This window comes from Mesorhizobium sp. M0051, assembly GCF_040323235.1.
In the GTDB taxonomy this organism is placed as follows: domain Bacteria; phylum Pseudomonadota; class Alphaproteobacteria; order Rhizobiales; family Rhizobiaceae; genus Mesorhizobium.
Map to the genome: position 1 here is coordinate 115,344 of NZ_JAMYUT010000008.1, position 97,888 is coordinate 213,231.

General features: G+C 63.3%; 113 protein-coding genes, 1 tRNA gene, 1 pseudogene and 1 riboswitch (1 of these 116 running past the window's edge). Of the genes and pseudogenes, 77 read left to right on the forward strand and 38 right to left on the reverse strand.

Translation table 11 applies throughout. The features are described 5' to 3' along the window. The 3 genes from NKJ90_RS10705 to NKJ90_RS10715 form a co-directional block, all read left to right on the forward strand. Positions 1-563 carry the 3' end of an FGGY-family carbohydrate kinase gene (locus NKJ90_RS10705; RefSeq protein ID WP_023761082.1) on the forward strand. It extends 1,039 nt beyond the left edge of the window, so 563 of the gene's 1,602 nt are visible here — the last part of the coding sequence; the start codon falls outside the window, past its left edge; the stop codon is at positions 561-563. 118 nt (positions 564-681) lie between these two features. Continuing rightward, the gene (locus NKJ90_RS10710) at positions 682-1,434 is read left to right on the forward strand and encodes a cupin domain-containing protein (RefSeq protein ID WP_352486091.1); all 753 of its coding nucleotides are present in this window, start codon (positions 682-684) and stop codon (positions 1,432-1,434) included. Further along, the gene (locus NKJ90_RS10715; RefSeq protein WP_352486092.1) at positions 1,410-1,712 is read left to right on the forward strand and encodes a cupin domain-containing protein; all 303 of its coding nucleotides are present in this window, start codon (positions 1,410-1,412) and stop codon (positions 1,710-1,712) included. Before NKJ90_RS10710 ends, NKJ90_RS10715 begins: the two co-directional genes overlap by 25 nt. 18 nt (positions 1,713-1,730) lie before the next feature. On the opposite strand, the gene dinB is transcribed toward NKJ90_RS10715, so the two are convergent. Further along, a complete protein-coding gene (gene dinB, locus NKJ90_RS10720) occupies positions 1,731-2,978 on the reverse strand; it encodes a DNA polymerase IV (RefSeq protein ID WP_023761081.1) in 1,248 nt (415 codons plus the stop codon). Between the two features lie 135 nt (positions 2,979-3,113). Next, positions 3,114-3,530 carry a winged helix-turn-helix transcriptional regulator gene (locus NKJ90_RS10725; RefSeq protein WP_023761080.1) on the reverse strand — a complete coding sequence of 139 codons (417 nt, stop codon included), beginning with the start codon at positions 3,528-3,530 and terminating at the stop codon, positions 3,114-3,116. 143 nt (positions 3,531-3,673) lie between these two features. On the opposite strand from NKJ90_RS10725, the gene NKJ90_RS10730 reads away from it, so the two are divergent. The 3 genes from NKJ90_RS10730 (at position 3,674) to NKJ90_RS10740 (ending at position 6,325) form a co-directional block, all read left to right on the forward strand. Further along, on the forward strand, positions 3,674-4,273 hold the full coding sequence (locus tag NKJ90_RS10730) for a dihydrofolate reductase family protein (protein ID WP_023761079.1): 600 nt from the start codon (positions 3,674-3,676) through the stop codon (positions 4,271-4,273). Between the two features lie 102 nt (positions 4,274-4,375). Next, complete coding sequence (locus tag NKJ90_RS10735) at positions 4,376-5,314, forward strand: alpha/beta hydrolase (RefSeq protein WP_352486093.1); 939 nt, start codon at positions 4,376-4,378, stop codon at positions 5,312-5,314. A 75-nt stretch (positions 5,315-5,389) separates the two neighbouring features. Continuing rightward, complete coding sequence (locus NKJ90_RS10740) at positions 5,390-6,325, forward strand: sigma-70 family RNA polymerase sigma factor (RefSeq protein ID WP_023761077.1); 936 nt, start codon at positions 5,390-5,392, stop codon at positions 6,323-6,325. A gap of 21 nt (positions 6,326-6,346) precedes the next feature. On the opposite strand, the gene NKJ90_RS10745 is transcribed toward NKJ90_RS10740, so the two are convergent. The 5 genes from NKJ90_RS10745 to NKJ90_RS10765 all read right to left on the reverse strand — a co-directional run bounded on the left by NKJ90_RS10745 (position 6,347) and on the right by NKJ90_RS10765 (position 10,037). Further along, positions 6,347-7,090 (reverse strand): 2OG-Fe(II) oxygenase, encoded by a 744-nt coding sequence (locus NKJ90_RS10745; RefSeq protein WP_023761076.1) that lies wholly within the window; start codon positions 7,088-7,090, stop codon positions 6,347-6,349. Then, positions 7,087-7,641 (reverse strand): methylated-DNA--[protein]-cysteine S-methyltransferase, encoded by a 555-nt coding sequence (locus NKJ90_RS10750; protein WP_352486094.1) that lies wholly within the window; start codon positions 7,639-7,641, stop codon positions 7,087-7,089. Before NKJ90_RS10750 ends, NKJ90_RS10745 begins: the two co-directional genes overlap by 4 nt. 276 nt (positions 7,642-7,917) lie before the next feature. Next, positions 7,918-8,139, reverse strand: a complete 222-nt coding sequence (locus tag NKJ90_RS10755) for a hypothetical protein (protein WP_023761073.1) — start codon at positions 8,137-8,139, stop codon at positions 7,918-7,920. A 12-nt stretch (positions 8,140-8,151) separates the two neighbouring features. After that, a complete protein-coding gene (ada, locus tag NKJ90_RS10760) occupies positions 8,152-9,279 on the reverse strand; it encodes a bifunctional DNA-binding transcriptional regulator/O6-methylguanine-DNA methyltransferase Ada (RefSeq protein WP_023761072.1) in 1,128 nt (375 codons plus the stop codon). 65 nt (positions 9,280-9,344) lie between these two features. After that, positions 9,345-10,037, reverse strand: coding sequence for a winged helix-turn-helix transcriptional regulator (locus tag NKJ90_RS10765; RefSeq protein ID WP_023761071.1), 693 nt, complete (start codon positions 10,035-10,037; stop codon positions 9,345-9,347). Positions 10,038-10,213: 176 nt separating this feature from the next. Between NKJ90_RS10765 and NKJ90_RS10770 the strand changes: the two genes are divergently transcribed. Together NKJ90_RS10770 and NKJ90_RS10775 are read left to right on the forward strand one after the other, a co-directional pair. Next, positions 10,214-10,540 (forward strand): DUF1330 domain-containing protein, encoded by a 327-nt coding sequence (locus tag NKJ90_RS10770; RefSeq protein WP_023761070.1) that lies wholly within the window; start codon positions 10,214-10,216, stop codon positions 10,538-10,540. 184 nt (positions 10,541-10,724) lie between these two features. Continuing rightward, the gene (locus tag NKJ90_RS10775) at positions 10,725-11,225 is read left to right on the forward strand and encodes a hypothetical protein (protein ID WP_023761069.1); all 501 of its coding nucleotides are present in this window, start codon (positions 10,725-10,727) and stop codon (positions 11,223-11,225) included. A gap of 80 nt (positions 11,226-11,305) precedes the next feature. Here NKJ90_RS10775 and NKJ90_RS10780 read toward each other — a convergent pair whose 3' ends face one another. Beyond that, positions 11,306-12,376: a phosphatase PAP2 family protein gene (locus NKJ90_RS10780; protein ID WP_023761068.1), complete on the reverse strand. Its 1,071-nt coding sequence runs from the start codon at positions 12,374-12,376 to the stop codon at positions 11,306-11,308. Positions 12,377-12,666: 290 nt separating this feature from the next. Further along, a complete protein-coding gene (locus NKJ90_RS10785; protein ID WP_023761067.1) occupies positions 12,667-13,116 on the reverse strand; it encodes an ester cyclase in 450 nt (149 codons plus the stop codon). A 224-nt stretch (positions 13,117-13,340) separates the two neighbouring features. On the opposite strand from NKJ90_RS10785, the gene NKJ90_RS10790 reads away from it, so the two are divergent. Further along, on the forward strand, positions 13,341-15,437 hold the full coding sequence (locus NKJ90_RS10790; protein ID WP_352486104.1) for an EAL domain-containing protein: 2,097 nt from the start codon (positions 13,341-13,343) through the stop codon (positions 15,435-15,437). Between the two features lie 54 nt (positions 15,438-15,491). Here the strand turns inward: NKJ90_RS10790 and NKJ90_RS10795 are convergent, their stop codons facing one another. Next, positions 15,492-15,686, reverse strand: coding sequence for a hypothetical protein (locus NKJ90_RS10795; protein WP_023761065.1), 195 nt, complete (start codon positions 15,684-15,686; stop codon positions 15,492-15,494). 289 nt (positions 15,687-15,975) lie between these two features. Between NKJ90_RS10795 and NKJ90_RS10800 the strand changes: the two genes are divergently transcribed. Continuing rightward, positions 15,976-16,539 carry a cytochrome b gene (locus NKJ90_RS10800; RefSeq protein ID WP_023761064.1) on the forward strand — a complete coding sequence of 188 codons (564 nt, stop codon included), beginning with the start codon at positions 15,976-15,978 and terminating at the stop codon, positions 16,537-16,539. A gap of 268 nt (positions 16,540-16,807) precedes the next feature. Here the strand turns inward: NKJ90_RS10800 and NKJ90_RS10805 are convergent, their stop codons facing one another. Beyond that, entirely contained in the window at positions 16,808-17,749 is a 942-nt protein-coding gene (locus tag NKJ90_RS10805; RefSeq protein ID WP_023761063.1) for an ornithine cyclodeaminase family protein, read from the reverse strand. Between the two features lie 181 nt (positions 17,750-17,930). Here NKJ90_RS10805 and NKJ90_RS10810 point away from each other — a divergent pair, with 181 nt between their 5' ends. The 4 genes from NKJ90_RS10810 to add all read left to right on the forward strand — a co-directional run bounded on the left by NKJ90_RS10810 (position 17,931) and on the right by add (position 21,444). Continuing rightward, positions 17,931-18,398 carry an Lrp/AsnC ligand binding domain-containing protein gene (locus NKJ90_RS10810; RefSeq protein ID WP_023761062.1) on the forward strand — a complete coding sequence of 156 codons (468 nt, stop codon included), beginning with the start codon at positions 17,931-17,933 and terminating at the stop codon, positions 18,396-18,398. 126 nt (positions 18,399-18,524) lie between these two features. Beyond that, the gene (locus tag NKJ90_RS10815) at positions 18,525-19,229 is read left to right on the forward strand and encodes an SDR family oxidoreductase (protein WP_023761061.1); all 705 of its coding nucleotides are present in this window, start codon (positions 18,525-18,527) and stop codon (positions 19,227-19,229) included. 46 nt (positions 19,230-19,275) lie between these two features. Beyond that, a complete protein-coding gene (locus NKJ90_RS10820; RefSeq protein WP_023761060.1) occupies positions 19,276-20,334 on the forward strand; it encodes a Gfo/Idh/MocA family protein in 1,059 nt (352 codons plus the stop codon). Between the two features lie 117 nt (positions 20,335-20,451). Beyond that, positions 20,452-21,444 carry an adenosine deaminase gene (gene add, locus NKJ90_RS10825; RefSeq protein WP_352486095.1) on the forward strand — a complete coding sequence of 331 codons (993 nt, stop codon included), beginning with the start codon at positions 20,452-20,454 and terminating at the stop codon, positions 21,442-21,444. Between the two features lie 76 nt (positions 21,445-21,520). On the opposite strand, the gene NKJ90_RS10830 is transcribed toward add, so the two are convergent. Continuing rightward, positions 21,521-22,117, reverse strand: coding sequence for a DUF922 domain-containing Zn-dependent protease (locus NKJ90_RS10830; protein ID WP_023761058.1), 597 nt, complete (start codon positions 22,115-22,117; stop codon positions 21,521-21,523). Between the two features lie 81 nt (positions 22,118-22,198). Here NKJ90_RS10830 and NKJ90_RS10835 point away from each other — a divergent pair, with 81 nt between their 5' ends. Then, a complete protein-coding gene (locus tag NKJ90_RS10835) occupies positions 22,199-22,717 on the forward strand; it encodes a hypothetical protein (protein ID WP_245266799.1) in 519 nt (172 codons plus the stop codon). 231 nt (positions 22,718-22,948) lie between these two features. Next, a complete protein-coding gene (locus NKJ90_RS10840; RefSeq protein ID WP_031260710.1) occupies positions 22,949-24,148 on the forward strand; it encodes an aminotransferase-like domain-containing protein in 1,200 nt (399 codons plus the stop codon). 27 nt (positions 24,149-24,175) lie between these two features. On the opposite strand, the gene NKJ90_RS10845 is transcribed toward NKJ90_RS10840, so the two are convergent. Beyond that, a complete protein-coding gene (locus tag NKJ90_RS10845; protein ID WP_023761055.1) occupies positions 24,176-24,454 on the reverse strand; it encodes a hypothetical protein in 279 nt (92 codons plus the stop codon). A gap of 316 nt (positions 24,455-24,770) precedes the next feature. Between NKJ90_RS10845 and NKJ90_RS10850 the strand changes: the two genes are divergently transcribed. The 7 genes from NKJ90_RS10850 (at position 24,771) to NKJ90_RS10880 (ending at position 30,009) form a co-directional block, all read left to right on the forward strand. Beyond that, positions 24,771-25,199: a VOC family protein gene (locus tag NKJ90_RS10850; protein ID WP_023761054.1), complete on the forward strand. Its 429-nt coding sequence runs from the start codon at positions 24,771-24,773 to the stop codon at positions 25,197-25,199. A gap of 8 nt (positions 25,200-25,207) precedes the next feature. Next, positions 25,208-25,366 (forward strand): hypothetical protein, encoded by a 159-nt coding sequence (locus NKJ90_RS10855; RefSeq protein ID WP_023761053.1) that lies wholly within the window; start codon positions 25,208-25,210, stop codon positions 25,364-25,366. Positions 25,367-25,501: 135 nt separating this feature from the next. After that, positions 25,502-26,119, forward strand: coding sequence for a C39 family peptidase (locus tag NKJ90_RS10860; RefSeq protein WP_031260709.1), 618 nt, complete (start codon positions 25,502-25,504; stop codon positions 26,117-26,119). 24 nt (positions 26,120-26,143) lie between these two features. Further along, entirely contained in the window at positions 26,144-27,217 is a 1,074-nt protein-coding gene (locus NKJ90_RS10865; protein WP_023761051.1) for a D-alanine--D-alanine ligase family protein, read from the forward strand. Between the two features lie 124 nt (positions 27,218-27,341). Then, complete coding sequence (locus NKJ90_RS10870) at positions 27,342-27,701, forward strand: SPW repeat protein (RefSeq protein WP_023761050.1); 360 nt, start codon at positions 27,342-27,344, stop codon at positions 27,699-27,701. A gap of 173 nt (positions 27,702-27,874) precedes the next feature. Beyond that, the gene (locus tag NKJ90_RS10875) at positions 27,875-29,248 is read left to right on the forward strand and encodes an NfeD family protein (RefSeq protein WP_352486096.1); all 1,374 of its coding nucleotides are present in this window, start codon (positions 27,875-27,877) and stop codon (positions 29,246-29,248) included. Next, a complete protein-coding gene (locus tag NKJ90_RS10880) occupies positions 29,245-30,009 on the forward strand; it encodes a slipin family protein (protein ID WP_023761048.1) in 765 nt (254 codons plus the stop codon). The genes NKJ90_RS10875 and NKJ90_RS10880 overlap by 4 nt, the downstream gene beginning before the upstream one ends. 78 nt (positions 30,010-30,087) lie before the next feature. Here NKJ90_RS10880 and NKJ90_RS10885 read toward each other — a convergent pair whose 3' ends face one another. Continuing rightward, positions 30,088-30,279 (reverse strand): hypothetical protein, encoded by a 192-nt coding sequence (locus NKJ90_RS10885; protein ID WP_084025555.1) that lies wholly within the window; start codon positions 30,277-30,279, stop codon positions 30,088-30,090. Between the two features lie 341 nt (positions 30,280-30,620). Here NKJ90_RS10885 and NKJ90_RS10890 point away from each other — a divergent pair, with 341 nt between their 5' ends. Beyond that, positions 30,621-31,055: a hypothetical protein gene (locus tag NKJ90_RS10890; protein ID WP_023761047.1), complete on the forward strand. Its 435-nt coding sequence runs from the start codon at positions 30,621-30,623 to the stop codon at positions 31,053-31,055. A 196-nt stretch (positions 31,056-31,251) separates the two neighbouring features. Here the strand turns inward: NKJ90_RS10890 and NKJ90_RS10895 are convergent, their stop codons facing one another. The 3 genes from NKJ90_RS10895 to NKJ90_RS10905 form a co-directional block, all read right to left on the reverse strand. Further along, positions 31,252-32,253, reverse strand: coding sequence for an aldo/keto reductase (locus tag NKJ90_RS10895; protein ID WP_023761046.1), 1,002 nt, complete (start codon positions 32,251-32,253; stop codon positions 31,252-31,254). 73 nt (positions 32,254-32,326) lie between these two features. Further along, positions 32,327-32,599: a DUF982 domain-containing protein gene (locus NKJ90_RS10900; protein WP_352486097.1), complete on the reverse strand. Its 273-nt coding sequence runs from the start codon at positions 32,597-32,599 to the stop codon at positions 32,327-32,329. A 101-nt stretch (positions 32,600-32,700) separates the two neighbouring features. Then, positions 32,701-33,000 (reverse strand): hypothetical protein, encoded by a 300-nt coding sequence (locus NKJ90_RS10905; protein WP_023761044.1) that lies wholly within the window; start codon positions 32,998-33,000, stop codon positions 32,701-32,703. Positions 33,001-33,270: 270 nt separating this feature from the next. Here NKJ90_RS10905 and NKJ90_RS10910 point away from each other — a divergent pair, with 270 nt between their 5' ends. Then, complete coding sequence (locus NKJ90_RS10910; protein WP_023761043.1) at positions 33,271-33,510, forward strand: hypothetical protein; 240 nt, start codon at positions 33,271-33,273, stop codon at positions 33,508-33,510. Positions 33,511-33,579: 69 nt separating this feature from the next. Here NKJ90_RS10910 and NKJ90_RS10915 read toward each other — a convergent pair whose 3' ends face one another. Next, positions 33,580-33,786, reverse strand: a complete 207-nt coding sequence (locus tag NKJ90_RS10915; protein WP_023761042.1) for a hypothetical protein — start codon at positions 33,784-33,786, stop codon at positions 33,580-33,582. Positions 33,787-34,002: 216 nt separating this feature from the next. Between NKJ90_RS10915 and NKJ90_RS10920 the strand changes: the two genes are divergently transcribed. Both NKJ90_RS10920 and NKJ90_RS10925 read left to right on the forward strand, forming a co-directional pair. Then, positions 34,003-34,353, forward strand: a complete 351-nt coding sequence (locus tag NKJ90_RS10920; RefSeq protein WP_023761041.1) for a type II toxin-antitoxin system RelE/ParE family toxin — start codon at positions 34,003-34,005, stop codon at positions 34,351-34,353. After that, a complete protein-coding gene (locus NKJ90_RS10925; protein ID WP_023761040.1) occupies positions 34,350-34,667 on the forward strand; it encodes a helix-turn-helix domain-containing protein in 318 nt (105 codons plus the stop codon). Before NKJ90_RS10920 ends, NKJ90_RS10925 begins: the two co-directional genes overlap by 4 nt. A 21-nt stretch (positions 34,668-34,688) precedes the next feature. Here the strand turns inward: NKJ90_RS10925 and NKJ90_RS10930 are convergent. From NKJ90_RS10930 to NKJ90_RS10940, 3 genes are all read right to left on the reverse strand, one after another. Next, positions 34,689-34,762: transfer RNA gene (locus tag NKJ90_RS10930), tRNA-Gln, on the reverse strand. Between the two features lie 80 nt (positions 34,763-34,842). Beyond that, a complete protein-coding gene (locus tag NKJ90_RS10935; RefSeq protein WP_023761039.1) occupies positions 34,843-35,136 on the reverse strand; it encodes a hypothetical protein in 294 nt (97 codons plus the stop codon). Positions 35,137-35,159: 23 nt separating this feature from the next. Beyond that, positions 35,160-35,378 carry a hypothetical protein gene (locus NKJ90_RS10940; protein WP_031260708.1) on the reverse strand — a complete coding sequence of 73 codons (219 nt, stop codon included), beginning with the start codon at positions 35,376-35,378 and terminating at the stop codon, positions 35,160-35,162. Between the two features lie 42 nt (positions 35,379-35,420). Here NKJ90_RS10940 and NKJ90_RS10945 point away from each other — a divergent pair, with 42 nt between their 5' ends. After that, positions 35,421-36,524, forward strand: coding sequence for a PAS domain S-box protein (locus tag NKJ90_RS10945; RefSeq protein ID WP_502904903.1), 1,104 nt, complete (start codon positions 35,421-35,423; stop codon positions 36,522-36,524). A gap of 23 nt (positions 36,525-36,547) precedes the next feature. Here NKJ90_RS10945 and NKJ90_RS10950 read toward each other — a convergent pair whose 3' ends face one another. Then, positions 36,548-37,456: an alpha/beta fold hydrolase gene (locus tag NKJ90_RS10950; RefSeq protein WP_023761036.1), complete on the reverse strand. Its 909-nt coding sequence runs from the start codon at positions 37,454-37,456 to the stop codon at positions 36,548-36,550. A 148-nt stretch (positions 37,457-37,604) separates the two neighbouring features. On the opposite strand from NKJ90_RS10950, the gene NKJ90_RS10955 reads away from it, so the two are divergent. After that, positions 37,605-37,907, forward strand: a complete 303-nt coding sequence (locus NKJ90_RS10955; RefSeq protein WP_023761035.1) for a hypothetical protein — start codon at positions 37,605-37,607, stop codon at positions 37,905-37,907. A 109-nt stretch (positions 37,908-38,016) separates the two neighbouring features. Here the strand turns inward: NKJ90_RS10955 and NKJ90_RS10960 are convergent, their stop codons facing one another. The 4 genes from NKJ90_RS10960 to NKJ90_RS10975 form a co-directional block, all read right to left on the reverse strand. Next, positions 38,017-38,262, reverse strand: a complete 246-nt coding sequence (locus NKJ90_RS10960) for a DUF982 domain-containing protein (RefSeq protein ID WP_023761034.1) — start codon at positions 38,260-38,262, stop codon at positions 38,017-38,019. 12 nt (positions 38,263-38,274) lie between these two features. After that, positions 38,275-38,511: a DUF982 domain-containing protein gene (locus NKJ90_RS10965; protein ID WP_023761033.1), complete on the reverse strand. Its 237-nt coding sequence runs from the start codon at positions 38,509-38,511 to the stop codon at positions 38,275-38,277. Between the two features lie 147 nt (positions 38,512-38,658). After that, positions 38,659-39,102 carry a GFA family protein gene (locus NKJ90_RS10970; RefSeq protein WP_023761032.1) on the reverse strand — a complete coding sequence of 148 codons (444 nt, stop codon included), beginning with the start codon at positions 39,100-39,102 and terminating at the stop codon, positions 38,659-38,661. Between the two features lie 98 nt (positions 39,103-39,200). After that, a complete protein-coding gene (locus NKJ90_RS10975; protein WP_023761031.1) occupies positions 39,201-39,380 on the reverse strand; it encodes a DUF3606 domain-containing protein in 180 nt (59 codons plus the stop codon). Positions 39,381-39,635: 255 nt separating this feature from the next. On the opposite strand from NKJ90_RS10975, the gene NKJ90_RS10980 reads away from it, so the two are divergent. Next, entirely contained in the window at positions 39,636-40,079 is a 444-nt protein-coding gene (locus NKJ90_RS10980) for a DoxX family protein (RefSeq protein WP_023761030.1), read from the forward strand. Between the two features lie 9 nt (positions 40,080-40,088). On the opposite strand, the gene NKJ90_RS10985 is transcribed toward NKJ90_RS10980, so the two are convergent. Both NKJ90_RS10985 and NKJ90_RS10990 read right to left on the reverse strand, forming a co-directional pair. Beyond that, positions 40,089-40,394 carry a hypothetical protein gene (locus NKJ90_RS10985; RefSeq protein WP_023761029.1) on the reverse strand — a complete coding sequence of 102 codons (306 nt, stop codon included), beginning with the start codon at positions 40,392-40,394 and terminating at the stop codon, positions 40,089-40,091. Positions 40,395-40,496: 102 nt separating this feature from the next. Beyond that, entirely contained in the window at positions 40,497-40,766 is a 270-nt protein-coding gene (locus NKJ90_RS10990; protein ID WP_023761028.1) for a hypothetical protein, read from the reverse strand. A gap of 205 nt (positions 40,767-40,971) precedes the next feature. Here NKJ90_RS10990 and NKJ90_RS10995 point away from each other — a divergent pair, with 205 nt between their 5' ends. Continuing rightward, entirely contained in the window at positions 40,972-43,467 is a 2,496-nt protein-coding gene (locus NKJ90_RS10995) for a hypothetical protein (protein ID WP_198032261.1), read from the forward strand. A 158-nt stretch (positions 43,468-43,625) separates the two neighbouring features. Then, the gene (locus NKJ90_RS11000) at positions 43,626-44,639 is read left to right on the forward strand and encodes an EpsG family protein (RefSeq protein ID WP_023761026.1); all 1,014 of its coding nucleotides are present in this window, start codon (positions 43,626-43,628) and stop codon (positions 44,637-44,639) included. Positions 44,640-44,839: 200 nt separating this feature from the next. Here the strand turns inward: NKJ90_RS11000 and NKJ90_RS11005 are convergent, their stop codons facing one another. Continuing rightward, complete coding sequence (locus NKJ90_RS11005; protein ID WP_156938595.1) at positions 44,840-45,223, reverse strand: hypothetical protein; 384 nt, start codon at positions 45,221-45,223, stop codon at positions 44,840-44,842. A 183-nt stretch (positions 45,224-45,406) separates the two neighbouring features. Between NKJ90_RS11005 and NKJ90_RS11010 the strand changes: the two genes are divergently transcribed. The 4 genes from NKJ90_RS11010 (at position 45,407) to NKJ90_RS11025 (ending at position 47,066) form a co-directional block, all read left to right on the forward strand. Beyond that, positions 45,407-46,126 (forward strand): glycoside hydrolase family 108 protein, encoded by a 720-nt coding sequence (locus NKJ90_RS11010; protein WP_023761025.1) that lies wholly within the window; start codon positions 45,407-45,409, stop codon positions 46,124-46,126. Next, the gene (locus NKJ90_RS11015; RefSeq protein WP_023761024.1) at positions 46,126-46,344 is read left to right on the forward strand and encodes a hypothetical protein; all 219 of its coding nucleotides are present in this window, start codon (positions 46,126-46,128) and stop codon (positions 46,342-46,344) included. The genes NKJ90_RS11010 and NKJ90_RS11015 overlap by 1 nt, the downstream gene beginning before the upstream one ends. Before the next feature lies 1 nt (position 46,345). Then, positions 46,346-46,573 (forward strand): hypothetical protein, encoded by a 228-nt coding sequence (locus NKJ90_RS11020; RefSeq protein ID WP_023761023.1) that lies wholly within the window; start codon positions 46,346-46,348, stop codon positions 46,571-46,573. 169 nt (positions 46,574-46,742) lie between these two features. Next, a complete protein-coding gene (locus NKJ90_RS11025) occupies positions 46,743-47,066 on the forward strand; it encodes a hypothetical protein (protein WP_023761022.1) in 324 nt (107 codons plus the stop codon). 203 nt (positions 47,067-47,269) lie between these two features. Here the strand turns inward: NKJ90_RS11025 and NKJ90_RS11030 are convergent, their stop codons facing one another. After that, positions 47,270-47,977: a hypothetical protein gene (locus NKJ90_RS11030; RefSeq protein ID WP_023761021.1), complete on the reverse strand. Its 708-nt coding sequence runs from the start codon at positions 47,975-47,977 to the stop codon at positions 47,270-47,272. 301 nt (positions 47,978-48,278) lie between these two features. Between NKJ90_RS11030 and NKJ90_RS11035 the strand changes: the two genes are divergently transcribed. After that, entirely contained in the window at positions 48,279-49,715 is a 1,437-nt protein-coding gene (locus tag NKJ90_RS11035; protein WP_352486098.1) for a glycosyltransferase family 39 protein, read from the forward strand. A gap of 131 nt (positions 49,716-49,846) precedes the next feature. After that, positions 49,847-50,365: a peptide-methionine (S)-S-oxide reductase MsrA gene (msrA, locus tag NKJ90_RS11040; protein WP_023761019.1), complete on the forward strand. Its 519-nt coding sequence runs from the start codon at positions 49,847-49,849 to the stop codon at positions 50,363-50,365. A 282-nt stretch (positions 50,366-50,647) separates the two neighbouring features. Here the strand turns inward: msrA and NKJ90_RS11045 are convergent, their stop codons facing one another. Beyond that, positions 50,648-50,983, reverse strand: a complete 336-nt coding sequence (locus NKJ90_RS11045) for a hypothetical protein (protein ID WP_023761017.1) — start codon at positions 50,981-50,983, stop codon at positions 50,648-50,650. Between the two features lie 217 nt (positions 50,984-51,200). After that, a riboswitch (TPP riboswitch) is annotated at positions 51,201-51,314 on the forward strand. On the opposite strand from NKJ90_RS11045, the gene NKJ90_RS11050 reads away from it, so the two are divergent. From NKJ90_RS11050 to NKJ90_RS11065, 4 genes and pseudogenes are all read left to right on the forward strand, one after another. Further along, positions 51,305-51,913 carry a YkoF family thiamine/hydroxymethylpyrimidine-binding protein gene (locus NKJ90_RS11050; protein ID WP_023761016.1) on the forward strand — a complete coding sequence of 203 codons (609 nt, stop codon included), beginning with the start codon at positions 51,305-51,307 and terminating at the stop codon, positions 51,911-51,913. Its footprint overlaps the riboswitch before it by 10 nt. 106 nt (positions 51,914-52,019) lie before the next feature. After that, positions 52,020-52,757, forward strand: a complete 738-nt coding sequence (locus NKJ90_RS11055; protein ID WP_084025551.1) for an ABC transporter permease — start codon at positions 52,020-52,022, stop codon at positions 52,755-52,757. Continuing rightward, positions 52,754-53,490, forward strand: a pseudogene (locus NKJ90_RS11060) (ABC transporter ATP-binding protein); the annotation flags it as partial. The gene NKJ90_RS11055 and the pseudogene NKJ90_RS11060, both read left to right, overlap by 4 nt. A 21-nt stretch (positions 53,491-53,511) precedes the next feature. Continuing rightward, positions 53,512-54,534: an ABC transporter substrate-binding protein gene (locus tag NKJ90_RS11065; RefSeq protein ID WP_023761014.1), complete on the forward strand. Its 1,023-nt coding sequence runs from the start codon at positions 53,512-53,514 to the stop codon at positions 54,532-54,534. A 105-nt stretch (positions 54,535-54,639) separates the two neighbouring features. On the opposite strand, the gene NKJ90_RS11070 is transcribed toward NKJ90_RS11065, so the two are convergent. Next, positions 54,640-55,419 carry a hypothetical protein gene (locus tag NKJ90_RS11070; protein ID WP_023761013.1) on the reverse strand — a complete coding sequence of 260 codons (780 nt, stop codon included), beginning with the start codon at positions 55,417-55,419 and terminating at the stop codon, positions 54,640-54,642. A 23-nt stretch (positions 55,420-55,442) separates the two neighbouring features. Beyond that, positions 55,443-56,930: a tetratricopeptide repeat protein gene (locus NKJ90_RS11075; RefSeq protein WP_084025567.1), complete on the reverse strand. Its 1,488-nt coding sequence runs from the start codon at positions 56,928-56,930 to the stop codon at positions 55,443-55,445. A 322-nt stretch (positions 56,931-57,252) separates the two neighbouring features. Here NKJ90_RS11075 and NKJ90_RS11080 point away from each other — a divergent pair, with 322 nt between their 5' ends. Beyond that, complete coding sequence (locus NKJ90_RS11080; RefSeq protein ID WP_502904904.1) at positions 57,253-57,888, forward strand: methyltransferase family protein; 636 nt, start codon at positions 57,253-57,255, stop codon at positions 57,886-57,888. Between the two features lie 443 nt (positions 57,889-58,331). Here the strand turns inward: NKJ90_RS11080 and NKJ90_RS11085 are convergent, their stop codons facing one another. Beyond that, positions 58,332-58,589, reverse strand: coding sequence for a hypothetical protein (locus NKJ90_RS11085; RefSeq protein WP_023761009.1), 258 nt, complete (start codon positions 58,587-58,589; stop codon positions 58,332-58,334). A 74-nt stretch (positions 58,590-58,663) separates the two neighbouring features. On the opposite strand from NKJ90_RS11085, the gene NKJ90_RS11090 reads away from it, so the two are divergent. The 16 genes from NKJ90_RS11090 (at position 58,664) to NKJ90_RS11165 (ending at position 73,545) form a co-directional block, all read left to right on the forward strand. Continuing rightward, entirely contained in the window at positions 58,664-58,933 is a 270-nt protein-coding gene (locus NKJ90_RS11090) for a DUF982 domain-containing protein (protein WP_023761008.1), read from the forward strand. Positions 58,934-59,159: 226 nt separating this feature from the next. Further along, the gene (locus NKJ90_RS11095) at positions 59,160-59,885 is read left to right on the forward strand and encodes a GntR family transcriptional regulator (protein WP_023761007.1); all 726 of its coding nucleotides are present in this window, start codon (positions 59,160-59,162) and stop codon (positions 59,883-59,885) included. 3 nt (positions 59,886-59,888) lie between these two features. After that, on the forward strand, positions 59,889-60,929 hold the full coding sequence (locus NKJ90_RS11100; RefSeq protein ID WP_352486099.1) for an ADP-ribosylglycohydrolase family protein: 1,041 nt from the start codon (positions 59,889-59,891) through the stop codon (positions 60,927-60,929). After that, a complete protein-coding gene (locus NKJ90_RS11105; protein WP_023761005.1) occupies positions 60,926-61,897 on the forward strand; it encodes a PfkB family carbohydrate kinase in 972 nt (323 codons plus the stop codon). The genes NKJ90_RS11100 and NKJ90_RS11105 overlap by 4 nt, the downstream gene beginning before the upstream one ends. Before the next feature lie 55 nt (positions 61,898-61,952). After that, on the forward strand, positions 61,953-63,014 hold the full coding sequence (locus tag NKJ90_RS11110; RefSeq protein WP_023761004.1) for an ABC transporter substrate-binding protein: 1,062 nt from the start codon (positions 61,953-61,955) through the stop codon (positions 63,012-63,014). Between the two features lie 68 nt (positions 63,015-63,082). After that, a complete protein-coding gene (locus tag NKJ90_RS11115) occupies positions 63,083-63,946 on the forward strand; it encodes an ABC transporter permease (protein ID WP_352486100.1) in 864 nt (287 codons plus the stop codon). Further along, on the forward strand, positions 63,946-64,734 hold the full coding sequence (locus tag NKJ90_RS11120; RefSeq protein ID WP_023761002.1) for an ABC transporter permease: 789 nt from the start codon (positions 63,946-63,948) through the stop codon (positions 64,732-64,734). The genes NKJ90_RS11115 and NKJ90_RS11120 overlap by 1 nt, the downstream gene beginning before the upstream one ends. Next, positions 64,734-65,801, forward strand: a complete 1,068-nt coding sequence (locus NKJ90_RS11125; RefSeq protein ID WP_023761001.1) for an ABC transporter ATP-binding protein — start codon at positions 64,734-64,736, stop codon at positions 65,799-65,801. The genes NKJ90_RS11120 and NKJ90_RS11125 overlap by 1 nt, the downstream gene beginning before the upstream one ends. A 237-nt stretch (positions 65,802-66,038) precedes the next feature. Then, complete coding sequence (locus NKJ90_RS11130) at positions 66,039-67,289, forward strand: aconitase X (protein WP_023761000.1); 1,251 nt, start codon at positions 66,039-66,041, stop codon at positions 67,287-67,289. Beyond that, a complete protein-coding gene (locus NKJ90_RS11135; RefSeq protein ID WP_023760999.1) occupies positions 67,286-67,744 on the forward strand; it encodes an aconitase X swivel domain-containing protein in 459 nt (152 codons plus the stop codon). Before NKJ90_RS11130 ends, NKJ90_RS11135 begins: the two co-directional genes overlap by 4 nt. A 362-nt stretch (positions 67,745-68,106) precedes the next feature. Next, positions 68,107-68,703: a thioredoxin family protein gene (locus NKJ90_RS11140; RefSeq protein WP_023760998.1), complete on the forward strand. Its 597-nt coding sequence runs from the start codon at positions 68,107-68,109 to the stop codon at positions 68,701-68,703. A gap of 38 nt (positions 68,704-68,741) precedes the next feature. Next, positions 68,742-70,367: an FAD-dependent oxidoreductase gene (locus NKJ90_RS11145; RefSeq protein WP_023760997.1), complete on the forward strand. Its 1,626-nt coding sequence runs from the start codon at positions 68,742-68,744 to the stop codon at positions 70,365-70,367. Then, on the forward strand, positions 70,364-70,690 hold the full coding sequence (locus NKJ90_RS11150; RefSeq protein WP_023760996.1) for a 4Fe-4S dicluster domain-containing protein: 327 nt from the start codon (positions 70,364-70,366) through the stop codon (positions 70,688-70,690). Before NKJ90_RS11145 ends, NKJ90_RS11150 begins: the two co-directional genes overlap by 4 nt. A 47-nt stretch (positions 70,691-70,737) precedes the next feature. Next, complete coding sequence (locus tag NKJ90_RS11155) at positions 70,738-71,574, forward strand: ABC transporter ATP-binding protein (protein WP_023760995.1); 837 nt, start codon at positions 70,738-70,740, stop codon at positions 71,572-71,574. 12 nt (positions 71,575-71,586) lie between these two features. Continuing rightward, complete coding sequence (locus NKJ90_RS11160; protein ID WP_156938594.1) at positions 71,587-72,486, forward strand: ABC transporter permease; 900 nt, start codon at positions 71,587-71,589, stop codon at positions 72,484-72,486. Positions 72,487-72,525: 39 nt separating this feature from the next. Beyond that, complete coding sequence (locus NKJ90_RS11165; RefSeq protein ID WP_023760993.1) at positions 72,526-73,545, forward strand: aliphatic sulfonate ABC transporter substrate-binding protein; 1,020 nt, start codon at positions 72,526-72,528, stop codon at positions 73,543-73,545. Between the two features lie 58 nt (positions 73,546-73,603). Here the strand turns inward: NKJ90_RS11165 and NKJ90_RS11170 are convergent, their stop codons facing one another. After that, positions 73,604-74,632, reverse strand: coding sequence for a LacI family DNA-binding transcriptional regulator (locus tag NKJ90_RS11170; protein ID WP_023760992.1), 1,029 nt, complete (start codon positions 74,630-74,632; stop codon positions 73,604-73,606). Between the two features lie 336 nt (positions 74,633-74,968). Here NKJ90_RS11170 and NKJ90_RS11175 point away from each other — a divergent pair, with 336 nt between their 5' ends. The 12 genes from NKJ90_RS11175 (at position 74,969) to NKJ90_RS11230 (ending at position 87,873) form a co-directional block, all read left to right on the forward strand. Next, the gene (locus tag NKJ90_RS11175; protein WP_352486101.1) at positions 74,969-76,582 is read left to right on the forward strand and encodes an extracellular solute-binding protein; all 1,614 of its coding nucleotides are present in this window, start codon (positions 74,969-74,971) and stop codon (positions 76,580-76,582) included. Between the two features lie 81 nt (positions 76,583-76,663). After that, a complete protein-coding gene (locus tag NKJ90_RS11180; protein ID WP_023760990.1) occupies positions 76,664-77,524 on the forward strand; it encodes a carbohydrate ABC transporter permease in 861 nt (286 codons plus the stop codon). Continuing rightward, a complete protein-coding gene (locus NKJ90_RS11185; RefSeq protein WP_023760989.1) occupies positions 77,521-78,480 on the forward strand; it encodes a carbohydrate ABC transporter permease in 960 nt (319 codons plus the stop codon). Before NKJ90_RS11180 ends, NKJ90_RS11185 begins: the two co-directional genes overlap by 4 nt. After that, positions 78,477-79,568 carry an ABC transporter ATP-binding protein gene (locus NKJ90_RS11190; protein WP_352486102.1) on the forward strand — a complete coding sequence of 364 codons (1,092 nt, stop codon included), beginning with the start codon at positions 78,477-78,479 and terminating at the stop codon, positions 79,566-79,568. The genes NKJ90_RS11185 and NKJ90_RS11190 overlap by 4 nt, the downstream gene beginning before the upstream one ends. A gap of 1 nt (position 79,569) precedes the next feature. Continuing rightward, complete coding sequence (locus NKJ90_RS11195; RefSeq protein WP_023760987.1) at positions 79,570-80,631, forward strand: ABC transporter ATP-binding protein; 1,062 nt, start codon at positions 79,570-79,572, stop codon at positions 80,629-80,631. Between the two features lie 35 nt (positions 80,632-80,666). After that, a complete protein-coding gene (locus NKJ90_RS11200; RefSeq protein ID WP_023760986.1) occupies positions 80,667-81,752 on the forward strand; it encodes a Gfo/Idh/MocA family protein in 1,086 nt (361 codons plus the stop codon). 55 nt (positions 81,753-81,807) lie between these two features. After that, entirely contained in the window at positions 81,808-82,722 is a 915-nt protein-coding gene (locus NKJ90_RS11205) for a sugar phosphate isomerase/epimerase family protein (protein ID WP_023760985.1), read from the forward strand. A 59-nt stretch (positions 82,723-82,781) separates the two neighbouring features. Beyond that, positions 82,782-83,963 carry an aldose 1-epimerase family protein gene (locus tag NKJ90_RS11210; RefSeq protein WP_023760984.1) on the forward strand — a complete coding sequence of 394 codons (1,182 nt, stop codon included), beginning with the start codon at positions 82,782-82,784 and terminating at the stop codon, positions 83,961-83,963. A 49-nt stretch (positions 83,964-84,012) separates the two neighbouring features. Next, the gene (locus NKJ90_RS11215; protein WP_031260701.1) at positions 84,013-85,095 is read left to right on the forward strand and encodes a fatty acid desaturase family protein; all 1,083 of its coding nucleotides are present in this window, start codon (positions 84,013-84,015) and stop codon (positions 85,093-85,095) included. Positions 85,096-85,112: 17 nt separating this feature from the next. Next, entirely contained in the window at positions 85,113-85,418 is a 306-nt protein-coding gene (locus NKJ90_RS11220) for a MocE family 2Fe-2S type ferredoxin (protein ID WP_352486103.1), read from the forward strand. Between the two features lie 35 nt (positions 85,419-85,453). Then, positions 85,454-86,254 carry a 3-methyl-2-oxobutanoate hydroxymethyltransferase gene (locus NKJ90_RS11225; RefSeq protein WP_023760982.1) on the forward strand — a complete coding sequence of 267 codons (801 nt, stop codon included), beginning with the start codon at positions 85,454-85,456 and terminating at the stop codon, positions 86,252-86,254. A 185-nt stretch (positions 86,255-86,439) separates the two neighbouring features. Next, a complete protein-coding gene (locus NKJ90_RS11230) occupies positions 86,440-87,873 on the forward strand; it encodes a DHA2 family efflux MFS transporter permease subunit (protein WP_023760981.1) in 1,434 nt (477 codons plus the stop codon). Positions 87,874-87,890: 17 nt separating this feature from the next. Here the strand turns inward: NKJ90_RS11230 and NKJ90_RS11235 are convergent, their stop codons facing one another. Next, positions 87,891-88,145: a hypothetical protein gene (locus tag NKJ90_RS11235; protein WP_156938593.1), complete on the reverse strand. Its 255-nt coding sequence runs from the start codon at positions 88,143-88,145 to the stop codon at positions 87,891-87,893. Between NKJ90_RS11235 and NKJ90_RS11240 the strand changes: the two genes are divergently transcribed. From NKJ90_RS11240 to NKJ90_RS11265, 6 genes are all read left to right on the forward strand, one after another. Further along, the gene (locus NKJ90_RS11240; RefSeq protein WP_023760980.1) at positions 88,144-89,130 is read left to right on the forward strand and encodes an ABC transporter permease; all 987 of its coding nucleotides are present in this window, start codon (positions 88,144-88,146) and stop codon (positions 89,128-89,130) included. The genes NKJ90_RS11235 and NKJ90_RS11240 overlap by 2 nt on opposite strands. 62 nt (positions 89,131-89,192) lie before the next feature. Next, positions 89,193-90,218 carry a sugar ABC transporter substrate-binding protein gene (locus NKJ90_RS11245; protein ID WP_023760979.1) on the forward strand — a complete coding sequence of 342 codons (1,026 nt, stop codon included), beginning with the start codon at positions 89,193-89,195 and terminating at the stop codon, positions 90,216-90,218. A gap of 75 nt (positions 90,219-90,293) precedes the next feature. Continuing rightward, positions 90,294-92,417 carry an ABC transporter permease gene (locus NKJ90_RS11250; protein WP_023760978.1) on the forward strand — a complete coding sequence of 708 codons (2,124 nt, stop codon included), beginning with the start codon at positions 90,294-90,296 and terminating at the stop codon, positions 92,415-92,417. Next, positions 92,414-93,469: an NHL repeat-containing protein gene (locus NKJ90_RS11255; protein WP_023760977.1), complete on the forward strand. Its 1,056-nt coding sequence runs from the start codon at positions 92,414-92,416 to the stop codon at positions 93,467-93,469. The genes NKJ90_RS11250 and NKJ90_RS11255 overlap by 4 nt, the downstream gene beginning before the upstream one ends. After that, complete coding sequence (locus NKJ90_RS11260) at positions 93,469-94,965, forward strand: sugar ABC transporter ATP-binding protein (RefSeq protein WP_023760976.1); 1,497 nt, start codon at positions 93,469-93,471, stop codon at positions 94,963-94,965. The genes NKJ90_RS11255 and NKJ90_RS11260 overlap by 1 nt, the downstream gene beginning before the upstream one ends. Before the next feature lie 341 nt (positions 94,966-95,306). After that, a complete protein-coding gene (locus NKJ90_RS11265) occupies positions 95,307-95,714 on the forward strand; it encodes a carboxymuconolactone decarboxylase family protein (RefSeq protein ID WP_023760975.1) in 408 nt (135 codons plus the stop codon). A 45-nt stretch (positions 95,715-95,759) separates the two neighbouring features. Here the strand turns inward: NKJ90_RS11265 and NKJ90_RS11270 are convergent, their stop codons facing one another. Beyond that, positions 95,760-96,647, reverse strand: coding sequence for an amidohydrolase family protein (locus NKJ90_RS11270; protein WP_023760974.1), 888 nt, complete (start codon positions 96,645-96,647; stop codon positions 95,760-95,762). Beyond that, positions 96,647-97,783 (reverse strand): vWA domain-containing protein, encoded by a 1,137-nt coding sequence (locus NKJ90_RS11275; protein ID WP_023760973.1) that lies wholly within the window; start codon positions 97,781-97,783, stop codon positions 96,647-96,649. Before NKJ90_RS11275 ends, NKJ90_RS11270 begins: the two co-directional genes overlap by 1 nt. Between the last annotated feature and the right edge of the window lie 105 nt (positions 97,784-97,888).

The following is a 97,888-nucleotide window of genomic DNA, read 5'->3' on the forward strand; positions in this document are numbered from 1 at the left end:
TCAGCCTCAGCGCCTGGCTATCGCTGCAGGCGCAAAGCCGTAAGGGAGCCGCGGCGACGCCGGCCCTGGTCGGCGGCATCCATGTCGTGCCGGAATTCCTCGGCAACCGCGCGCCCTTCGCCGATCCGGACGCGCGTGCGCTGCTTGCCGGGCTCGATCTCGACACCAGTCTCGACAGCCTGGTCGGGCTCTATGTCGCCGGCGTCTGCGGGTTGGGCTACGGCGCGCGCCAGATCGTGCGGGCCGAGCATGAGAAGGGCATACCGGTGGACACCATCGTCGTCAGCGGCGGCGCTGGCCAAAGCCCGCTGGTGCGCCAGCTGCTGGCCGACACGACTGGCATGGTGGTGGTCGCGTCGACCTCGCCGGAGCCGGTGCTGCTCGGCTCGGCGATGCTGGGCGCTGTCGCCGCGGGAACCTACAAGGATGTCGCGGCGGCCATGGCCGGCATGTCGGAACTCGGCGAGGTCTATCATCCCGACGCTACGCTGGCCGGCTGGCATGCCAAGCGCTTCGCCGCTTTCGAGCTGCTGCAGCAAGCCGGCAAGGCCATCCGAGGCTGAGGCAGCGGCTCCTGTCCGGCTCTGTCAGGAGCGTCGCGAACACCGCTTGGCGACGATGCCGGAAGCTGGCAGCTTTGTTCCGTCGCGACGAGATTAGGCGGCAGAAGCAGGAGGCCTGATGGCAGACGAAGCGAAACCGCCCGTGCCATTCGCATCGGATGCGGTGCCATGGACGGAATGGTCCGCCGTGCCACGCTTCAGCGTGCGCTACCGGCATTTGTCGCTGGCCGCGCTGGGCGAAAATCACCATGTCGGCGTGGCGATCGAAGAGTTGCCGGCGGGCAAGCAGAGCTCGCCGAAGCATTACCACATTCTCGAGGAAGAGCATGTCTTCATCCTCGAAGGAACGCTCACCACTTATGTCGGCGACGCCGCCTATGCCATGAAGGCCGGCGATTATATCTGCTTTCCGGCGGGTGCGGCGGCGGGGCATTGCCTCATCAACACCAGCGACGCGCCGTGCCGCTATGTCATCGTCGGCGAGCGCAACCCGAACGACGTCGTCGTCTACACCGCCTCCAACAAGGTTCTGGTGCGCGCGCTGGGCAACCGCCCGATATTCGATCTCGCGGCAACCCGAAGCTACTGGGATGGCGAGGATACCGGCCTTGCCGCCGGCGATCCGTCGCCGTCGGATGGTACGACCGGTGTCACCAGACCCCCGGCCGCGCCGATCCCGCCGATCGCCAGCGATTCTGTCGAATGGAAGGTCGAAGGCGAAGGCCCGCGGTTCGGCGGCCGGTCCAGGCATCTGACCTATGCCGCCTTGGGGCGGTCCGACTATCATGTCGGCATGCTGATCGAGGCGCCGGCGCCCGGCCGCGCCTGGCGCCCCGGCACTACCACATGCTGGAAGAGGAGCACGCGCTGATCCTGGAAGGGCAGGTGACGCTGCTGCTTGGCGAGGAGCGCCACGAGATGAAAGCCGGCGACTATGTCTGCTTTCCCGCCGGCCTGGCGGTCGGGCATTCCTTCCTCAACAGCGGCACGGGACCGTGCCGTTATTTGATGATCGGCGAAAGAAATCCCAATGAAGTCTGCGTCTATCCCGATTCCAACAAGATGGCTGTCGACGCTTTGCGCCGGCGCGACGGCATTTTCGACATGGCCGCGGTGAGGCGTTACTGGGACGGCGAAGAGACGCAATAGCGCCTCGCTGTCTTCCGCTCACAATTGCTTCTCCGCCAGTTCCCTGAATTCGTCGGGAACCGAGCGCGCCGCTTCCAGCGCCACCGTGCCGTAGCCGACCGCCTGTTTGCCGAAGCGTTCGCGGATCTTGTCGATGGCGCGGTCGGCGTCGAAGCGTGCCAGACCTTTCCTCGAGCCCGGGCGGCGCTTGTCGTCGACGAGGCCGAGCGGCAGTTCGAGCTGCAGCTCGAAGCTTTCCTCGAGATGCGAGACCGAGATCGCCAGCAGGGAGATCAGCTTCTCGTGCGGGTGGTCGGCGAGCACGCCGCGCACCAGATCGCCGGCGATCTCGGCCAGCATGGTTGTCGCTGAGATCGGCTGGTCAAGCGTGATCGAGCGCGTGACGGCGCTCAGATCGGCAAAGCGCACGCGCACGGTCACCGTACGGCCGGGCCTAGCCTTGGCGCGCAACCGGCTGGCGACACGGTCGGCCAGATGCAGCAGCGTGGGCACGATGACCCGCTCCATGGCAGGTTTTTGGCCAAGCGCCGATTGCGCGCCGGCCGAATGCGCACGGCGCTTCGTCTCCAGTTTGCGCGGGTCGCGGTTCCACGACAGGGCGGCGAGCTTTTCGCCGGCGGCGGGACCGAGCAGCCGCGTCAGCGCGCCGCTGTGGGTCCTGGCCAGCTCTCCGATTGTCTCGACGCCGATTTCGGCCAGCCGCGCCCTAGTCGCCGGGCCGACGCCCCACATCAGCCCGACCGGCAGATCGTGCAGGAAGGCGATCTCGGTGCCGGGCTCGACCACCACCAGCCCGTCGGGCTTGGCGACCTGCGAGGCGATCTTGGCCAGGTGCTTGGTGCGGGCGACGCCGATCGAGATCGGCAGGCCGAGTTCGGTCCGCACGCGACGGCGGATGGTCGTGGCGATCTCTTCAGGCTGCCCGAACAAATGCGTACAGCCGGCGACATCGGCAAAGGCCTCGTCGATGGAGATGCGCTCGACCAGCGGCGTGAAATCGTCGAGCACTTTGATCGCCGCATCGCCCAGCCGCTGGTAGTGGCTGAAATTGCCGCCGACGAAGATCAACTGCGGGCAGAGCTCGCGCGCCTTGCGCCCCGGCATGCCGCCGCGCACGCCGAAGGCGCGCGCCTCGTAGGAGGCGGCGAGCACCACGCCGCCGCCCACCGCGATCGGCTTGCCGCGTAGCGACGGGTCGAGCAACTGCTCGACCGAGGCGTAGAAGGCGTCGAGATCGGCATGCAGGATGGTGGCTGTGGTTTCCATCCCGAAGGCACATCCGCAGTTGCTGATGGATGTGAACAAATAGAGAACAAAAGGGGGTGGTTGTCAAGCAAGAGGTGGTTTCTTGGAGCCCATCCGCAGCAGTGCTGCTTTTCTCAGGTCCGGAACTGCGACCGCCTAGACGATATGCTCCGCCAGCAGCGCCGCCTTCATGGCCTCCAGAGCGGGCTCGCCGCCCGCCGCCAGCTCGTCGGCGACCCGTGCGAGCTTGTCGTCGGCCTTGCGGTGCTTGCTTCCCCAGGCGCCAAGCGTGGCCAGCACGGGCAGCAGGTCGATGCCGGCCTCGGTCAGCCGATAGACTGTCTTCAGCCCATGCGTCGGGTCCTCGCTGCGGGTGAGGATGCCTTCGTCCTGAAGGGTCTGCAGCCGCTCGGCCAGCGTGCGCGACGAGATGCCCTCGTCGGACTGCAGGAATTCACGAAAATGCCTTTTCCCGGCGAAGACCAAGTCGCGGATGATGAGCAGAGTCCAGCGGTCGCCGAGCAATTCGAGCGACAAGTTGATCGGGCAGCCGGATCTTTTCCGCGTCGACATCTATGGTTCCATTTTTAAAGCAATTTACTATTGATACCGTTTTCGTCCTATGTCAATGGTTCCAAATGTAAACCATATAACGCTGGTCGCGACGGCTCACTGGGCGCACGCTTTAAGCCGGCACAAACCGAAGGAGAGTAACGATGAAAAAGCTGATCCTTCAAATGCAGATGTCGGTCGATGGCTTTGTCGGCGCCAATGAGGATCATGCCTGGCAGCTCTGGGAATGGGGTGACGAGAGCGCCTGGGACGACGAGCTGAAGCAGGACTTCAACGCCGTCTTCGCCGGCATCGACACCATCCTGCTCAGCCGCAAGATGGCGCAGGAGGGCTATCTTGCCCATTGGGGTAATGCGGCGAAGAAATTTCCGCGCGATCCCTTCTATGCGTTCGCGCAGCGCGTCGTCGACGCCCGGAAGGTGGTGCTGAGCGACAAGCTCAAGCAATCGGCCCGGGAGCCGGCTTGGGAGCGCACGAGGGTGGCCAGCGGCGACCTGCCGCGCGAAGTCGATGCGCTGAAGGGGGGCGAGGGCGGCGATATGGCCGTGTTCGGCGGTGCTGGCTTTGCGTCGGCGCTGATCGCGGCCAGGCTGGTCGACGAGTTCCAGCTGTTCATCAATCCGGCGGTGTTGGGGGCAGGACGCCGGATCTTCGACCAGGGCGGTTTCCAAAACCTGCGGCTGCTCGGCTCGAAGGCCTATAGCTGCGGCATGGTGGTCAACCGTTACGGATCGGTGGGGTGAGGGAGAGAGAAGATCCGGGACCTGACGTATCCTTTTTGTCCGCCCGTTCGTCTCTGTCCTTGAAGGTCGCGCAGCCCGCGATCCGTAACCCGGGAGACCAGCATGGCGAGCATACAGAGCGAGGCGAACAGGAACCACTACGCGACGATCGCCGCCAATGCGGGCAAGCTGACCAGCCCGCAAGCGATCATCGACCACAACGACACGCATTGGACAGCACTGACCGGCGAACCCGGCGGCGTCGACTATATCGAGGTCGATGCCGGCGGCGTGCCGGCGATGTGGACGGTGCCGAAGGGCGCCGACGAGGGGCGTGTGCTGCTCTATGCGCATGGCGGCGGCTTCATCGGCGGCTCGATCTATACGCACCGCAAGCTGGTCGGGCATCTGGCCAAGGCCGTCGGCTGCCGGGCGCTGCTCTACGACTATCCGCTGGCGCACCGGGCCAAGTATCCGGCCCAGCTCGATGCGGCGATGAAGGTCTGGAACTGGCTCGCCGATCGGGGCTTCGATGCCGGCCACATCGTGCTTGCCGGCGATTCCTGCGGCGCGATCCTGACCTATGGCGTCCTGCAGCGGCTGCGTGCGCAAGGGCGGCCGCTGCCCGTCGCCGCGCTGATCATCTCCGGCTGGTTCGACATGGCGCTGACCGCCGCCAGCTACGAGACCAACCGCGACAAGGACCCGGCCTTCGCCAAGGCCGCCGTCGACTGGCTGGTGACCAACTTCATCGGTGACCGCGACCGGCTCGATCCGGAGGTCAGCGCTCTCTATGCCGACCTCACCGGTTTTCCGCCTGTGTTCCTGCAGGCCGGTGCGGACGAGACGCTGGTCGACGAAAGCCGCATGTTCGCCGAGCGCGCCAGGCTGGCCGGGGTCGAGACGCGGCTCGATGTCTTTGACGGCATGCTGCACTCCTTCCAGATGATGGCCGGCCGGGCGCCGGAAGCAGATGACGCGATCGGCCGCCTGGCCGCCTGGGTGCGGCCGAGACTGGGCTTGCCCGATGCCAGCAAGGCTGCTGGCGACAGGGCGGCCTGACCATGCGCCAGCTGATCGTGTCGAACTCTCACTTGTGGAAGCGTGGCGCTTGCGCAAAGGTGTGGTGATGCCGCGATGAACCAGCAGATCCGCAAATCCCGTCAGACGTCGCAAGGGATGCAACCGAGTCTCGACCCCGAAGGCCTGTACGACCTGCGCTACGCGGCGTTCCTGGCGACCGTCTCGCATCTGCGCGTCAGGTTGCACCGCTACTGCGCGCGCATGACCGGTTCGGCCCTCGATGGCGAGGACATCATGCAAGAGGCGCTGTTCGAGGCCTATCGCAAGATCGAACGGCTCGACGATGCGCAGGCGCTGCGGCCCTGGCTGTTCCGCATCGCCCACAACCGCTGCATTGACTTCATCAGAAGCCGCCGCGCGCGGCAGCGAGCCGAGGCTGGCTATGCCGGCGACGACATCGTGCTGCCTGTCGAGCCCGCCGGTCCCGGCGCCGGCCGTGCCATCGAGCGGCTGGTCATGCACCTGCCGCCGAAGGAGCGCGCCTGCGTGCTGCTCAAGGATGTCTTCGACCATTCGCTTGAGGAAATCGCCGACCTGGTCGGCTCGACGTCCGGTGGCGTCAAGGCGGCGCTCAATCGTGGCCGTGCCAAGCTCGCCGCCTTGCCGGCGCAACCGGGCGCAGCACCCGCACACGACCCCGAACTGGCGCGGCTGCTCGGCCGCTATGTCGAATTGTTCAACAGGCGAGACTGGGACGGGGTGCGGGCGCTGACCAGTGCCGATGCGCGGCTGCGGGTCTCGGATTGCTACAACGGCCTGCTGTCAGGCTCGCCCTACTTCATCGAATATGAGCGCAGCGAGCTGCCTTGGCGCATGCGGCCGGGCGTGATCGAAGGGAAGATCGTGCTGGTCGTCGACAGGCTGCATGGCGAGGTCTGGCGGCCGGCGTATCTGGTGCGGATCCATGCCGCCGACGGTCTGATCGACCGCATCGCCGACTATTATGCATGTCCGTGGATCCTGGATATGGTCTCCGAGGACGCGGAATGAAGCGCCCCTCCTCCATGACGCTCACTTCGCATCATGAAAAATAATGCCGACCGTGTGGCGCATGCCTGAGCGCAGGCGGCTGACGCCGTGGCGCAGATTGACGCGGTAATTGCCCTTGGTTCCCTGCACCGGCCGGTTGTGGACGGCGAAGACAACGGCGTCGCCCTGGCGCAGCGGCACAACCTCGACCCGGCTCTGCATGCGCGGCCGCTGCTCGGTCAGCGCGAACTCTCCGCCGGTGAAATCCTGGCCCGGTTCGGACAGCAGGATAGCCACCTGCAGCGGGAAGGCGAGGTCGCCGTAGAGGTCCTGGTGCAGGCAGTTGAAGTCGCCAGGCACATATTGCAGCAGAAGCGGCGTCGGCCGCGTCTGGCCTGCGGCATGGCATTGTTCGAGAAACGCGGCATGCGTCGCGGGGTAGCGCATGGCTTGCCCCATGCGCTCGTTCCAGCGGTTGGCGACCTCGGCCAGCCTGGGATAGAGCGCGCTGCGCAGGGCGCCGAGCAAGTCCGGCATGGGATAGCGGAAATAGCGGTACTCGCCCTTGCCGAAGCCGTGCCTGGCCATATGGATATGGCTGCGGAAATGCTGCTCATCCGAATAGAGGCCGGCGATCTGCCGGCACTCCTGCGGCGAGAGCAATTTCTCGATCACCGCACAGCCGAAGCCGTCGAGTTCGGCGGCAAGCGCCGGCCAGTCGTAACCGGCGATGCGTGTCTCGGCGGCTTCGACCACGCATGGGGCGACCTTGGCGTGGGCGTTCATATCGCAGCCTCCTTGTCGAGCAGAGTGCGCTTGCGCTCGACGCCCCAGCGGTAGCCGGACAGCGTGCCGTCGGTGTGGACGACGCGGTGGCAGGGAATGCCGAGCGCGATGGCGTTGCCCGCGCAGGCCGTTGCCACGGCACGGGCGCCGCTCGGTTGGCCGAGCCGCCGGGCCAGCGCTGTGTAGGTGATGGTAGCGCCGCACGGGATAGCGCGCAACGCGGCCCAGACCCGTTGCTGGAATGGCGTGCCGTGGCGCATGTCGAACGGCATGTCGAGGCCGGCGGCCGGCGTTTCGACGAAGCGCGCGATTGCCGCGAGATCGTCGCGCAAGGCGGCCTTGTCTTCGACCAGCATCTTGCCGGGGAAGCGATGGCCAAGGTCCTGCCCCAGTGCGTCGGAATCCGAGCCGATCAGGATGGCGCAGATACCGATATCGCTGCGCGCCGCCAGGATGTTGCCGATCGCGGATTGCCCGATGGCGTAGACGATGGTGTCGAGGGTGGCATGGATGGTTGCCGGTGCGGCGATTTGAGTTTGCATGAGGTTCATTGCCTTTACTCCTTTGCCTGAACCCTACAGAGACGGCTTCTCGCACTCACTCCGGTGCTTGCTTTCAAATTCGAATCTCCAAGGTAGGTGCTCTACGGCGCCCCCCTCTGTCCTGCCGGACATCTCCCCCTCAAGTGGGGAGATTGGCAGCTTCAGCGCCTCGCTCATTCTTGCAACATTGGAGATTGGCGAAGGCCGCGATGACAGCCAATCTCCCCACTTGAGGGGGAGATGTCCGGCAGGACAGAGGGGGGCGCCGTAGAGCGCTGATGGTGCTCATTCGACGCGCGTGACGAATATCTCGCCAAGCACGAACACCTCTCCGGTCCACAGCCGCAGCTCGATCTCGCCGGTCGCGGTGCGGCTCCACTCGGCTCTGCCGTCATCGACAAGCGTGCCGATGACGGCCATCACCCGTGACTTCGCTTCTTGGATGCGGCGGCTGGCGGCAGCTTGGGTCCGGCTGTTCGCATCGGGAGAGCTTGCCATCGCGCGCATTGCCGGTCCTCGTCAGGCCCGCGAAGGCCGGCGTGCATTATCCTTCGCCGCCCCACCGCGCAGCGCCTCACGATCGAGCAGCGCGCGCTTGCGCTCTGCGCCCCAGGCGTAGCCGGACAGGGCGCCATCCTTGCGGATAACACGATGGCAGGGGATGGCGATGGCAAGTTTGTTGGCGGCGCAGGCGACGGCGATGGCGCGGGTGGCCTTTGGCGTGCCGATGCGCTCTGCAATCTCGGCGTAGGAGACAGTCTGGCCGACCGGAATGTCCTGCAAAGCCTGCCAGACGCGCTGCTGGAAGGCGGTGCCGCGCACGTCGAGCGGCAGGTCGAGGCCGAGCGATGGTGCTTCCACGAAACCGACGACGCGGGCTACCAGCGCCTCATAGTCACGGTCGCCGCCGATCAGGCGCGCCCTGGGGAAACGGTCCTGCAGGTCGCGCACCAGCGCGTCGGGATCGTCGCCGAGCAGGATCGAGGCGACGCCCTTCTGGCTCGAGGCGACCAGGATGGTGCCGAGCGAGGATTCGCCGACGGCGAAGCGGATCTTCTCATGGGCGCCGCCGGCGCGATAGCGCGTCGGCGTCATGCCGAGCATGCCGGTCGATTTCTCGTAGAAACGTCCGCTCGAATTGAAGCCGGCATCGTAAATCGCCGTCGTCACGCTGGCGCCGTCTTCCAGGCCACGGCGGACCCTGGCGGCGCGGTGTGCAGCGGCATAGTCTTTCGGCGTCAGCCCGGTGACGGCCTTGAAGATGCGGTGGAAATAGCCGGCGCTGCGGCCGGCGGCGTCCGCCAATTCAGCGAGCGACGGTTCTTCCTCGCTCTGCTCGATCCTGCGGCAGGCGACGGCGACCATCGCAGCGTTGCCGGCCTCGAGCGATGGGCCTTCCGGATTGCAGCGCCGGCACGGGCGAAAACCGGTTGCCCTGGCCTGATCCAGTGTGCCGTGCACTTGCACATTCCTGGGGTTGGCGCGCCGCGAGGGGCAGGAGGGACGGCAATAGACGCCGGTCGTCGCCACCGAATACCAGAACTCGCCATCGGCCGATTTGTCGCGGGCGACAATGCGCGCCCAGCGCGGATCGTCGGCGACCGGCAGCGGCGCGGATTTCAGATTTTTGGCAAGGGTGATGAACATGGCCGCATTGAAGCCGCCAAAAGCCGGCCCCGCCACCCGTTTCCTGCAAAGAACACCCCGCTCTCCTAAGCCGCGCGTTTGGGCTCCACCGCGAACGGGCTGAGCCCGAGCCAGGTCTGCATCTTCTTGCCGATGGCCTGGTCGCCAGTCAGCGCGACCTTCGCACCGGCCTTCTCGACGGTCAGCAATCCCATCCAGATCGCCGTCATGGTGTGCAGGTCGGTCGAGACGTAGAGGTCGACGTCGAAGCCCGGATCGTACCAGCACAGATCGACCTCGCCATGCCTCTCGACGATCAGCCACCACGACCGTTTGGACGCCGGTAGATCCTGATACAGAAATTGTATCACCGTGCGCCCCTCGGGCAGCGGCGAGGGGTTCAAATTGCGCCGCATGTCCCACATCAGCAACGACGGATCGAGGTTCTTGAGCGACAGCCGGGACTCGACCCATTTCTGCCCCCAGAAGCCCATTGCCTCGACGACCGGGCGCAAGTCCCGGCCGGCCTCCGTCAACCGATAGTCGAAGATCCCCTTCTCGCCCTTGATCTCCTTGCGCTCGACGATCCCGGCGATCTCAAGCTCCTTCAGCCGTTGCGACAGAAGGCTTGGCGACATTTTGGGGACGCCACGGCGCAGGTCATTGAAGCGGGTCGAACCCGCCACCAGTTCACGCATCAGCACCATCGTCCAGCGGGTGCACAGCACCTCGGCGGCCATCGATAGCGGGCAGAACTGTTTGTATCCGTGCTGGGTCATGATTGTGCCTCTCCCTCCAACTTGGGTCGAACATTAGGCCTTCATGATTGAGGCGGCCAGTACGGAAACTGTACTACCCCAGTACAGATCGCGGACTGGTTGGCGAGGGTCCTGCCATGCGAGCCCTTCGGCCGGTTGCACGGGATGCTCCTGTGCGCCGCAATCAGGAGACTATCATGACCGCTTACGTTATCGCAGACATCAAGATAAACGACCCGCAGTGGGTGCCGGCCTATGCCGCATCGGTGCACGACCTCGTCCACAAGCATGGCGGCAGATATCTGTCGCGCAGCGGCAATGTGAAGACGCTCGAAGGCAAGCCGCTCGACACCACGCTGATCGCCCTGATGGCGTTCCCGTCGGAAGCGGCGGCCCGCGCCTTCACCAACGATCCGGCCTATGCGCCCTTCGTTTCGGCCCGTCAGAGCGGCAGCGAAAGCCGTTTCCAGATGATCGACAACACCGATCTGGCCGGAACGATCCCGTATCTGCCAAAGGGATGACCATTCCTGGCATCGTTTTCGGGATCTCCAAGCAACAACAGTCACAGCGCTTGCCTGCCGGGGCTCCGTATTTTCGGCGGCCGGCCAGCTGTGCTTTTTCAAGAAGAATGGAATGAAGATGATATCGAACTTTCGCAACAGGCCGAATTTTTGCGACAGGCCAAATTTTTGCGACAGGCTTGTCATGGCCGGGGCCATGCTGGCTGTCTGCACCAGCTTCGCACAGGCGCATCAGGAAGCGGCCGCGCTTGCGTCCGTCCCCAATCCGCTGGCCGACAAGGTGCGGGCCGCCAACAGCCGGTTTCTCGATGTCAAGGCCGCTACATCGGAGGGCTATGCGCCCATTCCCTGCGCCAGCGGCATCACCGGCGGCGCCATGGGCATCCACTATGTCAACGGCCAGTATCTGAAGGACGACAAGATCGACATCGCCCGTCCCGAAGCCGTGATGTACGAGCCGATGGCCGACGGCACGCTGCAACTGGTGGCTGTCGAATACATCACCTCGAAGGGGCCGGCATCGTTGGACGGCCAGTTGTTCAACTTCAACAGCGCGCCCAACCGTTACGGCCTGGGTGAATTCCATGAACTGCATGTCTGGGCCTGGAAGGGCAACCCGACCGGCACTTTCGCCGACATGAACCCGAAAGTGTCATGCGAGCACGCGATGGCGCCTAGCCAGTAAGCGTCGGCCAGCAAGCAACGAAGCCAGGCGGCGCCAATGCTGCCTGGATTCGCTCCTGGTGGCGTCGGATAGATAGATCGCTATGACGCTTGATCCGGAAGCGCCAGTCCCACCTCGATGGCATCCCGGCTCGCTTGCGGCAGGACGAAGCGTCCCGTCGCGTACCAGAGCAGGGACACCACAAGGATCGAGACATAGCCATCCACGGCATAGTGCCAGCCGGTGTAAACCGAGCCGAACAGGATGAACGCGGCAAAAGCCCAGCCTGCGATGGCCCACCGACGACCGAAGCCTGCCAGGAAAAACGCGTTCAGGGTGGCGATGGCGACGTGCATGCTTGGCATGGCGGAGATGCCGCCGCCAAGTTCCGGGCGGCCACTTTGGTAGGCGGCAAGCAGATAGTTGGCATAGACATGGACCGATGCGCCGTAGCCATTCTGCGCCAGGGCGGTTTGCAGCCCGGCAAACCGGTCACCGCCGTAGAACTGGTCGTGGAATATCGGGCCGGTTGACGACAGCAGGGTCGCCAGAACGGTGCCGCACAGGATCGTTGTCAGCGCGAACGCCCATAGATAGCGCAACCGCCTGGCCGGTTCGTTCCAGAAGGCGACGAAGAGCACGGCACCGAACCATTGCACGAGCCAGCCATACCCATAGCCAGCGAAAATAACGACCGAGACCGGTTCGGAAACGACGCTGTGCGCCCATGCCCAGGGATCGGTGCCATGCAACTGAAAGTCCAGCTCCGCCAAGATGCGGTCGGCGTAGAACGGCACGATGTCGGGAATGGCGACCTTCAAGGTGGTGAAGGCGGTGATGCCGAGAAAGAACAAAAGGATCACGGATGCGGCTGTCGGCCAGCGCTGTCCGAGCGTGTCGAGGATGAACCTTGTCGGAGCATGTCGGGCAAATGCCAGCGCCGCCACGCCAAGGCCGGCAGCCAGGAGTGCTGGCAGGAAAAAGGCGAACGGCTCGGCATAGGATAGCGCCAGATGCAGGTAGCGATCCGGCTGCAGACAAAAAGCGGTCACGGCATAGATGAGACACAGCGCGGTCAGCAGCCAGCCTCTCCTCCTGGTTGTCGCGATGTCCAGGTCAACGATGGCAGCCAAGCGGCGATTATCGCCGTGCTGCCCGGTGTGCGCATTCATCGAAGGACATCCCGCCAGCTGCCCGAAAGACTGTTATGGAGTATTTCGCAGATCAAGTATTACCATCTGGTTACACGCGCATTCAAGTAGACAGTTCTACATTAGATGATTATAATTCACAATTTGTTGGCAACGATTCATTGACAAAGATGTTGCGCCGGCAACGCTACGCATCGTCGCTGCCGCGCTGCTTTCAACGGTTGCAGGCTGCTTCTCGTCAAGCTTCGATCACGATCGAGAGAGGACCATCGCCTGGGCGGCGATGGCCGCTTTCCAATCGGGCGGTTCGATCAGGCGGCCTTGATAAGGCCGAGCTGGGTAAGGGCGGCGACGCCGTCATCGAGGCCGATCTCCTCGACGATCCTGCCGTCGACCACCTTCAGCACGGTGATGCCGGTGAAGCGCATGGTGCGGCCGGTGGCGGCGGGCAGCGAACCGACGAGGAAATCGCTGAAGGCCGGGCCGGTGTGCGTGCCGCCGCCTTCCCACTGGCCGACGACATAGTCCCCCTCGGCAATCAGGTCGGCCGTGGCCCAAAAGTTGAGGTCCGGGAAGGCGGCGCGGAAGTCGGTCATGAAGGCCTTGATGTCGTCGCGGCCGCGGCGCGGCTCGTGCAGCGAATATTTCAACAGCATGTCGGGCGCGGCGATGTCGTCGACGACGGACAGGTCACAGGTTTCACCCCAGAAATCGGTGAACCATCTGACGACGACGGCCTTGTTGTCTTCTTGGCTGGTCATTGGGAGGTCCTCTTTGTCTCTGCAACGCGATCGTCGGATTGGCCGACGACCTGGGGCGATCACTAGGACGATCCGCCCGACGCGAAACTCCGGTTCTTGCCGGCCAATCGAAAGGGCAAGAGATGGCAGGTGAGGAGGCGCAACCGCCTGCCTCAGCCAAGGTAACGCTTTCTTCTCTGGTTTTGCCGCAGATTGGTCCGTGGCGGGGATGAGCGAAACAGATGATGGTTGGTCAGGACAAGAAGAGTCGCAACGGAACGTTCTGGGCCAGGGCCCTGGAGCGCGCCCAACTTGGCGTCTGGGACTGGGATCTTCGCACCGGCGACTGCTTCTATTCCGCGACCTGGGCGCGGATGCTTGGCTATGACGAGAGCGAGCTTGCCAGCAGCAGCGACCTGTGGCTGCAACTGACCCACCCCGACGATCGCGAGCGGGCGCTGGCCAGCGGCGACCGCCACATTGCGGGACAGACCAACGCCATCGAGACCGAGCTGCGGCTGAAGCACAAGCAGGGCCACTGGGTGTGGGTGCTCGATCGCGGCGGCATCGTCGAGCGCGACGCGTCCGGAAAACCACTCAGGCTGATGGGCGTGCAGACCGACATCACCAAGCAGAAGGCGGCCGAAGCCGAGCTCGAACAGGTCAATGTGCGCTTCCGCCTGGCGCTCGCCGCCAGCGGCACCGGCATCTGGCATTACGACATCGCCACCAACAGGAGCTATTGGGACGCCCGCACCAGGGACATATTCGGCCTCGTTGCCGACACCGACGAGGTAACGGCCGACCTCTGGCACAGCTATCTGCATCCCGACGACAAGGAGGCCACCGAGCAGGCTCACCTGCCGTCGCGCGGCTCGGACGGCGTCACCGCCTCGCAATACCGCATCATCCGGCGGGACGGCGAAGTCCGGCATGTTGAATCGCTGGTGCGCTTCATCACCGGTGCGGGTGCTGCCGGCCAAATCCTCGGCACGGTGCGCGATATCACAGAGGACAAGCTGCGCGAGCAGGAACTCGCCTATGCCGCCCGCCACGACGCGCTGACCGGCCTGTGGAACCGCTCCGCCTTCGACCGGCAGCTCGCCGACCATATCGCGGCGGGTGCGCCGCTGGCGGTGTTCTATGTCGATCTCGACTACTTCAAGGCGCTCAACGACTTTGCCGGCCACGCCGCCGGCGACCTGGCCCTGAAGAGCGTTGCCGCCGGCATTCGGGGCTGCCTGCCGCCGGCAGCACACGCGGCGCGGCTGGGCGGCGACGAATTCGCGCTGCTGGTGCCGCATTGCGATGCCGCACAGGCCGAGCGGATCGCCACTGGCGTGCTCGGCGCCGTGCGCGAGGCCGATCTCGGCCTGGCCGCCTCGACGCGCAAGCTGGCGGCCTCGATCGGAATCGCCTTTATCGATAATGCCAACACCACGATCGCCGACGCGCTCGCATGCGCCGACGACGCCTGCTACGCGGCCAAAGCCGCCGGACGCAACCGTTTCGCGGTGTTTTCGGCGACAGTGGAAGCGGGCTCGGGCGGGCTGAATGCCGCGCGCATCGCCGCCGACACCGTCGATGCCATGGAAGACGGACGACTGAAACTGTTCGGCCAGGAAATCCATCGGCTGGGCCGGCCCTGGCAGGAAAGCCGCCATGTCGAAGTGTTGGCAAGGCTCGTCGCACGCAACGGCCGGCTGGTGCCGCCCTGCGAGTTCATTCCGGTGGCCGAACGCTTCGGCATCGCCTCGCGGCTCGACCGCTGGATCATCCGCACCGCGCTGTCGCGGCATGGTGCCGCCTTGCGCTCGGGCGCGCTGACGCTCGGCTTCAACCTGTCGGCGCAGACGTTGAGCGATCCGCAGCTGTGGGCGTTCGTCGACAACGTCATCGAAGAGACCGGGGCGCCGCATTCGGGCATCGGCTTCGAGATCACGGAAACCGCCGCCGTCACCAATTTCGACGCCGCCGAACAATTCGTGCGCAAGGCGCGCGAGCGGCACTGCCGGGTCAGCCTGGACGATTTCGGCGCCGGCATGAGTTCGTTCGAATATCTCAGGCGCTTCCCCGTCGACACGATCAAGATCGACGGCTCCTTCATCGAGCACATCACGCAAAGCCGCTTCGACCGCGAAATCGTGCTGGCCATCACCAGCATCGCCCGCAGCATCGGCTGCGACGTGGTCGCCGAGAAGATCGAAAAGCAGGATACGCTGACCATGCTCAGCGATATGGGCGTTGCGTTCGGCCAAGGGTTCCTGCTGCACCGGCCGGAGCCGCTGGAGGCGATTGTTTCGCGCGCGACCGAGCCATCGATGGCCCGAAAGGCATCCTGATCCTGGCGTGTCGCATTTCAGGTGAGCCCGGCCTCACCTGAAACGCGACACATCTCAGCCGGTGTGCCGCGCCGTCGATCGCGGAAACTCCAGCACGCCAGCCTCGGGTCGCCTGTGCTGTGCTTCCGCCACCGCTTCGATCAACAGATCCAGGGCGTCACAGGCAGCGCGGCTCGTCTCGTCATTGCCTTGCAGATAGTGATAGGCACGTTCGAGGTGGATGCGGGCGGCTGAAAAATCGCTGGTCAATGGTTCCCTCCATGATCCCGCCCTAATGTCCATCTTGCCGGGCCTGGCGGAACGGAGGGTAAATATCCACAGGCGGCTTTTATTCAAATGCCGGCGAAAGTTGCAGAGGAGAGTGTGCTACCGGAGACGCTGCCAATCTCCTCCCTTGTAGGCGAGATACCCGGCAGGGCAGACGGGCGGCACGGAAAACATCGGCAAATCCATCAAACGCACTTGAGGAACAAGCGAAACGAAGGCACGTTCAGGGACGGGTGCGGGAGGACGTGTCCATGTGTTTCGGAGCTCTCGCATGTCGCTGTTCGGTACGACAGTCCGCTACGGAGGCCTCGCCCAGGCATTGCACTGGCTGACGGCTCTGCTCGTGCTCATCGCCTTCCTGGTCTCGGCAGGTGGTCCGCCGGAGCGGGTCTATTCAGCGGCGAGGGCCTCGACGCTCCTGCTGCACGAGTCGCTTGGCTTCGCCGTTTTCTGGCTGCTGGTCATTCGCCTGATCTGGCGACCGTTCGATCGCATTCCCGAGCCCCCGCCGATGCCCGCCTGGATGGAGGTCGCTTCGAAGGCAACGCATTGGGCGCTGTACGCGCTGCTGTTGGCGGTTCCGGCGACCGCGATGCTCGGCGCCTGGTTCGGCGGTCACCCGGTGACGGTCTACGGCTTGGGAGCGATCGGCCCGTTTCCCGGAAGTTGGGGCGCTTCGCTGGCGGAAATCCATGGTACGCTTGGCGACATCATCCTTTGGCTCGCCGGCCTGCACGCCGCTGCGGCGATCTTCCATCATTTCTTCCTTCGCGACCGCGTGCTGAGCCAGATGGTGCCCGGCCTGTCCGATCCGGCGCGGCAAGTGCGGCCTTGATGCTTACCCCAGAATGATGCGGATCGCCTTGTCGACCACGGGATGCTGCCCTGGTGGCCGTGGAAGGCGCGGTCGGCGTAGGCGCTCTGGAACATGCCGGCGCCCGTCTCGCGCATGCGGGTGCCGGGGAAACTTGCCGGCACGCGGTGCTCGAACATCATCTCGGCGAAGAAGGGCGGCGAAGAGCTTCTTTCTCCCCGTTCTACGGGGAGAAATGTCTGGCAGGGCAATGAGGGGCGGCGCTGGCTTCAACAATCAAGCGGCTCCACTACAGCGCAACAACCCGCCCCATTCCCCGCCGAACCGCCTCGCGATAGGCGAGGTCGGCCGCAACCATGTCCTCCATGGCGACGCCCATGGCCTTGTAGACGGTGACCTGGTCGGCGCTGACCCGCCCCGGCCGCAGCCCGAGCAGCATTTCACCGAGCTCGGTTCCGGTTTGCGGATCGAGGCCAGCGAGTTCGCAAGAGCCGACCGGCGTCGGGGCAAAGGCCTCCCTGGTCTCGACGAACAGGCTGGCCCTGCCGATAAGCTCGACCGGCAGTTCGCCCCCGGGCGGGGCAACGCCTACCGACGAGATATGCGTGCCGGGCCGTACCCAGTCGGCTGAGATCACCGGTTCGTAGGAATGCGTTGCCAGGCAGACGACATCGGACGAGCGCACCGCAGCCTCGACATCGTTGATGGCGACGACGCCGGGATGCTGGGCGGCGAGCGCCTGCGCATCCGAAAACTCCTTCGAGACGACGCGGATCTCGGTGAAGTCGCGCGCCAGTGGCAGAAGATGCAAGTGCTGGCCGGCCTGTACTCCGGCGCCGACCACCGTTGCGACCCTGGCGTCGCGGCGGGCGAGTTCGCGCACCGAGAGCACGGCCGATCCGGAGGTGCGCACGGCGGTGATATAAGTGCCGTCCATGACACAGACCGGCATGCCGGTATCCGGATCGAACAGATGGATGGTGGCGAGGTGGCTGGGGATGCCTCTGGCGATGTTGCCCTCGAAGACGTTGACGATCTTCACCGTCAGATGCATGCCCGCCGTCCAGGCTGGCATGGCCAGCGAATAGCCGGCCTGCGGAATATCGAGCTGCGGCCGCGCCGGACTGACGACCTTGCCGCCAGACAGCGCCTTGAAGCCGCCGGCGAGCGCGTCGAGAAGCTGGCGCAGGTCGATGCAGGTTTTCACCTCGGCCTCGCTCAGGATGAGCACGGGCGTGTCGCCTTTAGTCTGGGCGCTGCAGGAGGTTGATACCGCTGATGTCATGGGATCCGCTTTCGTTGTCTGTTGCACGACAACGGTATTGCGATCCGGGAGCGTGATGAAATATGCTGTTTTCGCAATTTTGGCGTGACTATCACGCTTCTTCTGGCTCAAAGGCGTGAATCCCGAAATGGAAGACCTCGACCGTATCGACCGCGCGCTGCTGCGTTTGCTGCAGGAGGATGGCCGCCGCACGACGCTCGATCTGGCGCGGCGGGTCGGCCTGTCGCCGACCGGGGCGGCGCAGCGTGTCAAGCGGCTGTTCGCCGAAGGGTTCATCCGCGCAGTGCGGGCCGTTCTCGACCCGGCCCGGATCGGACGGGCACAGCTCGTCTTCATCGAGGTGCGGCTCGACCACACGGCGCCGCATGTCTTCGACCGCTTCGCGGAGGCTGTTCTGCGGGCGCCCGAGATCATCGAGTGCCATATGGTCGTCGGCGGTTTCGACTATCTGGTCAAGGCGCGCATCGCCGACATGGCAGTGTTCCAGGATTTCCTGCAGCGGGTAATCCTGCCGCTGCCCGGTGTCCGGGAAACGCACACCTATGCCTCGATTGCCAATGTGAAGCCCGACGCCTTGCTGCCTGTCGATCCCTGAAGTCGCAGCGAGCTCGCGTTTTTCTGCATATTGGTTCAGCCTTTCTGGTTCGAACTGCCTGATGAAACCGGCTATACACCGCGAACTGCCAAGCTTCGCGCCCGCCAATCCTGAGAGGAAAATCCAATGAGTGTAGAGAAAGTTGCCGTGGTCGTGGCCGGCGGCAGCGGCATGGGTGCAGCGGCGGCGAAGCGGCTGGCTACGGACGGTTTCAAGATCGCCATCCTGTCCTCCTCGGGCAAGGGCGAGGCGCTTGCCAAGGAGCTTGGTGGGCTCGGCGTCACCGGCTCCAACCAGTCGAACGACGATCTGCAGCGCCTGGTCGACCTGACGCTGGACCGCTATGGCCGCATCGACGTGCTGGTCAACAGCGGCGGCCACGGACCGCGTGCGCCGATCCTCGAGATCACGGACGAGCAGTGGCACACCGGCATGGACGTCTATCTCCTGAACGTCATCCGGCCGGTGCGCATCGTGGCGCCGCAGATGGTCAAGCAGAAGGGCGGCGCCATCATCAACATCTCGACGGCCTGGGTGGTCGAGCCGAGCCCGATGTTCCCGACTTCCGCCGTGTTCCGCGCCGGTCTTGCCGCCTACACCAAGATCTTCGCCAACACCTACGCCGCGGACAATGTGCGCATGAACAACGTGCTGCCCGGCTGGATCGACAGCCTGCCGGCCACCGAGGAGCGTCGTGACAGCGTGCCGATGCAGCGCTATGGAACTTCCGAAGAGATCGCCGCGACCATCGCCTTCCTGGCGTCCGAAGGCGCCGGCTACATCACCGGCCAGAACATCCGGGTCGACGGCGGTATCATCCGCGCTATTTGAGGGCGTCGATCGGACGGGGGATTCCGATATCTCCAAGGAGCAATAAATGCGGCTTTTGATACTCGGCACCGGCTGGATGGCGCAGGAACATGCGCGCCGCTTCAGCGCTATCGAGGGCGTCGACATCGTCGGCGCCGTCGATGTCGATCCTGCGCGCGTCGGCGAATTCGCCGACAGTTTCAACATTCCAAACCGCTTCACCTCGCTTGAGGCGGCGCTGGCATGGGGTGAGTTCGACGCGGTGGCCAACGTCACGCCGGACCGCATCCATCACCCGACCACCATGGCGCTGATCGCCGCCGGAAAGCCGGTGCTGTGCGAAAAGCCGCTGGCTGACAACTTCGGCAGGGCCACCGAGATGGCCGAGGCCGCCAAGGCGGCCGGCATCATCAACATGGTGAACCTGACCTATCGCAATGTCGCGGCGCTGCAGAAGGCCCGCCAGATGGTGCAGGCGGGCGAAATCGGCACGGTCAGGCATGTCGAGGCGTCCTATCTGCAAAGCTGGCTGGTGTCGAAATTCTGGGGCGACTGGCGCACCGATCCGAAATGGCTCTGGCGCCTGTCGCGCGGCCACGGCTCGAATGGCGTACTCGGCGATGTCGGCATCCACATCCTGGATTTCGCCAGCTATGGCGCGGCGCTCGACATCGACCATGTCTTCTGCCGGCTGCGTAGCTTCGACAAGGCACCTGGCAACCGCATCGGCGACTACGGGCTCGACGCCAATGACAGCTTCGCCATGACGCTGGATTTTTCCAACGGTGCCTTCGGCGTGGTGCATGCCAGCCGCTGGGCGACCGGCCATCTCAACGAGCTCCGCCTGCGCATCTATGGCGAGAGAGGCGGCATCGAGGTGGTGCACAATCTCGATGGCTCTTCACTCAAGCTCTGCGCCGGCGACAATATCGACAACGCCAAATGGGTAGAGCTCGACGCCGGCACGGTGCCGACCAATTACCAGCGTTTCGCCGATGCGGTGCGAACCGGCGTACAGGCCGAACCATCATTCCACCATGCGGCCGAATTGCAGAAGGTGCTGGATCTGGCTGTCATCTCGGACGAGAAGCGTGCGGAGCTGAGGGCGAGCGCGGATACGCGGTAGGCTTGCTCCGAGAAGCGCCGTCAATCCGGCGCGCCGCGCGCAATTCTTTCAATCATTTCTTGAAATGGGGACCGGCCGTTTCATGATCTGATGACGCTTGAAATAGGGGAGGCGTCATTGACCGACTATATCGGGCTGCCGAAAGCCGAAGTGCACATCCACGTCGAGGGCTGCTTCGAGGCCGATGATGTAATCAGGAATTGCGAGGAAGCCGGCATTCCGCTGCGCGCGCCGCGCGACAGGCTCTTCGAAGCCCATGATCTCAGGAGCTTCCTCGAAATGCTCGACTGGTTGTGCGGGACGTTCCGGACGCGCGAGCAACTCGCCACCACGGCCTACAAGTTTGCACAGCGCATGGGTCGAAGCGGCGTGCGTTATGCAGACGTCATCGTCAACCCTACGCACTGGCCGCATTGGCATAGGAATATCCCCGGTATGATCGATGCATTCGACGCGGGTTTCTCGGCCGCAGAACAGGACGGGCACCCGCCGGTCGGACTGTGCGTAAGCCTGCTTCGTACCCAGTCGGCGGCGGAAGCGATCGAACTCGTCGAATTGTTGAGCGAAATCAGGCACAAGCGCGTCGTCGCCTTGTCGATCGACGGGAACGAGGCGGCTGCCGGGCGCACCGGGCCGCGCTTCGCCGAAGCGTTTCGCCGTGCTGGCGCGGCGGGCCTGCGGCGCACCGTTCATGCGGGCGAGTCGAGCGGCCCGGAAGGTGTTCGCGACGCGATCGAACTGCTGGGCGCCGACCGCATCGACCACGGCGTGCGGGCGATCGAGGACCCCGGGCTTGTCGACTTGCTGGCACGGAGGCAGATTCCCTTAGGCGTCTGTCCGATCTCCAACGTGGCGCTCGGCGTGTATCCCTCACTTGCCGAACATCCGCTCGACGCTCTGCGCAAGGCCGGCGTCCTTGTGTCGATCAACACCGATGATCCGACACTGCTCGATACCACCCTCGAAGCATCCTATGCCGCCTGCGCCGAGGCCTTCGCCTGGGACGATGAAACCATCCGCCAGCTCGCCAAAACGTCGGTGCACGCGAGCTACGCCGACGCTTCGCTGAAGGCGCAGATCCTGGCCGATCTGGCGGCTTGGCGGAGCTAGCTAGGCCAGGGATTCAATCCGCAGGCACTCCTGCTGGTCGGCGTCAGTCAGGATGCCGAGCAAGGCGACGATGTCGTCAGCCGCCATTCAGCAGCGCGAGGATAAGCTTTTGCAAATTGCCGCCCTGGCCGAGTTCGACGCGGTCGAAATCGCGGCTCGCCTGCCGCTGCGCCTGTGACAGGTCGGACAGGCGCTTGGTCATTTCGGTGCGGATCTTGCTGCATTTGGGATCGTCGGCAATACTGAGTCCCACGGTCGCCACCTCGATCTTGCGCACCATGTCGACGATCTCGGCGCCATGCACCTTCTCGTGCGCGCTGACGCCGGCGATGAACACCTCCCAGTTCTTCTGGATCGCCGACGGCAGCGGCGCCGAGGGGCTTGGCAAGGTGTAGGTGATGATGAGTTTCGGCCGCGCTGTGGCCAGCACGCAGGCGCCGGCCCGTGCTTGATAATCCCGGGTCCAGGTCAGCTTGAAATTGGTGTGGGCGATGGCGCGGGTGATGCCGAGCTTGGGGCCGTTTTCGCCGATCGAGCGATAGAGCTCCGGCCCGGACTGGCCTGATATGGCGTATGTCTCGACTTTCTCGACCGGCTTCCAATCGGCATGGGCGGCGAGCGGCAAGGCTACAAGCGCGGTGATCGACAGACCCAGACGGACAAAAACTCTCAACACCGCTCTCCGCGAGAAGCAAAACCGGTCGCCGCGACAGGCAATGCCACCGGACGAGCTTTTCCTATAGGATGCCGACAGGTGCGGCTGCAAATGCCGGAGGGGAAAGTCATGAGATATCTCATCATTGCCGTTGCGATTGCGGTCTTGCAGGCCGCGCAGCCGGGGTTTGCCGCGTCGTGCAGTGGCTGGGCTGCCAGGATGGAGGAGGACGAGGGCGGCAGCGTGCTGACCGCCTCGGTCTGTGGCGGGCCGAAAGGCGATGCGCATCTGATGCTAACCTGTTTCGAAACGCCGGTGCTGAGCTATGATCTGGGCGACACCGGTCAGCAGTTGGAGCCAGGCATCAGCGGTTCATTCGAGTTCAAGACCGACGGCAAGGCGGTGACGAAAACGCTGCAGCTGGAGGCCATGTACAACTACTTTGTGGCGGACCTGGCTCGGGCCGACCCGTTGCTGGACCTGATGCGCGGGAAAGGCGATGTGTCGGTCAGTGCCGCCAAATATGGCGAGAGCAGTTTTGCGCTGAAGGGCTCGAGCGCCGCCATTGCCAAGGTGCTGGCGCAGTGCGGCAAGGCCAAGCCCGCGGACGGGGATTGAGGGGCTCCACAGTTCGATGTCGGCGGGACAGAGGGGGGTGCGCAGGAATGAGGCGGTTCTCGTTGGCTCACCGGGCTTGCTGTAGCATCACCTCACCCAGTCCGTCGCCCCGGCGGTGACTGGCGTATAGCGGAAGGCTTTCAGGCTCTATTCAAATCGCCCGATAAAGCAGATATAGGTCAGCTAGGTTGACCTAAATAGAATTGTCGCGGGAGGCGTGACTTGACCCTTATGAACCTGTTGGCTTCGCGCTCGTCGCGCATGAAAGCGTCCGAAATCCGCGAACTCCTGAAGCTGCTCGACCAGCCCGACATCATCTCGTTTGCCGGCGGCATTCCCGATCCGGCGCTGTTTCCGGCCGAAGCGATCCGCGATGCCTATGCCGATGTGCTTGGCGGCGCGGAGGCGGGGACGGCGCTGCAGTACCAGGTCTCGGAAGGCTATCTGCCGTTGCGGCGCTGGCTGGCCGGGCAGATGGGCAAGCTCGGTGTTGCCTGCGATGAGGCCAACATCTTCATCACCTCCGGCTCGCAGCAGGCGCTGGACTATCTCGGCAAACTGTTCCTGTCGCCGGGCGATACCGCGCTGGTGACCTGGCCGACCTATCTCGGCGCGCTGCAGGCGTTCAACGCCTATGAGCCGCGCTACGACCGGCTGACCCCGGCCGGCGGCAACATGACGCCCGATGCCTATCGAGCGGCGGCTGCCCCGAATGGGGGCAAGGTCAAGTTCGCCTACCTGGTGCCGGATTTCGCCAACCCGACCGGCAACTCGCTGGACCGAAGGCAGCGCGAAGCGGTGCTCGACCTTGCCGGCGAACTCGACATCGCCGTCATCGAGGATGCCGCCTATCGCGCACTGCGCTATGACGGCGAAGGCGTGCCGCCGATCCTGGCGCTCGACTGCGCCCGATCCGGCGGCATCGACAAGGCGCGCACGCTCTATTGCGGCTCGTTCTCGAAGATCCTGTCGCCGGGCATGCGCGTCGGCTGGGTGTGCGCGCCGCGCCATATCGTCGAGAAGCTGGTGCTGATAAAGCAGGCCTCCGATCTGCACAGCCCATCGATCAACCAGGTGGTGATGCACCGCGTCGCCGAGACGGCGTTCGACGCTCAGGTCGAAAAACTCATCGGCGCCTATCGCGAGCGCCGCGATGGCCTCCTCGCGGCACTGGAAGCCCACATGCCCGACGGCGTGAGCTGGAACCGCCCGGAAGGCGGCATGTTCGTCTGGGTGACGCTGCCGGAAGGGTCCGACGCCACCGCGCTGCTGGCGCGGGCGGTGAAAGAGGCGCGCGTCGCCTTCGTGCCTGGCAGTGCCTTTCATGCCGACGGCACCGGGCGCAACACGCTGCGGCTGTCGTTCACGCTCGCCGACCGGCGCGCGGTGACCGAGGGCGTCCCGCGGCTGGCGGCCATCCTGAAGGAATAGGCTTCCGCGCCGGATCTCGCGTGGCTCCTATGCCGGCACATTGACCAGGTGCTTGAGCTTCGAAAGCCTGGTGCCGGCCAGCTCGCGGACCGGTTTTTCAAAGCCTTCCTCGCCGGTCTCGACGACGAAGACCAGCGTCATGAAATCCAGTATGAATTCGTCGATCGCGGTATCGATCTCGTCCGTCCTGCCCTTGAACCGACGCAGCAAAGCGTTTGCTTCTCCGACATCGTCGGCACCAGCCCTGTCGACGAGCGCTTCGAGCCGTTGAAAACCATCCAATTCCAGTTCCTCCAGCCGCGCCACAAAACCTGGCTCCGGACAAAAGGTTCCAGGCTGAACCGATTTTAACCGCCTGACGCATCGTCCGGCTCGTGATGATAACTCGCTGGCGACCTTTTTTCGTCCCGGTGGAACTTCTGTTGCAAAATGGAGTTCTCATCATTGTCTGACCCCCGCAGACACCTGAAAGCTTCTATATCGGCTTTCCAAAGGCCCGTCGGATTCCCCTCCCGGCGGGCTCTTTGTTTGAAGGATGGGTCGGGACGATCGGCCGGATTTGCATCCGCGTTGACGCGGCGCCGTCCGAACCTAGATTCGTGCCCTGCGAGGAGGAATTTGCATGGAAACCCAGGAATTGCATCGCGGCCGGCTCATCGACCATATCCAACTGGTGGTCAGGGATCTCCCAGCCAGCCGGCGTTTCTACGAAGCTGTCCTGCAGGTGCTCGACATCCCGATCGGTGGTGTTGGCGACGGTTATTTCTGGGCCGACGAGTTGTTCATCTCGAGCGCCGACAGCCCGGCGGCGTTGGGCAAACTCACCGGCCGCCATCATCTTGCCTTCCAGGCAAAGGATCATGCCATGGTCGAGGCCTTCTACAAGGCCGGGCTCGCCGGCGGCGGCAAGGACAATGGCGCGCCGGGTGAGCGGCCCTATCATCCCGGCTATTACGCCGCCTTCCTGCTTGACCCGGACGGCAACAACATCGAGGCCGTCCACCACGGCCCGCACACGCGCAGTGCCGCTTCGGTGAAGATAACCTTCTAGCTAAAAGCGTGCTGATATTCAGCCGGTCCTACGGCGCTTCGGTTTCTCACCCGATTGGTGCTGGGCCGGCGGCCAAGGACGGCGACATGCAGATGACTTACACCGCCGAACCGGACGAAAAATCGAAATACGCCTGGCTGGTTTTCGGCTGGGCGAAGACCGAGTAAGCGGCGCCGCTCACTACCTCTGCACGTTTTGACGGGTCGCTTGCGTTCGCTTCGCCCGGGGATGACGACGTTGGAGCTATTCATCCATCTCGTATCCTCGTAGACGACATGGGCCGAACCGCCCGGGGAGACCGCATGAGTCCACTGCCTGAAACCGTGCCGTTTTTCAGCCAGTGGGAAACGCCCGACATGACCCTGGACGTACTCGCTGAGGGCGCCGAAATCGCGCTTAGGCGCGATCCCCTGTGGCAGGGGTCGGGAGCGGAAACGCTTGACGAATACGCGGTCTGGGCCGCCAATATCTGCGGCATGGCCTGCCTGAAGATGATCCTGGCAAGCCGCGGCGAGATCATGCCGACGATCGAGCTTGCCAGGCGGTGCACCGGATATGGCGGCTATGTCGTCACCGAGAGGTCGATCAAGGGGCTGATCTACGCGCCCTTCGTCAGCTTCGTGCAGGAGGTCTTCGGCCTGCGGGCCGAAGTGATGACCAATGTCGCGACAGCGGAAATGCCGGCAATTCTCGATCGGTCTCGCTTCTTCATCGCGTCGGTCAGCAGTTGGATCCGCTGGCCGGAGCGCGAGCCGCCGTCGAAGGGCGGCCATCTGGTGCTGGTCACGGCGGCTTCCGCCAAGGGTTTCCGCTTCCACAATCCGTCCGGCCATACCAGCGCCACACAGGCAAACGCAGTGTTGGCGCCAGCCGAGTTCGACCGCTTTTTCGCCAATCGCGACATTTCAGTCGAAATTTGATCGTTTGAGAATTGAGGAACGTCCATGACCGCTAAGACAAGGGTTGCCATCCTCTATGGCGGGCGTTCGGCCGAGCATGACGTATCGCGCCTGTCGGCGGCCAATGTGCTGAAGGCGATCGACCGGATGCGCTACGACATCGTGCCGATCGCCATTTCCCGCAGCGGCAGTTGGCTGCTGCAACAGTTGGCTGCCGGCGACGGGGCAGGGGCGCCGGCATCCGAGGACGGCATCGAGGTCGCCCTGCTGCCCGGCGGCAAGGGCAGGCTGGTCGCGGTGTCGCGTGATGGAATCCAATCTGACCTGGCCCCGGTCGACGTTGTGTTCCCCGTACTGCACGGGCCATTCGGCGAGGACGGCTCGGTACAGGGTTATTCCGAAGTCGCCGATGTCGCCTATGTCGGCTGCGGCATCCTCGCCTCGGCCGCGGCCATGGACAAGGATGTCGCCAAGCGGCTGATGCGCGAGGCGGGACTGGCCGTTGCCCGCTCGCTGACCTTGCGGCGGGGTGAGCACGTGACCTTCGAGGATGTCTCGGCGAAGCTCGGCCTGCCGGTGTTCGTCAAGCCGGCGCGCCAGGGCTCGTCCTTCGGGGTCAGCAAAGCGATCGACAGCTCCGGCTTCACCACGGCCGTCGAGGCGGCTTTCCGGCATGACAGCAAGGTTTTGGTGGAGGAGTTCGTCGAAGGCCGCGAGATCGAGTTCTCGGTGCTGGAGCGGGCCGACGGCACGCTGACGGTGTCGCTGCCCGGCGAGATCATTCCTGCCGGCAAGCATGGCTTCTACACCTATGAAGCCAAATATCTCGATGCCGACGGCGCGGTGGTCAAGGTGCCCACCGATGTCCCGGCCGCGGTCGCCGAAAGAGCGAGGGAGATGGCGCGACAGGCCTTTCAGGCGCTCGGCTGCGAGGCGATGGCGCGCGTCGACTTCTTCCTGCGCGCGGACGGCAGCCTGCTGGTCAACGAGGTCAACACCATTCCAGGCTTCACCGACATCTCCATGTATGCCAAGGCGCTGGCGGCATCAGGCATCGGCTACAGCCAGACCATCGACGTGCTGATCGAGCACGCACTGGCAAGGCATGCGGCGCGATGATCCGTTCGGGAGTGGATTGGCGCCGGGCCTTGAAGGCCGTGTGAAGCGTAGTTACATCAATAACTAAGCGTGCATTTGCACGCGAATTTTACGCTTTGGTCAAGCTTCATCTGTGGAGGTTGTCATGGCTATTACGCTCATGGAAGGAAAGAAGGGCCAGGACTGGCTCAATCTGGTCCTTGCCATCTGCCTGTTCATCTCACCTTGGATAATCGGCTTCGCTGCTGCGACCGCTCCCGCATGGAACGCCTGGATTGTTGGCGTCGTGCTGGGCGTCATGGCGTTGGCGGCGCTTGCCGCGTTCGCCGAGTGGGAGGAATGGGTTAGTGTCGTTCTCGGGGTCTGGCTGATCGTTTCGCCCTGGCTGCTCGGCTTCATGGCGAACAGCCACGCGATGGCCACCCACGTCGTTCTCGGCGTGCTGGTGGTTGCCGTATCAGGTTGGGCCGTCTGGGACTTCCGTCATCCGCACGCGCATGCGTGACCGGTAAAGGGTGGGGGTCCGGCGCGCGAGCGGCGGGCTCCTCCGGATTTGAAAATGCGCCCCATGCTTTTGCCGTCCGGCCCGCGGAGCCGGGTTGTCGGCTTGCAATCCTGCGACCGCGCCAGGGAGTTCGGTGGGATCGGGTCCGGTATCCTGCCCAGGGAGTTTAGAGCGTGAACCTCGCGCGGATGGCGGTTCTTGCCGCGGCCCTCATGGCCGCCGCGGTCGCCAGTCCCTCTTCCGCAACCGGAGAGGCGACGCAGAAGCTGGCGTTGCGCGTCGAGATGGACGGCGCCATCGGTCCGGCGAGCGCGAGGCAGCTCAAGGAGGCATTGGCCGAGGCCGCCGAGCGGCACGCCGAGGTTCTCATCCTCGAGATCGACACACCAGGCGGGCTGGTCACCTCGATGCGCGAGATGATTGCCGATATCCTTGCCTCGCCCGTTCCCGTCATCGGCTATGTCGCCCCGGCCGGCGCGCATGCGGCAAGTGCCGGAACCTATATTCTTTATGCGACCCATGTCGCGGCGATGGCGCCCGGCACTAACCTGGGCGCCGCCACACCGGTCGAACTTGGCGGGCTGCCGTCTCTGCCCGGTGGCGGCGACCAGGATAAGGGCGACCAGAAGAACGCCACCGGGGCGCCGGCGGGCGACGCGATGATGAGCAAGGTGACGAACGACGCGGTCGCCTTGATCCGTTCGCTGGCCGAACTGCGCGGGCGTAATGCCGACTGGGGGGAAAAGGCCGTGCGCGAGGCGGCCAGCCTCTCCGCCGACGCGGCACTTCAGGCACATGTCGTCGACCTCGTCGCCCACGACACGGCCGAACTGCTGCAGCTTGCCGACGGCCGCATGGTCGAGGCAGCCGGCAAGAAACGGGTGTTGGCGACCAAGGACCTCCCGGTCGAGACGCTGGAGCCCGGCTGGCTGATCCGGCTTCTCGCCGTCATCACCGATCCCAACATCGCCGTCATCCTGATGCTGGCCGGCTTCTACGGCCTCGTCTTCGAGTTCACCAGCCCCGGCGCGGTGGCACCCGGCGTGATCGGCACCATCTGTCTTCTGCTCGGGCTTTATGCGCTCAACCTGTTGCCGATCAGCTATGCCGGCCTTGCCCTGATGCTGCTTGGCATCGCCTTCCTCGTCATCGAGGCCTTCAATCCGACGGTGGTGCTTGGGCTTGGCGGCGTGGCCGCCTTCCTGCTCGGCGCCGCCATGCTGCTCAAGGTCGAGGGTCCCGGCTTCGAGATGTCATGGGCGGTCATCGGCACCGCAGCCGCGCTGACGCTTGGCCTGGCGCTGCTGGCCGGCAGCTATCTGTGGGCGGCACGCAAGCGCCTGCCGCGTGTCGGCGCGCAGGCCATGCACGGACTGCCGGCCAAGATCCTCGACTGGTCGGGAAACGAGGGCCATGTGCTGGCCCAAGGCGAGCGCTGGCGGGCCAAAGGCGACGAACCGCTCGCCCCTGGCGACAGCGTCGAGGTGGCCGATGTCAGCGGTCTCATGCTGACGGTCCGGCGCAGGAACAATGGAGCAAGGCAATGATCATCGGTTACGTGGCCTATCTGATACTCGCCCTTCTCGTGCTGATGTTCCTCTCCGCGGCCATTCGCATCCTGCGGGAATATGAGCGCGGCGTGGTCTTCACGCTCGGCCGCTTCACCGGGGTGAAGGGCCCCGGCCTGATCCTCCTCGTTCCCTTCGTTCAGCAGATGGTGCGGGTCGACCTGCGCGTGGTGGTGCAGGACGTGCCGCCGCAGGACGTGATCTCGCGCGACAACGTCTCGGTGAAGGTCAACGCCGTGCTCTATTTCCGCATCGTCGACGCCGAGCGGGCAATCATCCAGGTCGAGGACTTCATGACCGCTACCAACCAGCTGGCGCAAACCACATTGCGCTCGGTGCTCGGCAAGCACGAACTCGATGAGATGCTGGCCGAGCGCGACAAGCTGAACAGCGACATCCAGGAGATACTGGACCAGCGGACCGACGCCTGGGGCATCAAGGTCTCCAATGTCGAGATCAAGCATGTCGATCTCAACGAGAGCATGATCCGCGCCATCGCCAAGCAGGCCGAGGCCGAAAGGCTGCGGCGCGCCAAGGTGATCAATGCCGATGGCGAGCAGCAGGCGGCGGCAAAGCTGGTCGAGGCCGGCAAGATGCTGGCGGCCGAGCCGCAGGCAATGCAGTTGCGCTATTTCGAGGCGTTGCACGACATCGCCGGCGAGCGCTCGTCGACGGTGGTGTTCCCGCTGCCGGTGGACCTGCTCACGATCTTCAACAAAAAGTCGGACAGCGCCAAGTGAACCGGCCTCGTTCCCGACGGCGCACTGCCGCCGGATGGTGAACCGCGTGCAGCAAGATGCCGGTCTCCCGCATGATGATCATGACCATTGCCGGCGGTCCGGACCGGGACCCGTGTGCTTGGGCGGCCGGTCGTTTTCATCCGGATTGGGGACCGGCTCTTCATCCGGAAGACCGTCCGGATCCGGCTCGCGCATGGGCTTCGGTTGGGGAACCGGCGGCGGCGTGGGTGTTGGAATAGGCGTTGGGTCGGGGTTAGGCAGAATGGCCATAACAACTCCTGCGTGGGCGCTTGGTGGTTGGTCGACATCCGGCGGGACCAACCGACATCCAGGTGTCCTCAGTCAGAAAGTCATCGAGCGATCTTAGTCTCGCGCGTCCTTGACAGCGTCTCGACCAGGGCTGATGCGGGCAGAACGGTCGGGCTTGCGGATTGGTTCCGCCGCGGTTTCGATTGCGACCGGGACGCGGGATCGCGAGCAGCTTAGCGGAAAGGAGCCACGCCGCCCAAATGAATCGCCGTAGCGCGCACCTCCGGGTCTTGCCGACCTCACCGGGCGCCATAATTCCATTCAAGGCTGAACCGAATTCAGCCGCTGAATAGGAGGCGTCCGTGAAGCATCAAACCGTTGACCAACTGAATGCCGTTGCCGACGTCCACGCCGAGGCAACCCATCTTCTCGCGACCCGAGGCGAACGCCTCGAACGCTGGGCGCAGCTTCTGGAGCAAAATCCCAACAGGGTCCTAGGGGCGCTGACGGGGACCGAGCACCAATCTGTGGAGACGCGCGAAAGAATGCGTTCCGCGGGATCACCGATCACGATTGCTTTCGAAGATCCGGTGTTTCGCGCGCTCGGCTTGAAGGAAGATACCTACGGTGAAGCCAAGCGCTTCTTCGAACTGACCGATTGGCAGCTCCACGGGATCGTCTGCCACTGCCATGTAGGCGCCACGATGACGGCACGATGGGCCGCATCCCGTGTCCGCGCGGCAATGTCTGGAAGATCCGGTTTCTTCGCCTGGCTGCGAGGAGCGTTTATGCACTAAAGGCCGATGCCCGGCTGGCAGAAAATCGCGCGCGGTATCGAGCTGGGCTGAACGACTTGAAGAACAATGAGGCGGAAGCGGGCCTCTCCGCCTCCTGTCGATTGTGCTGGATGGCGCCGCTTGACGCAGTCGCCCGCCGAACATGATGCCGGCCAATGCTTTGCGTCGAATATCGGAAGGCTACGGCGCCGCCGCTCTACCGATCGACCATCGCCATGCCGCGCTCGGTGTAGCGTGGGCCAGCGATTTTTCCGGGCGCCAGGGCGTCGTCGAGCGCGGCCATTTCGGAGGCGTCGAGTTTCAGCGATGCGGCGGCGACGTTCTCCTCCAGATATCTGATCCGCTTGGTGCCGGGGATCGGCACGATGTCGATGCCGAAGCCGCCGCCCTTCTGCAGCAGCCAGGCCAACGCGATCTGGCCGGGCTTGACGCCCCGGGCAGTCGCGACGTCGCGCACCTTGGCCGCCGCCTCGACATTGGCGTCGTAGTTTTGCCCCTGATAGCGCGGGTCGTTGCGGCGGTAGTCGCCTTCGGCATAGTCCTCCGCGCGCTTGACCTCGCCGGTAAGAAAACCGCGGCCGAGCGGCGAAAACGGCACAAGGCCGATGCCGAGTTGCCTGAGCAGCGGGATGATCTCCGGCTCGAGATTGCGCTCCCATAGCGAGTATTCGCTCTGCACCGCCGACACCGGATGCACGGCATGCGCCCGGCGGATGTTGGCCGCACCCGCCTCCGACAGGCCGAAGAAGCGCACCTTTCCCTCGGCGACAAGTTCGCGGACGGCGCCCGCGACATCCTCCATCGGTACCGCCGGGTCGACGCGGTGCTGGTAGATGAGGTCGATATGGTCAGTGGCGAGCCGGCCGAGCGAGGCTTCCACGGCCTCGCGGATGTGCTCGGGCCGGCTATCGGTTCCGACCTGCTTGCCGTTTTCGATGCGGAAGCCGAATTTGGTGGCGATCGTCACCTGGTCGCGCTTTCCCTTCAAAGCCCGGCCGAGCAGTGCCTCGTTGGTGAAAGGACCATAGACCTCGGCGGTGTCGAGGAAAGTGCAGCCGAGTTCGATGGCGCGGTGCAGCGTGGCGATGGATTCGGACTCATCGGCCGGACCGTAGGACTGGCTCATGCCCATGCAGCCGAGGCCGATGGCCGAGACTTGCAGCCCCTGGCTGCCGAGCTTGCGTGTCTTCAGGGTCATGATGGGGTCTCCAGGAGGGGGATGCCGCGACTATAGCAGCCGCACCGACTTTGGCCGATCTAATCGACGCGGCCTACTCGACAAGGATGTGGGCTTCACGTGCGGCCTCGACAAGCGCCGACCTGGCGATATCGGGGGCAACATCGCCGCTCGTCGCCCGGCGGCAGGCGCGCAAAGCCGTTTGATGTTTTGGGCTGCCGGGGTCGCGCCAATGTGTCGTGAGCAATTCAATGGCTTGCTGCGTATTGGACAGATAGTAGATGGAACCGGCGACTCCGACCGACACCGCCACCGGTTTGGAAAACCATGCAGTTTGCATTGGAAACCTCGACTGGGCTGAAGCCATAAACGCATTGGGCAGCCCAAGGTTTCGTCGGTGCCAATCACTCTGGCGTGAGTTTTCCGAAACATGCGGTCTTCGGGTGGAAGACCGTTCCGGAAATTGCCCTATTGGATCGAAGTTGGGCGGGGCAGATCGAGTGGAGAGCTCGCGCGCTCGCCATCCTCGTCAGCGACGCCGTCCGCGAACAGGCCGGCCACGCAGTCGAATTCGATTGCCACGCCAACGAGTTGCGCCGCCTGCAGGACCAGATGCTCAATGTCCTCAAGGGCGACGTTCTCGGCCAGATTCCGGACCCTCACCCGTTCCGCCACCGCCGTGATGTTGATGATGCCGTTCTTCTCAAACGCCACCAGAACCGCTGACGTAACGTCATCGCGCAGGCGCGTCGAATAATCATACCGCATTCGAAACCTCCCGAAGGGGATCGGTTTTCTGTTGCTGGGAGTATGCGCCGAGCGTCGACTCGCGGCAAGGAAAATCTACGAAATTACGTTGAAAATCAATCAGTTAGAATAATTACACGAATGCCCAGTCGGCGTCTATACCTCATTATGTGCGCAATGCGCCGTTCACCCACCACCGGCTCTTGACGCACTATGAGTGCTATCCTAATTATCAGTCGAGTGAGGTAAATACTAATTCGACACATTCTAGGTCCTGAGCGAGGAAACGCCATGGCTGAACTGGAACGCCCCGAACGGTTGCAAATCATGCTTACGTCCGATGAGTTGGCGGCGCTGGAGAATTGGCGCTACGACAAGCGTATGCCGAGCCGCTCGGCCGCGGTTAGGGAATTGCTGCGGCGCGGCTTGACTTCGGATGGATTCCTGACCGCGGAGCACGGGTTGAAGTCGCGGGATTTTGGAATCCTGCCCACCGCCGGCGACGGGATTGCCGAAGGCGGCAAGGATTAACTGCCGCCGCGCTGATCGCGACCAGCAACGTGCTGGCTGATATTGCCGGCACGCGGCTTGCTGTTGCCTCTATAGAATGTTGGTCGTCACTTCGACGACGATCGTTGCACCTTCCAGCGAACCGTTGGTCACATGCACGACGCGGGACACCCGCAGATACTGTGTATTTCCATCGATCGACAGCGAAACGCTTTCCCCGATCCGTGGAACCGCCTGGAAAATTGCATCGGTGGCCTCAGGTCGGTTGTCGATCGATATGCGGCAACTGACGGTCATGGGATATCTCCTGTGTCTGACGGGTGCGGTCGTCAACGCAGGGTCTGCGAAATGGTTTCAGGGAGAGCTTTCTTGGCGGTACCTGCCGCGACGGCATGTTGGCAATGAGCACATTGACCACTGTGCCTCTCGCGCGCAAGCCCGAAATCCGAAGGGAAAACTACGGGACGTCCGTAGTTTGACTTGCCCTTTTACGGAAATTCCGTAGTATTGGCCATGCACACAGTCGTCGAAACGCCAGCATACCTTTCCGCCGGCCACGCCGCCGGCATGTCCGAGGAGGAGCGGACAGAGGTTGTCGAACTTCTCGGAGACGAGCCTCGGTACGGCAAGGTGATGAAGGGCACAGGCGGCTGTCGGAAATTCCGTGTTGCCGGTCGCGGGCATGGCAAGAGCGGCGGCTATCGAATCGTGACCGTGTTCGGCGGTGAGGATATTCCAGTGTTCCTCCTGACCGTGTTCGGCAAGGGCGAGAAGGACAATTTGTCGAAGGCCGAGTGCAATGACCTCGCAAAGCTGACGAAGATCTTGATCGACACCTACGGAAAGAAGGGAAAAGCGAAATGAGCAAGAGTGCGTTCAACAAGATCAGGGCCGGTCTCGACGACGCCATCGCGTTCGCTGAGGGTGATACCGACGGGGCCGTGATCCATGTGCCGGAGCGGGTCGATGTCCGCGCAATTCGCAAAGTCCTCCACCTCAATCAAGAGGCCTTCGCAGCCCGGTTCGGCTTCGGCCTTGCTCGTTTGCGCGATTGGGAGCAGGGCAGGTCAGCGCCCGACAGCGCGGTGCGCGCCTATCTCACCGTGATCAAGAAGAACCCCGAGGCCGTGGAGCAGGCACTTGGCGCCGAGGAGACCGAGGCGCGGCTTGCCGGCTAGGCATCTGTTGAAATCAATTGCTGGTTCCCGCTCATGGGCTCGAACCACGATTCACGCCTTCAAAGGGCGCTGTCCTACCATTAGACGAAGCGGGAAGATGCAATTACGCTAACACCCGTAGCCGGTTCGCGCGCCGGGATCAACGCAGTGCTGCGGCAAAGGCGCGTGGCTGGCATCAGTTCGGGAAGTTGTTGACAGGCTCCTCACAGCGGTAGACCGGGCAGCCGCCGTCACGGGTCGGGACATAGGCCGACATCGGCACCTCGGGCCAGTCGCATTCGTTGCCGAACTGCCTGACATAGCGGTCATAGGTGTCGGGGCCGGTGGTCAGCACCACGGCTCGATGGGTCTGGATCAGTTGCTGGAGCTGATCGCAACTCATCGTGCGGGTATCCGGCCGGGCCTCGGCGAGGCCGGTCGCGGCGAGCAGGATCGCTGCCGTCATCAAGGCAATTTGGCGCATCGGCATGGCGGTTCCCTCGAGATGACGTGTCACGTGAACTGAAGTGTCAGGCGAAACTCGCATTTCGGCCCGAAGTTCCGCAACAGCCAACTGGCCGCTTCCTTGCGGCGCAACCAAACGGGGCGTCGCGCACGCGGATGGGCGGCCGCGGCCGGCGTCGAGCACAGCTCCTTCGTCTTGGCGCGGTCGTTGGAGACCGCCGCCAATCCGCTGACGGAAACAGAATCTTGCGCGGCGATTGCAACCAAATCGGACCGCCGTGCATTGCTGGCGCTGGTGGAACCTGTCCAATGGGCGAGAAAGCTGCGCAAGGAGGGGATGGGACATTGATGGAATTGGCGAACCTTGAGGCGTCGACCAACGTCAGCGCCGACGCACGGCTGGCGGCCATCGTCGATTCGTCCTTCGATGCCATCATCAGCAAGGATCTGAACAGTATCATCACCAGTTGGAACGGGGCGGCGCAGCGCATGTTCGGCTACGCTGCCGAGGAGGCTGTCGGCCGGTCGATGCTGATGCTCGTTCCCGATCATCTCAGGGATGAGGAGGCCGACATCATCGGCCGGGTTGGCAACGGCGAACGGGTGGCCAGCTATGAGACGATCCGGCAACGCAAGGACGGTAGCTTCATTGCCGTGTCGCTCACCATCTCGCCAATCAGGAATATTACAGGCGAGATCATCGGTGCTTCGAAGATCGCCCGCGACATCACCGCGACCAGGGAGAGCGAGCGCAGAATCCGGCATTTGCTGCGAGAGGTGAACCATCGCGTCAAGAACCAGTTCGCGGTGATCCTCTCGATGATCAGGGAGACGAGCAAACGCTCGACCGATCCTCGCGAGTTCGAAGAGCTGATCCGCTCCCGCATCATGGCGCTGTCGAGGTCGCACGATCTGCTGGTGAACTCGGATTGGGCGGGTGCCAGCCTCTTCGACCTCGTCCAGGAGCAGCTCAAGCCATTCGGCCGCGAGGAACAGGTATCGCTCTCCGGACCAGTTTTGACCCTGCAGCCGAACGCCGTGCAAAACCTCGGCATGGCATTTCATGAGCTCGGTACCAACTCTTTCAAATATGGCGCGCTGGCGTGCGATGCCGGGCGGCTGGAGATCTCCTGGCAGATCGCCAATGGCGTTTCGGGAAACCGGGAAATCCATCTCGCCTGGGACGAGACGATGCCGGAGCAAGGGGAGCGGCGGGACGAAAGCACGCGCAAGGGCTTCGGCACCGTCGTGCTGCAACGGGTCGCTCCGCAGTCGCTGAACGGCTCGGCGGTCCTGAAGCGGAGCCCGAGCCATCTCAGCTGGTCGCTGACGGCGCCGCTGGAATCGATCATCGTTCCGCCGCTCGGCGCCGAAATCGCTGCTGCCGACAGCGAGACGTCTTTTCGCCTTTGAGGTCTATTCAGCCATTTCACCCGCTACGATCTGTCCGGATGGGCTTCACCGAAGAAGCCGGCCAGCGCCTCGGCGGTCTGTGCCGGGTTCGCCTCGGGAAAGAAATGTCCACCCGGCATCGCCTGGCCGCGCACGTCATCGGCCCAGCCGCGCCACAGCGCCAGCGGCCCGCCTTCACCGGCGTACCACTCCGCGAGTGCGCCCTGGCCGCTCCACAGCGCCAGCAGCGGGCAGCGGATGCGCCGGCCGGTGGCCCTGTCCGACCGGTCATGCTCGCGGTCGAGCGTGGCCGCTGCCCGATATTCCTCGCAGATGGCATGGATGTGGGAAGGCACGCGCAAGGCATCGATATAGGCCCGCCGTACCTCGGGTGGAAACACCGAAGGCGACGAGCCCCAGCCGCTGAGTGCATTGTCGACGATCGCCTCGGCGGCACCTGCCAGGATCTTTTCCGGCAGCGGCTCGGGCTGTGCCAGCAACGACCATGGCCAGTAGCCCAGCGCCAGCCTGTCGTCGGTCCGATCCCAGGCATCGGCCGTGGCCACGATGTCGAGCACGGCAAGCCGGTCGATGCGGTCCGGATGATCGAGCGCCATCCGGTAGGCGACACGGCCGCCGCGGTCATGGCCGGCGACCATGAAGCTTGAGAAACCGAACCTTGCCATCAGCGCCACCATGTCGGCGGCCATGGCGCGCTTGGCATAGGGCGCGTGATCCGCAGCCGACGCCGGACAGGAACTGCCCCCATAGCCGCGCAGATCGGCGCAGACGACGCTGAACCGGCTGGCCAGCGTGGGCGCAATGTCGCGCCACATCAGATGCGTTTGCGGAAAGCCGTGCAGCAACAGCAGCGGCGGCCCGCTGCCGGCACGCAGCGAGAAGATGACGGCGTCGCCGGTGTCGATTTCCGTACTTTGAAAGTCATCGAACATGGTCGCCTCCGGCACACGCCAACGGCCGGCGAACGGGTTTGGTTGCAACACGGTCCGGGCGGAAGCGGCCAACCTTTTTCCTCGACAGGCGTTGTCCCTGTGAAGGGAAGGCCGCCGCGGGCGGCCGTCACAGGAAAGGAGGCCCGGGATGAGAATTCTCGCCATCATACCATGCGGTCTGATGCTGGCGCTGGCGGCGCCGGCGGCTGCCCAGACCGACCAGCAGAACGACAGCACGGCGCCGCAGGCCGACAAATGCCGTGCGCAGCCGGAGCAAGGTGCAAAACAGCAGCCCGACAGCGGCAATCTGACGGAGAAGCTCAGCGATTGCGGCGGTGTGCTGAAACCGCCCCCCACGGGTGATCAAGGAATGGCCGCGCCGGCGCCCGACGAAGGCAAGACGCCGGTGATCAAGCCTGGCGAAGTGCCGCCCCAGCCGCCGAAGCAATAGAGGCAGGGCCTGTTATCGTCGGGCGGCGCAACCTCGTCTGGGGTTCGAGACCTCTCGCCCAGTCGTACAAGGCGACCCTTTCCGTGGGTCCATCGGCGCCAACACATTCTTACCGCACAATCACGCCGGCGTGGCTGCAGAGCGCAGCGAACGCTTCCTGCGCCTGGGCAGCACTTGCCTTGTCTTCCATCGCTGCCTCGACCTGTTCGCGCGCCGCCTGATAAAACGGACCACGCTTGGCCTGCGGCCAGTCGATCAGGATTTCGCTGGCATCCTTGACCGTCGTGACGTCGCGGATAGTGTCCGAGCCATGTGCCTTGATCCGCATCGGCGTGGGCAGCATCAAGTCGGCCATGTCTTGTTCCCGTCACTGGAGGAGTTTTGCTTCGCGCGCGGCGTCGATCATCGCCCGCATCGCCTTTTCCGGCGGCGTCCAGCCGTCCAGCGCGTCGCGACAGCTGCGCAGGGCCGCCCTGTAGCGCTGGCCCTGGCCAGCCGGCCAGTCGCCGAGACATTCCAGGCCTTCCCAGGCGCTGCGGACGATGCGCTCATCCTCGGGGGCGAATTTCAGCCGGATGGGTCGGGGAAACATCTTGTCGTTCAACGGGTCGTCTCCATGACTGATGCCAAACGCATGTCCGCGGGCTTGACCCGAGGCTGCGCAGCGGTTTGGGACAACGACATGCACAAAAAACGAGGCGCCGGATAACGTCGGCGACAGGGCAGGGTTCCCTTCACGAAGGATCAAATTTCACTCGCCCGCATCGATATCCGACAGCGATCTTGGCGCCGGCACCTCGGTGGCGTGCGCCGTCGGCCGGTCATGCTCGAACTGTTCGGTGCCGGGCAAGGCATGCAGCCAGGCTTCGCGCCTCGAGGTCCACAATTCATATTCGGGCGCGAGATCGGTCGGCGCGACGTCGAGGCTGCCGAGCGCCACCTCGGCCTCGGTGTCGTCGACCCAGGCAACGCGGCCGCCGCAGGTCGGGCAAAAGCTGCGCGTGCCGTAGGAGTTGATGAGGCCGGTGGTCTCGAAGGCTTCGCGCGGCCAGACGGCAAAGGCGGAATAGGCCGAGCCGCCGGCCTTGCGGCAATCCTTGCAATGGCAAAGGCCAACGCGCAGCGGCGGTCCGCTGACCGAGAACTGCACGCCACCGCACAGGCAACTGCCGGTCCTGCGTATGCTGTCGGACATGGTCGTGGCCTCCATCCTTGTCAGCCTGCGAGCTGCCGGGCCGGGCGGGATGGGCTCATCCATCAGAGACGATCCCCACCCGATCGTCGCGCCAGGCTCTAGCCGCGTGCCGCCATATGGGCGTCGAGCTTCTTGCGCGATGGCCCGTAGCGCTTGATGATGGTCTGCGCCTCGCTTGGCGGAATGCCGTATTTGCGGGCAAAGGCAGCGACCTCGTAGGTCTCGTCGCTCGAGACCAGCTTGCGGTCCTGTTTGGTCTTCGACTTGTCGTCAGCCATGTCGGTCTCGCTTTCTGTTGTCGGGAACATGCAGCCGTCGGCGCACGATCCCGCGATTAACAGGACATAACACAGATCGGCGCCGCGGGTTCCGCAACCACGACAATAAGCCTGGGTGGTTCCGGCACGGTCATGGATTCAAGGGGCACTCCGGATAAAGCGGGTTTCCAGACAAAAATCTGCTCCGGGGGTGTCGGACCGGGCGTCGGTCGCGCGTCCTTGGGTCGGAACCCATTGCAAACCTGGAGAACGACCATGCCGTCGCAAATCACACAGTCGCAAATCACACAGTCGCCGTGGCAGACCACGGCGCTTCTCATCGCCCGCCTGATCTTCGCCGGCGTCTTCCTGATGGCCGTAAGCTTCAAGTTCATGGGCATGGCGGCGACCGCCGGCTACATCGCTGCGGCCGGCTTTCCGTTTCCACTGTTCCTGGCCTGGTGCGCGGCGATCCTGGAAGTCGCCCTGGTGCTGTGTTTCCTGACCGGTGCCTTCTTCTCGCAGGCGGCCCTGATCGCTGCCGCCTATGTGCTGTTCCTCGGCCTTGCCTTCCACGGACCCAGCCACTGGGCCGGAAACCAGGCCGAGTTCGGCTTCTTCGTCGACCATTTTTCCTTCCTGGCCGGACTGCTGTTTGCCGCCGTGCATGGGCCGGGCAAGGTGCTTTCGCTCAATCTGGGATGGCCGGGTAGGGCTTGAGGCGAAGGATCACAGCTGGTCGTTGTAGGGTTCCTTTATCTTGCCGACCATGCGGGCCAGCTTCGAAAAGGAGGGCATGTCGACCTCCGGCTGGCACTGATTGGCCAGTTCCAGCAGCCGGAGTGGAAAGTTGATGGCGTCGCGGCTGGACGCGGACATGGCTTCGGATCGCTCCTGGCTGGTTTCGCAGGCCTCGGTCTTGCGCAAGGCGAGGTCTATTTCCTCTGCCGTCAGCACCCCCTTTTGAACCAGGAGTCGGTTGATCGATGCGACGGCCATCAGCAGGCCCTCAAGTTGCAGATTGGCGACATTCATGGTGATTGCTCCCGTGACTACGATCGAAACGCGCGAGCGCCGTTTTCGCTCCGAGGCGGCGGATTGCCGGCTGGAATGACCAGCAAGCCGGAGCCAAACGGCCTATTCCTGCGTCAGGCGCTCGCCATATTCGCGCCACAGCGCCTTCACCTCCAGGTCGCCGAGGCGCGCGATGGAAGGATCGCCGCAGCTGATGGCGACGGCGCTGATGTCGTATTGGGGATAGGCGTGGGCGACGAAGCGGATCGCCTCGCCAAGCGAACGCACGCGGATGATCGGATCGGCCTGGCCCTGGCCAGTGCTGCGCACGCCGGAAACCGTGGCCGGTGCATGCCGCATCCTGAACACGGATGCCATGGCTGGTCTGTCCATCGTCCTCTCCCATTAGGCCGTGCGACGGGAATCATTCCATGAGCTTCGTCTAATGATCCCACACCCGCCGGCTCATGGCCAGCCGGCCGGTGAAAACGGGAACTCCTGGCGCCGGTCGGGGCAGCGGCTTCGACCGAAATAGGAATTTTTTCTCAGAATTCCGTTGACGGGTGAGTGCAGCTTTGCCTTCCAGACGCTGAACCCCGTGATCGGTACCGACGACATTGTCCTGTCGTTCTACCAGTCCGACGACACGGTCGGGGATATTCGGGAAGCCGCGCAAGACATCATCGACCAGGCCCAAGCAGCGGCCAATCTCGCGGCCGAAGCGATGACCACGGTAATTGATCCCCAATTCGCCACGCTCGCCGCCGCCCAGGCGTTTTCCCCGCCGATCGCCCCGACCTACATCCGCACTGCGTTCTACGACAGCCACCAAGTGGCGGGCAGCGGCGCCGTCTACCGCAAGAACGGGACCTCGGCAGGGGATCTGGTGATCACCTTGAGCGACGGCGTGACGAAGGCGGGGTATGGGCTGGCAGACACGCCGATTGCATCACAGAAAGGCGCTCGCAAGAATAACTCCAATGACGATGCGCCGTCGGTGCAAGCGTCACACGACCTGGCGCTGGGCGGGGTCAGATTGCCAGCCGGTTCCTACAAGATGGTGCCAAGTTCAGTCTCGCCTTTCACCTTCGGCAATTTCTCCACCGTGAACGTCTATCGTGCGGTCGCTCTAACTGCGGACAATGTCACCTTCAATGGCCATGAGGCGGTATTGCACGGTGTGAGCCGAGCCAGCGCTATCGCGGCGGATGTCCAGCCGGTCTTCTCGACCGACAAGAACATGATTGTCGGCACCCGGAAGAACATCACGTTTGACAGTATTACCTTCGACCCTGAAAATAATTCTGATCCAACGAACAGCAACCAACGCTTTGTATATGCGGTCGGCGTCGACGGACTGAGGTTTCTGGATACTAAGGGCAGTTCCAGCGGCAACCGGCGTGGCTACTACGCCCATATCCAGAACAGCAAGAATGTGCAGGTTGACGGACATCGTCACCAGAAGATTACGGGCGGCTTCAATGTTCGCTATGTCGATGGCTTCGTGATGACGAATTTCCTTTTCGAAGACTTCTCGGAAGCGATCGATCTCGACGGCGCCAGCCAACGTGTTGTCATCCGCAATGGAGCGTTCAAGTCGACCGCGCGCGTGAACCAGTGTATCGACGTCAACGACCAACTCGACGCTTCGATCGGTGATTTTTCAGTCAACAACACCGGAAATATCGTCACAATAAACTATAAGACGACGACGCCCGATACGTTTGCGGAATATGTCGCAGGCACGATTGTCAGGAATTTCCAGGTCGGAAAGCGCATCCTTCTGTCAAACATCTCGGGTTCCGCAGTCGGCTCAGCGGCCACTCCGGCTTTTTACATCGGTTGGGATTGGTCGGCAGGAAATCACGCCGGTGCGGCCCCGGTGCAGGACATTACCCTGCAAAACATTATGCTCGACGATCACGGCTACTTCGACATTCGCGAGGCGGTCAACCTGAAGCTCAAGGACATCACCTCCCGCCGGGCACAGTGTGGCTTCAACCATGCCGTGAACTGCATTTCAGCCGCGTCGAATGCCGATCAGATCGCATGGTCTGATCTCGACGTGGATATCGACGGACTGCGCATCGAGGCATCTGATAAAGGCGGCCTGAATATTTCGACACCTTCACAGGCAAAAGTTAGGCGACTGATCACGCGGGGAAACAACACGCTTGGTGGTGCATTTACGGATCTAACAATCACGGGGCTTGCCACTCGTGCCGGACGCGCTTCCGTCGACGAGTGCGATATCGGCGGCAATGTTGTGTTGAACGGCGACAGCACCGCCATAGCGGCTTGGACTGGTGACACGATCTACAAGCGCAACGCTATTGTGACCAACGGCGGGAATTTCTATCGCGCAACAGCCGAGGGGAAATCGGCCAGCAATGGCGGGCCAACCGGAACGGCACTTTCTGTCACAGATGACGGCTCGGCATCGATTGCGATGTGGGCGCCGTCGACCGTTTACAGTGCGGATTCAGTACGATCGAACGGTGGCGCGTATTTCATCTGTGTGACGGCAGGCATTTCGGCTGTTGCAGGTGGTCCGGCTGGGACGGATCATCGGATCGCCGATGGTACTGTAGTTTGGCGGCCATTTGGTGGCGCGGTGACGTGGGAATATCTGCTTTTTCCGTATTCTCTTACGTGGGGGAAAAACAATCACGTCAAGGGGATGGTCACCCTCCAAGGTGACGTGCAGAGGTACATATTCGGCGAAAGCATCGCCGCTCAATTCGGTGACTATGCTGCAACGGGGTTGATAAACAAGAGCGTGTTCGTAGCGCGTCGCCGTGGCCGGATTGTTCGGGCCAGCTACCAAGCGACTGCCGATGCCATGGCCGATGCGGCCAATTACCGGAATCTGATCTTGCGACGCCTTCGGGCAGGTGCTTCGGCAAACGTGTCGACCATTGATACCAGCGCAATAGGGTTGACGGCGCTCGTCATGCGCGACGGCGTTGTTGCTGCCAACTCAGCCGGGGCTGACCTGGAGCCGGGCGATGTCATATTCGTCAACTCAAATTCAGTCGGCGCAGGCAGGGCTCTGATAGGGCTTGGCGTAACGGTTGAGTTCATCGAGTTTTGAAGCCTGCGGTCGGGAACGACTGAAGGTGTGCTTTAACGTTGATCAGCGGGCGGTGTGATTCGCGATCACCCCCTAGGACAATGTCTGGCAAGCTCACGTAGCGCTAGCCGGCAGCGTTATTTGGATGGCGTAAGCATCTTGCGTTTCACTTGACAATAATGAAGGTGTTTATTGCACGTGTCGCCAAGAATCAAAAAGGCATTCGAATGCGACCCCTTCGCCACTTCGGGCTCCCAAAGTTGCTCTTTCTAGCCCCGGTACTCTTCTTCGCAGTTTCTCGAACCGACTATGCGAATTATGCCTCGTATGCCTTGGAAGGTGATATCGTCGCCTACTCAAGAGATTTCGCCTATGCGACCAGGGCAACATTCCTGGTTTATATGACGGCAGTGGCGCATGAGCCTGTGTTCATCGCCATGCATTGGCTTTACGCCAACCTGGGGTTTTCGATCTCTGACAGCATGCTAGCCAACAGCATGGTTATGGTCTCAGTCTACTATCTCTACTCGGTCAGACAAAGCGATAGCGTAATCCTTGGAGCGATATCGGCTGTCGGGCTGATCATGCTGCCATGGTTTGAGCAATTGGGTCAAAACACGTTGCGTCAAGGATTTTCGCTTATCTTCATTCTCGCGTTCTTTCTCGCGATTAACGACGGGAAGAAATACCGAGCCATCCTCTTTGCCGCTTTGGCGATCGGTAGCCACTATAGCGCTGCTCTATTCGTTGCGATCTATGTCTTGGCGGACATTGTTCCACGTTCAGGAAAATTTGTATTTTCAGCAATCGCCCTGATTTTCGCTGCTTATGTTACAAATTCTACTACTATCATTTCTAATATAATAGTTACCCCGATTCTGGCGCAGGCTGGCCTATACACTCAGTACTCCTCCGACATGTTTATGAGCTACGGAATAGGATTCAAGGCCTTGTTTTTTTCCTATTCGTTGGTCCAATGCATCGCCAGTATCTTATTGATTAATATGGCGGCAAAGAAGTCGGACGAGCGCCTTGGAAAGTATTGTGTCCTCATGACGGTTATATACATGTTGGCGAGCGGACTACCTTATTACAACCGAGTCGCCATGATGCCGATGCTTTTGCTCCCGGTGGTGCTCGTGACGCTATATGCTCGTATAACCGCGCCACGCCGTTCTTCGGCATATCAGTGAAAATCATTCGACTAGGCGTTGGCTAGGCGCTTAACTCATATTCTGCGCATCGACTGAGGTGCCGTGGGCTGCTTTCTGGATCGCATCCCCTCGACCGTGAAATCTTATTGTCCGCCCGGGAAATATCGCTCAATCTTCAAGCAACCGTCACCGTAGATAGCAACTCGCGGGCACCTGCGCCCGTTCTCAGAGGCAGCCCCCTAAACTGTCGTGCTCGATGCGTGCGGATCGTCATTGCCGACCAGAAGTACCAAGCGAGCGGCCACGTTGTTGAGGCACAAAGTGCCACCGAAATCGGGAGCACGAGGAACCCGACTCAAAAGAACCATCCAGCGAAGTTCGCATTTGAGACCGCGTAAACTGCCGCCCGCCCGATCGAAACGGCGGCAGAAATCGTTCCCAAAGCGATGAACCAGGCTGCGAAAAGCCGGTCCGTCGGCCTTGAGTAGATAGCTGTGGCCGAGGCGCGTAGCGCGAGAACAACAAGCGCGAATGATATTGTTGCCGCACTGAGCCAGGAACCCAGTGGATTGCGTTCGGCCGATCGCAGGTGTCGGTGATCGCACCTCGACGTTGTCCGTCATCTTGCCCTCTCTCCACAAGATCTGTGCTGAGCAAGAACACCATGGCCCTGCCCACCGGCATGGCTGCGCCAATCAAATCCGTGATGCTCCAGCCCATCGCTCGCCGGGACATGTCGCGAGCAGATTGAACCATCGTGTCCATCCTCCCAGCCTAGCAAAACCGATCCGAAAGGAAACATAACCATGGACCGCAACTTCGCGCGGGCGCTTGCGCTCGTTCTGAAATCTGAAGGGCTCTGGTCGGACAATCCAGCCGATCCAGGTGGCGCCACCATGAAGGGGGTGACGCTCGCCAATTTCCGCCGCTACGTGAAGGCCGACGCGACGAAGGCGGACCTCCGCAGCATCGGCGACGCGCAGGTTGCCACGATCTACCGCCGTTTCTACTGGGACGCCGTGCTCGGCTCCGAACTGCCCGATGGCGTCGACTTTGCGGTGTTAGATTTCGCGGTGAACAGCGGGCCTGGCCGGGCGGCGAAATACCTGCAGGCGGCGGTGGGCGTTGCCCAGGACGGCCGGATCGGACCGGTGACCCTCGCAGCAGTCAAGGCAAAACCGGCCGGCGTCATCATCGATGCGCTCTGCGATGCGCGGCTGGCGTTTCTCAAACGGCTGCCGATATGGGCAACGTTCGGGCGCGGCTGGTCCGATCGGGTGAGGTCGGTGCGGGTCCAGGCCTTGCTGATGTCGGCGCAACATCCCGCGGTGGCCGCGCCGGCGTCTGTCCCGCAACCGTCCAAAGCCGATGCCATCGCTACCGAGGCGCAGACGGTCCAGCCCGTGCCTCTGGCACCGCCATCCGGCGGCAAGACGGCTGCAGCGGCCGGCATTCTCGTACTCGTGGCCGCAGCGCTGGCGGCGTTCCGGCATCACCTCACCATTCTTTTCGGGAGCCTCTTTTGATGACATGGTTCAACACCAACGCCCTACACAATCTCCTCAACACGCTGATCGCCATCATCTGCGGCGGCGCCCTTGCCGGCTTCGACTGGACGATGTTCGGGGTGAGCGACCGCGCCGCGCTTCAGATCAGCGGCACTATCGCCCTTGCCAAGATAATCATCAACGCGGTGCGTGACGGTCCGCGCGGCATGATCGTGCCGCCGGCCAAGGAGACATGAGATGGGAACGCTCGCACTGCTTGGCCAGGTCTGGCCATATCTCCTTGCAACGGGTGCCGCGCTCGCGGGCCTGTGGACTGCCTACGCCAAGGGCAAGGCCAACCAGAAGGCCAGGCAAGATGCCGCCGACGCCGCGGCTCGCTCCGAAGCCCAGAAGATCGATGATGCCGTTGCCGGCCGGACGCCGGACGACAACCGGAGGAGGCTGGGCAAATGGTCAAAATCCTAGCGCTTTCCCTCACGCTGGCCGGCTGCACCACATCGGGCGGGTCATTCTGCGCGGCCGAGCATCCCATCCGGCCGACACAGGCAGAGGTGGCGACCCTATCCGACGCGTCGGCAGCGGCGATCCTGGCTCATAACGAAAAGGGTCAGAAGCTCTGTCGATGGAGGCCGTGATGCACGAAATTTTCGACCTGCTTGGCATCAAGGGACCGGTCGTGGCGGCTGGCCTTGCCGGCGGCGTTCTGCGCGCGCTCTCGCGGCATCGCTACAAATTGCGCGAAATGATAGCGTCGCCAATCTGTGGCGCCTTGGCGGCGGCATATCTGACGCTGCCGGCGGTGTCCTACGCCAGGATCACCGGCCTGCCGATGCCGGATCCCGTCGACGACACCACCACACTGGCAGCGGCCTTCCTGATCGGCGTCTGCGCCATGTGGATCTCGGACGTCCTGTTCGAGTTTGTCGCGAGGCGATTCAAGCCGCCGTCAGATGAGTAGCTGCCGGCTCCGGTCGGCGTTGTCTGTTGGCATCTGCTTGACAGCATGCCCGAGACACTTTCGGCATAGAGCCGCGCAGAAAGAGCCGCCAGACGCGGTATAGTCCTCATTCCACGACTGCCATTTTTGCCCGCCTCGGCTCGCGCCGGGGCGGGCCTTTTTGCGTTTCGGCCCGATGCAGCGGCGACTCGGATTGGCAAGCCTCAAGCCAGGATGTTGACCGCGCGTGCCGCGACCAGCGCGATGGTCAGCAGCGAGATCATGGATTCCGCCATCATCAACAGCTTGGCGCGCTGGGAGAGTGGCAACGTATCGGTGGGCGAAAACGCTGTCGCATTGGTGAAGGCAAGGAAGAAATAGTCGACGAAGCCGGGCAGCCAATCGCGAAGGTCACGGTCGTTCAGCGTCATCTGTGCGAACAGGAAGTCGGCCTGCGCGAGCTTGACGAGCCCGCAGGTCGGCGGTCCACCGCGATCGGTGCTCCAGAACCACAAGGCAAAGACGATGACGTTGGTGACCCATATGTTGAGCGCATCGATCAGCAGCGTCGTGCCGCTGTTGCCGGCATGGCCCTCCAGCAAGGCACGCACCAGCAAGAACAGCGAACCGCAATTCATGAGGCTGATGATGGCGGTCATGGCCAGCGCGGTTCTGCGGATCATGATGCGAAACTGGCCGATCGCGTGCCACTCGTGATCATCGATCGCCTTTCGGGTGGCGGCCTGTGTCCAGGCCGTGGCCACCGACAAGGGCAGCAGCAGGGCGGCCTCCAGCACCGGCGCCAGCCAGCGCGGCCCAAATGAGAGGTTGTTGATGACCAGAAGCTGCAGGCAGATGATAACCAGAACGGCCGCGCGCGCCATCCAGAAGTCGAGCGCACGGTAGTGGATGACGGCGTGGTGGTGGCGCATTGGGATCCGGATTTTTCAGGCTAGGTCAGCCGTGCAGTGCTATCGTGGCTGGAGAGAGGAGCGCCGATACTCCTGCTCGATAATGGTGCTGCAATGGCACATAGCTATACTTTTTTGTAAGCTTCGACGTTTGGGCTGTTCGTCAAACCGGACTATGTGATCTAAGCGCCGCATGGCGGGGATAGATGGATCCATGGACGACTGGGTGCCGGCGGGATTGGTTGCCGCCGGCGTCGATTCCCCATCGGTTTTGTCCAGTCTAATCCGTAATCCCTTGTATTTGCTGGCAATTTTGTGCCTGATGCAGATATTCTGCTGGACGGTGGCGCCCGCACTTGTCAACGTCTCACCGCCCAACGATGTCGTCGAAGGCTTCATGTGGGGCCGCGAATGGGTGCTGTTGAGCTACAAGCATCCACAGCTTCCCGCATGGCTGCTCGAGACCAGCCATCTTCTGACCGGATCGTTCCGCTGGCCGCAATATTTCCTGGCCCAGCTAACGATCTCGGCGACTTTCGTCCTGGTCTATCTGCTGGCCCGTGACCTGATAGGGCAGAAGCGTGCGCTGGCTGCCGTGCTTTTGATGCCGTCTCTCTATTTCTTCGGCTGGCCGACCCCGCAGTTCAATCATGACTACGCGCAGATGCCCTTCTGGGCCGCTATCTGCTGGCTGTTGTGGCGTGCAGGGCGTGGTGGTGGGCCGGGCTGGTGGCTTGCGCTCGGACTCGTATCGGGCGCCGGGCTCTACGCCAAGTTTTCCACCGCCCTGCTGTTGCTGTTCGGCGCGATTTGGCTGTTGTCCGACCCGCGGGCACGCAGTCGGCTCGCCACGCCTTGGCCATGGCTTGGCCTTGTGGTTTTCGTCGCTGTCGCCGCGCCGCTGGCCGTCGAACTCAACCGCGTCGATTTCCTGCCGCTGACCTATGCCGCCTGGCGCGATCAGTGGGTGCTGGCCCATCGCTCGCGCTTCTACTATATCGGCGTCCAGATGGCCGGGCTCTGCGGCTTTGTTCTGGTGCTGGCGATATCAGGGCTGCTGCGGCGCTCGGCGGCGCCGCAAGAGCCCGTTGGGCGCGGTATCCTCGTCTATCTCTTATGGATGGGGCTTGGCCCGGCGCTCCTCGTCATGGTGGCGTCCCTGTTCACAGGTGCAGGCGAGGCCTGGGGCGCGCCGATGTACAATCTTGCTGGCGTTGTGGCGCTTGCCTTGCTGGGCCACCGCCTCGGCACCGTCGAGATGCGAAAGCTGGCGATCTGCGCGTTCGTCTGCATCATCGGCATATCTGGTGCTTATGCGGGGATCCGCTGGACGAAATGCAATTTGCGTGGACGCATGGATGCCGTCTGCTGGCCGGCACAGAAGATATCGGATGAGGCCGAGGTCGTCTGGCACGCGGCCGCGCCCGGTCGGCTCGACATCGTCGGCGGCCATCCCCTTATCGCGTTGCTGGCGGGCCTCAACGCCTATGACAAGCCGTCGATCTTCACCGACCTGAACTTGCAGTATGCCCCCTGGATCACCAAGGAGCGGCTGCGCGACCACGGCATACTGCTGGTCTGGCCTGGGCGCGACGTGCCACCTCGACTGCAGGCGTGGGTGGGCAACGTCCCGGTCAAAACCGTTCTTTTCGACTGGTCGCTCAGGGCGCCGCCGGTGGTGGTCAGCTTTGCCGCCATTCCGCCCGGCGCGCCACAGTTGCCGAATGCGATCGACAGCCTCGGCCAAACGAGCAACTGAAGCAGGTCGGCGGTCCGCTGGACGGAGCAAGAGACAATGCCCATTTATGGGAGATCCAACTTGATTTTGCGCAATTCCAGACGGAAAATCGCTACACGCTTTTCCTGGAATTGCTTTTGAGGAGACGTGATATGGCGACTTCGACCGAACGTGCAGTTCTTGCCGGTGGCTGCTTCTGGGGCATGCAGGATCTGATACGGCGCTATCCCGGCGTCATCTCCACCCGTGTCGGCTATAGCGGCGGCGACGTGCCCAATGCCACCTATCGCAACCACGGCACCCACGCCGAAGCCATCGAGATCAATTTCGATCCGGCCATCATCAGCTATCGCACGCTGCTGGAGCGCTTTTTCCAGATCCATGATCCGACGACCCGCAACCGGCAGGGCAACGATGTCGGGCTGAGTTACCGCTCGGCGATCTATTACACCAGCGACGAACAGAAGCGCGTCGCCGAGGACACTATCGCCGATGTCGATGCCTCGGGTCTGTGGCCGGGCAAGGTCGTCACCGAAGTGGCGCCGGTCGGTCACTTCTGGGAAGCCGAGCCTGAGCATCAGGACTATCTGGAGAAATATCCCAACGGCTACACCTGCCACTTCGTCAGGCCGGGCTGGAAGCTGCCGGTTCGCGAAAAGGCTGTTTCGTAGACTTCACAACCGGCGACTGTGCCATGCATTGCCACCACAGGGCTCGCGGTCGGTGCGCCTTGTCGCCTTGGTGCAGCCGCCAGGGATGGCCAATGGGTTGCGGTCAACGGTCCTCTGGTCGTCTCCGGCGGCAATATGGCAATAGCCGCCCGCGGTGACGGTGCGCCGCACGCCTGCCTTGAACAGGCCGATAATGCCAACTTGGCGGAGTGCCCGGTTCCGCGGACGCCAAAAGAAGCCGCGGAGCATGCGCTCGCGGCTTCTTCGGTTGCCAGCAATGGCCTACTTACCGCAGTGGTTGTCATTGACCGTCGGCACAGAGGTGCCCGGCGAGGTGTGGGTGGCGTCAGGCTGCGCGCCCTGCGGGCCGGCCGGGCAATTTCGATCTGCGTTCGAATTCATGTCGCCGGGCATGCCGGTCGTGCTGTTGGTTATGCCGAGGTCGACAGTACCGGGCCTGACCGTATTCGGCGAAGCCGGGGTGTTCGGCTCCACAGTCACCGACTTCCCGCTGCCGGCGCCATCGCCACTTGCGTTATTGCTACCGGCACTTTGCGCCATGGCTGACATGGCCAGACCAATCGTGAGAGCCGAAGCTGCGAGGATTTTCATGAACATGGTTTGTCTCCATTTCTGTGAACTCGTCGCTTGTTTCTACGAAGGTGATCGCATTTGCGACTATGGGAACAACCGGTCGCGGCAGCGAAGGTTCCCGATAAAATTTCGCTCCAGAAACATCGGCGGCTTCGACTCAGGAACCACGCCTGGCGCAATGCTTTTTGGTGCAGCGCGCTGAAAAATGGCTTTCACTTCGGTTTGATTGGTGCTTTAACCCGCGCATCCACAGGGGTGCTCCGTACGGTCGGGGCTGAGACGGGGGCGGCAAGCCCACAGACCCTAAAAGCTGATCTGGGTAATACCAGCGGAGCGAGGCGGGCCATGTTTTCAGGCGCACAGATTTCCCTATATCCCATGGCCGACGATTTCGTCGGCGTCATCCTTGGCGCGCTGGGCGCGCTCGGTCCCTATCGCGACAAGCTCCGGATCGAGACCGACGACATCTCGACCCTGCTGGTTGGGCCACCCGAGGTGCTGTTTCCAGCCATGCGCGACCTCTTCGTGGCGGCGGCGCGCAGCGGTAAACATTGCGTGCTGTCAGCCACCATCTCACGCGGCTGCCCGGGCGAGCCGGACGATCCGATCTGCCGCTCCGATGCTCTTGGCGGACCTGTCGGGCCACTCGGCCCGCGCAGGGATGCGGCCATCGCGGCGGTGCGCGGCGCGGCTTCGACTGGCCAGCCGGCGGCAGCGCAGTTCTCGCTCTATGTGATGGGCACCGACGACCATATGGACGAGATCTACGGCTGCATCGATTTTCTCAAGCAGTCGGGCGTCTATGAGCGCTCCAAGCATTTCTGTACGAAATTGCGCGGTGATGCGGGCCCGATCTTTTCGGCGCTTGACGCGGCATTCTGCCGCTTCGGACCCGGTGCCGGCCACGTAACCCTTGACGTCACGGTTTCAGCCAACAGCCCGTCGGCCGTCTGAAACAGCCGCCGCCTATGCGCGGCCGTCAAAGGTTACCTGCCTGGTCCCATCCCCAGTTTCTTCGCGCCCGATCGCGAGCCTTCTTATCAAGGCGGTACCGGTGACGATGTCGGTCGGACTGCTCCTGCTGGCCTGGGAGCTTTATGCCACCTATTCCGGCATCAAGCCGACGACACTGCCGGCGCCGTCACGCGTCCTCGCGCAAGCGATGCTCAATCGCGAGGCGTTGGTCGACAACGCCATTCCGACCATCCGCGCCACGCTGCTTGGCTTTGCCTGTTCGCTCAGCGTCGCCTTTGCGCTATCGATACTGGTCGACTTTTTCCAGCCGCTGCGCCGCGCGCTGTTTCCCGTCTTCATCGTCAGCCAGACATTGCCGCTGGTGGCGATCGCGCCGCTGGTGGTGCTGTGGTTCGGCTTCGGACTGGCGCCCAAGATCATGCTGGTGGCGCTGGTCACCTTCTTTCCGATGCTGGTGGCATTGGTCGAGGGTTACGAGTCGACCGAGGCCGAGATCGGCCAGATGCTGCGCGCCATGGGGGCAGGGCGCTGGCGCGTCTTCGTGCTGGCACGGCTGCCTTCGGCGCTGCCTTACTTCTTTGCTGGCTTGAGGATCTCCATCACCTATGCCGTGGTCGGCGCTATCTTCGCCGAATATGCGGGTGCGGCGAAGGGCTTAGGCATCTATATGCTCAACGCCAAGAACAATTTCCGCCCCGACCTGGTGCTGGCCGCTGTCGGCGTCAGCGCAGCGCTTACACTTGTCCTGTTCGGCTTGACTGTACTGTTGCAGCGCCTTGCCATGCCTTGGGAGGGCAAGCAAACCGCAGGGAAGCGGCGATGAGCCGGCTCGAACTGCGGCATGTGCGCAAGGCGTTCGGTGGGCTCGACGTGCTGGCCGATATATCGCTGAGTGTCGGCGCTGGTGAGTTCGTCTCTGTGCTTGGGCCCTCGGGTGCCGGCAAGTCGACGCTGTTCCAGCTTCTGACCGGCGCCGAGCACGGCGAGGGCGAGATGTTGTTCGACGGCGCTCCCCTCGATGACCACGGCAGGCATTTCGCCTTCATGCCGCAACGCGACGCGCTGATGCCGTGGCGACGCATCCTCGACAACACGACGCTGGGGCTCGAAGTGCAGGGCATCGGGCGCAAGGCGGCGCGGGCACGTGTTGCGCCGCTGTTTGCCGAGTTCGGGCTTGCTGGCTTCGAGCGGCATTTTCCTGCTAACTGTCCGGCGGCATGCGCCAGCGTACGGCCCTGCTGCGCACGGTGGTGCAGGAGCGCGACATGCTTTTGCTCGACGAACCGTTCGGCGCGCTCTACGCGCTCACGCGCACCGCGATGCAGCGCTGGCTTGAGCGGATGTGGCGGGATCACCGCTGGACGGCGCTTCTGATCACCCATGATGTGCGCGAAGCCGTGTTCCTGTCCGACCGCATCTATGTGCTGTCGGCGCGCCCGGCCCGCATCGTGCGCGAAATCAAGGTGCCGCTGCCGCGACCGCGCAGCCTCGGCAGCGACGCTGCGCGCCAGGCTAGTGCGCTCGAGGCCGAGATCCTCGACATCATCCTCAACCCAACCCATCCAAAGGAAACGACCATGACTGACTTGACGCGCCGGCAGGCTCTGCTGCTGACCCTTGCCACCGGCCTTCCGCTGTTTGCCGGATCGGGGCGAGCCCGGGCACAATCGGCGGCGCAAAAGGTTACCGTCGCACTCGACTGGACGGTCAACACCAATCACATCGGCCTGTTCGTCGCCCGCGACAAGGGGTTCTATTCCGAAGCTGGACTCGAGGTCGGGATCCTGCCTTACAGCGATACCGGTGCTGGCACGCTGGTTGCCAACCGCGTCGCCGATTTCGGCATCAACGGCACCATCAGCCTGTTCACCCAAAAAGCCGCCGGGGCCGACCTGAAGGGCGTCTACGCGGTGGTGCAATCCGAAACCGGCCGCGTGGTTTTCAACGCGGCTCGCAGCGAGATCAAAAGGCCGCGGGATCTCGACGGCCTGATCTATGGCGGCTTCGGCAGCGCCTGGGAGAACGCACTGATCGGCACCATCATCCGTCACGACGGCGGCAAGGGCAATTTCGAGACGGTGACGCTCGGCACCTCAGCCTATGAGGCGCTGGCCAATGGTTCGGTCGATTTCACGCTCGAAGTCTCGACTTGGGAAGGCGTTGATGCCGAGTTGAAAGGTATCAAGCAGCGCAGTTTCGTCTATGCCGATTACGGCGTGCCCGATGAGCACACGACACTGATCTCTTCGAGCGAAGCCTATCTCGAGGCAAATCCGAAACCTGCTGCCGCCTTCGTCCAGGCAACGCGGCGCGGTTACCAGTTCGCGGTTGATCATCGCGAGGAGGCGGCAGCCCTATTGGTCGCCGCCAACAAGGATACGCTGACCAACCCGGCACTGATCGAAGCTTCACTGAAGATGCTGGTCGACGGCCATTATCTGCGGAGCCAAAGCGGCGCCATCGGGACGATGGATACGGCCAAGATGGAAGCGATCGGCGACTACCTCTTCGCGTCCGGAATCCTGCGCGATGCCAATGGCAAAGTTCTGACGCAACGCCCTGATTTCGCGAAGTATTTCAGCAATTCAGCTCTGGGGTAGGGAGCCAATCGGCTCTCGACCTTCGAGGAAATGGCTGGCCAGCCAAGAAGCTCACGAGGTGCGGCAGCTTTACGTCAGACCCACAGATCAGCAGACCCGACCGATTCAATTCCGGACGATCTCATAGAGCAGAGTGGTTTTGATGTGTCGCCCGGGTTCACCCTGCAGCGACAGGGCGGCTGCGTAGAGTTTTGCTACGGCTGGGCAGAGACCTTCGAATTCCCGGCTCATATTGGCAATGGCAGTCATCTCGGCGGGAGTGCCGCCAGCGTTGATGAAAGCGTCGGCCAGCAGCGACCAGTCTCCGTCGCTGGCAGCGGCGGCCGGCAGACTGCCATTCTTCGCTGCGCCGAAAGCGTGGAACAGGGTGGCGCCGACCTTGTCCATGTCGATCAGGAAATCCTGGTCCGGCGTGCCGAGTGCATCCGGCCCTTCACGAAGGTAGTTGTTGCAGATGGCAGCGGTTTCCCGCGCCATGACATGGTTGAGCATATCCGATTGTGCACGCAGCGCTTCGGCGGCTTTGCCGTCCGGAGCCGAGGACAGCAGGGATGCGTATCTTCGCCTGAGATCGGCGACAGCCATCCTGCTCGCATTTCGCACCTGATCGACATTTCCAAGTCTGGCCACGGCCGTGATTTTTTCCACGACGACGTCGTAGTCGTCTGGAAACTCCTGCTTGATTGCCTTGAAAATCTGGCTTCCTTGGCTTTCAATCTGTTCGCTTACCTGAGCTGTGGTCAGCATTTGTGGATCGGGCGAACCCGCCACTGTCTGGTAAAGATATTTGCCGCCGGCAAAGCCGAGCGCCCAGGGCAATACCTTTATCGCAACAAACGACAAAGCTGCGACCGCCGCCACGCTAAAGCCTTTCCAACGTCCCATCCACCGGCCCTCCCTGAACCTGTCTAGTTCGCGCCGAGGGTCCGCGCCTTCTTGCGGTCAGCTTCGGCGCGCTTGTGATTGTCCTTGGCCTCCCACGCAACGGGTTCGACTGGCCGGACCCTGTCGTCTGCGGCCTGTTCGTTGCAGGTACCTGTCCGTTTCGGATCGAGCTTGATTGCCTGTCTGCAGTCGGCAGCGGCAATCACGTAGTCTCCTACAGACGCCCTGGCCAGGGCGCGATCGTAATAGGCTTCGGCATTGTTGGGATCGAGCCCGATTACAAAGCTGAACGAGTCTATCGCGCCTCCGACATAGCCTTGAATCTGCTGGTTCAACCCCCGTTGCAGATTCCAGGCGATAGCCGCTGAATTGTCCTGCTGGGGAGCGGCCATAGATGCATCCGCAGACGGAGCTTCACCGCCTGTCACCTGCTCGTTGCAGGCGCCGGACCGTTGTGGTTCGAGTTCCATGGCTTTTCGGCAGTCGGCCGTCGCGCGGTCACGATCGCCTTTGCGGGTCAATGCGAGCGCGCGGCCGAAATAGGCGGCAGCATCCTTCGCGTTGAGGTCGATCACCTTATCGAAATCAGCTATGGCGCGATCATTGTCGCCTGTATTCGTCCAGGCGACGGCCCTGTTGTAGTAGCCGTCCGCGCTGTCGGGGGCGAGCCCAATCGCCCGATTGGCATCGGCAACTGCGCGCGGCCAGTCGCTCTTGCCAATCCAGGCAGCGCTTCGATTGGCGTAGGCGTCGACGCTTTCCGGATCGAGGCTGATGGCATGGTCGAAATCAGCTATCGCAAGGTCGTAGTCGCCTTTGGAAGCGTGGGCGATGCCTCTGTTGACATACACTGCGGCGCCTTGTGGATCGAGGCGGATCGCCTCGTCATATTCGGTGATAGCCCTGTCGTGGTCGCCCTTGCGTTGCCAGGTGGCGCCGAGACTGTTGCGCGCATTGTGGTTTTGCGGATCGACAGTGAGCGCCTGCTCGAAATCGATAATAGCCGCGTCGGTCTTGCCTTTGCGAAAGAAGGCCAGGCCACGGCTGTAGTAGGCGTCGCCAGAGCCAGGCTCGAGGCTGATTGTGACATTGAAGTCAGCGATGGCGCGGTCGTTTTCCCCCTTGTTGTACCAGGCAGCCCCGCGATTGAAGTAGGCCGAGACATCTCTGGCATCGAGCATGATCGCTTCGCTGTAGTCGGCGATCGACCGGTCGTAATCATGCTTGTCGTCCCAGGCGAGGCCGCGACGGAAATAGGCGATGACACGGTTCCGCGACGGTGCCGTCTTGTCATCGGCAATCGGCGTGCAGGCGGCGATGAGCTGATCGGCACCGACCTTGCGGTCGCTGAAGCAGACAGCGTAATCCTTGCCGGTGGCGAGGGCGGATGTGTTCAGGATAAGGAGGACGACAAGGCTTTCCAGCGACAAGCGCACCCATGGAAGGGCTGTCGTCAGCGCAAATAATCCGCTTACGGCGGCAGCCAGCCCCGCACCTTTCCAACGCGCCATTTCGCTGGCCCCCCGAACACCCGCTTCAGCGGTGATCTGCCTATTGTTCGTCATTTGTTCCAAAAATGCAAGCAGAAATTGCAGAGCGGAATGGATCAGACCTGCCTGCCGCCATGGTGCCGGCCCGACTTCTTGCGAGCCGCTAGGGCGCGCTTCGCGCTGCATCCTCGGTGCGTCATATCCCGTTTAGTGCTGATCTGATCTTGTTGATTAACCGCCCGGCAATGGTTGCGTGCAAAGGTTGCCCCGAGGGATCATTGGGGTGCTTGCCTTGCTCATATCAAAAAGCGAAACCCTTTCGCACATCAATGACGACAGGATCTTGTCCGCGGCCCGGAAGCGCGAAATCCTGGTCGATTTGCGGGAGGGTTTCTTTCGGATCTGCGCGCTGGCTTTCGCGGGGATGTTCGTCTACCGTGGCGTGTATCACCTCATGCTCGACCCGACCCGCCTCAACGTGGCGCTGGTGGCGATTTCCGAGGTTCTGACTTTTACCTGGCTGCTTCTGTCGCGGCGACCGCAGGTTCGCGACTGGGACCCGCTCACGGCAGTTGTCTCCGTGATCGCCAGCTTCGGTGTCGGCTTCATCGACCTGGAGCCTGGGGCAGCCATCATCCCGGTCTATGCCGCCGCGCCGCTGCAAGCCCTGGCGTTGGGGTTCGTGATCTGGGGAAAGATATCTCTGGGGCGTTCGTTTGCCATTCTGCCGGGCAATCGCGGTGTGATGACCGGCGGTGCCTACCGTCTGGTGCGGCACCCGATTTATGCCGGCTACCTTGCCGGCCATGTCCTGTTCCTGTTGTCCGCCTTTTCCTTCTACAATCTCGCCGTCTACGCCGTGATCACCTTCTTCCAGGTGCATCGCATCCTGCGCGAAGAGGCGCTGCTGGCCGCCACGCCGGAGTATCGGGACTATATGAAGCGCGTCCACTACAGGCTGTTCTACGGGATCGCCTGATAAGCAGGCCTATCGGCTGCGATCACAGCCATCTCGGCGGCGATGCGATCCCTGGCCAGGGGCTTATGCGTTGCCCTGGGCGTCATCCATGGGCGCAGCCGCAATCGTCGGAGTATAGCGTCAGTCATCAAGAGCGATCGCGATCTCGTGACCGCCTTGATGCCGGCACGCACCCGATTGTGATGTGCCACGATCCGTTTGTGATCCGGCTCGTTTGGGAATTTTCGTAAAGTAATCGCGGTCCACACCCCCCGTGGAAACAAGAGGAGAGGGTCCCACACCTTGTCCTCCTCCAAGGCCCGCCCCGGTTCGCCCGTGGCGGGCTTTTGCTTGGCGGCCGAAGAGCCGCTTGCGTCAAGCGTCAAGGAGGGCAACGGTTTTCCGGGGAACGTCACTCCTAGCCGCCGGACGCTTGGTTCGGGTCAGGTACTGGCGCCGATCGATTACTCCATGTCAGGCACATCGCCGCTGACGAAGAGCGTGTTCGGCGGGCCATATTCGCCCAGCGTCGGATCGGCCTCGCGGCTCCAGGCGATGACGCCGGCATGCTTTGCCGCCAGAGCCCTGGCGGTGCGTATGGCGCGATCCTCGCTCTGCTGGTCGGCGGGTCCAAAGGCTGGAAATACGTCGCCGTCCTCGCCGCGATCGAATGCGACCACGACGATCAGCCTGGGATTTTTCTGGCCACTGGAATCGGACATCTTGCACCTTAGGCGCGAAACCTATCACAATACAGGGAATTGGGCCGGCTCGTTCGATTCCGGGAGGTGGGGTGGTGCAAGACCAGCGTTTCGATGAGCCGGTCCGGATTGCGCTCGGCCGATCGCGAAATTCGATCTTCAACGTGGAGCGGGTCGCCCAGGCTGCCGACATCCTGATGAACCGCTGGCCGGTTGCGACCGGTCAACGGCACATGGTTGCTCGCAAGGTCTGCCTGGCCGTGCTTGAGGGGAAGAAAGAAGCCTCGGCGGCGCGGGCGGCATTCATCAACGCCGCGATCGAGGCGGATATCCTCGTTGAGCCCCGTGAAGTGTCGATACCGTAACAGGTCCGGCCACGATTGAATCAAGAACCAGCGCTATCCTCTTGATGGTGGTCGGTCTTCTTGATGGTGGTCGGCCTTCGCAGTCCGTATGCCCGCCCGTCGTCGGCGCTTTTGTAGGCGTTCCTCCAACATCCGCGCCCGTTTGCTAGTCCTCAGGTCACGTTGACACGGCGTCCGTAGATCTGTATTGAACAGGATTATACAGGTTCACTGAACAGGTACCTATATGAAGCGGCGCGCAGTTCAACTGTCTCCAGGCACGGGCAAGCCCGAACAGATCGCCACCGTTCTCGAACATGAAATCCGCTCCGGCGTTCTCGGTTTCGGCGACCGCCTGCAAAGCGAGAACGAGCTCGTCCAGCGTTTCTCCGTCAGCCGCAATACGGTCCGCAAGGGCCTCGAGGAACTGTCCAGCCGCGGGCTGATCACCACCAAGGTCGGAATCGGCTCCTTCGTCACTTTCGATGGCAAGCCGGTCGACGACGCCATCGGCTGGTCGCGGGCGTTGGCCGATGCGGGCGCCAATGCCGAGACGCGGACGCTGCGGCTGGAGGTCATCGAGGATACCGATCTGGCTTCGCTGCTTGGTATCAAAAGCCCGTTCTTCATCGCCGTCGACCGGGTGCGTACCAACGCCAGCGACGGCCATGCGATCTCCATCGAGCGCAGCCGGCTGCCATTGTCACCCGAGCTTGAAGACGTGCCGTTGCGCGGATTGCGCGAGGGCTCGCTGCACCAGACGCTGCGCGCCGCCGGCCTCATTCCCGACCACGGCGAGGAATGGGTGGAGATCGAGATGCTCAACGCCGAGGACGCCACTATCCTCGGCTGCCCGCAAGGCACGCCGTTCCTGCGCGGCCGCCGGTTGACGCGCGCCGTCGACGACCGGCCGATCGAATATGTCACCAGCCTGCTCAACCCCGCGCATTTCGCGCTGCATATGAGGTTCTGAGCGATGCCGGACACAGCCAAGGACCCGCTCGATCGCGCCATGGGCGCGCTTGTCGGCGCAGCGCTGGGAGATGCGCTCGGCATGCCGACGCAGCTTTTGTCGCCGGCCCGGATTGCCGAACTCTACGGCCATGTCGAGGATTTCATCGCGCCTTTCGCCAATCATCCAGTGTCGAAGGGATTGGCTGCCGGTACCATCACCGACGATACCGAACAAGCGCTGCTGCTCGGCCGCATTCTCGTCGAATCCGGCGACCGCTTCGACCATAAGCGCTGGGTCAATGCGCTGCTCGACTGGGAACGCGCGGTCAAGGCGCGCGGCAGCTATGATCTTTTGGGACCGTCGACCAAGCGTGCCATCGACGCTATCAACAGTGGCGTGCCTGAAGAGGAAGCGGGACGCAGTGGCGACACCAACGGTGCGGCCATGCGCATTGCCCCGGTCGGCATCATGATGCCGCTTGAACCATTGGGGGCATTCGTCGACAAGGTGGCGGAGACCTGCCGGGCCACGCACAACACCTCGATCGCCATCGCCTCCGCCGCTGCTGTTGCCGCCGCTGTCAGCCGCGGCGTCGCCGGCGGTGGTTGGCGCGATGCTTCCGCCAGCGCTGTCGCGGCGGCGAGGCGAGGGGCGACGCTCGGCCATTGGGTCACCGGTGGCGACATCGCCGCGCGTATCGTCTGGGCACAGGACATCGTGCGAGGCAAGGCGATCAGGGATGCGATCCGGCTGATCACCGATCTGGTCGGCACCGGCGTCGCCAGCCAGGAATCCGTTCCTGCTGCCTTCGCGGTGCTGGAAGTCGCCCGGGGCGATGCATGGAAAGCAGCGGTCATCAGCGCCAATCTCGGCGGTGATACCGACACGATCGGCGCCATCGCGGCCGGCATGGCCGGCGCCTGCACCGGCTTTTCCCGGCTGCCGCAACAGCACATCGCCCGGCTAAAGGGCATCGACATGTCAGAGGTTCGCGCGCTTGCGGCCGACCTCGTGACGGCACGGGTGGCGAAAAGTGCCTCCGGCAAGGACGCGGCGGCATGAATGGCCGTCTCGTCCATGTCGGTAGTGCTGTGGTCGACTATGTCTACCGCATCGACGCCTTGCCGGCGCCCGGCATGGAGAAGACGGCATCGAGCTTCGCCCAGGTGGCCGGCGGCGGATTCAACATGATGGTCGCGGCCAGCCGCACCGGGATGAAGGTGGTTTTCGGCGGCCAGCTCGGCAACGGGCCGAATGGCGACTTCCTGCGCACCGCTTTCGCCGCCGAGGGCATCGCGACACTGACACCGCCATCGCCCTTGATGGACAGCGGCAATTGCGTCGCCATGATCTCGAGCGATGCCGAACGCACCTTCGTGTCGTGGCCGGGGGCCGAAAGTGTGCTCAGCCTCGACTTGCTGGCGCCGGTCGCGGTGGCGCCTGATGATTGGGTGTTCACCTCCGGCTACACGCTGAGCTACCCCGCAAGCCGTGACACGCTGGCGGACTGGATCGAGTCGCTGCCGGACGAAACCCCTTTCGTCTTGGACCCGGCTCCGGTCATCACGGACATTCCGCGCCCGATCCTGTCGCGGGTGCTTGCCCGCACCACATGGCTGAGCTGCAACACGACCGAAGCGGCCGAGATTGCCGGCCCGGGCGATGTCGAGGCTGTCGCGGCACGACTTCTGGACGAGCATTGTCCGCAGGCTGCCGGCGTGGTCATCCGCTCCGGCGCAAAGGGCTGCCACCTGCGGTTGGCCGGCGGGCCAGCGCGGACCATTGCCGGCTACGCGGTCACCGCAATCGACACCAATGGCGCCGGCGACACCCATATCGGGGCTTTCGTCAGCGCGCTGGCGCGGGGCGCCCCGCCCTTCGACGCGGCGCGCTACGCCAATGCGGCGGCCGCCATTTCGGTCACCCGCCATGGCGGCTCGTCGGCGCCGACGGACCGCGAAATCCAGACATTCCTGAGCCATGCCGCCGACCCGTCGGGGACAGGCCGGACACAGAAGGCCAATGCATAATTGCCGGAAAGCCTGACAAGCCCGGGAAGCGGGCAAACACAGAGAGGAACCAACCATGCGCATGCCTGATTTGACTGCTCTGCTGACGGCGACCGCCGTCTTTACCTCCGCACTCGCGTTCGCCGCCAAGGCCGACGAGGTGCATGTGCTCAACTGGAAGGGCTACGGCACCGACGAGCCGTGGGCCGTAGAGGCTTTCGAAAAGGCGACCGGCAACAAGGTCGTCAACGATTTCTTCAATTCCGAACAGGAAATGCTGACCAAGATCCGGACCAATCCTGGCCTCTACGACGTGGTCATGATCAATGCCGCCTTCAACGACCAGGCTATGGCCGGGAAACTGATCCAGCCAATCGACATCTCCAGGTTGCCGAACTATGCCGATATCAACAAGGACAAGGCGGGATCGCCGATGCTCGTCCATGATGGCAAGGTCTATGGCGTGCCGTGGGTGTGGGGCCTGACGGCGCTCGCCATCAACGATAAATCCTTCGACAAGCCGCCGACGAGCATCGCCGAAATGTGGGATGCCGCGCACAAGGGCCGCGTCGTCATTCGCGACGACGCCGTCGAGGCGGTGCAGTTCGGCGCCATCGCCACCGGCCAGAACATCAACGACATCAAGGATATGGGCGCCGTCAAGGCGAAGCTCACCTCGCTGATGCCGCAGATCAAGACCTTCTGGAGCTCGGAGAACGACTGGAACCAGATGGTCGCCTCCAACCAGATCGACATCGGCACCTATTGGAGTGGCTCGGCCGATCGCGCCAAGACGCATTTCAAGCTGCCGGTCTCGCTGGTCGTGCCGCAGGAAGGAGCCGTCGCCTGGCTCGACGCCTTTTCCATTCCGGTCGGCGCCAAGAACGTCGCCGGGGCCGAGGCCTTCATCAATTACATGATCGACCCGAAATTCTACGTCGAATGGGTCACCAAGGTCGGCGCGCCGGTCTCGGCCAACACCAAGGCGGTGGAAGCGCTGCCCGCGGATGCCTTCAACCGCAAGGTCATGGGTGACCCCGAAGTGGCCAAGCGCATCCAGTTCCAGGCGCCGATCACCGACGCGCAGCGCGAGGCCTATCTGGCGCTGTGGCAGCAGTTCAAGGTCGACGTGAAATAAAGCCGGCATCGGAATCAGCCGGCGGTTCGCGCCGGCTGGTTCTTCCAATCTGGGGAGAGAAGGCTGTCATGGCAGCTGCAACAGCATCGCGCAGCGGGCTGAGATCGGCATTGCCGCTGCTGGCGCCTGCCTATCTCTGGCTGACTGTGGCGATCTTCCTGCCGCTCTCGGCCATGGTCTTCTTCTCGTTCATGACCGAGCTGCCCCTGTCGGGAAAACCGTGGGCCTTCACCCTTGGCAACTATGCCGCCTTCTTCTCGCAAAGCCTCTATCTGACGCTTTTGCTGGCCTCGCTGCGCCTCGGTCTCGAGGTGACGCTGTGGTGCGTCATCATCGGCTATCCCGCGGCTTACGTGCTCGCCAAAGTGCTGAAAGGGCGCAGCCGCGAGGCCATCTTCCTGCTCGTCATCCTGCCATTCTGGTCGAACGGGCTGGTGCGCATCTTCTCCTGGGCGATGGTGCTACGCGAGGGCGGCATCCTCGATACCGCGCTCAACGCCGTGCTGCCGTTCAAGGTCAACATCGACCTGATGTATTCCTATCCGGCCGTCATCATCGGGCTGGTGCATTCCTATGTGCCCTACATGGTGCTGACTTGTTATCTCACGTTGCAGGCCATCGACGACTCGCTGATCGAGGCCGGACGCTCGCTTGGCGCCTCACGGCTGCAGCTCCTGAAGCGGGTGATCATACCGCTGTCGATGCCGGGGCTGGTGGCGGGAGCCGCCCTGATCTTCGTGCCGGTCGTCGGCTCGTTCATGGAACCGCGCATCCTCGGCGGCCGCACCGGCACCTTCTACGGTACAGTCATCGAGGACCAGTTCGTCGCCGTGTTCAACTGGCCGCTGGGTGCCGCGCTGTCCTTCATTTTGCTGGCGGTGGTGCTGGTCATCCTGGCGGTGGCGTCGCCGGCGTTGCGGAGAGCCGCGTGATGGCGACCACCCGCATCCTCGAAGGGCTCGGCCGGTTCTACATCGGACTGCTGCTCGCCTTTCTCTATCTGCCGATCATCATCATGGCGCTGATGTCGTTCAACGTCTCGCCCTTCTACCAATTGCCATTCGAATGGACGACCGAATGGTACGCCTCGCTGTGGCAAAACGACCAGCTGATCGCCGCCACCTGGAACAGCGTCGAGATCGCCGTAATCGCCACCGTTATCTGCACGGTGCTCGGCTCGGCGGCATCATTGGCGCTCTATCGCCATGAATTTCGCGGCAAGAAATTCCTGCAGGCGCTGCTGTTTCCGCCGATCGCCATACCGTGGCTCATCACCGGCACGGCGATGCTGATCTTCTTCTTCGGCGTTGGCATCGGCCGCGGCCTGCACGCGATCCTTCTCGGCCACGTCGCGCTGGCGCTGCCCTATGTCATCGTCGTCGTCTCGGCCCGGCTGCAGACCTTCGCGCCGGAGCTGGAGGAGGCGGCGCGCTCGCTCGGCGCCAACCAGTGGCAAGTGACGAGGCGTGTCACGCTGCCGTGGATCATGCCCGGCGTCATCGCCGGCGGGCTGTTTGCGTTTGCCGTCTCGTTCGACCAGTTCGTGGTGTCCTATTTCCTGGCAACGCCTGGCCAGACGACGCTGCCGGTCGAAATCTACGCCGCGATCCGCAAGGGTTTTACGCCCGAGATCAACGCGGTCTCGACGATCATCATCGTCGTGTCGATGGCGCTGATGCTTCTCACGGCGCGGTTCTTCAAATTCGGCGGAGAGAAATAATGGCCGGCGTGCAGGTATCTGATGTTTCGCGCAGTTTTGGCGCGCACAAGGCGCTGGACGACGTCTCCATCGATTTCGCCGACGGTGGCTTCTATGCGCTGCTGGGGCCATCGGGCAGTGGCAAGACGACGCTGCTGCGCCAGATCGCCGGTTTCGATTTTCCTGACTCGGGTCGCATCACCATCGGCGGCGAGAGCGTCGAACGGGTGCCGGTCGAAAAACGCCGCATCGGCATGGTGTTCCAGAACTATGCGCTGTTTCCCAATATGAGCGTCGCCGACAATGTCGCCTTCGGCTTGTCGGTGCGCGGCGAGGCCAAAGCGACCATCTCTACCGAGGTGCAGCGTGCGCTCGACCTAGTGCAACTCGGCAAGCTCGGTGTCCGCCGGCCGAACCAACTCTCCGGGGGGCAGCGCCAGCGCGTCGCGCTCGCCCGCGCCATCGTCACCAAGCCGCGCGTGCTTTTGCTCGACGAGCCGCTCGGCGCGCTCGACAAGGCGTTGCGCGTCGACATGCAGATCGAGCTCAAGCGCATCCAGCGCGAGATCGGCATCACCACCATCTTTGTCACCCACGACCAGGAAGAAGCGCTGACGATGAGCGACCGCATCGGCATCCTGCGCGACGGCAGGCTGGTGCAGGAGGGACCACCGGAAGAGATCTACGACCGGCCAAAGAGCGAATTCGCCGCCACCTTCCTCGGCGACGCCAACATCTTTCGTGGCGACAGCACTGGCAACGGCATCCGGCTGCCGGACGGCACGGCGATTGCCTCGGGCGTGGGTGCAAAGCTTGCCGCCGGCGCCAAGGCGAGTTGTGCCGTGCGGCCCGAACGCATCCGCATCGCGACGGATGGCGGGGCTTCGGATGCGGCCAATTCGAACGTGCTCAAGGGGCAGGTTTCCAAGCGCATCTTCGCCGGCAACAACAGCACGTATTTCGTCGAGCGCGAGGGCCAGATGCTGAAAGTGATCGTGCAGAACACCGGCGCCGACAGACTGGCGGAGGGCCAGGAGGTGGTGCTGCGGTGGTCGCCTGACAGTACGGTGCTGATTGCGGCGGGCTAGTCGACGCGGTTCGATAGATGGGACTGTTGGCGTTCCTTCGCACCCCCCTCTGTCCTGCCGGACATCTCCCCCGCAAGGGGGAGATTGGCCGTCATCGATGTTTTCGCAAATCTCCTACATTGCAAGAATGAGTGCCGGGGTCGAAGCTGCCAATCTCCCCCCTTGCGGGGGAGATGCCCGGCAGGGCAGAGGGGGGTGCTGTCCCGCTATGCGATCGAGTAAGCGGCTGGAGTACCGATGACACTTGAACTGAGTGCGCACGACCGATCCATGCTCGACGGCGAGCAAGGCCCGTCCGCAGCCGCTGCCATGAAAATCCTGGTCGCTTTTTCCAATGCGGTCGGGGCAGGCAGCTTGCTCGACATTGCCGGCGCCCATATCGATGGCTGTCTCTACCAGGGCAAGGCCGGTCTCGATTTCGTCGAGCGGCTGGTCGAGGGCGGCGGCCGCGTCCAGGTGCCGACGACATTGAACGTCGGCTCTTTCGATCTCATCCATCCCGGCATGGTGAAGATGCCGGCGGCGGAAGAGGTGCCGGCGCGGCGGCTGATGAAGGCGCATCTGGAGCTCGGCTGCCAGGCGACATTCACCTGCGCGCCCTATCAGACACGGTTCCGGCCAGACTTTGGCCAGCAGATCGCCTGGGGCGAATCCAACGCCATCGTCTTTGCCAATTCGGTGATCGGCGCGCGGACCAACCGCTATGGCGATTTCATCGATTTGTGCTGCGCCATGACCGGACGGGCGCCGGCCTGGGGCCTGCATTTGAGCGAGAACCGGCGCGGCCGGATCCTGTTCGAGCTGGCCATTGCCGACCCGCAGCCGAGCGACAGCCTGTTCGTCGGCATCGGGCTGGTGATCGGGCAAGCGAGCGGCGACCGCGTTCCGGTGATTGCCGGCCTGCCGCGGCCGCGCGACGAGGACCAGTTGAAGGCGCTGGGCGCGGCGGCGGCAACGACCGGAGCGGTGGCGCTGTTCCATGCGGTCGGCATCACCCCGGAAGGCAGGACTCTGGACGAGGCATTTCACGGTCAGGTGCCGGAGGAGACGATCCGCATCACGCGCGCCGATATCGACCAGGCGCTGGCGAAGCTGTCTGGAGTGCCTGACGGTGCGCCGCTGGGGGCGGTGTCGCTCGGCACGCCGCATTTTTCGCATGAGGAATGGATGCGGCTGCTGCCGTTGCTGCGCGAGATCGCACCGGGCAGGCACATTCCGATCTATGTCAACACCGGCCGAGCTACCCTGACGCGACTGCAGGCGGAGGGGGCGCTTGATGGCATGGAGGCGTTCGGCCTGATCCCGGTCGCCGATACCTGCACCTATGTCACTGCGATCCTTCAGCGCCTCGACGGCGTGGTGATGACCAATTCCGGCAAATGGGCGCATTATGCGCCCGGCAATATCGGCGTATCCGTCGCCTTCGCCGAGATGAAGGACTGCATCCGTTCGGCGGCGGCCGGCCATGTCGTGCGGACCGCCTCATGACGCGACCGGTGGAGCGAACCGGCACTTTCCAGTTGGCGGGCGCGGCCGAGGGTCAGGCGCTGGTGTTCTCGCAGCCGCTTAGCTTCTGGGGCGGCATCAATGCCGAAACTGGCGACATAACGGACCATTCGCATCCTGGGCTTGGCCAGAATGTCGCCGGCAAGATCCTGGTCATGCCGAGCGGGCGTGGCTCGTCCTCCTCATCTTCGGTCCTGGCCGAGGCGATCCGCAGGGGCACCGCGCCGGCCGGCATGCTCCTGGAGCGGCAGGATCCGATCCTGGCGGTTGGCGCGATCGTTGCCGAATTTCTCTATGAGATCCGCATGCCGCTGGTGGCGTGCGACATTGCCGGCATAGCCTCCGGCGACAGGATCATGATTGGTATCGGCGAGGACGGTGCTGCGATCGTCAGCATTCGGCCAACCATCAATCCCGCAGCGCCACGCCGCCAGTAGGCAGCGGCCAGCGTCTCATCGGCTTTGGCCCGCGCACATTAGATGCGATCCTGGCAGGGCGCTTTATCCGTAAGGATGATGGTGCCCTGACGTTCGGCGTGTCTGCGATGGCATCGTCGCGCGGGCGGACCCTGGGGCCTCAATACAACCTCATCCGTCCGGATTTCTTCAGATGGGCCCCTGCTTGGACAAACGTGCCGGCTCGGCTCGAAACATTGGCACGATATTCCAAGCCACGCGGTTGACCGTGAATGTGTTCTTCGGCCTATAATTATACTAAATTCATAGACTAACTACGGACGCTTAAACGCTCGCACGTTGGGTTTGTAAAAACCGGCCGCAAAAATTGGGGGAGCGCATCTATGCCGAAGACAGAATCCAACCCGATCGAGCTTGGCACCAGGGCCGCCGATTTCCTGTTGCCCGACGCGCAAGGCGTGCTGCACCGGCTCGCCGATTTCGATGCCAAGCCGGCCTTGCTCGTCGCCTTCATCTCCAACCGCTGCCCGTTCGTCGTACTGATCCGCGATCAGTTTGCCGCTTTCGCCAAGGAGTATGCCGGCAAGGGGCTGCAAGTGGTGGCGATCAACGCCAACGATCATGAGGCGCATCCCGAGGAGACGCTTGCCCGCATCGGCGAGGAGGCTGAAACAATCGGCTATTCCTTCCCCTATCTCAAGGACGCTTCGCAGCAGACGGCCAAAGCCTATGGCGCGGCCTGCACGCCCGACTTCTTCCTGTTCGATGCCGACCGGCGGCTCGCCTATCACGGCCAGTTCGACGATGCGCGGCCCGGCAATGGCAAGCCGGTGACCGGTGCCGATCTGCGCGCGGCGGTCGACACGGTGCTGGAGGGCGGCAGGCCCACTGCCGAACAGGTGCCGTCGATCGGCTGCAACATCAAGTGGAGCGCCGGCAACGAGCCGGTGTGGTTCGCAAACGCCGATCGCGCTGCGTAGCCCTCTCGCGCTGTCGCGAACTCAGTCACCGAGCATCTATGCCCAAGTCGCAAAAATCCGCTTCCGACAGCTTGCACCTCCAAGCCGATGTGCTGGTGCTGGGCGGCGGGCCGTCGGCTGCCTGGGCGGCTGTCGCTGCTGCCGAAAGCGGCGCCAAGGTGGTCCTGGCCGACAAGGGCTATCTCGGCACCAGCGGCGCCACGGCGCCGTCCAACACCGGCACCTGGTGCGTGCCGCCGGGTGACAACAGGCATGCCGTCGTCGAGCGGCGCTGGCAGCGCACCGGCGAACTCGCCGACCCGCGCTGGATGCTGCGCTGCGTCGACACCGCCTACCGCAATCTGCTCAGGCTGTCCGAATGGGGCTATCCGTTTCCGAGCGAGGATGACGGACGCCTCTATATCGCCAATCTGCGCGGCCCGGACTATATGCGCTTCATGCGCCGCCGCGTGCTCCTGGCTGGCGTCACAGTGCTCGACCACCATCCCGCGCTTGAATTGCTGTCGGATGACGACGCCATCGTCGGGGCCGCCGGTGTCGCCAGGCAGGTTGGCCAGGACTGGCGCGTCGACGCCAATGCCGTGGTGCTGGCGACCGGCGGCTGCGCCTTCCGCGAGCGCATTCTGGGCGCGACCGGGCTCACCGGCGACGGCTATCTGATGGCGGCGGAAGCCGGCGCCAGCCTGTCGGGCATGGAGTTCACCGGCAAGTACACGCTGGCACCCTATGGCTCTTCGCTGAACAAGGGGCTGCCGTTCCGCTGGGCGTCGTTCCATCGCGAGGACGGTTCGCCGATCCTCGGGCCGACCGGCGAGCCGTTGCGCAACGGCATCGGCGACCGCGAGGAGGAAGTGGCGCGAGCGCTGATCGACGGCCCTGTCTATGCGCGGCTCGATCAGGCCGAACCGGCGTTGCAAGGCTGGTTGCGCCAGGGCCAACCGAATTGCTTCGTGCCCTATGACCGCGCCGGCATCGATCCGTTCAGCGAACTGTTCCGCATCACCTTGCGCGCCGAAGGCACGGTACGCGGCACAGGCGGCATCGAAATCGTCTCCGACGACTGCGCCACCGGCGTGCCCGGCCTCTACGTTGCCGGTGATGCCGCCAGCCGAGAGATCATGACCGGGGCTGTTTCGGGCGGCGGCGCCGTCAATTCGTCCTGGGCGCTGGCCAGCGGCTGGTGGGCCGGCAAGGGCGCCTCTACCCATGCCAAACGTCGAAACGGTAAGGCGTTTCGCAGTGCTGCGCAGTCGCTCGGCCAGGCTGGGTTGCGCCCGGCGGCAACGCCGCGCGCCGACATATCGGCAGGCGAAATCATCGAGGCGGTGCGTAGCGAAGTCACGCCGCTCGACAAGAATTTCTTCCGCTCTGGCGAGAGCCTGGAGAAAAGCAGCGAGCGGCTGGAGAGTGTCTGGCGCGACGTGCGCGACCATCTGCAGGGCGAGGGGGTGGAGCGAGTCCGCACCCGCGAGGCGGCATCGATCGCGGCTGCCGGGCGCTGGTCGGTGGCCGCCGCACTGCACCGCACCGAGAGTCGCGGCATGCATCGCCGTACCGACCTGCCCGGCAGGAGCCCGGTCTTCGCGCACCGGCTGGTGATCACGGGGGTCGATGCGTTCCGTATTGCAGGCGCCCCCGAGCGGCTGGCGGAGCTGGCGTCATGATCGAGATCGTCTCGGCCACGCGCTGCGTCCAATGCGACATCTGCGTCAAGGTCTGCCCCGCCAACGTCTTCGACGCGACCGACAACGGCGTGCCGGTGATCGCCCGCCAGGAGGACTGCCAGACCTGCTTCCTCTGCGAGATCTATTGCCCGACCGACGCGCTTTACGTCGCCGAATTCGCCGAAGGGCCGACCGGCATCACAGAGGCCGAGGCCGATGCACGCCAGCTGTTCGGCTCCTATGCCCGCGCCCTCGGCTGGAAGCGAGGCAAGGCCGGCGGCTCGGAATTCGACCCGACGCACCGCATCCGCGTGGCGCAGTGAACCGATCGGAGACAGACATGGACCGCCCAAACATGGACCGCCCAAACGTGGACCGCATCGTCGTCAGCGACATCAGCAAGACCTTCCAGCTCAAGCCGGGGCAGTTCGTCACCGTCGATGGCGAGGCTACCGACCGCGTCACCGTGCTCGACGGCGTCGATCTGTCCATCCGCACGGGCGAGTTCATCACGCTGGTCGGACCCAGCGGCTCGGGCAAGTCCGTGCTGCTCGACATCATCGGGGGGTTGACGCAGGCGACTGGTGGCGACGTCCAGCTCGACGGCCGGCGCATCACCAGGCCCGATCCAAAGACCGGCTATGTCTTCCAGCAATATGCATTGTTTCCCTGGCGCACGGCGCTGGCCAACATCGAATATGCGCTGGAAGTTCGCGGCGTCGCCAAGGCGGAACGCACCGCTACCGCCCACCATCTGTTGGCGCTGTTCGGGCTTGCCGGCTTCGAAGACCGTTTCCCCAACCAGCTTTCCGGCGGCATGCAGCAGCGCGTGGCGATCGCGCGTGCGCTGGCCAGCAATCCGGAAGTGCTGCTGATGGACGAGCCGTTCGCGGCGCTCGACCAGCAGACGCGCGAGCTCCTGCAAGGCGAGCTGTTGCGGATCTGGGGCAAGATCAAGACGACGGTGATCTTCGTCACGCACTCGATCGACGAGGCGATCTTCCTCGCCGACCGCGTGGTGGTGATGACGGCGCGGCCGGGCGCGGTGAAAGAGATCATCGACATCGACCTGCCACGGCCGCGCGATGGCGACATCCGCGCCAGCGCCGAATTCAACACCTATCGCGCCCGCGTCTGGGACGTGCTGCGCGACGAGGTCAACAAGGCGCAGAAGGACTGGACCCTGTCGCCAGCCTTCAGTCACTGAGGAGCTGGACCCATGGCTTATCTGACCGAAAAGTTTGGCACTGCTGGAGCCCTTGATCTGTTTGCCGGAGCTGGCGAAACGGTAGCCGCCGCCAGAGTCCCGGCCATCAAGGCCCACAGTGCCAAAACCCGGAGCAAGACAGCGAGCCACGGCACCTTTGTCTACGGCCTGCCGCTACTCGGCCTGTTCTTCCTGCTGTGGGAGATCGCGCCACGGCTTGGCTGGCTGAACCGCATCTTCTTTCCGCCGCTGAGCGAGGTGCTGGTCGCCTGGTGGGACCTGCTCGCCTCGGGGGTGCTGGTCGAGCATATCGGCATCAGCCTGCAGCGCGCGGCCATCGGCTTCGCGCTCGGCGTGGTGGTCGCCATTCCGCTCGGCCTGTTGATGGGGCGCTATTCGCTGTTCGAGAAGGTCAGCGATCTCCTGGTGCAGACGCTGCGCAACACCTCGCAATTCGCGCTGCTGCCGGTGTTCATACTTTTGCTCGGCATTGGCGAGGAATCGAAGGTGGCGATCACCTTCTACTCCTCGGTCTTTTTTCTTCTCGTCAACACGATCAGCGGCGTGAAGTCGGTCGATCCGCTGCTGATCAAGGCGGCGCGCTCGATGGGCACGTCCGATTTCGATCTGTTCCGAAAGGTCATCCTGCCGGCCAGCATTCCCTCGATCGTCGCCGGCGCGCGGCTGGCGGTGAAATCCTCGTTGTTCGCCGTAATCGGCGCCGAGATGCTGGCGGCCAAATCCGGCCTCGGTTTCCTCATCCAGAACTCGCAGCTGATGATGGAAACGGCCGACATGTACGCAGGCATCCTGACGCTGACCGTCATCGGCCTGGCCGTGAACTACCTGCTCGTCTGGTTTGAGCGTTGGGCGACCGCCTGGAAGAGCCAGTCCGACACTTCGCTCATTTAAGCCCGTCATTCATTCATCCCAATCAGGAAGGATTTTTCCATGTCCAGCATCTCGTTCAATGGATTTCGCAGGCTGCTCCTGAAGGGCGCCATTGCCGTCGTCATCGGCCTTGGCGGCATGCCCGCCTTTGCGCAGGACAAGCCAGATGTCATCCGCATCGGCAGCACGGCGCCCGGACACCTCAAATTCATTCTCGCCCAGCGGGACGGCTGGTGGGAGAAGGAATTCGGCAAGGACGGCATCAAGGTCGAGCTGGTGACCTTCAATGGCGGTTCAGAGGCGACGACGGCGCTGGCCACCGGCGCGATCGAGTTCACCTACACCGGCAACAATCCGGCGCTGCGCGTCGCGGCGTCCGGTGCCGACGTCAAGCTGATCGGCGTGTCGAGCTACGTGAAGGCAGGCGGCTCTTACATCATCGTCAAAGCCGACTCGCCGCTGAAGACGCTGCAGGATCTCAAGGGCAAGAAGGTCGCCTATCTCACCGGCACGGTGCGGCATTCGAATTTCAGCAAGGCGTTGAACAGTGTCGGCCTGAGCACGAATGATGTCGAAGGGTTGAACCTGCCTTTCGAGGCGTCCGGTCCGGCGCTGCTGCGCGGCGACATCGACGCCATCGTCGAGACGGATTCGACGGCGGCCAAGCTGGTCGACACCGGCGAGGCGCGCGTGCTGTTCGACACCGGCACGCATCCAGAATGGAGCGTGCCGAACGTCATCTCGGTCAACGGCGCCTTCGCGGCAAAGTACCCGGATCTGGTCAAGCGGCTGCTCAAGGTCGATATCCAGATTTCGCGCTGGGCCGACGCGCACCCCGACGCGACGATCAAGACCTTTGTCGAGGCGACCAAGTCGTCGGAAAAATCCGTGCGCAAGACCTATGCCGACGGCGTGTTCCACCAGGACCCGAAACTCACCGACGATGCGATCACCGCTTTGCAGGGCGAGGAAAAATTCATGGCGAGCGCCGGGCTGCTGAAGGGCTCGATCGACTACGGCAAGTGGGTCGACAAGAGCTTTGTCGATGGTGCGGCCGCGGAAGTCGCTGCCGTCCAGTAGACCGGAAAGACCGAGCGGGGCGGGCGCCTTTGGCGCGCCGCGTCGCTCGTTCGGTCCGTCAGATCTCCGGGATGTTCTCCTTGAAGATCACCTGCAGCCTCGGCTGATGCAGCTCGTAGGGCAGCCCCCTGACAGCATGGGTCAGGGTGTTGAGCGCTTCGCGGGCCTCGACGCGCGGATTCTGGTCGATGACCGCGTCGAGCGTGCCATCGAGCAGAAGGTCCTTGGTGCCGTCCGTCACCTCATGGCCGAGGAAGACCATGGACCGGGCGCGGCCGCGCTCCTTGAGCGCGCGCGCGATGCCGGTGTTGCCGGCGCCGACATTGTAGATCGCGGCAAGGTCGGGATGCCGCTCCAGCAGGGCAGATGCCTCCGAATAGGCCTTTTCGCGGTCGTCGAGCATTTCGCGCATTTCGACGATCTGCAAATTGGGTGATTCCTCCGTCAGGATATGGCGGAACCCCATCTCGCGTTCCTCATGGCCGCGATAGGACAGCGAGCCGGCGAACAGCGCCACCTTGCCCGGCCGTCCCGGTCCCATGAAGCGGCTGAGCAGATAGCCGGCGAGCCGCCCGGCAGCGCGGTTGTCGATGCCGATATAAGCGACCCTGGGCACATGCAGGATGTCGGAGGCGATGGTCACCACCTTGATGTCGTTGGCCGAAAGCGAGCGGATCGCCTCGCGCACCGTCGGGTGGTCAAGCGCAATGACGCCAACGCCTTGCGTCTGTCCGCGTAAGTCCTGCAGCAGGCGGGCGAGGCCGTCCGGGTTGAACCCTTCGATGGTGGCGATGTGCACATCGAGGTCGGGCCGTAACTGCGCCTGCGCCTCGATCTGGCGGTGCAGCATCTTGATGAAGGAATTGGTGCCGGCGGGCAGCGCGAAATCGAGCCGGATGACATCGCCTTGCGAGTGCCGCGGCGGCGCCCCGTTCGGGCTTTCGGCGATATAGCCGAGGCGCTGCGCCATCTCGATCACGATTTCTCGCGTGCGCGCCCGCACGCCGGGGCGGTTGTTGAGCACTCGGTCGACCGTGGCGGCCGAGACACCGGCTTCCCGGGCTATGTCAGTCAGGGTGGACCGCACCGTCTTTCATCTCCTGCATGCGTCAGGTCGGCTGGCGACGGCTTTCGCGCCGTCCGCGATTCTGATGGGAAATGATGTATCCGCCCTTAGCCGATGCGCAAGCCGCCGCGCTAAATCAGCTCGTCCGGCAAGGCTGCGCGGCGCCGGGAGCAGCCGTTTCCCCTCAAATCGAGGCATCAGAAGAGACCTGTAGATCCCGGTTTTGCGCATTTCCTCACCCTATTTGCGATGTTGTGATGTGTTTTGACTACTTATGATGTTGACAGGCTTCCCATGCTGCCGTCAATATCCCTCACAGGGTCGTGGAGGAAACGTGGCCCTAAGGGAGGAGTTTCAATGTCCAATTTGATCCGCATCTCGCGGCGTCGCTTGCTGGCGTCCGGAGGAAAGGCGGCCGTGTTCGTGGCCGCCACCGGCATTGCGCCGCAATTCATTCGTCCCGGCCGGGCCTATGCGGCCGACGCGCTGGCGCCGGGCATGATCGGCGGCCCGACGGGCTTCGATGGGGCCGAGCGCTATCAGTATAGCGCCGAAACGCCGGAAGGCCGCGCGATCGAGGCGGCCAAGGCGCTAAAGGGGGCCGGCAAGGCGCCGGCCAAGATCGTGCTCGGCCTGTCCGACGGCTCGATCGGCCAGCTCACGCAGCCATTCCCGGCCGGCGCGCCCTCGATCAAGGATCTGTGGGAAAAGGAGACCGGCATTCCGATCGAAATCGTCGGACTGCCGAACGGCCAGGAATTCACCAAGACGATGCAGGACATCTCCACCAAGGGTGGGGCCTACGACATCTATTCGACTGAATGGAACCGCCTCGGCGACCTCGCCGAAACCGGCGGCATCGCAAAGCTCGACGACTTCGTCGCGCAGCACAAGCCCGAGTGGGACGATCCCACGAACGGCTATGTCAACGGCGCCAAGGGCGTATCGCTGCTCAACAAATACCGCGGCTCGAACTATGGCGTGTCGCTGGACGGCGACTTCCAGACCTGGGTCTACCGCGCAGACCTGTTCGGCGACGAAGCCGAGAAGAAGGCGTTCAAGGACAAATACGGCTACGATCTGGCCCCGCCGAGAACCTGGAAGCAGCATGGCGATATCGCCGCCTTCTTCCAGCGCCCGGACAAGGGCCTGTTCGGCTCGACCGATCTGCGCAACCAGGGCTGGGGCTACACCAACTGGTATCAGCGCTACGTCTCGATGGCCTCGCCCAACCAGTTCCTGTTTGGCGACGACGGCAAGCCGATGATCAATTCGGAACAAGGCATTGCGGCGACCAACGAATATGTCGCTTCGCTCGCGCATCATTCGCCGGATGCGATCTCCTGGGGTTGGCCCGAGCAATACGGCAACTTCGCCAAGGGCGGCGCGGCGATGACCTGCGCCTTCTCCAACTTGCCGAAATTCCTCGACAATGTCGGTAACAAGGATTCGGCTGTCACCGGCAAGATCGGCTCGATGCTGCCGCCCGGGCGCGAGATAGACGGCAAGCTGATCAGCCGTTCCGTGCTCTGGTTCTCGCTTACCGGCATGGTCTCGGCGCAGTCGAAAAACCAGGAGGCCGCCTACCTCCTGCTGCAGTGGCTGGGTTCCGCCCGCATCTACGCATGGATGAGCGCCAACCCCGGTGGTTACCTGGACCCGTTCCGGCTATCCGATTTCTCCGATCCGCTGGTGCGCCAGACCTATCATGCCTACCACATGGACGTGGTGCGCGAGACGGTGGCTCGCACCGTGCCGACCATCAACTATCCCGGCGCGACAGCCTTCCACAATGCGCTCGACGAGAACCTGATGGCGGCGCTGACCAAGGCCAAGACATCGGAGCAGGCGATGGCCGATACCGAGGCCGAGTGGAAGAAGATCGCCCGGCGCACCGGCGAGGACAAATTGCTCGAAGCTATCAAGACCAACAAGGAGGCCTGGCCGACTGTTCTTGATCCAATCGTCTGATCCGTCTCCCTGGATCACACCGAAGGAGGGGAGGAGCGTGCTTCTCCCCTCCGCCCACAACGCCACCAGCAAAGCCGCCAGATGAAGCGTTCGATTCCTTTCGAGATATTCCGCTACGCCGCGATCTTCGCCACCATGGCGGTGACGCTGGTGCCAATCCTGTGGATGGTGTCGATGGCCTTCAAGCCGATCGCGGAATGGTCGGCGACCGGCGCCGACCTGACATGGTGGCCGAAGAACCCGACGCTCAGCAATTTCCGTTTCGTGTTCGGCGAGTCGACCAACAATCTGATCGTCGCGCTCGACCACACGGCGCTGAAGCCGATCCTCTCATCGCTGCTGTCGGCGGTTTTCGGCACGGTGATCGCCATGTCGGCGGGCACTGCCGCGGCTTACGGCCTGTCGCGTTTCGGCTCCGGCCAGAACTTGCCGCTGGCCTTGATCCAGCTGCGGCTGTTTCCGCCGATGGCGGTCATGATCCCGGTGATGATCATGTGGGCCTTCCTCAACTTCACCGACAGCTGGTGGGGGTTGGCGCTGATCTACGGCATCGTCACCTTGCCCTTCGCCTTCTGGCTGATGAAGACTTTCTTCGACGACATGCCGCGCGAGATCGAGGAGGCGGCCCTTGTCGAAGGCTGTTCGCGGCTGCGCGTCTTCACCCGCATCACGCTGCCGATGATGCGCGCGCCGCTGGCGAGTGCCGCGCTCTTCGTCTTCATCCTCAACTGGTCGGACTATCTGATCGCGCTGCTTCTGACGACGCGCGAATGGGTGACGATCCCGGTCTACATGGCTTCGTTGTCGTCCTCGATGACCGGGCAGCTCTATGGCGCCAAGGCAGCGCTCGGCCTGATCGCTGCCGTGCCGCCGGTCATCATGGGCATCGCCATCCAGCGCCATCTGGTGCGCGGGCTGACATTCGGGGCGCTCAAACAATGAGCGCGGTGACTGCCATGATCTTGAAGGACGAAATGAAGACCGTCGGAGCAAGGCCGGTTTCGCACGACGAGGGCGCAAGGTTGGGTTTCCGCCTGACGCTGCCGGCGCAGATCCTGGTGCTGTTCATCTCGGCCTTCCCGCTGTTGATGCAACTGTACATCAGCGTGACCGACTGGTCGCCGCTGTCGGGCCTTGGCTGGTGGAATGCCTGGTCGCTGTGGAACAGCTTTGCCAACTACACTGACCTTGCCGCCGATGCGCGCTTCTGGAGCGCGTTGAAGCGCACGGCCATCGTCATGATCGTCTGCGTGCCGGCGGAGTTCCTGCTCGGGCTGGCGCTGGCGACGCTGTTTGCCGACGACTTTCCGGGCAAGCGCATCTTCTACTCGGTCCTGCTGATGCCGATGATGGTGGTGCCGGCGGTGGCCGGCTACATGTTCTTCATGCTGTTCCAGTCGGGCGGCCCGGTGAACGACATATTGTCGGCGCTCACCGGTTCTCCCGTCACCATCGCCTGGCTGTCGGACCCGACGCTGGCGCTGATGGCCGTCATGGTCGCCGACATCTGGCAGTGGACGCCGCTGATGTTCCTCATCCTGCTCGCCGGCCTGATCGGCGTGCCGGAGGATCAGATCAAGGCGGCGACGCTGCTCGGTGCCAATCCGTGGCAGCGCTTCGTCACCATCGTGCTGCCTAAGATGAAGACGATCATCATCATCGCACTGGCGATCAGGGTGATCGAGAACTTCAAGATTTTCGACACGCTCTACATCATGACTGGCGGTGGCCCCGGCGTCGCCACCGAGACCATCTCCGTCTACATTTACAAGCTCACCACCCAGGACCTGATCTGGGGCTATGTGGCGGCGATAGCACTCGCCATATTGATCGTGCTCTCGATCGTCGCGGTGTTCGCCATGAAGCGCATGGTGCGGGCACGCGAGGTGCCGGCATGAGCGCCATTCACCTGCAAAACCTGGTCAAGAAATTCGGCGACTTTACCGCGCTGAAGACGATGGACCTGGCAATATCAGACGGCGAGTTCATGGCGCTGCTCGGGCCGTCGGGCTGCGGCAAGTCGACGACGATGAATATGATCGCCGGCATGGAGGAACCGACCGGCGGCAAGATCCTGTTCGGCGAGCGCGACATGGCCGGCGTGCCGATGGGGCGGCGCGGCGTCGGCTTCGTGTTCCAGAATTACGCCATCTTCACCCATATGACGGTGCGCCAGAACCTCGCCTACGGGCCGAAGATGCACGGCACAGCGAAAGCCGAGATCGACCGCCGTGTTGGTGCGATCGCCGAGATGCTGCAACTGACGCCGCTGCTCGACCGCAAGGCCGACCGGCTGTCGGTCAACATCTTGCAGCGGGTGGCGATCGGCCGTTCGGCGATCATGGAGCCGGCGATCTTCCTGCTCGACGAGCCGCTGTCCAATGTCGATGCTGCTTTCCGGGCGGTCATGCGCACCGAGCTGAAGCAACTGCAGCGCCAGTTCCGCCAGACCATGGTCTACGTCACCCACGACCAGCTCGAGGCGATGACCATGGCCGACCGCATCGCGGTCATGGATCATGGCGTGCTGCAGCAGGTCGGCACGCCGCTCGAGGTCTACAACGATCCGGCCAATGTCTTCGTCGCCCGCTTCATCGGCGCGCCGGGCATGAACCTGCTCAAGGGAAGACCGGCGGAGAGCGACCGCGGGCTGGTCGTCGATCTCGGACCGTTGGGCATCACCCCGCCGCTGCCGAGTGATCTCGCGGCGGCTATGCGCGGCGCGCGCGGCGAGGTGCTTTACGGATTCCGGCCGGAACAGGCGACGCTGGTGCAGAATGGTCAGGGTCTCGCCATGCAGGTCACCTTCGTCGAACGGATCGGCGCGCGCACCATCGTTCATCTCGGGCAGGGCGAGGCTGCCGTAAAGACAGTGTTCGACAATGATGTCGGCCTGGCGATCGGCGACACCGCTATCGTCGCTCCCGCCGCGTCGTCGGTGCGCGTCTTCGACGCCGCCAGCGGCCTTGCGATCAAGGCAGGTTGAGATGGCCGATATCGTCTTTCGCAATGTGACCAAGCGCTACGGCGGCACACTCGCTGTCGACGACGCCTCGTTCACGGTCAACGACAACGAGTTTTTCTGCTTCTTCGGTCCACCGCTGTCGGGCAAGTCGACCATCCTACGTCTGGTGCTCGGGCTGGAGACGCCAGACTCGGGAGAAATCCTGATCGGCGGCAGACCGGTCAACACTGTGTCGCCGGCCGAGCGAAACGTGGCGATGGTGTTCCAAAACCTGGCGCTGTTCCCGCATATGAGTGCGCTCGACAATGTCCGCTTTCCCCTTGTCGAACGCCGGGTCGCCGAGGTCGAGATCAAAAGGCGGGTCGCCGACGTCGCGGCGAAGCTGCATATCGGCCATATCCTGCATAAGCCGCCGGGACAGCTTTCGGGTGGCGAGCGACAACGCGTGGCGATCGCGCGCGCCCTGATGCGCGATCCCAACGCCTATCTGATGGACGATCCGATCTCGGCGCTCGACGCCAGGCTGCGCGAAGAAACGCGCGTCGAGTTGAAGCGCATCCAGCGCGAGCTCGGCAAGACGCTAATCTATGTCACGCACGACCAGGAAGAGGCGATGTCGGTCGCCGACCGCATCGCTATGCTGGAGGACGGCAGGATCAGGCAGATTGGTGCACCAGCCGAACTCTATGACCATCCGGCCAGCACCTATGTGGCGCGGCTGCTTGGCTCGCCGATGATGAACATCTTGAAATCGGCGCGCGGCGAGGGCGGTGTCGAAGCGGCTGAAGGCACGATCCGCATTGCCGACAAGACTGCTCCAGCCGATGCCGTCGAGATTGGGCTCAGGCCGGAAGATATCAAGGTTACAGCGTGGGCGGACGGGGGCTCGGGCCGCCCGGCGCGGGTGTTCGAGGTCGAGCCGCTTGGCGGCTACACCGTGGTGACGCTCGCTGCCGGGCAGGCGCGGCTGAAGGCATTGCTGCGCGGCCAGCCCGACATCCGGCCAGACGCGATGGTGGCGATATCCTGCGAGCCGGCCAGGGTGCATTATTTCGGACAGAGCGGGGGAGCGCTGGCACGATGACGGCGGCCGCAAGGAAAGAGTCTCGGGAGGATCAGATGGCACACAAGGGTTTCGAGCCGGATGTGAAGGTCCGAACCAAGGAATACCGGATCGGCTGCGTCGGCGCCGGCATGATCATGGCCGAGTGTCATCTCGCTGCCTACAAGGAAGCTGGCTTCCCGGTGGTGGCGATCGCCTCGCGCACCCGGGCCAGTGCCGAGAAGGTGGCGACCCGCTGGGGCATCGGGACGGTGCACGATACGCCGGAGCAGCTGATCGAGGATACGAATGTCGAGATCATCGACCTTGCCTTTCCGCCCGACCAGCAGCCGGCGTTGATCCGGCACGCGCTGAAGCAGAAGCACATCAAGGCGATCCTGGCGCAGAAGCCATTGGCGTTGTCGGTTGACGAAGCGGTCAAGCTGCGCGACGAGGCGGCCAAGGCCGGCAAGATCCTCTCGGTCAACCAGAACATGCGCTACGACCAGTCGATGCGCGTCTTGAAGCAGATCATCGACAGCGGTGCGCTGGGCGACATCGTCTTCGCGCAGATCGACATGCACGCCATCCCGCATTGGCAGAGCTTCCTGGAGGACTACGACCGGCTGACGCTCGCCAATATGAGCGTGCACCATCTCGATGTGCTGCGCTTCCTGTTCGGCGACCCGGACGAAATCACCACGCTGACGCGCAAGGATCCGCGCACGAAATTCGACCATTCCGACGGCATCACCGTGTCGACGCTGCGCTTCCCTTCCGGCGTGCTCGCCGTGTCGCTGGAGGATGTCTGGTCCGGTCCGCGCCAGGATGGCTACAAGGACGACCAGCATATCAACTGGCGCGTCGACGGCACCAAGGGCGTCGCCAAGGGCACCATCGGCTGGCCGACGGGAGCGGCCTCGACGCTGACTTATGCCTCAACCGAGACCACCGGCGGCGAATGGATCAGCCCGAGCTGGGACACGATGTGGTTCCCGCATGCCTTTATCGGCGTGATGGAACAGCTCCAGCACGCGGTGAAGACCGGCACGCCGCCGGCGCTGTCGGTCGCCGACAACGTCAAGACCATGGCGCTGGTCGAGGCGGGCTACCGCTCGATCGACGAAGGCCGCACGGTCAAGCTTTCCGAAATCGCTACCTGATCACCGCTACTGAAACACCAGACAACTGAATCGCTTACAGGGAGGAATTCACACCATGATGCAGGCTGGCATTTTTACGGGCTATTTCCCGTACGGTCTCGAAGAGACGGCGAAGAAGATCCGCGGGCTCGGTTTCAACACGGTGCAGCTCGACCTTCATTTCAAGGATGTCGACCTGTCGGCCGGGCAGATCACCAGGGACAAGGCCAAGACGGTGCGCGACGTCTTCCGCGACCACAATCTGCCGGTCTGCTGCGTGTCGGGCTACACCAACATCATCCATCCCGACAAGGCCGAGCGCGACAGGCGCGTCGGCTACCTCAAGGAGATCATCCGCAATGCCCGCCATTTCGGCAGCCCCTACGTGATCTCGGAAACCGGCACCTACAACACCGAATCCGACTGGGTGCATCACCCCAAGAACAAGACCGAGGAAGGCTTCGAGGAATGCCGCAAGGTGGTCGCTGATCTTGCCCAGACGGCCTATGACCACGGCGCGGTGTTCCTGCTCGAGACCTATGTCAACAACGTCGTCGGCTCGGTCGAGGAGACGGTCAAGATGTTCGCGCAGGTCGATCATCCCGGCCTCGGCCTCCTGATGGATCCGACCAATTATTTCGAGACGCACAACATCGACCGCATGGACCAGATCCTGAACCAGGTGTTCGACACGTTGACCGACAAGATCAGGATAGCCCACGCCAAGGACGTCAAGCGTTCGGGCGGCGACAAGTCCGAGAAGCACGCCGATATCGGCGACGAGGACGCGCTGGAGAGCCACACGTTCCGTGGCGTCGGTGAGATCGAACTGCCGGCCCCTGGCCTCGGTTCGCTGAACTACGACCTCTATCTCCAGCGGCTGGCGGAAAAGCATCCGAACATCCCTGTCATCATCGAGCATCTCTCGGAAGACGATGTGCCGCGCGCCAAAAAATTCCTCGACGGGAAGTTCCGCGAAAACGGTCTGTGAGAGGTGGTTAGCGCAGCCGATTGAGGGGACGACAGTGCAGTGAATGAAGCGGCCGTGACATGGTAGAACTTTACGGCAAGACGCTTTCGCGCCGGCAGGTCTCGGAACGCTCGGGCATGCTGTCGCAATTTGCCGGCGTGCGGCTGATGACGCTTGGCGACGGGGTGGAACGCGGCATCCGCATGCTGGAGTTCCGCACCGGCTCGGGCCTGCGCTTCACAGCGCTGGTCGACCGGGCACTCGATATCGCCGACTGCGACTTCAGGGGACAGGCGATCGGCTGGCATTCGCCGAGCGGCTTTCGTCATCCCGGCCTGCACGACTATGAAGGGGAAGGGGGGCTCGCCTGGGCGCGCTCTTTTTCCGGGCTGCTCGTCACCTGCGGCCTCGATCACATATTGGGCCGGGAAGAAGTGCCGGCCGACAGCTACAACTATCCGGGCAGGAAGACCGTGGTGCATTCGCTGCACGGCCGCGTCGGCACCATTCCGGCGCGGCTGACCGGTTATGGCGAGGCCTGGGACGGCGACCGCTGCGTGCTGTGGGCCGAAGGCATCGTCCAGCAATCGGCGGTGTTCGGCGAGGACCTGCATTTGCTGCGGCGCATCGAGGCCGATGTCGGCGGCAACGAGATCCGGCTGTCAGACCGCGTCGTCAATCACGGCTTCAACCGCACGCCGCACATGTATTTCTACCATGTCAATGTCAGCCACCCCTTGCTCGATGAGGGCGCGCGCTATCTGGCGCCGATCCGCGATGTCGTCTGGGCCGGGCATGATGGCGAGCGCTACGAGGCGCAGAAGGTCGGCTACCGCACCGTGCCGGCGCCGCGACTGGGTTTCAGCGAACAGGTCTGGCAGCACGACATGGCGGCGGACGGCAATGGCGAGGTGCCAGTGGCTGTTGTCAACGACCGCCTCGGACTTGGCTTCGAGGTCGTGACCCGCAAGGACCAGCTGCCTTGCGCCTATCAATGGCAGAATTTCCAGGCCGGGCAATATGCGCTGGGCATCGAACCCTCGACGCATCATGTGCTCGGCAATCTCGCGGCGCGCGAGCGTGGCGAGATGATCTGGCTGGAGCATGGCGAAGGCCGCTCTTATGATGCGGTATTCCGGGTGATCGACGGCGCCGGCGCGATCGCTGCTGCCGAACGGAGGATCGTCTCGATCGCCAGGCAACCGCAACAGGATTATCCTGCGCCGTCGCGCAACTTTCCGAGACTGGCGGGCAGGGCATGATGCGAAACGAATGCTCCGGCCGGCGGGTCGGATATCGGAGGTCGATGTGATGGGAAAAAAGCGCGACTACAGCCTGGTCGGCGAAAGCACACGCATCGCGATCGAGACCGGATTGGCCTCGGCGGAGTGGTACCACACCGACGTTCCTCGCAAGGCAATGAAGGAGCTGATGCAGCGCTCGGACGGGCCGGCGATCCGCGACACGATCATCTGGATATCAGCCATACTGGGCTCCGCCGCCGGTATCATCTGGTTCTGGGGCACGTGGTGGGTGGTGCCGTTCCTGCTCGTCTACGGCGTGCTCTACGGCTCCTCCAGCGACTCGCGCTGGCACGAGTGCGGCCACGGCACCGCCTTCCGCACCCGCTGGATGAGCGATGTCGTCTACCAGATCGCCAGTTTCATGCTGATGCGCAATCCGGTGACCTGGCGCTGGAGCCATGCACGCCACCACACCGACACCATCATCGTCGGCCGCGATGCCGAGATCGCGGTGATGCGTCCGCCGGACCTCTTGCGCGCCGCGCTTGCCTTCACCGGCATTCTCGATTTCCGTTATTCGCTGCCCACACTGGTGCGCAATGCGTTCGGCAGCATCTCGCCCGACGAGAGGAGTTTTATCCCCGAGATGGAGCTGCGCAAGGTGGTCACCGCCGCGCGCTGGCATATCGCCATCTATGTCGCGGCGATCGCGCTGGCGCTCTATTTGTGGTCGTTCCTGCCGCTGGTGCTGATCGGCCTGCCGCGCCTCTATGGCAGCTGGCACATGGTGCTGACGGGCCTGCTGCAGCATATCGGGCTGGCAGACAATGTCACCGACCACCGGCTGAATACGCGCACCGTCTACATGAACCCGATCAGCCGCTTCATCTACTGGAATATGAACTACCATGTCGAACATCACATGTTCCCGATGGTGCCCTATCATGCGCTGCCGAAGCTGCACGAAATGATCAAACATGACCTGCCGGAGCCCAATCCATCGATCTGGCATGCCTATCGCGAGGTCTGGCCGGTGCTGATCAAGCAGCTCCAGTACGAGGACTACTTCCTCAAGCGCGAATTGCCGCCGACGGCGCGGCCGTACCGCGAGGAATTCCACGCGCTGACCGTTCCGGCGGCGGCGGAATAGAGTTGCAGGAGACAGAGATGGCCGACTGGGTTGAAGCGTGCGCCGTCGATGATGTCGAGGAAGAGGACGTCATCCGCTTCGACCACGGCGGACGCACTTTCGCCAGCCCGGATGACGAGTACTTCGCCACCGACGGCTATTGCACGCATGAGAAGGCACATTTGGCCGACGGGCTGGTGATGGACGACATCATCGAATGCCCCAAGCACAATGGCCGCTTCAACTACAAGACAGGTGTCGCCAAAGGCGCGCCGGTGTGCGTCAATCTCAAGACCTATCCAGTGCGCATCGAAGCTGGCAAGGTTATGATCGAGATCGGCTGACCTGCCGCACCATGTAACAGAGGGGACCCCTTTCGATGAGCCGAAAAAGACCGACCGTCGCCGACCTGCGCGCCATGAAGGGCAAGCGCCAGCTGACCATGCTACGCGTGCTGACGATGGACGAGGCCGAGGCCGCCGAGCGGGCAGGGGTCGACATCGTCTCGGTACCGCCCGAACTGGTGCTCAACCCGCAATACCGCGATGCGGCGCCCAGCCTGTTCACAATGCCCGGCGAGAATTTCTACGAGATCGGCACGGCGGACGATTTCGTGCGCTGGGCCTTTCGGCTCTACAAGGCCAGCGCCGACGCGGTCTATTGCAGCGCCGGTTACGCCACGATCAAGCGGATGGCGGACGATGCCATTCCGGTGATCGGCCATGTCGGCCTCATTCCTTCCCGCGCGACCTGGACCGGCGGCTTCAAAGCGGTCGGCAAGACCGCCGACACCGCCATCCAGATATTCGAAGCGGTAAAGCAGCTGGAGGCCGCCGGCGCCATCGGCGCCGAGATCGAGGTCGTGCCTGTCGAGGTGGCCAAGGCGATCTCGGAACGAACATCGTTGATCATGCTGTCGATGGGGGCGGGCACCGGCTGCGACGCGCAATATCTGTTCGCCGACGATATTCTCGGACAGAACCGTGGCCACATGCCTCGTCACTCCAAGGTCTATCGCAATTTCGCCGCCGAATATGATCGCTTGCAGGCCGAGCGCATCGCCGCGTTCTCGGAATATGTCGCCGACGTCAACAGCCTGGCCTATCCCGAAGACAGGCATGTCGTGCACATGGACCCGGCCGAGCTACGCCTGTTCCTGGACAAGGTCGGCCGGAGCTAAGTCCGTCTGCCAACTTCCGCTGGCGAGCGCCGCGTAGCGCATCTCGGCGTCGATGCCGAGCATTGGCTCGAGATGGACATGCGGCTCGAACACCGTCTGGCCCTCGCTTTTGCGCGGCGCGACACGAAAGTTTGTTGCGCTGTGCCTGGACGCTGCTAACAAATGCTGTTCAAACCGCTTCCGTCATGACTGCCATTCCCGAGACCGAGACCTTACCCGAAACGGCCACCAATGCGCGGCGCGTGGCGTTGATCGTCGCCATCGCCTTCTTCATGCAGCTGCTGGATTCGACCATCATCTCGACCTCGCTGCCGCAGATGGGCGCGTCGTTCGGCGTGCCGGCGGTGGCGATGAGCATCGGCATCACCGCCTATATGCTGACCATGGCGGTGTTCGTGCCGCTGTCGGGCTGGCTCGCCGACCGGTTCGGCGCACGCAACATCTTCCTGCTGGCGATTATCCTGTTCACATTGGCCTCGCTCGCCTGCGGCTTCTCTCAAGACCTGAGCCAATTCGTCGCCGCGCGTGTCGTGCAAGGGCTGGGCAGCGCGCTGATGACGCCGGTCGGGCGCATTCTCGTCTTGCGCAATGCATCGAAGTCCGAGCTGCTCAACGCCACCGCGCTGATCACCTGGCCGGCGCTGTTTGCGCCGGTGGTCGGGCCGGTGCTCGGCGGCTTCATCACGACCTATCTGTCCTGGCACTGGAACTTCTTCATCAACATCCCGCTCGGCGTGATCGGGCTGGCGCTGGTCGCCCGCTTCATTCCGGGCGACCGCGAAGCAGACCCCAAACCGCTGGACTGGCCGGGCTTCGTGCTGACATCGGCCGGGCTCGCTTTGCTGCTCTACGGCCTCGAGCGCATCGCGCATCCGGAAGACGGTGTTCTGCCGACCGTAGCGCTGATCGCTGCCGGGATCGTCATCGGCTGGCTGGCGGTGTGCCATCTCAGGCGCGCGCCGCATCCGCTGCTCGATCTCTCGTCGTTCAAGGTGCTGACCTTCGCCATCTCGACGCTGGCCGCCGGCACCATCTTCCGGGTGGCGATCAACGCCACGCCATTCCTGCTGCCGTTGCTGTTCCAGGTCGGCTTTGGCCTCAGCCCCGTCGATGCCGGCATGATGATCTTGGCCTATTTCCTCGGCAATCTCGGCATGAAGACTGTGACGACGCCGACGCTGCGCCGCTTCGGCTTTCGTTCGGTGCTGGTCGTCAACGGCCTGATCGCCTCGGCGGCGATCATGGCCAGCGCGGCAATCTCGCCGCAGACGCCGCAGGCGCTGGTGGTGGCGCTGATGCTGATCGCCGGTCTGTCGCGCTCGATGCAGTTCACCGCACTCAACACGCTGGCCTTCGCCGATATCGATGCGGCGCAGCGTAGCTCGGCGGCGACACTGTCCTCGATGCTGCAGCAGGTGGCGATGCTGTTCGGCGTGGCGGTGGCGGCGGCGGTCCTCAACTTGTCGCAGATCGCCAGGGACAGGCCGGCGCTCGACCTTGTGGATTTTCGAATCGCCTTCCTGGTGATCGGCGCCATTGGGCTGGTGGCGGCGTTGCGTTTTCTCGCTCTGCCGGCGGGTGCGGGCGCCGAGGTCTCCGGGCATACGCCGGGAAATTGACATCGAATTTTTCCACCTCATGCGGAGATAAATTCCGCCTTGCGCTTTCGTGTTGAAGTGGTTCTTTCACCGGTGGCCGTGATGGCGGAACCGATTGCCAAAAATGCAGGGTTTTCCATGGATTGCGCCAGCTTCGGCAATCGATGCGTCCACTCGGTGAATATCACTGCCAGCCCAGGTTCTGAACGCGGATTCATTTGACGAACCGGCGCCGGGCCGATTAGCTTTCTTCCCAGGGATGGCAGCACTGCCATCGGGGCAAACGCAGACATGAACACGATCGGCTGGCCGAATTTCAGGAGCCTTAATCAGGAAGGCATTGTCTTTGCAATCGCGGTGGTGCTGTTCGTTGCCGCGGCGATAGGCCTGCCGGGCTTCGTCGACCCCAACAATCTTGTCGCCATCGTCCGCTCGGTGTCGGTGCTCGGCATCCTCGCGCTCGGCATGGCCGTCGTCATCATCGGGCGCGGCATCGACCTCTCCGCCGTGGCGATCATGGCGATGTCGGTCGCCTGGTATCTGCAACTGCTGAATTCGGGCATGCCGGACGGGCTGGCCTTCGCCTATGTCCTGGCCGGTGTGCTGGCCATCGGCCTGCTCAACGGTTTTCTCGTTGCCTATGCCGATGTACCGGCGATCTTCGTGACGCTGGCGACCGGCTCTTTCGTCTTCGGCTATGTGCGCTCGCAACTGATCACGCAGGACGCCGTGCCGGTGCCGCAGGGCCACTGGGTCGAACTGCTCGGCGGCCTGCGCTTTCTCGATATTCCGATCGAGGTGTTCATCTTCGTCGGCCTCGCGTTCCTGTTCTTCCTGTTCCTGCGCTACACCAAATGGGGTCGTTACATCTATTTCGCCGGCGACAATCCGGTGGCGGCCCGCAACATCGGCATTCCGGTGCGGCCGATGCTGATGCTGCGCTATGTGCTTTCCGCCTTCGTGGCCCTGATCGCCGGCCTGCTGACGGCGGCCAGCCTGCACTCGATCAACACCCGCATCGTCAATTCGACGCTGCTCTACGACATCGTGCTCGTGGCGGTGATCGGCGGCATCGGCTTGTCCGGCGGGCGGGGCGGGGTGCGCAACGTGCTGGTCGGTGCGGCGCTGATCGGCATCCTGCTCAACGCCATGACCATCATCGACATTCCGCTGCTCTACCAGAACCTGATCAAGGCGGCGATCCTGCTGGGGGCGATCATCGTCGACGGCATCATCAATCCACGTGACGAGCAGACCGCTCAACAGGGCGACATTTAGGGGTACCCGGTCCGATCCATCCCGATCGGCCGGCAATGAAAATCGAAACGAGAGGATCTGACATGAAATTCATCAGGACATTGATGGCCGCCGCCACGGCACTCGCCGTCACCGCCTTCGTGGCGCCAACCTTCGCCGCCGACGATCCCGGCCCAGCGGCTTACGCGCAGGCACTCAAGGGCAAGCGTGTCATGCTGGTGCCGCTGGCGATGGGCTTCGACCTGGCGCAGGGTTGGGCGCACTACCTGAAGACCGAGGTCGAAGCCTGGGGCGGCGTGTTCGAAACGCGCGACCCGAATTGGGTGGTCGATGCCGGCGCGCAGGCGATCACCGACGCCATCTCGTCGGACACCAGGCCGGACGTGCTGATCATCCATGCACCGGACCTGAACTCCTATTCCAAGCTGATGAAGAAGGCGCAGGCCGCCGGCACCTACGTGATCCTGGTCGACAATCCCGCCAACTTCCCGGCCGACGCCTTTGTCGGCAGCGACTGGGACCGGCTTGGCCAGCTCGAGGCCGAAGCGGCGATCAAGGGCTGCGGCGAAAATTCGTCGAAGAAGATCGGCCTCGTGCAGGGCGACCAGGCGAACTCCTCCAGCCTTTATCAGTATGCCGGCATCATGAAGGTGCTGGACAAGCATCCCGACTTCAAGGTGGTGGCGAAGCCCGATTCCAACTGGGATGCGACGACCTCGCGCAACGTGACGACGACGATGCTGCAGCAGAACCCGGATATCTGCTCGATCATCGACTTCTGGGATGGTGACGCCACCGGCGCGTCCGCCGCGATCCGCGACGCCAAGCTCGACGGCAAGGTGTTCCTGGTCACCACCGGCGGCGGCGAGAAGGCGGCCGATTGCGACAAGCTGCAGGACGGCACCTATGGCGCCGTGGTGATGACCGAACTTGCCCGCCAGTCCGGCGACATGAACGCGATCATCAAGTTCCTGCTGCAGAGCGGCCAACCGGCCGGCACCTCACACACCTACATCTACACGCTGGAAAAGGCGACCACCAAGGCCGACCTCAAGCCAGACAGCTGCTGGGACCTGAAGGCGCTGCAGGCGCAAGCGGCGGCGAAATAAGGCCTTACTCTCCAACACCGATCAACGAGGTGGCCGGATTGCCCGGCCACCTCCTTCTCTTGCTGCAGTGACCTGATGTCCTTTCGCGAACGCCTCCAGTCCTGGCGCTACAATCTCGTGCCCGACCATGTCGTCGGCGAGATCCTGACCAAACGCTGGACCGACAACGCCATTCCGTTCCTGGCGCTCGTGGTGACGCTGGCAACCTTCGGCTCGATCATTCCCGGCTTCTTCAAGCTGACGGCGCTGCAGGAATCGACCCGCCAGCTCGGTGAATTCTCGATGGTGGTCACCGGCATGACCGTGGTGATGCTGGGCGGCGGCATCGACCTGTCGGTCGGCTCGATCTTCGCGCTGTCCTGCTTCTCCGCCGTTTATGTCTTCTTCATCCTCGAACAGTCGATCTGGCTGGCGCTGGCCGCGTCGGTCGCCACCGGACTCGTCTTCGGCGCCATCAACGGCTATCTCGTCGGCTACCTCAGGCTGCGCGCCTTTCTCACCACGCTGGTCACCTTCATCTTCGGCCGGGCGCTGTTCGACATCCTGGTCACCACCTACGCCGCCGATGTGCAGCTCTCGACCGCCACTTCGGATGTGCTCGACTTCATCGGCGACAGCACCTTCTGGGGGCTCTCCGTCTCGGTGTGGCTGGCGATCATCCTGGCGATCGTCACCCATATTGCGTTGACGCGGTCGCGGCCTGGCTGGCACGTGCTGGCGGTCGGCGGCTCCAGGCGCTCGGCGCACAATGCCGGCATCCGCGTGCGCCGCACCGTGTTCATGACCTATGTCTTCTCGGGCTTCTGTGCCTCGATTGGTGGTTTCCTCATCGCCTGCCGGCTGAGTGGGGCAGGGCCGGGCACAGGCCTCAACCTCGAGATCATGGCGCTGACAGCGGCGGTGGTCGGCGGCGTCAGCCTTGGCGGCGGGCGCGGCTCGGTGATCAAGGGGCTGATGGGCGCGATCATCGTGCTGACCATGACCAATGGGCTGATCCGGATGGGCTATGGCACCGGCACGAACCAGATGGTGCTTGGCATCATGCTGGCGGTGGCGGTGACGATCGACATCCGTTGGCTGAAGAACCGCCACAAGGTGCTGAACGAGGTCTATGTCGCGCCGGTCTATCTCAAGATGGGCAAAACGCAGTCGGCGGCGCCCGGCTCCGGCACATCATACGAGCTCGACAACCGGCTGTCGGCCGCCGACCATATCGGGCTTGGCGAGTTGGAGGGGCCGGAAGACGTCATCCTCGACCGCGACGACAACCTCTATTGCGGTACGCGCCACGGCGAGATCGTCCGCTTCTTCGCGCCGGACTATGTCAAATCGGAAGTATTCGCTCACATCGGTGGATTCCCGCTCGGCCTCGCCTTCGACAAATCGGGCAATCTGATCAGCTGCGTCGGCGCCATGGGGCTTTATTCGGTCTCGCCCGATCGGGAGGTCAAACGCCTGTCAGCGGAAACATCGCGCTCGTGGACTTCGATCGTTGACGATGCGCGGTTGCGCGATCCCAACGACTGCGACATCGCGCCGGACGGGCGGATCTATTTCACCGATTCGACCAAGCGCTACGATGCCCACGATTGGGCGCTGGACTCGATCGAGAACCGCGCCACCGGGCGTCTGCTGGTCTACGACCCGAAGGACGGATCGACCAGGACGCTGCTCGACGGCTACCGCTACACCAATGGTGTGTGCATGGCGCATGATGGCAAGTCGCTGTTCTTCGCCGAAAGCTGGGCCTGCCGCGTGCATCGCTACTGGCTGGAAGGGCCGAAGGCCGGCACAGCCGAATGCGTCATCCGCGACATGCCTGGTTATCCCGACAACATCAACCGTGCCTCCGACGGCAATTACTGGATGGCGTGGCTCGGCATGCGCACACCGAGCTTCGACCTGTCGCTGCGCCACCCCGATATGCGCAAGCGCATGACGCGCCGGCTGCCGCAGGACGAATGGCTGTTCCCCAACATCAACACCGGCGGCGTGGTGAAATTCACTGAGAAGGGCGGCATCGTCGAGGCGATGGGCGACCTCTCGGGCGGCGCGCATCCGATGGTCACCTCGATGCGCGAGCACAAGGGATATCTGTTCGTTGGCGGCATCCTCAACAACCGCATCGGCCGCTACAAGGTTGCTGGCGCCGACCCGAACTGGACCAGCCCCGCTTCCTACTGGGGAGCGAAGTCATGATCCTTGATCCCGTGCTCGACCTGTTTCGCGGCAAGGCCGTGACCATTCCGCCGCTCGACGGCGCTTTTCGGCCCAATACGCGGCTGGACGATGCGCCAGCTTTTGCCGAATTGACGGAGCCGGACAACCTGCTGGTTTCTGGTGAGAGGGTGCTGGCTTCCAGCGGCAACGCTATCTATTCGCTTGCTGCCCGAACCGAGCCCAAAATTGTCGAAACCTTTCCGTCTGCTGTCACGGCGCTGGCGCTCTCGCCATCCGGCGAACTGACCGTGGGGCTGGAAAGTGGCAAGCTGCTGATATCAGGCAAGGAGGTTCCGCTGCCGGCTGCTCTCAGCTGCATCACCGCACTTGCCTATGCGGATGACGGCACGCTGTGGCTGGCCAATGGCTCGGCCGAGCGCGCGCCTTCGCAATGGGCCGCCGACCTGATGAGGAAGGGGGCGTCCGGTTCGCTTTGGAGGCGGGACGCGGCAGGCGGCGGCTTCCGCAAGGTCTCTGGCGACATCGCCTTCCCCTATGGGCTCTATTCCGTCGGCAGGGATGTTCTGGTCAGTGAAAGCTGGCGTCATCAGCTTGTCCGCTTTGATGGCGCGACGGGCAACCGCTCGACGGTGCTGACGCATCTGCCAGGCTATCCCGCGCGACTGTCGCCCTCCGCCGATGGGGGCGCCTGGCTGACCCTGTTTGCGCCGCGCAACCGGCTGATCGAATTCGTGCTGCAGGAGAAGCACTACCGCCAGGACATGCTGAGCCAAGTGCCGCCAGCCTACTGGATCGCGCCCGCGCTGGCCTCCAGCCGCAGCTTTCTCGAACCGCTGCAATGTGGCGGCATCCGCACCATGGGAATCCACAAGCCATGGTCGCCGAGCCGCTCCTACGGGCTGGTGGTCAGGCTCGACCAAGACATGCAGCCGCAATTCAGCCTGCACAGCCGCGCCAACGGCACGCGCCACGGCATCTGCAGCGTGGCGGAAAGGGACGGCATCCTGTTCATCGCCTCCAGAGGCGGCGATTGCGTGCTGGCTGTCGACCTCGCGTCGGGAGGTTTTTGATGGAACCGATCGTTCGGCTGGAGAACGTCACCAAGACCTATCGCGGCGTGCCGGCGGTGAAGAACGTCAGCTTCGAGCTGCGCAAGGGAGAGATCCACGCACTGCTCGGCGAGAACGGCGCGGGAAAATCGACGCTGACCAAGATCATTGCCGGTGTCGTCGACGCCACATCAGGCAAGATGGTCCACCATGGCCAGGAGATCGCCTACGCCTCGCCGCATGCCGCGCTTGAAGCCGGCATCGCCATGGTGTTCCAGGAAACCAGCCTGGTGCCGTCGATGACGGTGGCGCAGAACCTTTATCTCGGCACCGAAAAGTTCCTCAACCGGCTGCGCGGTACCTACATCTCCGCGCAGCAGTTCCTGCAATCGCTGAATTTTCCGGTCGACCCGAACGCCATGGTGGCAACGCTGGGTGCGGCCAAGCGGCAGATGGTCGAGATCGCACGGGCGGTGCACCACAATGCCGAGATCATCATCTTCGACGAGCCGACGGCGACGCTGACGCCGGAAGAGAAGCGACACTTCTTCGCGCTGATTCGCAGGCTGAAAGCGAGCGGCGTGTCGATCGTCTTCATCAGCCACGCTCTGGAAGAGGCGCTGCTGATTGCCGACCGCATCACTATCCTGCGCGATGGCGAACTGGTGATCACCGACGACACATCGGCCTTCGACCGTGACAGGATCGTCGCCGCCATGGTCGGGCGCACGCTGTCGGGGCAGATCTACCGCCAGCGCGACGAGTCCAAGCTGCGCAAGGCTGGCAAGAAGGTGCTGTCGGTGCAGGACATCTCGATGAGCAATGTCGTGCGCAACAATTCCTTCTCGATCTTCGAAGGCCAGATCACCGGTGTGTTCGGGCTGATCGGCTCCGGCCGCACCGAGACCTTCAAGATCGTCTCCGGCATCTACAAGCGCGATTTCCTGCGCGGCGGCGCCATCGAACTGGACGACAAGCCGGTGCGCTATCTCGTGCCCAGCGAAGCGGTGGCCGACGGCATCGTCTACGTCACCGAGGACCGCAAGAGCGAAGGCATCTTCGAGACGATGGGCATTGCCGAGAACCTGTTCGGCGGGCTTTTGGCGGCAGGCCGCGAAAAGGCGTGGGTGATCAACGCGCAGGAGATGCGCGCGCTGTCGGCCGAATGGACGAGGACGCTGAATATCAAGGCGATCAACGACAATGCGCGTGTGGTCGAACTCTCCGGCGGCAACCAGCAGAAGGTGGTGATCGGCAAGGGGCTGGTGCAGCAGCCGCGCATCGTCATTTTCGACGAGCCGACGCGCGGCGTCGATGTCGGCGCAATCGCCGAGATCCACCAGATCATCAATCGGCTGGCCGACGAGGGCCTCGCCGTGGTGGTGATCTCGTCTTACCTGCCGGAGATCATGAACCTGTCCGACCGTATTCTTGTCTGTAGGCAAGGGCGTATTGTGGAGGAGTTTTCGCCGGCGGAGGCCACCGAGGAGAAGATCATGTACGCGGCGGTTCACTAGGGCTCTGGGTGGTGCGTACGTCGATAATTGGCTGGGACGTTCATCCCTTCGTCATCCACGGGCGAAGCAAGGAGCGTAGCGACGCGGCGCAGACCCGAGGATCCTGTCATGCCGTTACTCCGTAGCGCTGCCGCGGTGCAGAATTCCGCTTCGCTGCACTCTTCGGCAGAGGTCACGGAATGGATCCCAGGGTCTCCGCGACGGAGCTTCGCTCCTGCTTCGCCCTAGGATGACGAAGTTAAGGCCATTGCGCGCCAAAAAATTGAGTCAGAGAAGCTGGTTAGCCGCCTTTGCTCGGAACTTGATTTAACGTTCATCGATCGAAACGAAAGGATCACGCCATGGCCACCACAAGACTTCTCAGCGATGCCGAGGTGGAGAAAGTCCCGGCGGTGAAGGCCGTGTTCGACGATATCCGCGCGACGCGCAAATCCGATTTCGTCAACAATTTCTGGCGTGGGCTGGCCAACGATCCGCCGGCGTTGAAGCGGATCTGGGAACAGTTGAAGGTGGTGATGGTCGCTGACAGCGCCATCGATCCGCTGACCAAGGAGATGATCTACATCGCGGTGTCGACCGCCAATGGCTGCTCCTACTGCGTCCACTCGCACACGGCAGCAGCTCGCGCCAAGGGCATGACCGACGCGCAGCATGGCGAACTGGTGTCGATCATCGGGCTCGCAGGCCAGACCAACCATCTGGTCACGGCGCTGCAGATCCCGGTCGATCCGCAGTTCGAGGTGAAGTAGGCGGCTTACCTTATCTTCTCACTTGTGGGGCGGGAAGCGCGCGTCTCACACCGGCCGGTAAACCTTCTCCGCCGTGTTCCAGAAAATATCAGCCTCCGCCGCCGCGCCATGATTGGCGATCGCATTGCGGTGCGCCTTGATCAGTTCGGCGTGGCTGGTCCATAGCTTCTCGATCGGGAAGTTCGAGCCGAACATCAGATGGTCAGCGCCCAGGATCTCGATCGCGTGGTCGACGATGTAGGCGATCAGCGCCGGGTCGTTGCGGTGGACGAAGGTGCCGAGGCCGGAGAGCTTGGCGTAGAGATTGGGTGCGGCCGACAGCGTGCGCAGGCCGGTCTTCCAGGCTTCGATGGCTTCCGGCTCCATGCCGGTTAGCATGCCGGCATGGGTGAGGATGAAATTCGTTTCGGGGTTTTCGCCGACCAGCGTCAGGCCGTCCTTCATCTGAGCAGGGAAGAGCTGAAGGTCGAAGGACAAGCCATAATCCTTCAGCCGCGCTACATTCGCCCGCACCTTGCGGTCGATGACCTGGTCCGCCGAAGCCGCAAAACGGAAGGCCGGCGTCTCGTGCCAGTGTAGTTGCATGCGCACGCCGCGCAGCAGCGGATATTTTTTCAAGCGATCGATCTGGGGCCTGATGTCGTCGGCGGTCATGTCGGCGTAGCCGACGATGGCATGCGGCCAGTCGGTCTCGTCAGCGGTCTTCTGCAGGAAGGCGACTTCATTCTCGAAATCCTCCCTGGCCCAGTTGGTCTGGACATAGACCGCCTTTTCGACGCCGGACCCCTTCTGATCGGCCAGAAACTCCTCGATCGGATAGTCGCGGCGGATTGGCTCGTAGGGGCCGAAGATGCGCGGCAGCATCGGTCCGACCAGCCAGGGCTGGTCCTTTTGGCGCCAGATGTGAAAATGTGCGTCGATTACCTTCTGCATCACGAAACCCTCTTCCAGATTGTCGTCGCCGCCGGGGCAGGGCGGGCGAGCGACAGGATGAAATCGGTTAGACCCTTGAGCGACGAGCCGTCGACGAGATCGTCGATCACCGGCAGGATGGCGCGAAGTGCCGCCGTTGCCGGCCTGAAGCGCGGGTCGCCGGCCAAAGGCGTTGCCAGCGACAGCCGGAACGCGCGGGCGCTCAGCCGGCGCATCGCCATTTCCAGCTCGCCATGGTCGCCGCGTTCCAGCGCGTCGGACAGGATGACGACCGCGGCACCGCGCGCGAAAGCGGAAAAGCGCGGCACTGAGAGGAAGGCGAGCAGTGTCGGTCCCATGCGGGTGCCGCCGTCCCAGTCGTCAACCTGGGCGGCCGCGCGGGCCAATGCCTGGTCGCGGTCGCGGATACGCAGTGCTGAGGTGATACGGGTCAGCCGCGTGCCGAGGGTGAAGATTTCGGCGCGATCGGCGCCTTGCACCGCGACATGCGCCAGTTTGAGATAATCCGCTGTATGCAGCTTCATCGAGCCGGACACGTCGATCAGCAGCAGCAGCTTTCGGGGGACGGTCTGGCGGCGGCGCAGCAGCGGTGAGGGCACGTCGCCATCGGCACTGACGATTTCCCTGAGCGATCTGCGCAGATCGAGCTTGCCGCGCGAGTGCGTGCGCATGGTGCGGAAGGAGCGGCGGGCGGGCAGGGCGGACGCCAGCTTGCGGCGGAACGCGGCAAGGCCGTCATCGTCGCGCTGGAAATCGCGGCGGCTCAATTGCTCCAGGGCCGAGGACAGCTCGCCGCCTTCTTGCTGCCGGTCGGCTTCGATCTGTTGTTCGTCGGCGCCGCCATCATCCTTGATGCAGGTTTCCTCGTCGGCGTCGCCTTCGACCATCGCCGATGTATTGCCGTAGAAATGGCTCTGGAAATGCGCCTCGAATTCGTCGCGGCGGTCGGGCGGCGGCGCTAGCGTCGCGAGCGCCGCCTCGCGGATATCGGCCATCGAGCGCGGCCCGAGCAATGTCACCGCTTGCATTAAGCTGGAGACCTGATCCGGCGCTATGGCAAAGCCGTAGCGGCGCAGAAGGCGGGCAAAGCCGAGCAAGGGCGCGGCGGCGCGGGGCAAGCTTTTCCCCCGCATCATTGCGTGGCGCCCCCCTCTGGCCTGCCGGACATCTCCCCCTCGTGGGCAGGGGAATCGCACATGAGTACAAAGGGACTCTTGTGTGGTGTGCGGAAATCGATTCTG

Bases quoted from the DNA above. Each gene is read 5' to 3' on its own strand.
- NKJ90_RS10710 (WP_352486091.1), top strand. From the start codon at position 682: ATGGCAGACGAAGCGAAACCGCCCGTGCCATTCGCATCGGATGCGGTG.
- NKJ90_RS10715 (WP_352486092.1), top strand. From the start codon at position 1,410: ATGCTGGAAGAGGAGCACGCGCTGATCCTGGAAGGGCAGGTGACGCTG.
- dinB (WP_023761081.1), bottom strand. From the start codon at position 2,978: ATGGAAACCACAGCCACCATCCTGCATGCCGATCTCGACGCCTTCTAC.
- NKJ90_RS10725 (WP_023761080.1), bottom strand. From the start codon at position 3,530: ATGTCGACGCGGAAAAGATCCGGCTGCCCGATCAACTTGTCGCTCGAA.
- NKJ90_RS10730 (WP_023761079.1), top strand. From the start codon at position 3,674: ATGAAAAAGCTGATCCTTCAAATGCAGATGTCGGTCGATGGCTTTGTC.
- NKJ90_RS10735 (WP_352486093.1), top strand. From the start codon at position 4,376: ATGGCGAGCATACAGAGCGAGGCGAACAGGAACCACTACGCGACGATC.
- NKJ90_RS10740 (WP_023761077.1), top strand. From the start codon at position 5,390: ATGAACCAGCAGATCCGCAAATCCCGTCAGACGTCGCAAGGGATGCAA.
- NKJ90_RS10745 (WP_023761076.1), bottom strand. From the start codon at position 7,090: ATGAACGCCCACGCCAAGGTCGCCCCATGCGTGGTCGAAGCCGCCGAG.
- NKJ90_RS10750 (WP_352486094.1), bottom strand. From the start codon at position 7,641: ATGAACCTCATGCAAACTCAAATCGCCGCACCGGCAACCATCCATGCC.
- NKJ90_RS10755 (WP_023761073.1), bottom strand. From the start codon at position 8,139: ATGCGCGCGATGGCAAGCTCTCCCGATGCGAACAGCCGGACCCAAGCT.
- ada (WP_023761072.1), bottom strand. From the start codon at position 9,279: ATGTTCATCACCCTTGCCAAAAATCTGAAATCCGCGCCGCTGCCGGTC.
- NKJ90_RS10765 (WP_023761071.1), bottom strand. From the start codon at position 10,037: ATGACCCAGCACGGATACAAACAGTTCTGCCCGCTATCGATGGCCGCC.
- NKJ90_RS10770 (WP_023761070.1), top strand. From the start codon at position 10,214: ATGACCGCTTACGTTATCGCAGACATCAAGATAAACGACCCGCAGTGG.
- NKJ90_RS10775 (WP_023761069.1), top strand. From the start codon at position 10,725: ATGGCCGGGGCCATGCTGGCTGTCTGCACCAGCTTCGCACAGGCGCAT.
- NKJ90_RS10780 (WP_023761068.1), bottom strand. From the start codon at position 12,376: ATGAATGCGCACACCGGGCAGCACGGCGATAATCGCCGCTTGGCTGCC.
- NKJ90_RS10785 (WP_023761067.1), bottom strand. From the start codon at position 13,116: ATGACCAGCCAAGAAGACAACAAGGCCGTCGTCGTCAGATGGTTCACC.
- NKJ90_RS10790 (WP_352486104.1), top strand. From the start codon at position 13,341: ATGGTTGGTCAGGACAAGAAGAGTCGCAACGGAACGTTCTGGGCCAGG.
- NKJ90_RS10800 (WP_023761064.1), top strand. From the start codon at position 15,976: ATGTCGCTGTTCGGTACGACAGTCCGCTACGGAGGCCTCGCCCAGGCA.
- NKJ90_RS10810 (WP_023761062.1), top strand. From the start codon at position 17,931: ATGGAAGACCTCGACCGTATCGACCGCGCGCTGCTGCGTTTGCTGCAG.
- NKJ90_RS10815 (WP_023761061.1), top strand. From the start codon at position 18,525: ATGAGTGTAGAGAAAGTTGCCGTGGTCGTGGCCGGCGGCAGCGGCATG.
- NKJ90_RS10820 (WP_023761060.1), top strand. From the start codon at position 19,276: ATGCGGCTTTTGATACTCGGCACCGGCTGGATGGCGCAGGAACATGCG.
- NKJ90_RS10840 (WP_031260710.1), top strand. From the start codon at position 22,949: ATGAACCTGTTGGCTTCGCGCTCGTCGCGCATGAAAGCGTCCGAAATC.
- NKJ90_RS10850 (WP_023761054.1), top strand. From the start codon at position 24,771: ATGGAAACCCAGGAATTGCATCGCGGCCGGCTCATCGACCATATCCAA.
- NKJ90_RS10860 (WP_031260709.1), top strand. From the start codon at position 25,502: ATGAGTCCACTGCCTGAAACCGTGCCGTTTTTCAGCCAGTGGGAAACG.
- NKJ90_RS10865 (WP_023761051.1), top strand. From the start codon at position 26,144: ATGACCGCTAAGACAAGGGTTGCCATCCTCTATGGCGGGCGTTCGGCC.
- NKJ90_RS10870 (WP_023761050.1), top strand. From the start codon at position 27,342: ATGGCTATTACGCTCATGGAAGGAAAGAAGGGCCAGGACTGGCTCAAT.
- NKJ90_RS10880 (WP_023761048.1), top strand. From the start codon at position 29,245: ATGATCATCGGTTACGTGGCCTATCTGATACTCGCCCTTCTCGTGCTG.
- NKJ90_RS10885 (WP_084025555.1), bottom strand. From the start codon at position 30,279: ATGGCCATTCTGCCTAACCCCGACCCAACGCCTATTCCAACACCCACG.
- NKJ90_RS10895 (WP_023761046.1), bottom strand. From the start codon at position 32,253: ATGACCCTGAAGACACGCAAGCTCGGCAGCCAGGGGCTGCAAGTCTCG.
- NKJ90_RS10900 (WP_352486097.1), bottom strand. From the start codon at position 32,599: ATGGCTTCAGCCCAGTCGAGGTTTCCAATGCAAACTGCATGGTTTTCC.
- NKJ90_RS10905 (WP_023761044.1), bottom strand. From the start codon at position 33,000: ATGCGGTATGATTATTCGACGCGCCTGCGCGATGACGTTACGTCAGCG.
- NKJ90_RS10910 (WP_023761043.1), top strand. From the start codon at position 33,271: ATGGCTGAACTGGAACGCCCCGAACGGTTGCAAATCATGCTTACGTCC.
- NKJ90_RS10915 (WP_023761042.1), bottom strand. From the start codon at position 33,786: ATGACCGTCAGTTGCCGCATATCGATCGACAACCGACCTGAGGCCACC.
- NKJ90_RS10920 (WP_023761041.1), top strand. From the start codon at position 34,003: ATGCACACAGTCGTCGAAACGCCAGCATACCTTTCCGCCGGCCACGCC.
- NKJ90_RS10925 (WP_023761040.1), top strand. From the start codon at position 34,350: ATGAGCAAGAGTGCGTTCAACAAGATCAGGGCCGGTCTCGACGACGCC.
- NKJ90_RS10935 (WP_023761039.1), bottom strand. From the start codon at position 35,136: ATGCCGATGCGCCAAATTGCCTTGATGACGGCAGCGATCCTGCTCGCC.
- NKJ90_RS10945 (WP_502904903.1), top strand. From the start codon at position 35,421: ATGGGCGAGAAAGCTGCGCAAGGAGGGGATGGGACATTGATGGAATTG.
- NKJ90_RS10950 (WP_023761036.1), bottom strand. From the start codon at position 37,456: ATGTTCGATGACTTTCAAAGTACGGAAATCGACACCGGCGACGCCGTC.
- NKJ90_RS10955 (WP_023761035.1), top strand. From the start codon at position 37,605: ATGAGAATTCTCGCCATCATACCATGCGGTCTGATGCTGGCGCTGGCG.
- NKJ90_RS10960 (WP_023761034.1), bottom strand. From the start codon at position 38,262: ATGGCCGACTTGATGCTGCCCACGCCGATGCGGATCAAGGCACATGGC.
- NKJ90_RS10970 (WP_023761032.1), bottom strand. From the start codon at position 39,102: ATGTCCGACAGCATACGCAGGACCGGCAGTTGCCTGTGCGGTGGCGTG.
- NKJ90_RS10975 (WP_023761031.1), bottom strand. From the start codon at position 39,380: ATGGCTGACGACAAGTCGAAGACCAAACAGGACCGCAAGCTGGTCTCG.
- NKJ90_RS10980 (WP_023761030.1), top strand. From the start codon at position 39,636: ATGCCGTCGCAAATCACACAGTCGCAAATCACACAGTCGCCGTGGCAG.
- NKJ90_RS10985 (WP_023761029.1), bottom strand. From the start codon at position 40,394: ATGAATGTCGCCAATCTGCAACTTGAGGGCCTGCTGATGGCCGTCGCA.
- NKJ90_RS10990 (WP_023761028.1), bottom strand. From the start codon at position 40,766: ATGGACAGACCAGCCATGGCATCCGTGTTCAGGATGCGGCATGCACCG.
- NKJ90_RS11000 (WP_023761026.1), top strand. From the start codon at position 43,626: ATGAAGGTGTTTATTGCACGTGTCGCCAAGAATCAAAAAGGCATTCGA.
- NKJ90_RS11005 (WP_156938595.1), bottom strand. From the start codon at position 45,223: ATGACGGACAACGTCGAGGTGCGATCACCGACACCTGCGATCGGCCGA.
- NKJ90_RS11010 (WP_023761025.1), top strand. From the start codon at position 45,407: ATGGACCGCAACTTCGCGCGGGCGCTTGCGCTCGTTCTGAAATCTGAA.
- NKJ90_RS11015 (WP_023761024.1), top strand. From the start codon at position 46,126: ATGACATGGTTCAACACCAACGCCCTACACAATCTCCTCAACACGCTG.
- NKJ90_RS11020 (WP_023761023.1), top strand. From the start codon at position 46,346: ATGGGAACGCTCGCACTGCTTGGCCAGGTCTGGCCATATCTCCTTGCA.
- NKJ90_RS11025 (WP_023761022.1), top strand. From the start codon at position 46,743: ATGCACGAAATTTTCGACCTGCTTGGCATCAAGGGACCGGTCGTGGCG.
- NKJ90_RS11030 (WP_023761021.1), bottom strand. From the start codon at position 47,977: ATGCGCCACCACCACGCCGTCATCCACTACCGTGCGCTCGACTTCTGG.
- NKJ90_RS11035 (WP_352486098.1), top strand. From the start codon at position 48,279: ATGCAGATATTCTGCTGGACGGTGGCGCCCGCACTTGTCAACGTCTCA.
- msrA (WP_023761019.1), top strand. From the start codon at position 49,847: ATGGCGACTTCGACCGAACGTGCAGTTCTTGCCGGTGGCTGCTTCTGG.
- NKJ90_RS11045 (WP_023761017.1), bottom strand. From the start codon at position 50,983: ATGTTCATGAAAATCCTCGCAGCTTCGGCTCTCACGATTGGTCTGGCC.
- NKJ90_RS11050 (WP_023761016.1), top strand. From the start codon at position 51,305: ATGTTTTCAGGCGCACAGATTTCCCTATATCCCATGGCCGACGATTTC.
- NKJ90_RS11055 (WP_084025551.1), top strand. From the start codon at position 52,020: ATGTCGGTCGGACTGCTCCTGCTGGCCTGGGAGCTTTATGCCACCTAT.
- NKJ90_RS11065 (WP_023761014.1), top strand. From the start codon at position 53,512: ATGACTGACTTGACGCGCCGGCAGGCTCTGCTGCTGACCCTTGCCACC.
- NKJ90_RS11070 (WP_023761013.1), bottom strand. From the start codon at position 55,419: ATGGGACGTTGGAAAGGCTTTAGCGTGGCGGCGGTCGCAGCTTTGTCG.
- NKJ90_RS11075 (WP_084025567.1), bottom strand. From the start codon at position 56,930: ATGGCGCGTTGGAAAGGTGCGGGGCTGGCTGCCGCCGTAAGCGGATTA.
- NKJ90_RS11085 (WP_023761009.1), bottom strand. From the start codon at position 58,589: ATGTCCGATTCCAGTGGCCAGAAAAATCCCAGGCTGATCGTCGTGGTC.
- NKJ90_RS11095 (WP_023761007.1), top strand. From the start codon at position 59,160: ATGAAGCGGCGCGCAGTTCAACTGTCTCCAGGCACGGGCAAGCCCGAA.
- NKJ90_RS11100 (WP_352486099.1), top strand. From the start codon at position 59,889: ATGCCGGACACAGCCAAGGACCCGCTCGATCGCGCCATGGGCGCGCTT.
- NKJ90_RS11105 (WP_023761005.1), top strand. From the start codon at position 60,926: ATGAATGGCCGTCTCGTCCATGTCGGTAGTGCTGTGGTCGACTATGTC.
- NKJ90_RS11110 (WP_023761004.1), top strand. From the start codon at position 61,953: ATGCGCATGCCTGATTTGACTGCTCTGCTGACGGCGACCGCCGTCTTT.
- NKJ90_RS11115 (WP_352486100.1), top strand. From the start codon at position 63,083: ATGGCAGCTGCAACAGCATCGCGCAGCGGGCTGAGATCGGCATTGCCG.
- NKJ90_RS11120 (WP_023761002.1), top strand. From the start codon at position 63,946: ATGGCGACCACCCGCATCCTCGAAGGGCTCGGCCGGTTCTACATCGGA.
- NKJ90_RS11125 (WP_023761001.1), top strand. From the start codon at position 64,734: ATGGCCGGCGTGCAGGTATCTGATGTTTCGCGCAGTTTTGGCGCGCAC.
- NKJ90_RS11130 (WP_023761000.1), top strand. From the start codon at position 66,039: ATGACACTTGAACTGAGTGCGCACGACCGATCCATGCTCGACGGCGAG.
- NKJ90_RS11135 (WP_023760999.1), top strand. From the start codon at position 67,286: ATGACGCGACCGGTGGAGCGAACCGGCACTTTCCAGTTGGCGGGCGCG.
- NKJ90_RS11140 (WP_023760998.1), top strand. From the start codon at position 68,107: ATGCCGAAGACAGAATCCAACCCGATCGAGCTTGGCACCAGGGCCGCC.
- NKJ90_RS11145 (WP_023760997.1), top strand. From the start codon at position 68,742: ATGCCCAAGTCGCAAAAATCCGCTTCCGACAGCTTGCACCTCCAAGCC.
- NKJ90_RS11150 (WP_023760996.1), top strand. From the start codon at position 70,364: ATGATCGAGATCGTCTCGGCCACGCGCTGCGTCCAATGCGACATCTGC.
- NKJ90_RS11160 (WP_156938594.1), top strand. From the start codon at position 71,587: ATGGCTTATCTGACCGAAAAGTTTGGCACTGCTGGAGCCCTTGATCTG.
- NKJ90_RS11165 (WP_023760993.1), top strand. From the start codon at position 72,526: ATGTCCAGCATCTCGTTCAATGGATTTCGCAGGCTGCTCCTGAAGGGC.
- NKJ90_RS11175 (WP_352486101.1), top strand. From the start codon at position 74,969: ATGTCCAATTTGATCCGCATCTCGCGGCGTCGCTTGCTGGCGTCCGGA.
- NKJ90_RS11180 (WP_023760990.1), top strand. From the start codon at position 76,664: ATGAAGCGTTCGATTCCTTTCGAGATATTCCGCTACGCCGCGATCTTC.
- NKJ90_RS11185 (WP_023760989.1), top strand. From the start codon at position 77,521: ATGAGCGCGGTGACTGCCATGATCTTGAAGGACGAAATGAAGACCGTC.
- NKJ90_RS11190 (WP_352486102.1), top strand. From the start codon at position 78,477: ATGAGCGCCATTCACCTGCAAAACCTGGTCAAGAAATTCGGCGACTTT.
- NKJ90_RS11195 (WP_023760987.1), top strand. From the start codon at position 79,570: ATGGCCGATATCGTCTTTCGCAATGTGACCAAGCGCTACGGCGGCACA.
- NKJ90_RS11200 (WP_023760986.1), top strand. From the start codon at position 80,667: ATGGCACACAAGGGTTTCGAGCCGGATGTGAAGGTCCGAACCAAGGAA.
- NKJ90_RS11205 (WP_023760985.1), top strand. From the start codon at position 81,808: ATGATGCAGGCTGGCATTTTTACGGGCTATTTCCCGTACGGTCTCGAA.
- NKJ90_RS11210 (WP_023760984.1), top strand. From the start codon at position 82,782: ATGGTAGAACTTTACGGCAAGACGCTTTCGCGCCGGCAGGTCTCGGAA.
- NKJ90_RS11215 (WP_031260701.1), top strand. From the start codon at position 84,013: ATGGGAAAAAAGCGCGACTACAGCCTGGTCGGCGAAAGCACACGCATC.
- NKJ90_RS11220 (WP_352486103.1), top strand. From the start codon at position 85,113: ATGGCCGACTGGGTTGAAGCGTGCGCCGTCGATGATGTCGAGGAAGAG.
- NKJ90_RS11225 (WP_023760982.1), top strand. From the start codon at position 85,454: ATGAGCCGAAAAAGACCGACCGTCGCCGACCTGCGCGCCATGAAGGGC.
- NKJ90_RS11230 (WP_023760981.1), top strand. From the start codon at position 86,440: ATGACTGCCATTCCCGAGACCGAGACCTTACCCGAAACGGCCACCAAT.
- NKJ90_RS11240 (WP_023760980.1), top strand. From the start codon at position 88,144: ATGAACACGATCGGCTGGCCGAATTTCAGGAGCCTTAATCAGGAAGGC.
- NKJ90_RS11235 (WP_156938593.1), bottom strand. From the start codon at position 88,145: ATGTCTGCGTTTGCCCCGATGGCAGTGCTGCCATCCCTGGGAAGAAAG.
- NKJ90_RS11245 (WP_023760979.1), top strand. From the start codon at position 89,193: ATGAAATTCATCAGGACATTGATGGCCGCCGCCACGGCACTCGCCGTC.
- NKJ90_RS11250 (WP_023760978.1), top strand. From the start codon at position 90,294: ATGTCCTTTCGCGAACGCCTCCAGTCCTGGCGCTACAATCTCGTGCCC.
- NKJ90_RS11255 (WP_023760977.1), top strand. From the start codon at position 92,414: ATGATCCTTGATCCCGTGCTCGACCTGTTTCGCGGCAAGGCCGTGACC.
- NKJ90_RS11260 (WP_023760976.1), top strand. From the start codon at position 93,469: ATGGAACCGATCGTTCGGCTGGAGAACGTCACCAAGACCTATCGCGGC.
- NKJ90_RS11265 (WP_023760975.1), top strand. From the start codon at position 95,307: ATGGCCACCACAAGACTTCTCAGCGATGCCGAGGTGGAGAAAGTCCCG.
- NKJ90_RS11270 (WP_023760974.1), bottom strand. From the start codon at position 96,647: ATGCAGAAGGTAATCGACGCACATTTTCACATCTGGCGCCAAAAGGAC.
- NKJ90_RS11275 (WP_023760973.1), bottom strand. From the start codon at position 97,783: ATGATGCGGGGGAAAAGCTTGCCCCGCGCCGCCGCGCCCTTGCTCGGC.